The following is an 85,854-nucleotide window of genomic DNA, read 5'->3' as shown; positions in this document are numbered from 1 at the left end:
ACTCGGGCCGCCGAACTGCGCTGGTTGTCTCACGAGGCTCAGGAACTACCGGCTCGGACTGCCACGATCAACAAGCCGCGCCGAAGATGCCCCAATCATCCCCACCTACGGAAAACGGGCCTAGCCGTCCTCACCTACTTACGAGCCTGAACGACTGAGCGCTCGCGTGGCCTTCTTGGCCCGGTTGATGTTGTTCTCACCTGCTTGCGAGCTTGAACGACTGAGCGCTCGCGTGGCCTTCTTGGCCCGGTTGATGTTGTTCTCACCTGCTTACGGGCCTGAACGACTGAGCGCTCGCGAGGCCTTCTTGGCCCGGTCGATGTTGTCCTCGCCCACTTACGAGTCTGAACGACGTCCCTTGTGGCCCGGTTATCCACGCGCGAGAGTCTTCACAGGTCGGGATCTCTACGGATGTGAAAGAACCGATGCGAAAGGCCGCACTCTTGGCGCCGGTGCGGTGAGAAGTGGTGCGGGCGTAAACGGCGCCGGATAACGGCGAGTAACCCGAAATTTCAGTCTTTGGATGGGTTCAGAGGCGGAAGCCGGTGTCGGGGATGATCTCGGCGACGTCCATTTGGGCTTTCTGGAGGTGGCCGGAGTAGTCCCAGTTCATGGCTTGCCAGCGGGTGAACTGGTCGAGGACCCACATGCCGGATTGGCGGCTGCCGTTGCCGGATTTGCCGTTGCCGCCGAAGGGGAGGTGGGCTTCGGCGCCGGAGGTGGAGTTGTTGACGCTGAGCATTCCGGCGGAGACGGACTCGCGGAAGCGGAACACGGAGGTGGGGTTGGTGGTGTAGATCGAGGAGGACAGGCCGTAGCCGGGTTTGTTGGCGAGGTGGATGGCCTCGTCGAGGGTTTCGAAGGTGGTCACGCCGACGATGGGGCCGAAGGTCTCTTCCAGGAACAGCCGGTCGTCGGGGCGGACGCCGTCGACGACGACGGGGTGGTAGTAGAGGCCGCCGTCGCCGGTGAACTCGCCCCGGGGGCTGGATTCAGTGATCTTGCCGGTGGGGCCGGTGAGCACCTGGTGGTGGGGTTCGACCCAGGTCAGGTATTCCTCGAACCGGTCGGCGAACTTGTGGTCCAGCAGCGGGCCGCAGATCACGTCGCCGGTCGGGTCGCCGATGGACGCGGCGCGCACGGCCGCCGTGTAGCGGGCCACGAAGTCGTCGTGGATGGATTCGTGCACGATGACCGTGCCGAGTGAGGTGCAGCGCTGGCCGGCCGTACCGAATCCGGCGAAGAGCGCGCCCTCGACGGCGAGATCGAGATCCGCGTCCGGCATGATCACCATCGGGTTCTTGCCGCCGAGCTCCAGGCAGGGCGACTGCAGGTGCCGCCCGCACAGCTCGCCGATCTTGCGCCCCACCTCGGAGGACCCGGTGAACCCGACCTTCTGCACCGAACCCTCACCCAGCGCCTGATCCAGCCCGGCGAAGGTGGCCGCGCCGTCCGCGAACACGATGTTGAGCACACCGTCGGGCAGCCCGGCCGCCGCGAACAGCCGGTAGAGGGAGTGCGCGGAAGCGGCCGCGTACTCAGCGGGCTTCCAGATGACCGCGTTCCCGCACAACAGCGCAGGAACCAGATACCAGGATGGCACCGCCACCGGGAAGTTCCCCGCCGTGATGATCGCCGCCACCCCCACCGGAACCCGGAACGTGAACAGGCTCTTGTCCGGCATCTCCGACGGAACCGTCTGCCCGTACAGTCGCCGCCCCTCGCCCAGGAAGAAATCGCAGGTGTCCACGATCTCCCGGACCTCGCCCAGGGCCTCCGCGTACGGCTTGCCGATCTCGTCGGTCACCAGCCGGGCCAGCGTCTCCGCGTTCTCCTCGACCAGCCGCCCGATCGACGCGATCACCCGCCCGCGCACCGGCGCGGGCACCTTCGCCCAGTCCCGCTGCGCTCCTGCCCCGACCCGGCAGGCCCCCGCGAACGTCTCCGCGTCCGCCAGCCCCACCTCGGCCACCACCTGCTCCACCCGAGCCGGATTAACCGACTTGTACGGCGCTGCGGCCTGGCTGTCCTTACCACCGATGACGGAAACGATGTGGCGGGTCATCGTTGACCTCCAAAATCCTTCGCGAAGGGCGCTTTGTTCCAGAGTATTTCCGTCAGCCGCGTATTTCCTCAGCCATGTATTCCTCGGACACATATCTCCTCATCCACCAGGAGACTCAGTCACCAGGGGGAGAGACCAGCCACGGGAGACTCGGTCACCAGGCCACTCGATCACGGGGCGACTCAGTCTCAGTGACCGGGCGACTCAGTGACCGGGTGCCCCAGTCCCGGGTGCCCCAGTCCCGGGTGCCCCAGTCCCGGGTGCCCCAGTCCCCGGGCGACTCAGCCTTCGGGGTGAACAGTCAGCCGGAGACTCAGCCTCCGGGATGACCAGTCAGCGGGAGACTCGGTCACCAGGCGACTCAGTCCCCCGGGCGACTCAGTCTCCGGGTGGCGCGAGCCCTTCTTGGTGTGCGATCGCGGCTGCCTGGGTTCGTGTGGCCACCCCGAGTTTGGCCAGGATGTTGGACACGTGCACGCTCGCGGTCTTCTGCGAGATGAAAAGCCGCTCACCGATCTCCCGGTTGGAGTTCCCCGCCGTGACCAGCGCGAGCACCTCACGCTCCCGACTGGTCAGCGAGGCCAGCACATTCACCGGCAGCGCCTCGACCGCACCGCCTCGACTGCCCGGTCCGCCCGTTCTGCCTGGTCCGCCCGTTCTGCCTGGTCCGCCGGGTCCGCTCTGTCCGGCCTGGTTGTCGTCGGTCAGCGAAAATCGAGCCCGCCGACCGAGTTGGGCCAGTGCCGTCCCGAGCGGAACCGCCCGCAACCGGTCGGCGATCTTCGCGGCGGCAGTCCACTCCACCAGGGCGGAAGCCCGGTCACCGGCTTCGAGCAGGGCTTCGGCCAGCCGCCACCGCGACCGAGCCTCCTCGTAGCGGAAGCCGAACGAGAACGCTTCCGCCGTTGTCCGCCAGATCTCCGGCGTCGCCGTGCCGTACACCCGATGCCATTCGGCTTCGGCGCGCGCCGCCCAGCCCTTGCCCTCCGGGCCGAGTTCCCCACGCGGCCCGGACAGGCCGTTGGCGGCCGCATACCGGGCACGGGCCAGCAGTTCGTCGGCGTGTTCCCGGATGGTCCGCGTCTGCTCGGCGGTGATTCGGTGATCTCTGGCCTGCTCGGCCAGCGCCCACAGCCCGGTCGCGGCCATCCTGATGGATCCGGCGTCGAATCGTGTCAGCGTGGCCAGCACCGCCTCGATGTGCGTCAGAGCCGTCCCGGGATCCCCGCGCCACAACGCCTGCTCGGCCGCCAGCCCGCGCGCCATGTAGATCACGAACTCGTCCTGGGGCCAGAACGGCTCGAGCCAGCGCAGCCGCTCGTCGGCGGCGGGCCGCCCCTGGCCGACCTCGACGAACAGCGCGAACGACGACAGGACCGCCTCGGCTATCGTGCCCACCCGGACGCCGAACCCGTTCGCCAGCGTCTCCGCCGTGGCCCAGTCGCCGTCCACATAATGCACGAGATATTGCAGGAAACGCAGGTCGGTGCCGTACATGCTCCAGGTGAGGCCGGTTTCGCGGGCGAGCCTGACCCCCTCCTCCGTGGACTTGGCGGCGGCCTCCAGATTGCCTCGTTCGTATTGCACGCGGGCGTGGTTGAAGCGGGCGCGCAGGTTGATGGACAGATTGGGGGAGTTCTGGGCTGCCGCGCCGGACAGCAGCTCCTCGGCCTGCGCCGGCGTGCCGGTGACCTCCTCGAACAGCGCGAGCGAGATCAGCGCGGTGGTCTCCGCGTCGGCCGCCCCGGTCCGGCGCGCCACTTCCAGCGCCCGGGTCGCCGTCGCGTGCGCCTCCTCCGGCCGCCTGCTGTCCCACAGCGTTCGCGCGTACGTCGCCAGCGCCTTGGCCAGCAACGGGTTCTCCGGTTCGTCGCCGAGGGCCGCGACAGCGGCGTGGGCCGTGTCGACCATCCCAGCGGAGTCGTCCGCGTCGGCCTGGTAGTAGGCCAGCCGCTCGTTGGTCTCCGCGATCAGTTCCGGCGTGCCGACCAGCTGCCGCAGCCGTTTGAGCTGGGCGATCGCCCGGTGGTAGTCGCCGCTGTCGGCCGCCGCGGCGGCGCTTTCCAAGGTCAGCCTGACCCGGGTCGTCCCGGTCAACTGCTCGGCGTCCGGAACGTGCGCCCAGTCCGCGAGCGCGCGGTCGAAATGCCGATGCGCCTCGGCGGGCGCCCCCAGCTCGATCGCCCGTCGCCCGGCCTCCACCGAGGCCACCACCGCGCCACGCAGATCGTGCGCCGCCGAATAATGATGCGCCAGCTCGGCGGCGGATCCGCCGCGTTCGGTCAGCAGCCCCGCGAACGCCAGATGCAGCCGGGTCCGCTCGCCCGGCAGCAGATCGTCGTAGACGGCCTCCTGCAGCAGCGCGTGCCTGAACTCGTAGCCGATCCGGTGCCCGACGGCCAGCAACCCCCGGGAGACGATCTCCCGCAGCGCCTCCTCCAGCGGCTCGTCCGCCAGCCCCGCCGCCGCCCGCAGCACTTCGTGATCGACCCTCCGGCCCGCCACGGCCGCCACCCTGAGCACCTGCTGCGCTGTGTCCGACAGCCCTTCGACCCGCGCCATCAGCACGTCGGCCAGCGTCCCCGGCAGCCGTTCCGAGCCCGCCGTGGACGCGAACAGCTCCTCGGCGAAGAACGGGTTCCCACCTGCCCGCCGCACCACCCCGTCGATGGCGTTCGCGTCCCCGTCACCCAGCGCGGCCAGATGCGCCGCCATCGCCTCATCCGCGAGCGGCGGCACCTCCACCCCGGTGACCAGCGGCAACCGCTGCAACTCGGCCAGCACCGGCCGCAACGGATGCCGCCGATGCAGATCATCCGTCCGGTATGTCCCGACCAGGCACACCCGCTCTCGCTGCAACATCCGGGTCAGAAACACCACCAGATCCCGAGTGGAGCGATCGGCCCAATGCAGATCCTCCAGCACGAACAGCACCGGCCGCTGCTCCGCCACCTCCGTGAGCAAGCTCAACATCGACCCGAACAACCGCTGCTGCGCCAGCCCTCCCGTCACCACATCGGCCGGCGTCGCATCCGAATCCGGCAGCAACCGCCGCAAAACCGGCCGCGCCGCCAGCCCCTCCACCACCGGCCCGCCCGCAGCCCCCCGCAACGCATCGGTAAGCGGCAGGTACGGCAACGCGTCGCCCAGCTCAGCACACTGACCCACCAGCACCACGAAATCCCGCCGCCTGGCCAGCTCGACCAGCTCCCGGATCAGCCGCGTCTTCCCAATCCCCGCATCCCCACCGACAAGCGCGACCCCCGCCAGCCCCCCAGCCGCCGCGTCAAGCACCCGCACCAGCCGCCCAAGCTCCTCACCCCGCCCAATCAAACTCCCGGGGCCCACCGATCCGCTTTCCGCGTCACGCCCACCTCGTGCATCCGGGCTACCCGGTGACCCCTGGCTGCTTCGCGAGTCCTGCCCACGCCAAGCGTCCCGCCCACTTTGCGCGTTGTGGCCAGCCCGTGCGTCGCGCCCACTTCGTGAATCCTGGCCACCCCGTGCGTTGTGGCCAGCCCGTGTGTCGTGCCCACCCTGTGCGTCCTGCTCACCCCGTGTGTCGTGCTCACCCCGTGTGTCGTGCTCACCCCGTGTGTCGTGCTCACCCCGTGTGTCGTGCTCACCCCGTGTGTCCTGCCCCACATGTGCTTCGCGGCTACGCCGTGTTTCCGCGTCGCCTCGTCCGGCCTGGCCGCCTTCTTGACCGCCTGGCATCCCCTGGGCGCTTTGCGCCTCTTGGCCGAGCTGCGTGTTTCGCGGCATCACGGAGTGAGTATTTCACGCGCCTCCGACAGAATGCGGTCCTGAGCTGGGCGACGTTGAATTGTCGGCGGACCCGGATATGGTGCGGCGCGTGATCGAACGGTGGAGTCGGGATCAGGTGCTGGCGCTCGCGCCGGACGCCTCGTCGCAGAAGGCGGCGGCGGGTGTGAGCGCGCCCGCGAAATGGTCGCGTGCCGGAGTGGCGCGCGACGCGTTGTGGGGGGAGTGCAAGGGCAGCGGCGCCAAGCCGTACCGGGCTTGTGTGGATCTGCGGGAGCCCGCGTACCGGTGCAGTTGCCCCAGCCGGAAGTTTCCCTGCAAGCATGCCCTCGGGCTGCTGCTGCTCTGGTCGGCCGACGGGGTGCCCGCCGCCGAGGAGCCCGTCGACTGGGTCGAGGAGTGGCTGGACCAGCGCCGCGAGCGCGCCGCCAAGCAGACGGCCAAGGTCGCGGAGAAGATCGCCGCCATCACGGCGGACGAGGCCGCGGGCGGCTCCGGGGGTTCCGGTGACGATCGGCGGGCGCGGCAGCGGGAGGAGCGGGTCGACGCCGGTCTGGCCGATCTGGAGCGCTGGCTGGGCGACCAGATCGCGCACGGTATCGCCGGCGCCCGCCAGACCGCGCCGGCCGACTGGGCCGACCTGTCCAAACGGCTCGTCGACGCGCAGGTGCCCGGGGTCGCGAGCGTCATGACGGAGCTCAGCCGGGTGTTCCGGCATGAGGACTGGCCGGCCCGCCTGCTGTCGGAATACGCGCTGGTCCATCTGCTCGCGGTCGCCCACCGCAGATCCCCCGAGCTGCCCCGCGATCTGCGCGAAACGGTCCGGTCCCGGGTGGGGTTCACCACGCCGAAGGAGAACGTGCTGGCCCAGCCGCCAGTGCGGGACCACTGGCAGGTCATCGGCTCCCGCGACGAGGACCGCGACCGCCTGCTCTCCCGCCGGGTCTGGCTACTCGGCCGCGCCACCGGCCGCGCCGCCCTGGTGCTCTCCTTCGCCCCGGTCGGCCAGCCGCTGGACAGCTCACTGGTCCTCGGCACGACCATCGACGCCAGCCTCTGCTTCTATCCCGGCTCCGCGCCCCTGCGCGCCCTGGTCGCCGAACGCCACTCGGCCGCCGCCTCCAGCGCGACGCCTCCCCATGGCGTACGGGCGGGCGAGGTCCCGCAACTGATCGCGGACGTCCTCACCCGCGATCCGTGGACAGAATCCTGGCCCATCGTCCTCAACGATGTAGTCCCCGCCCAAGCGGACTCCGCCTGGCACCTGGCCGACCACGACCAGAAGGAGGAAAACGCCGTGCCCTTGCTCCCATCCACCGGCACACCGTGGCAACTCGCCGCGGTCTCCGGCGGCCATCCGGTAACCGTCGCCACCGAATGGACACCCGACGGCCTGCGCCCTCTCACCACCTGGGACGAACAGGGCAGGGTGGTGATCCTGTGAACGACCAGACGACGAGTCGGGCCGGGTGCCGGCAACGTCAGGTGGATCCTCCGAACGGCCGGTCGATGAGCCGGGGATGTTGGCGGCGTCAGGCGGGTTCTTCGAATGGCCGGGCGATGAGTGGTGCTGGGCGCCGCCAGTGTCAGCTGGATTCTTCGAGCGGCCGGGCGATGAGTGGTGCTGGGTGCCGCCAGTGTCAGCTGGATTCTTCGAGCGGCCGGGCGATGAGTCGTGCCGCGCGTCGGCCGTATCTGGTGGTGATCCTGTGAATGAGCAGGTGGTGAGCCGGGCTGGATGGGAGCAGTTGGTTTCGGCGGCGTTGATGGGGAGCGATCGCGGGGCTGGTGCCACGGCCGTGAGCGTGTTGGAGCAGGCCGCCGTGGAAGTGGTGGCGCGGCGGGCGGGGCAGACGCCGGTGCGGGCGGAGCCGCTGGCCGCGGCTCCGGTGGAGAGCTTGCCGCTGGTGCCGTCCAGGGCCGCCGATCGGCTGGCTCGGATGCTCGCGGGAGAGCATTCCCGCCTGATCGGCGAGTGGCTGGAGCTCGCGGTGGAGCACGGCGTTCGTGTTCCTGCGCGGTTGATTCCGCAACTGCTGGATCTCGGGGCGCGCGACCGATCGGTCCGGGCTCACCTTGGCGTGCTGACGGGGGCTCGGGGTCGATGGCTGGCCGAGCTCAACCCGTCTTGGGCGTATCTGCATCAGGAGTCGTCCGGGGAGGGTCTGCTCGACCACGGCGTCTGGGAGTTCGGCAGCAGCGGCGACCGCCGGGCCTTCCTGCAGCGGCTCCGGGCCGCCTCGCCGGGAGACGCCCGGGAACTCCTGGCCGTCGGCTGGGACAAGGAGTCGCCCGCCGAACGCGCGGTCTTTCTCGGCACCTTCGCGGACGGGCTCAGCCTGGACGACGAGCCGTTCCTGGAAGCCGCGCTCGACGACCGCCGCCGCGAGGTCCGCCGCGCCGCGGCCGACCTGCTGACCCGGCTGCGGGGCTCGCGGCTCGGGCGGCGGATGGCCGAGCGGGCCGCCGGGCTGCTGGTCAGAGCCGGGAACACGCTGACGGTCGAGCTGCCAGAGCGGTGCGACAGCGCCATGGAGCGGGACGGCATCAGGAGCGAACTGCCCGCCGGTCGGAGCGGCGGCCGCAAGAGCTGGTGGCTGCAGCAGCTGATCGCGCACACCCCGCTCGACTTCTGGCCCGGACACTTCGGCCTCAGCGTCGGCGAGATCACCCGCCTGACCATCCCCGACTGGGGACGCGAGGTCGTCATGGGCTGGACCAGGGCGGCCATCCTCCAGCATGACCCCGGCTGGGCCCGCGCCCTCTTCGACCTTGAGCCGCTCACCGACCTGCTGGCCGTGCTGCCCCCCGCGGAGCAGTCCCACCGGGCCGCCGAGCTCGTCCGCGCCAAGAGCGTCAACGGCCAGCTGATCATGATGCTCGGCGGTATCGCCCGGCCGTGGAGCGGCCCTCTGGCCGCCGCCGTCCTCGAGCGTGTCGTCGAAGTCGCCGCCAGCCAGCCGTGGAACGCGGGCGAGCTGGCCAAACTCGCCGCGGAACGGCTCAACCCCGCCCTGCACGACCAGCTGGGGCACCTCCCCGACGACCTGCACGTTCTCCCGACCACGCTGCGTTTCCGATTCGACCTGACCAAGGAGTTCTCGTGACCACCGTATTGCGCCCCCACGCGGAAGATCAGTACGCGGACGAGCTGGCGATCCTGGCCAAGGCCGACGACCGCCCGCGCCCGCCCGGCTGGAAGCTGTCGCCCTGGGCGGTGACCACGTACCTGCTCGGCGACGCCGACTACCCGGGCGGGCCCATTACACCCAAATACATCGGCCCCCGCCGGATCGTCGAGGTGGCCGTCGCCACCCTGGCCACCGATCGCGCGCTGCTCCTGCTCGGCGTCCCCGGCACGGCCAAGACCTGGCTCTCCGAGCACCTGGCCGCCGCCGTCAGCGGCGACTCCACCCTCCTGGTCCAGGGCACCGCGGGCACCGCCGAGGAAGCCATCCGGTACGGCTGGAACTACGCCCGCCTGCTCGCCGAAGGTCCGTCCCGGGAGGCTCTGACGCCGAGCCCGGTGATGCGGGCGATGGCCGAAGGGCGGCTGGCCCGGGTCGAGGAGCTCACCCGCATGCCGTCCGACGTGCAGGACGCCTTGATCACCGTGCTGTCGGAGAAGACGCTGCCGATTCCGGAGCTGAACGAGGAGGTCCAGGCGGCCAAGGGCTTCAACGTGATCGCCACCGCCAACGACCGCGACCGGGGTGTGAACGAGCTGTCGAGCGCGTTGCGGCGGCGGTTCAACACCGTGGTGCTGCCGACGCCCGCCACCGCCGAGGAGGAGGTCGACATCGTCTCCCGCCGGGTCACCCAGCTTGGCCGGAGCCTGGAACTGCCCGACACGCCCGCCGGGATGGAGGAGATCCGCCGGGTGGTCACGGTCTTCCGCGAGCTGCGTGCCGGGGTGACCGGCGATGGCCGCACCAAGGTCAAGTCGCCGAGCGGCACGCTGAGCACGGCCGAGGCGATCTCCGTCCTGACCAGTGGCATCGCTCTCGCGGCCCACTTCGGTGACGGCGTCCTGCGGCCCGCCGACGTCGCGGCCGGGATCGTCGGGGCTGTGATCCAGGATCCGGTGTCCGACCGGGTCGTCTGGCAGGAGTACCTGGAGACCGTCGTCCGGGAACGGAAGGACTGGCGTGACTTCTACCGGGCCTGCCGCGATGCGAGCTGAACCCCGCCTGACCGTCCTGGGCGTCCGCCACCACGGCCCCGGCTCGGCCCGCGCGGTCCGCGCCGAACTGGAACGGCTGTCCCCCGACATCGTCCTGATCGAGGGCCCGCCCGAAGCCGACGCCTTGGTCTCCCTGGCCGCCGACCCCGAGATGGAGCCCCCGGTCGCCCTGCTGGCCCACGTCCCTGGCGACCCCACCAAAGCGGCCTTCTGGCCTTTCGCCACCTTCTCCCCAGAATGGCAAGCCCTCCAGTACGCCGCCCACGCCGCAATCCCCGCCCGCTTCTGCGACCTCCCCGCCACCAACTCACTGGCCATCCGCCCCCAACACGACACTTCAGGCGACACCCCCGAAGATCCAAGAGACTCCCCCGAACCCGCCTCCGACGGCGGCGGCGGCCCAGCCGAGGCTGGCGTACCCGCTTCCGGCGGTGGTGGCTCAGCCGAGGCTGCTGTGCCTGCTTCCGATTCTGGCGGTGGCGGCTCGAGTGAGGCGATCGTGTCCGCCTCTGGCGGTGGTGGTTCGGCCGAGGTTGCTGTGCCTGCTTCCGATAGTGGTCGCTCGGAGGACGCGATCGTGTCCGATTCTGGCGGCGGTGGCTCAGTCGAGGCTGCTGTGCCTGCTTCCGATGGTGGTCGCTCGGCCGAGGCCACCATGCCCGCTTCCGGCAGAGGTAGCCCGGGTGAGGCCGTCGCCCTCGATGGTGGTGGCCCGGGTGAGGTCGTCACGCCCCTTCCCGACCGCGATAGCCCGGGCGCGAACAGCCTGGACGGGCCGGTGGAGCGGGATTCGGAGGAATCTTCTCGGGAGGCTGATGGGTCTGGGTTTCGGGTGGATCCGATTGGGGCGCTGGCCGCGGCGGCCGGTTATGACGATCCGGAGCGTTGGTGGGAGGACGCCGTCGAGCATCGGGGGGATACCCCGTTCGAGGTGATCGCTGAGGCGATGGCGGCGGTCCGGGAGGGTTACACGCCCGACGAGTATGAGGCCCGGCGGGAGGCGTACATGCGCCGGACGATTCGGGCGGCCGTCAAGGAGGGCTTTACGAACATCGTCGTTGTGTGCGGCGCGTGGCATGTGCCGGCCCTGACTCAGGTGACCACGGCCGTTGCCGATGATCGGTTGCTTAGGGGACTGCCCAAGGTCAAGGCGGAGATGACGTGGGTGCCCTGGACCCATGGACGGCTGGCCAGTTGGAGTGGTTACGGCGCGGGCATCACCTCACCTGGCTGGTATCACCATCTGTTCGACAACCCTGTCCAGCCGATCGAACGGTGGCTGACCAAGGCCGCGCGCGTGCTCCGGGAGGAAGGCCTGCCCGTCTCCTCCGCGCACGTCATCGAATCGGTCCGGCTCGCCAACAGCCTCGCCGTCCTGCGTGGCAGGCCCCTCGCGGGACTCGCCGAGGTCACCGAAGCGGCCAGGGCCGTCCTCTGCGAGGGCGACGAGCTCCCGGTCGAACTGATCCAGCGGCAGCTCGTCGTGGGCGAAAGCCTGGGCCACGTCCCCGACGCCACCCCCATGGTCCCGCTGCAACGGCACCTGCGCGAGGAGCAACGGCGCCTGCGCCTCAAGCCGGAGGCCCTCGCCCGCGACTACGACCTGGACCTCCGCAAACCCTTGGACCTGGACCGCAGCAAGCTGCTCCACCGCCTGCGCGTCCTCGGCGTGCCCTGGGGCACCCCACGGGAGACCCGCGGCAAGGGCACCTTCAAGGAGTCGTGGACCCTCGAATGGCATCCCGAATACGACATCACCCTGATCGAAGCCGCGGCCTGCGGCATCACCGTCCCGTCCGCCGCCATGACCAAGATCCGCGAAGTCGCCGCCGGGCCCGCCCATTCCGCCACCCCCGGCTCTCCGGCGGCTGAGGCCCAGGGCGTCGCCCTCGCGGATCTCACCGGCCTGGTCGAGCAGTGCCTGCTCGCCGATCTGCCGGACGCGCTCCCGCACGTGCTGAAGGCGATCGGCGACCGGGCGGCGCTCGACCACGACGTCCGGCATCTCATGGCCGCCCTGCCCGCCCTCGTCCGTGCCCAACGCTACGGCGACGTCCGCGGCACTCCCGCCGACGGCCTCGGCTCGATCGTCACCTCCCTGCTGGCCCGTAGCTGCGCCGGCCTGTCTCCAGCCGTATCCGGCCTGGACGACGACACCGCCCGCGAAATGGTCGTGCAAATCGACGCGGTGACCTCAGCAGTCACCCTCCTCGACGACCCCGCCACCACGAACGCGACTTCGCCCGGAGACGCGACTTCGCCCGGAGACGCGACCTCGTCTGGAGACGCGACTTCGCCCGGAGACGCGACCTCGTCTGGAGACGCGACCTCGTCCGGAGGCGCAATCTCGTCCGGGAACGTGTCCTCAGATGTGGCGTCGAGAAGTGTGGATTCCTCTGCGGCTTATGCCGTCACATCGCCGAGGGGGAGGTGGTTGGCGGCGTTGCGCGGGGTGGCCGATCGGGCTGATGTGCCGGGCGTGATCGAAGGGCGGATCGTACGGATCTTGTTCGACGCCGAGGTCATCGATGACGCTGATGACCGGATGTCCAGGGCGATGTCTCTGGGGCATCCGCCGGTTCGGGTCGCGGCCTGGATCGAAGGGTTCCTGTCCGGGGGCGGGCTGATGCTCGTGCACGACGCGCGGTTGCTCGCGATGGTGGACGGGTGGCTGACCGGGCTCCAGGGGGAGGCGTTCATAGATGTGCTGCCGCTGCTGAGGCGTACTTTCGGGGCCTTCGCACCGCCGGAACGGCGGGCCATCGGCTCTCGGGTCGCCTCCGGCGCGACGGCGCCAGTAGAGATCACGTATGACGAGAGCCAGGCCGCCGGGGCCGTAAGGACCGTGCTGGCGATTCTGGGGAGGGCTTGATGGACGAGCGGTTACGCCGGTGGCGGCTGGTGCTGGGGAGCGAGGCCGACGGCATGCCGGGCTGTTCCAGCGGAGAGCTGGGGGCGGGAGACGCGGGTATGGACGCGGCCCTGGCCGCGCTCTACGACCAGGGCGGGAGCGACAGTTCGCGCAGTGCCGGGCTGGGATCGTCGGCGCCCAAGGTGACCCGATGGCTCGGCGATATCAGGACATACTTCCCGTCCTCCGTCGTTCAGGTCATGCAGAAGGACGCGATCGAACGGCTCAACCTGAGCCGTCTGCTGCTCGAACCGGAGATGCTGGAAGCCGTCGAAGCCGATGTGCACCTGGTCGGGACGTTGTTGTCGCTCAACCGGGTGATGCCGGAGCAGGCGCGCGAATCGGCGCGGGCGGTGGTCCGGAAGGTCGTCACCGAGCTGGAACGGCAACTCGTCCAGAAGACCCGGGCGGCGGTGACCGGTGCGCTGGACCGGGCCGCGCGCACCCATCGTCCCCGGCGCACCGCCGACATCGACTGGGACCGCACGATCCGCGCCAACCTCAAGAACTATCTTCCCGACCGGAACACCGTCGTGCCCTCCCGGCTGGTCGGATACGCCCGCAAACAGCAGGCCGTGCAGCGCGAAGTCGTGCTGTGCATCGACCAGAGCGGCTCGATGGCCGCCTCCGTCGTCTATTCGAGCGTCTTCGGCGCGGTCCTGGCCTCGATGCGTTCCCTCCGCACCAGCCTCGTCGTCTTCGACACCGCCGTGGTCGACCTCACCGACCAGCTCCACGACCCGGTCGAACTGCTCTTCGGCACCCAGCTCGGCGGTGGCACCGACATCAACCGCGCCATCGCCTACTCGCAGGGCCTGATCACCCGCCCCAACGACTCCATCTTCATCCTGATCAGCGACCTTTACGAAGGCGGCGTCCGGGACGAGATGCTCCGCCGGGTGGCGGCCATGACCGCCGCCGGAGTCCAGGTCATCGTCCTGCTGGCTCTCTCCGACGAGGGCACCCCCGCCTACGACCGCGACAACGCCGCAGCCCTCGCCGCCCTGGGCGTGCCCGCTTTCGCCTGCACCCCCGACGCCTTCCCCGGCCTCATGGCCACGGCCATCGAACGAAGGGACATCGCGGCCTGGGCCGAACGCCACCTCAAGCCCAAATAGAACCTCGGAGGGGTGAGATCACTCTGGGTCGCTTCCCGCCCAAGGTCTGGGGCGCTTCCCGGCAAGGGTTTGGGGTGCTTCCCGCCCAAGGTTTGGGGAGGCGCTTCGGGAGATGGTCTGACGCCCTTACGCTGCGGCTGGATCTTCATGCGGGGATGCTCCGGCGGAGGTCCTACGCCCAAGTGCGGATGGCCGGGGGTGTGGGTGGGTTTGTACGGTTCGGGGTGTGACTACCGTGACTGCCCCTGATCGTCCGCAGATCTTCGACCAGCGATATCGGGCCTTGAGCGTGGGTATGGTCGCGCTCTTCATGCTGGTGGCGTTCGAGTATCTCGCGGTGGCGACGGCGATGCCCGCGGTCGCGCGGGAGCTGGAAGGCCACCACCTCTACAGCCTGGCCTTCAGCGGTGGCATCGCGGCCGCGTTGATCGCCACCGTGGCGGGCGGCCGGTGGGGGGACGTACGGGGTCCGGACGCACCCCTGTGGACGGGGTTGCTGGCCTTCCTGGCAGGACTGACCTTGGCGGGGGCCGCGCCCACCATGGAAGTCTTCCTGCTCGGGCGGTTCCTCCAGGGCTTCGGCGGGGGCATGTTCGACGTCGCGATCTACGTCCTGGTCGGAAGGGTCTATCCGGCGGCGACGCACCCCCGCGTGTTCTCGCTGCTGGCCGCCGCCTGGGTGCTTCCTTCGGTGGTCGGCCCGGCGATCACCGGGTTCGTGACCCAACATTTCAGCTGGCGGTGGGTGTTCCTGGCTGTTCCCGTCCTGGCAGCCCCGGCGGTGTTCGCCCTCTGGCGGGGTCTCGCCGGGCACGGGCGAGCAGCGCAGCACGAAAACCCCGAGGAGGTCACCGTGCGCGAAACCGGGTGGGAAAGTGCGCACGAAACCGGCCGGGAAAGCCTCCACGAAACCGGCCGAAAAGGTGGGACGGAGGTCGGGCGGCGACGTCTGGACGGATCCGTTGGGCAGGGTGCGGGGCAAATAGGGCGGGAAGGTGGGGCGGAGGTCGGGCGGCGACGCCTGGACGAATCCGTCGGGCAAGGTGCGCGGGATGTAGAGCGGGAAGTCGGGCGGCGACGTCTGGTGGAATCCGTCGGGCAGGGTGCGGGGGACGTAGAGCAGGAAGGTGGGCTGGAAGTCGGGCGGCGACGCCTGGACGAATCCGTCGGGCAAGGCGTTCGGGAAGTTGGGCAGGAGGACGTTGGGCTGGGCGGGCCGGCAGCCGCCAGCACGGCTGATGGGGGATTTCGGCTTCGGCTGGCTATGGGGGTGTTGGCGGCGATCGGTGCGGGATTGCTGCAATACGGCAGTGGTGGCGGCAACGTTGTGCTGATCGTCGCGGGGCTCGTGGTGCTGGCGGTCTCGTTGCCGAGGCTGCTTCCCCGGGGGACGATGCGCGGAGCCCGGGGGCTTCCGGCCGTCGTGGCGTTGCGCGGTATCGCCACTGGTGCCTTCCTCGCCGCCGAGGTCCTGATTCCGCTGGTGCTGTTCGAGGAGCGCGGTCTCTCCCCCGATCAGGGCGGTATCGCGCTCACCGGGGGCGCGCTGTTCTGGTCGCTCGGCTCGTGGATCCAGGGGCGCAAGCCGTACCGGCGGAATCGTGCTCTTGCGCTCGGGTGCGCGCTCATCGCGGTCGGGGTGGCGGTGACGGCGCCGATCGTCGTGCCCGAAGTGCCGGTGTGGGTGGCTTTCGTGGGCTGGTCGGTTGCCGGATTCGGAATCGGCGTGGTTTATCCGACCTTGTCGGTGCTCGTTCTGGAATTGTCGGAGCCGGGGGAGCAGGGGAAGAACAGTGCGTCGCTCGCTGTCGGGGAGTCCGTGCTGACTGTGGTCGCGATCGCCGTCACCGGTGCCATTTTCACCGTGTCCGCCGCGTACGCATTGTGCTTCGTGCTGCTCGCGGCCATGGCCGGGGCAGGTGTGCTCCTCGCCGGACGTGTCACCATGGAGGTCTGAGCAAGGGGGAATCACGTGCCGCGTGTCCGCGAGATCGAGGTGTTCCGGCTGGTCCTGCCCTATGGGCGGCGTCCGGAGAGCATCCTCGTCAAGTTGACCGACTATGGCGGCATGGCCGGGTGGGGCGAGGTCGTGCAGCCCGCCTTGGACACCTGGGAGGATCTTGAGGAGTCCCTGGGTGAAGCCCTTATCGGGGTGGATTGGGAGCATCCCAATGAGCTCGGGGGCATTCCAGGCGGTTCGGCCGCCGATATGGCGTGCTGGGATCTGTGGACCCGGCTCATCGGCGTCCCGCTCGCCCATGCGCTGGGCGGTAGCCGTACCTCACTGGCGGCGACCGTGCGGGTGAGCGCCGACGGGTCGCTGGAGGGCACGGTCAGCCGCGTCAACCGCTACGTCGGGGGCGGATACGGACATGTCACGCTAAATGTCCACCCGGGATGGGATGTGGAGCCGGTTCGGGCGGTTCGCGCGGCCTACCCGGCGCTGGCCATCGCCGTGGACGGGTGCGGGGCCTACACCGAGATCGCGCAGCTGGAGGCCCTGGACTCCTACGGCCTGGCCGGGATCGAACGCCCCTGCACCGACCTGCTCACCAGCGCCGAGCTGCAGGACCGGGTGGCGGCCCCGGTCGCGGTGGAGGTCGCCTCGCTCCAGGAACTGGACCGGGCGATCACCGTGCACGCGGGCCGGGCGCTGCTCCTGCGGCCCTCGCTGTTCGGCTCCCTCGCCGCGGTACGGCGAGCGCACGACTACGCGGTCGCCGCCGGCTGGGACATCACCTGCGCGGACGGCCGAGGCGCCGGTCTGGCCAGGGCGGCCACGGTGGCGGTCGCCAGCCTGCCCGGCTGCACCCTGCCCAGCGACGTCACCGAACCCCCGCGAAGCGCCCAGATCGTCACCCCGCCAGTGGGTGCCTCCGGCGGCGTCGTCGCGGTCCCGCTCACCCAGCCCGGCCTCGGCCACACCATCGACGAAGACCAGGTCAGACGGCTGGCCAAGGAGTCCTTCCGCACCCACTGACGGTCACATCCCGTCGCATCCCGCTTTGAGCTGATCCGGCGACGGCACAACAGCTGGGGGCACAGCAGTTGGGGGCACCACGGTCGGGGGAGCGGCAGTCGGGGTCGCGACCGCTTCGACCGGGTTCGCGGGCCGGGTTCGAACAGATTTGGGCCGTGCCTGATCCTCCAGCGCCTGCGCGGTGACGCGCCGGATCAGGTCCCAGTCCGGATACCCCGTGTGGATCAACGGCGGCACGAACTGCACGCTCGTCACCTTCGCGTGCTTCACCTTCGCGGCCAGCGGCACCAGGTGCTCCAGCATGCCCCGCGGCACATCGGTCTGGATCATGTCCTGGGTGGCCGCCGCGATCTGGTTGAACCTCGCCAGCACGCTCGCCGGATCGGCCTGGGTCAGCAGCGCGTTGAACACGCAACGCTGCCGCCGCATCCGGGTGAAGTCATCGCTGAACGTGCGCGATCGCGCGAACCACAGCGCCTCCGCGCCGCCGAGCCGCCGGGTGCCCGCCCGGACCAGGCCCTCGTTGTACCGCCCGAACACGACATCCCGATCCACCGTGAGGACCAGCCCGCCCAGCGCATCGACAATCCGGGCGAATCCCCAGATGTTCACCATCGCGTACCAGTCGATCTTCAATCCGAGCGTGTAGCCGACGGTCTCCTTCAGCGTCTGGGCGCCCATGCCCTGCCGCCCGCCGAACAGCTCCGGATGCTCGTCCGCGTACTCCCAGACCGAGAAGAGCAGATCCTCCCGCGAGCCTCCCGCCCCCACCGGAAGCCGGAACCCGTCCGGGAAACGGGCATGCATCGGACTGCCGGGCGGAAAACGAACGTCTTCCAGGTTCCTCGGCAGGCTGAACACGACCGTGTCGCCGGTGCGCACGTCCACGCTCGCCACGTTCACACTGTCGGTCCTCATCCCGATCCGGTTCTCGTCGGCGTCGCCGCCGACCAGCAGCACGTTCACCCGATCCCGACCCGACCAGGGATCCCCGATCGGCTCGGCGGAGCCGCCGAACATCCGCTCGAGCGCACGCTGCGAGACCGTCACATACTGCGCCGTGATCACGAACGGCGCCGCCATCACGATCGCCAGAACTCCCGCCACCGTCCCGGTGAGGATCTGCCCCTTCCTCGGCAACCGCCATGGCCGCAGCACGATGAACGAGTGCACGATCAGGACGAACCAGCCCAGCGCGGCCGCCCACGCCAGCATGCTGATCTCCGTCAGCCAGCGCAGCGCGCGACCCGCCAGCCCGGCATCCGCCGTCTTCACGATGGCGAAGCCCGTCAGCACGATGCCCAGATAGGTCCCCAGCAGGGCCAATCCGGTGCGTGTCCACCCGGCCCGCAGGTGGGCCGCGCCGGGCAGAACGGCCGAGAGCGCGAGCCACCCGATCACTCCCGCTGGCTTCTTCACGTCCACCCCGACCGGAATATCGATCCACTGATGCGTCACTGACAGTGCCGCTGCGATTACATTGAACCGCCCCCGCGGCCGTCATGCCGTCGCCTTTGGCGATGTATGGCAACTTCATCGGCAGGTTCGGCCACCCGATGCCCACACAACGGGGCAATTCCCTACCAGGGGAATGCGAACAGACCGTAGTAAGCGGCCGTAACCAGCAGCAGCCCCGTGCCGCCCAGCACGCCGGTCAGCGTGGCCTTCTGCCACCGGGACGGCTGCCAGCCGTCCCGCAGCCCGACGATCAGCGCCCCGACCGCGCCCGCCTCCTGCGCCAGGATCACCACCGCCAGCACCCGCACCACCAGCCACCCGGCCTGTACGGCAGGCCAGGCCCCCGCCTGGTTCACCGAGAACAGCACGATCAGCATGATGAACGCCAGTACGGCGGCCAGCAGCCCGAGCCCCGTCCAGGCCATCCGCCTGAGCCTGCGCCTGAGCGCCGGCCACAGCTGCATGTTGGTCTGATGCCGCAGGTCACGACCGCGCAGCCGGACCATCATCTCGGTCACCGGCGCGGCCACGTAGCCGACCGCGGCCAGGGTGAGAGTGAGGCCGAGGAAGGTGCTCCCGCCATACCAGGGCGCGGCCGGTACGTCGCTGGCCTGGAAGCGCTGGATCGGCGTGGCCCCCGCCATCTTCAGCTGCGGCAGCGCCGGCAGGCTCTGGATCCAGTTCGCCAGCGTGGGCAGGTAGTCGGGCACGAACCGGCCGCCGTTGATCCGCATGGCGTGATCGGCCCCGGCCAGGAAGCGGATCGTGTAGTTGCTGGTCGGGAGGGAGTCGATCAGCGTCTCGGTGCTCTGCACGAACGGGATGGAGGGGTCCATCGTGCCGTACAGCGCGAGCGTGGGCTGGGTGATGCCGCTGAGCGCGGGGACGCTGTCGTAGCGGAGGAAGTCGAAGCCGACGCCGCCCATCGCGCGGGTGAGCAGGTCGCGCACGCCGTTCGGCGCGTGCAGGCGCTCCAGCTGCTCGTTCAGCGCGAACGCGACCTGGCGCATCGGCGAGACGTTGGGCGAGGAGACGAGCACGGTATAGGCCACATCGTGGCTGCCGGCCGCGGCGATCGGCACCACCCAGCCGCCCTCGCTGACACCCCACAGGCCGGTCTTGGCCGGATTCACGTCGGAACGGGCGCGCAGCACGTCGATCATGTGCAGAGCATCCTCGGCGAGGAGCGCGAAGTCCCGGTTCCGGAAGGAGTACCCGACCGTCCGCTTGTCATAAGAAAGTGTGACAATTCCGGATTTGGCTAGCCATTCGGCTTGGCTGGTGAACTCGTCGCCGGAGCCCGAGCCGGAGCCCTGCACGAAGACCATCGCCGGGTGCTTGCCGGGCGTCGTGGGGACGCGGATGGTGGCCTTCAGCTCCTCGCCCCGCACCGGGACGGTGATCCGCTGAACCTGGATCGGCGTGCTGGTGCTCACCGGCCGGCGTTCGGACGCGGGCTGCTCGGGCAGCTCCTCGAAGGCGGGCGCTTTCACCAGCGGCGGCGGATCGAATGCCGGCGGAGGCAGCAGGTAGCCCAAAATCGCGAGCGCGGCTACCAGCACGCCCGCCACGACACTCAGGGTGCCCCGGCCAATCGTCATCAGGCCGCTCCCCGCGGGACCATCCACATTCCGAGTCGTGCCCTCCTCCTTACTGTGCCCACGGATCACAAGGTTAAGACATTACGTGTTGCTGCCGACGTGGCAGGGGCCACATTTGTCGGAGGGACCTGTTAGCTTCCTGCGACATGCGCCTGCTGCATACGTCGGACTGGCACCTGGGCCGGTCGTTCCACCGCGAGAGCCTCTTGCGCGCGCAAGAGGCCTTTGTGGACCATCTCGTGGCCACGGTTCGGGAGGAGCGCGTGGACGTGGTGCTCATCTCGGGAGATGTCTATGATCGGGCCCTTCCTCCGGTCGACGCCGTGGCGCTCTGCGGTGAGGCGCTGGCGCGGCTGCGTGCCCTCGATGTGCATACCGTGGTGATCAGCGGGAACCATGACTCTCCGGTGCGGCTGGGGTTCGGGGCCGATCTGATGGATCGGGTCCATTTGCGTACCGATCCGGGGCGGTCCTGGCTTCCAATCGTCATCAACAATGTTGGATTTTTCGGCATTCCGTACTTGGAGCCGGAGTTGGTGAAAGGTCCGTGGCAGCTGGCCGAGCGGACCCACACGGCCGCGATCACCCATGCCATGGACCGGATCCGCGCCGATCCGCGCGAGCGCAAGGTGGTGCTGGCGCACGCGTTCGTGGTCGGCGGCGCGGCCAGCGACAGCGAGCGCGACATCACCGTCGGCGGCGTGGCCCACGTGCCGCTGACCGCGTTCGAGGGCGTCGACTATGTCGCCCTCGGCCACCTGCACGGCCGCCAGCGCATGAGCGAAACCGTCCGCTACTCGGGTTCCCCCCTCGCCTACTCCTTCTCCGAGGCCGACCACGTCAAAGGCTCCTGGCTGATCGACCTCGACGCCGCCACCACCGCCTTCGTCCCCGCCCCCGTCCCCCGCCCGCTCCGCAGGATCCGCGGCCACCTGTCCGACCTCCTCGCCCTGGACCCAAGCGACCACTGGATCCAGGCCACCCTCACCGATCCGGTACGGCCAAAGGCCGCGATGGAGCAACTCCGCACCCGATTCCCCCATACGGTGGACCTGCGTTTCGCCCCCGAAGGCGGAATCGAGCCGATCGCCCGCAGCGCCCGGATATCCGGCCGCCCGGAGATCGAGGTGGCCCTCGACTTCGTCCGCGAGGTCAGGGGCGAGCCCGCCGACGCCGACGAGCGACGGCTGCTGGAAGACGCGATCACGGCCTACCGGATCAAGGAGACGACGGCGTAGATGAGGCTGCACCGGCTGCGGATCTCAGCCTTCGGGTCCTTCCCCGGCGTCGAGGAGGTCGATTTCGACACCCTCGGCGCGGCGGGCCTGTTCCTCATCCACGGCCCCACCGGCGCGGGCAAGACCACCGTCCTCGACGCGGTCTGCTGCGCCCTTTACGGTGTGGTGCCCGGTCTGCGCAACAGCGCCCGCACGCTCCGCTGCGACCACGCCCCGCCCAATCGCGGGCCCGAGGTCCTGCTGGAGGCGACGATCCGCGGCCGGCGCCTGCGGATCCGGCGTTCGCCCGCCTGGCTGCGTCCCAAACTCCGTGGTCAGGGCATGGTCACCGAGAACGCCAAGGTCATCGTCGAAGAGCTCAAGGACGATTGGGTTGGCCTCACCACCCGTATCGACGAGGCCGGAGACCTCATCGGTGGCTTGCTCGGCATGAACCTCGACCAGTTCGCCCAGGTGGCCATGCTGCCCCAGGGGGAATTCGCCCGCTTCCTCCGCGCCGACGGCGACGACCGCCGCAAACTCCTGGAACGCCTCTTCTCGGTCCGGCTCTTCACCGGGGTGGAGAAATGGCTCGCCGACCACCGCCGCGAAACCGGCCGCGCGGAGGAATCCCTCCGCGCCCAGGTGCACGCCGCCGTCAACCAGATGCGCGGCGCGGCCGGTCCCGCCCTCCTCGCCGAAACCGTCCTCGACCCCGACTCCGACCCGCTGGGGTGGAGCGCCGCCCTCCTCGCCGCCGCCGATTCCGCCGCCCGCGACTCCGCCCAGGCCTGTACGGCGAGCGAAGCCACGCTCGAGTCCGCGCGTGCCCGCTACGACCAGGCTCGGGCCCTCGCCGAACGGCGCCACCGCCATGCCGACGCCGTGTTGCGGCGCGACGAGCTCGAGTCCACCGCGGAGGAACGCGCCGACTTGGAAACCCTCCTCGCCGAGGCCGCCGCCGCGGATCGCGTCCTGCCCTTGATCCTCCAGCACGATCACCGCACGGCGCTGGCGCGGGCCGCCATCGCGCAGGCGGAAGCCGTACAAGTGGGCGATGTCGCCCCAGAAGAACTAGCTGTCCTCGAACAGGATTATCGAGATGAAATCGCACGCCTGAATCAGCTTGAACCCGAGGAAGCCCGCCTGGGTCTCCTTCGTACCGCCCGAACGGAGGCGGCCCGCGAGCTCCTCTCCCTGGAGAAGACCGAACACGAGATCAACGACCGCCTGGCCGTCCTCCCCGACGACCTGCAAGAGGCTGAACTCCGCCGCACCGCCTCCCACCACGCCGCGACCACCCTCCCGCTCGCCGAATCGGCCCACGAAGCAGCCGAATCGACCCTCAACAAGGTTCGCCACCGCGATTCGCTGGCCCAATCTCTAACCCAGGCGCAGGCGAACCAGCGCGCCCGCCTGCTCGCCCTCGAACAGGCGGCCCCTCACCTATTCCACGATCGGGATCACTCGGAATCGGCTTTGGCTCGGTGGGAGCGGGGTTGCCGGGAGGAGGCTGCTCGGCTTCAGGAGTTGAGTGCTGAGGAAGCCCGGTTGGGTGTGGTTCGGGATGGGCTGAGGAGTCTGCGGAGCGAGGGCGAGCGTTTCGGGCGGGCTGAGGCCGAGGTGGGTGCGCGGCTGGCGGAGCTGCCTGAGGAGTTCGCCGCGGCCACGGCCGAGCTCGGCGAACTCCGGGCCCGGGTGGCGGAGATTCCCGCCGTCGAGGCTCGGTGCCTGGCGGCCCGTGGGCGGTTCGACGCGGCGCTCCGGCGGGAGGAACTGGCGGACGAACTGGCCGAGGCGGAGGAGGTCAGGCGGGCGGCGACCGATGAGGCGCAGGTGATGCTGGACCGGTTACTGGCCGTCCGGCAGGCGCGGATCGACGGGATGGCGGCGGAACTCGCGGCGAGTCTGGTCGCGGGGGAGGCCTGCGTGGTCTGCGGGTCCGAGGCGCACCCGGCGCCCGCCGAGTCCTTCGCGGACGCCCCGGGCGCGGAAGACGAGGAGGCGGCTCAGGCCGATTCGGATGGGGCGCAGAGCGCGCGGGAGGCCGCGGAATCCCGGGTGGCCACGGTCGCCTCGCGGCTGGAGTCGGCGGCAGATCAGGCCGATGGGCTGCCGGTGGGAGACGCGGAGGCGGCCTGGACGGGCGAGGAAGACGTGCTCTCCGGACTGCGGGCGCTGGCGGCGACGGAAGAGGACCTGGCGGCGCGAGTCGAGACGTTGCGCGGCGAGCTGGAATCGGCCCGCGAGCGGGCGGAGGAGGTCAGGCGCGCGGTGACCGAACTCCGAGCCGAGGAGGCCGCGCTTCTAGGCGAACAGGACCGAATCGTGGCACGGCTCGACGAGGCCAGATGCGACGACGCCTCCGTGGCCGAGCGGAGGACCCGGATCGCCGGTGAAGCCGACCTGATCTCAGCGGCCGCCGACGCCGTCGCGGGCGCCGTCAACGCCCAAGCCGCTTACGACGCCGTCCGCGACACCGTGGACCTCACCGAAGAAGCCGCCGTCCAGGCCTGTACAGACGCGGGACTCGAACTCGCGCGGGTCCGCATGACCGCCGCACGCGAACCGGCGGACGCACGGGAGGTCTCCCAGTTGACCGCCGAACTGGCCGACCTGGAGAACCGGGGCCGCCAGAACGCGATCGACCTCGCGTCCGCCCGTACCAGGGCAGAACAGATCGCGGCCGACGAGAATCGCCTGGCCGAGATCATCAGAGCAGCCTGCGGCGACGACCCCACCCTGACCGTCCGGATGTCCAGGCTCGCCATCGAGGCCGACCGGCTTCGCGCCGCGTCCGCCGCCCTGCGCTCCGCCGCCTCAGCCGAGGCCGAACGCGAGACCGCCCACGAGGCAGCAGTCCGCGCCGCGCTCGACGCCGGTTTCCGCGGCATCGAAGACGCCCGAGCCGCCGTACGGACCGGGGCAGAACGCACGATCATGACCGACCGCCTCAACGCGCTCCGCGACGAGCACGCCGCCATCACCGCACTCCTGTCCGACCCGGAACTCCTCGCCGCCGCCGCGGAACCACCCCCCGACCTGGCTCGCCTGACCGAAGAACGCGACCAGGCCGAACACGAACACGAAGACCGCACCTCCACCCGCGACCAGGCCCGTCACCGCCACGACCACCTCACCGCGCTCTCCGCCGACCTGGCCACCGCCGTGAAACGCCGCATCCCCGCCGAAGCGGCCCACCTCCTGGCCCGCCGGATGGCCGAACTCGCCAACGGCACCTCCACCGACAACCAGTGGGACATGGCCCTGTCCGCCTACGTGCTCGGCGAACGCCTCCGCCAGGTCGTCGACGCCGCCAACGACCGCCTCACCCACATGTCCGGCGGTCGCTACCTCCTGCAGTACGACAAACGCCGAAGCGCCGCCTCCCGGACCCGCTCCGGCGGCGGCTTGGGCCTCCGCGTCCTCGACGCCTGGACCGGCATCGACCGCGACCCCGCCACCCTCTCCGGCGGCGAAAGCTTCATCACCTCCCTCGCCTTGGCCCTCGGCCTCGCCGACGTCGTCACCGCCGAGGCCGGCGGCACCGACATAGGCACCCTCTTCGTCGACGAAGGCTTCGGCACCCTGGACGAGGACACCCTCGACGACGTCCTCGACATCCTCGACTCCCTTCGCCAAGGCGGCCGAGCCGTCGGCGTCATCAGCCACGTCTCCGAACTCCGCACCCGAATCCCCACCCAACTCCAGGTCAAGAAATCCCGCACCGGCTCCACGCTGACCACCCACGCCTGAACACGAGTACGCCGATTACCAGTCTCAAGCGACGTGACAGACGGGCGGGTCGTACCCAGATGGCCGACAACCTCGCTGAGCCGGGAACGCTGGTGAGTTTGTCCGGGGTTCGGGTATGGCCTGCTGCTCGCGCTCACCTCGATAACGAATCACCGCGTGATCGTCCTCTGGGCCGCTATGGGGTTGCTCTTGACGTGCGGGTCAAGGGTTAGGGTCACCACGCCCTTTGGCCGTGAATCTGAGGAGCGTAACGTGCCGTCCCTGCCGCACATGTCAAGAGAAGTCCGGCTCGCCACCGTGCCGGACGGGCTGCCCAAGCCAGAGCATTTCGTGGTCGCCGAGGTCCCGCTGTCAATGCCGGACGATGGCCACGTGCTGGTCCGCAATCGTTTCTTCCACGTCCTCGCCGCCCTTCGCACGTTGATCGGTGGGAGTGTGAAGGGCTCGCCCATGCCGCCGCTGCACCCCGGCGACGCCCTGCTCGGCCCCGCGATTGGGGAGGTCGTGTCGGCCACCGGGGATAGCGGGCTGCGGGCGGGCGATCTGGTCTCACACTGGTTGGGCTGGCGCGAGTATGCGGTCGTGCCGGTCGGCCAGGTCACGCCGTTGGGCGACGCGTTGCCCGACCCCGTCGCGCATCTGGGCCAGGGCGCGCTCGCCTACGCGGCGCTGACCAGGGATGCCGAGGTCAGGCCGGGGGACACGGTGTTCGTCTCGGGCGCCGCGGGCGCGGTCGGATCGCTGGCCGGGCAGATCGCCCGGCTGCTCGGCGCCGGTCAGGTGATCGGCAGCACCAGTTCGCGAGAGAAGGCCGATCGGCTGATCTCTGAACTGGGGTACGGCGCGGCCGTGATCCGCGGCGCGGCGCCGATCGAGGAGCAGCTTGCGAAGGTCGCCCCTGACGGCATCGACGTCTACCTGGACAACGTCGGCGGCGACCAGCTCCAGGCGGCGGTGGCCACAGCCCGGCCTGGCGCCCGGTTCGTCCTGGTCGGCGCACTGTCCGGCCAGATGTCACCCCACGGAACGGGTGGGACGGCGCCAGTCGAACTCGACACCTACCAGCTAATCCTCAAGCGCATCTCGATCCAGGCGTTCCAAGGCCTCGACGAGCAGGCACGATCCCAGTGGCTCGAACGCTTCGGAGGTTGGCTACGCGCGGGCGACATCACGTTCCCGCACGTTCGGGTCGCGGGCATCGATTACGCACCCCGGGCGTTGCACGAAGTGCTCGAGGGACGGCATTTCGGGACCGTCATCGTCGAACTGTAGGACCTCTGGAGGACGGATGCGCATCGGTGACGCGGCGGCCGCGGCGGGCACCACGCCCCGGGCACTGCGGTTCTACGAGCAGCGCGGGCTGCTGACCCCGCCCCCGCGCACGATGACCGGCCAGCGTGAGTACGGGGAGCGCGAGGTGGCCCGAGTGCGCATTATCCGCGAGTTGCTGTCGATCGGGCTGACCATCGAGGACGTCCGTAGTTGCGCTGATCGCCTGGAACTGCTGGACGGCGACACGCTGCCGCCCCGTGGCGGCCCCGGGCTGCACCATGTCGAGCGGCGTGGTGGAGCGCAGGATCGCCGCCCTCGACGCGGAGATCGCTCGCCTGTCCCAAGTGCGCGAACAACTCGCCGCGCGGGCCCGGGTGGAGGAAGACGCATGAGGCTTGGACGGCCTTCTCCGACGTAGAGTTCACTTTGATGAGCACAGACCGCAATCCGCCGGGCTACATGACCGAGGACCTGCAGTTGCGGGAGATCTCAGGCCCGCCGAGCTACAAGGGAATCACCGATAAATCCGTCGACTACATCGCCATCGCGAATCAGTCCGACGTCATCATCGCGTACATCTACGCCAACAACGAGGACGACGTTGTGGGGTGGCAGATACGTCCCGCTGCCGGCCACGAGGCGCACAGCGCCTACTATCCATGGATGATCAAGCTGCGTGACTGCAAGGCACGTGGCCTCAGGCCATCGGCTGCCCTCGACGAACTCGTTCGGGACGAAATCGACGCTCCGGCGAATCCGTGCAGCCATGTCGTCCCTGGCTCGCGGCAGCACGCCGTTGGGCTCGCGGCGCTCAAGCAGATCGCGGGTGCGCCGCCGACAGTCGCGAAATCGTCGTAGCCCAGGCTTGAGGGCGGGCGTCTAGGCGTCTCAGGCTTCAGCCTGGCGGGTATGTGCGCTTGCCCGGTACCAAATCAAGGCATATAGTACCGCTCGTGATACCCATCCACGACTCGTCGATGGCCGTGTCGGTCGGAGCTGCCAGAGCTCAACCCACACCGACGACGGAACCGTTCTGGTCCGCCGCGCGCGACGGCAGGCTTGACATCCAGCGGTGTGACTCTTGCGCGACCGTCGTGTTCTACCCGCGGGTTTCGTGCGTCGGGTGCGGCGCTCGGGAGTTGACGTGGGTAACTGCGAGCGGGCGAGCCACGCTGAGCAGTTTCGTCATCGTTCATCTGCCTGCTCCGGGGTTCGAGGACGCCGTTCCGTACGTTCTGGCGATCGTCCGGCTCGTCGAAGGTCCGTCGATGATGACCAACATCGTTGGCGTCGAACCGCGGCCAGAGAACCTGCGGGTGGACATGGAGCTGGAAGTCCGGTTCGAGCAGCGCGCTGGTCGCGTCTTGCCCGTCTTCGCTCCGGCCGGGGGTGTCCGTTGAGGAGGTCGCTCGCCGCGATCATCGGGGCCGCCGAGACCGACCTGGGGCGGCTGGACGACCGCTCTGAACTGGACCTCCATGTGGAGGCGGCGCTTCTCGCGCTCGCTGACGCGGGACTGATTCTGGCGGACGTCGACGGCGTCACCAGCGCTGTCCACAACCCGGTGGAGGTGGCACATGCCCTCGGAGTCGAGCCCACCTGGTTCGACGGCACGACCGTCGGGGGCACGTCGTTCCTCGTCCACGTTCGGCACGCCGCGGACGCCATCGCTGCGGGCCATGCGAATGTGGTGCTCGTCCTCCATGGTGAGTCCCGCCGGTCGACGGTCGGCCGCCACCCGCGGCCGATCCCGGCCGACGGCATGATGGGACAGTTTGAGCTCCCCTACGGCGTCTACGGCCCGCCAACCATGTTCACTCTGCCGTATATGCGGTACGCGCATGAGACCGGCACGACCGTCGAGCAGTTGGCTGCCGTGCCGGCGATTCAGAGCGAATGGGCTGACGGTAACCCGCGCGCAGCACGTCCGACCCGAGTGTCTGTCGATGACGTCCTCGCCTCCCCGCCCATCGCCTGGCCGTTCACCAAGCTCATGTGCTGCATGGTCAGCGACGGTGGAGGCGCACTCGTGGTCACGGCCGCGGACCGAGCCAAGGACGGCAGGCGACCCCCGGTCTACCTCTGGGGTGCCGGTGAGGCCGGCCAGAGTCCTCTGGTGTCCCAGATGCCCGACCTGACGAGGGCAGAGACGTTCGAGCGCTCGTCGACGGCGGCCTTCAGAGAGGCGGGTATCGCGGTCTCCGACATCGACCACCTGATGATCTACGACGCCTTCGCTCATGTGCCGCTCTACGGACTCGAAGCGCTGGGAGTTGTCGGCAGGGGAGAGGCGGGCGCCTTCATTGCCGACGGCAACACCCGCCCCGGCGGTGGGATGCCCCTCAACACCAATGGCGGCGGCCTGCGCTACACCCATACCGGCATGTACGGAATGTTCGCGATCCAGGAGTCCGTTCGTCAGCTCCGCGGTGAGGCCTTCGCCCAGCTGGAGGACGTCGAGATCAGTGTCGTACAGGGAGTGGGCCACTTCTTCTCCGAGGCTGCGACGCTGGTCTTGTCGAACCAGGAGCCGATGTGACCACCTCGACCGATGCCGGAGCGCGGGAGGCCCGCGGGTTCTACGAGATCGCCGCCGCCGATCCCCAGCGCGCTGCGATCCACGTCGACGGTGCCGTGGTCACGTACGGCGACCTGCTCGGCCAGGTCAACCAGTGGTCGCACCTGCTGTCGGGGCGCCGAGGCGTGTCGCGAGGCGGAACGATCGCCGTGGTGCTGCCCAACAGCCTCGACTTCGTCGTGGCCCAACTCGCGGTCGAGCAGACCGGTCTTCGCATGGTGCCGGTCAACTGGCACCTGACCGCTGCGGAGATCGCCTATCTCCTCGACGACTCCGGCTCCGGCCTGGTGATCACCGATCCGCGGCATGCACATGTCGTGGGGGAGGCGGCGGCCGAGGTCGGCATCGCCGGCGACGCCCTCCTCCTCACCGGTCAGCCGGACACCGGGATCGCCATCGAGGCGCTGCTCGCCGAGCAGCCGGTGGCGACGCCATCAGGGAGGCACGCCGGATCAATGCTGTTCTACAGCTCGGGGACCAGCGGTCGCCCCAAGGGCGTCAGACGCCCCTTCCCAACCAGCACACCGGATGAGGCCGCCGACGCCCGGTCCCGCCAGCGCTCGGCCCAGTTCGGGATGGGTGAGGAACACCAAGTGCATCTCGCCGTCGCGCCGCTCTACCACCCGGGCCCGAACCTCAACGCTCTCAGCGCGCTGCACCTGGGTCAGGAGCTGGTTCTCCGGCCGCGTTTCGACCCACGGGAGATGCTCGAACTCATCGACGCCCACCGGGTGACGAGCACCTTCATGGTGCCGGTGATGTTCCACCGGATGCTCGAGCTCCCCGAAGCGGATCGTGCCCGGTTCGACGGGTCCTCGCTCGAGGTCGTCATGCACGCCGGAGCGCCCTGTCCCGTCGAGGTCAAGCACAAGATGATCCGCTGGTGGGGCCCCGTCCTCACGGAGTACTACGGATGCACCGAGTTCGGCATGGCCACCTTGGTGACCTCGCAGGTCTGGCTGGACAAGCCAGGCTCGGTTGGTCGCGCCGCCGACGGGATCTCGCTGCAGATCCGCGACGACCACGGGGTGAGCCTGCCGCCCGGTGAGATCGGGACCATCTGGGTCCGGGGCGGCTACGAGTTCGCCTACAGTGGCGCGGCCGTGAGTGCGGCCAGCGACCAAGAAGGCCCCGCCGACGGCTTCCGGACCGCCGGCGACGTCGGGTACCTCGACGAGGACGGCTTCCTGTACGTCGGCGACCGGCGGGCGGACCTGATCCTTTCCGGGGGCGTCAACATATACCCGGCCGAGGTCGAGGCTGCCCTGGTCACCGAGCCCACGGTCGCGGACGCCGTCGTCGTCGGTGTCCCGGACACCGAGTGGGGTCAGCGAGTGGTCGCTGTCGTCGAGCTCAAGCCCGGCGAAGAGGCCGGAGAGGAAGCCGTCGAGCGGCTCCGCCGCCACCTCGCCCCCCGTCTCGCACGCTTCAAGAGCCCGCGCGAGTACCGGTTCGTCGACTCGGTCCACAGAACGTCCCTGGGGAAGGTCAACAGGACTCGGATCCTGGACGAGGTTCTTCTCCCGACGACCGCGAAAGCACGACCCGCCGGCGACGCGGCCGCCCTCACCCGCCGTGTGCTGTGCACTGATCGAGAGGAACCTAGGTGAGCAACAAATCCCCGGTGTACGTGGTCACCGGCGGGGCCGGTGGCCTCGGAGGCGCCACTGCCCGACGATTGGCGGATCGTGGCGCGACGGTCGTCGTGACCGACATCGTCGCCGTCGACGAAACCGCCGCGAAGGCACGGTGGGGAGAAGGCATCACCTTCGTGCAGGGTGACGTCTGCTCCGAGACGGACCTCGCCGGTGTCTTCGACATCGCTGCCGACCGCGGGCCGCTGCGTGGGCTCGTCCACTGCCCCGGCAAGGGATTTCCCCGTCGGATTATCGACCGCGAGGGAATCCCCTTCCCCCTCGATCAGTTCGAGAACGCCCTGCGGCTGAACCTGGTGGGGACGTTCAACGCATTGCGTCTCGCCGCAGCGCACATGGCCGGCAACCAACCGGACGAGGGCGAGCGCGGCTCCGTCGTCATGACGGCATCGGTCGCAGCCTGGGACGGACAGGTGGGCCAGATCGCGTACGCCGCTGCGAAGTCGGGCGTCGTCGGCATGACCCTGTGTGCGGCGCGCGACCTGTCCGACCTGGGCATCCGGGTCAACACGATCGCACCCGGAATCTTCGACACGCCGCTGCTGGCCCGATTCGGCGCCGAGGTTCGCGACCGGCTCGCGGCCACGGTCACCTTCCCCCGACGTCTCGGGGACCCGGAGGAGTACGCGTCGCTAGCCGACGAGCTCCTGCACAACCGATACCTCAACGGCGAGGTCATCCGGCTCGACGGCGCGATCAGGATGGCTGCCCGGTGACCGGGGCCACCGACTCCGTCCTCTTCGAGGAGGCGGACGGCGTCGCGACGATCACGCTCAACCGCCCGGAGGTGCGCAACGCCGTCGACGCGGTGATGGCGCAAGCCCTTGCCGAAATCGTCGACCACCTCAACGAGCGCAGCGACCTTCGGGTCGCCATCCTCACCGGGGCAGGGGGGAGCTTCTGCTCGGGCATGGACCTCAAGGCGTTCGTGCGTGGTGAGCGGTCCTCCATCCCCGGTCGTGGGTTCGCGGGATTCACGGCTCGACCGCCCGCGATCCCGGTGATCGCCGCCGTTGAGGGTGCTGCCGTCGCCGGCGGATGTGAGCTCGTCCTCGCGTGCGATCTGGTGGTTGCGGGGCAGTCGGCGAGGTTCGGCGTACCCGAGGTCAAGCGGGGCCTGGTCGCCGTGGGCGGAGCGCTCCTCAAGCTTCCCGCGCGGATCCCTTACCAGATCGCCATGGAGTGGATCCTGACCGGCGACATGGTCGGCGCCTCCCGCGCGCACGACGTCGGTCTCGTCAACGCCGTGGCACCGGACGGAGATGCGCTCGCGGCAGCGCGGGCGATGGCGGACCGGATCGCCGCCAACGGGCCCCTGGCACTGCGAGCAAGCAAGGAGATCGTCATGACCTCGTGCTCATGGCGCCACGATGAGGCGTACGACCGCCAGCTGGAAGTCGCCCGCCCTGTCATGGAGTCGGCGGACGCTCGTGAAGGGGCGCTCGCCTTCGCCGAGAAGCGCCGACCGGTCTGGAGCGGCCGATGAACAGCGGGCCTCTCAACGGTGTGCGGGTGGTCGAACTCGGCGGGATCGGCCCGGCGCCTTTCGCCTGCATGATGCTCGCGGACCTGGGCGCCGACGTGATCCGGATCGATCGCCCCGGAGCAGAGCTCCACCCGGTCCTCCACCGCAGCCGGCGGTCCATCGCGCTGGACCTGAAGTCCGAGCAGGGACGCACGGTCGCACTGCGGATGATCGAGGCCGGCGACATCGTCATCGAAGGCTTCCGTCCGGGTGTCGCCGAGCGCCTCGGCATCGGCCCGAGCGACGTCCATCGCGCCCATCAGCGGGTGGTCTACGGCCGGATGACCGGCTGGGGTCAGGACGGACCGTGGGCGCAGCTGCCAGGGCACGACATCAACTACATCGCCCTGACCGGAGCGCTTCATGCCATCGGCCCGGCCGGCGGCGACCCCGTCGTCCCGTTGAACCTGATCGGCGACTTCGGCGGGGGCGGCATGCTCCTCGCCTATGGCGTGCTCGCCGCCCTCGTCAGCGCTCGCACGACCGGTCGCGGCCAGGTGGTCGACGCGGCGATGATCGACGGATCGGCTGCACTCATGGCGATGCTGCACGGCTACCTCGTCGAAGGTCGATGGGTGGACCAGCGCGGGGTCAACCACCTCGACGGGGCGGCGCCGTACTACCGCACCTACGAATGCGGCGACGGCCGGCATGTCGCCGTCGGCTGTATCGAGCCCCAGTTCTACGCCGCCCTCCTGCACGGACTGGAACTCTCCGATGATCCGGCGTTCTCCAACCAGGAGGACCGCGACCGGTGGCCGGTGATGATCGAGCGGTTGCGGGAGAGGTTCGCCTCACGATCCCGCGACGAGTGGGCAGAGGTGTTCGCGACGAGCTCGGCGTGCGTCACGCCCGTCCTGTCGATGAGCGAGGCACCGCTGCACCCGCACCACGCCTATCGACAAACCTACGTGGCTCTCGGCAGCGGCCACATGCCTCGTCCGGTTCCACGATTCGACCGGACCCCCGCAGGCGACCCTCGGCCGGCGCCGATCGTCGGTAGCGACGGCGCGGCGCTCCTCGCTGAACTCGGCATGGATCAGCGCGAGGTGCGGCGTCACGTCGACGCCGGGGCCGTCGTGCTGCCGTCCGGACTCGAGGACCGGTCGTGAGGGCGGCAGGCGGGCTCGGGTCCGTCCAGGAGGTGGTCTACCGGCACCTGTTCGACGGGATGACGATCGCGGTCGGAGGTTTCGGCCTCTGCGGCAACCCGTTCGACCTGATCGAGGCGGTACGCGACTCAGGGGTGAAGGATCTGACGATCGTCTCCAACAACATGGGTGTGGATGGCAAGGGCCTCGGTGTTCTGCTGGAGGGCCGGCAGGTGCGCAAGGTGGTGGCGTCGTACGTCGGCGAGAACCAGTTGTTCGCCCAGCAATACCTCGACGGGGATCTCGAGGTCGAGTTCACCCCGCAGGGCACGCTCGCGGAGCGACTTCGGGCCGGCGGCGCCGGTATCCCTGCCTTCTACACCCCGACCGGTGCGCATACCTCGGTCGCCGAGGGTAAGCCCACGATGGAGATTGACGGCCGCATCTACCTTCTCGAGCGCGCGATCGTCGCCGATCTCTCACTGGTCCGGGCGCAGAGCGCGGATCGGGCGGGCAACCTGACCTATCGCCGGACCGCCCGCAACTTCAACCCTGTCGTCGCCACGGCGGGACGGGTCACGATCGCGGAAGCCGAGCAGCTCCTCCCGGAGTTCATCGACCCTGACGCCGTGGAGACACCGGGCATCTACGTGGACGAGGTGGTCGTCGCCTCGCCCCGGAAGAAGGAGATCGAGCAGCGCACGACGAGGAGAGCGGCGCATGTGGACGCGTGAGGAGATGGCAGGTGTCGCGGCCCGGGAGCTGGCCGACGGCTCCTACGTCAATCTCGGCATCGGGATCCCCACGCTGGTCGCCAACCACGTGCCCGCGGGCATGCGAGTCACGCTGCAGAGCGAGAACGGCATGCTGGGCATGGGGGAGTTCCCCGTCGAGGGCGAGGAGGACGCCGACCTGATCAACGCCGGGAAGCAGACGGTCACGATCAACCCGGGTGGGAGCTTCTTCGGCTCCGAGCAGTCCTTCGCGATGATCCGGGGCGGCCGTGTCGACCTCGCGATCCTCGGCGCGATGCAGGTCTCCGAGCTCGGCGACCTGGCCAACTGGACCATTCCGGGCGTGCTGGTGAAGGGGATGGGCGGTGCGATGGATCTCGTCGTCGGCGCGAAGCGCGTCGTGGTCGTCACCGACCACACCGCCAAGGACGGCCGTTCGAAGGTCGTGAGGTCGTGCGACCTCCCGTTGACCGGGCGGCGTGTCGTGGACCGCATCATCACCAACCTCGCAGTGTTCGATGTGACGGACCAGGGACTCGATCTGGTCGAGCTCGCCCCGGACGTCACGCTCGAGGAGGTACTCGACCGCACGGCATGCGATTTCGCCGATGGTCGTAATCGGCAGGACGAGCTCAGGAGGAGCGCACGGTGACCGACCACACCATCTACCAAGGTGCCCGGGTTCTGGTAGGAGACCCCCGCGCAGGCTCCTTCCAGGACGTCGACGTCGAGGTCGTCGAGGGACGTGTCGCGCGCCTCGGCAGAGACCTGGAGGCCGAAGGCGCCCAAGTCGTCGACGCTGGCTGGGCCTGGATCATCCCAGGATTCGTCGACGCCCATCAGCACATGTGGCAGGCCACGATGCGCGGCCTGACGGCCGACTTCACCCTCGCCGACTACGTCTGGGTCATCCGCCGGAATCACTCCGGAATCCATCGTGCGGCGGACGTCTACAACGGCACGCTCGGAGCCGCCGTCGGACTGCTCGACTCGGGTACGACGTGCTCGGTCGACTACAACCATTGCATCGTCACGCCGGACCATGCCGACGCCGGTCTCGAGGCGTTCCTCGAGTCGGGCATCCGCGGCGTGTGGTGCTACGGCCTGTACGACCAGCCGGCGACGACGAGGACGTTCACGAGTGTGGAGCAGCGGATCGCCGACGCCCATCGGGTGCGCAACACCCGATCCAGCGACCTCGAAGACCGGGTCAGGTTCGGCATCGCGCCGACGGAGATGAGTCTGGTCGGCATCGATCAGGTCGCCCGCGAGATGCAGGTGGGCCGAGACCTCGACTGCCTCATCCACACCCACACCAACGCTCGCTGGCGGCCGGGCTACCCCTCGGAAATCCAGCAGCTCGCCCAGGCCGGTCTGCTGTGGGCGCACCAGCTGCACTCCCACTGCAACACCGCCGACACCGCAGACCTGGCTCTCCTCGCAGAGTTCGGGTGCAAAGTCTCCTCTACGCCGGAGACCGAGCTCGGCATGGGGATGGGGTACCCGATCGCCGCGGCGGCGGACCGCGCTGGCGTCGCGGCCGGGCTCGGTACCGACATCCAGTCCAACAACTCACCCGACATGTTCACCGCGATGCGGCTGATGCTGTCCGGCGAGCGCGCGCGGAGCAATCAGAAGGCCCTCGAGGAGGTCGGCATTTACGCGATGGAGGGACTTCAGCTCAAGGCAGCGGACGTGATGCACTACGCGACGCTCGGTGGTGCCATCGGCCTGGGCCTGGAGTCGGAGTGTGGGTCGATCGACGTGGGCAAGGCAGCGGACCTCGTGCTCATCGACCGCCGCGGGCCCAGGCTCAACCCGTCGCTTGACCCGCTCTCGACCATCGTGATGAACGCGACCATCGCCGACGTGGACACCGTGGTCGTCGGCGGAGAGGTCGTCAAGAGCGGCGGACGGATGCGTGCCGACCTGCTCGAGAAGGCGACGCGTGGGCTCCAGGAGTCCGGCGCCTACATCCGAGAGCAGTCCCAGGCCTACGGCGGGCTCGTGCCGCCCAAGCCGGACTGGTGGGGCGCGGACACGGCCGGGTCGGGCGCACCCACCACCAAGGCATGAGCAGCGGGACGGCACGAGCATGCGCTGGGTGACCTGCGAACTCGAGGGCGAGGAGCGCGTCGGGCTCATCGTCGGGGACGACGTCCACCTGCACGACAGGGGGCCCAGCCTGATCGAGGTGATCGACGGCGGTGAGGTGGCAGAGGTCGCTGCGCGCCTGCGGCGGTCGCCGTCCGACGTCCTGCCGCTCGAGAAGTGCCACCTCGTCTCGCCGCTCCCGCGGCCGCCTTCGGTCCGCGACACTGTTGGGTTCCTCGACCATGTCCGGGGCTGCCGCCGTGCCTACGGTCGGGATCCTCACCTGGAGGAGGTGTGGCACCAGGTGCCGGCGTTCTACTTCGGGAACCCGTCCTCCGTCCTCGGGCCGTACGACGAGGTGCCGATGGCACCCGGCTCGCGCTGGTTCGACTTCGAGCTCGAGGTCGGTGCCGTCATCGGTAGGACGGGTCGCGACCTCGGCCTGCGTGCCGCGCAGGAGGCCATCGTCGGCTATACCCTGTTCTGCGACTGGACGGCGCGCGACCTGCAGCGGCTCGACACGGCGCTGGGAATCGGGCAGGGGAAGGGCAAGGACTCGGGTCTGACCCTGGGTCCGTGGCTGGTCACCGCCGAGGAGATCGCGGACTCGGTGCGCGACGGCGCGCTGGACCTGGAGATCTGGGCGTCGGTGAACGGACAGGAGATCGCTCGGGGGACGCTCGCCGGCATGGACTGGACGTTCGCCGAGATCGTCTCCTACGTCTCGCGGGGGACCGATCTGCGCCCCGGTGACGTCATCGGCTCCGGCACCCTGCCCGGCGGGTGCCTGCTGGAGCACCTCACGGGGGATCCCGACACATTCGATCGTTGGCTGAGGCCGGGGGACGTGGTCTCCCTGGGGGGCGACCTCCTGGGGCGTACGGAGCAGAGGGTCGTCCCCGGTGTCCCGGTCCACCGTCTGCCGTCCGGATTCTAAGGGAGCTGGTGAACGTGGTCGAGTACACACGTGGGCTGCATCGTGTGGCCGAGGACGTCTGGGCGTGGCTGCTGCCCGATGGTGGGTGGGGTTGGAGCAACGCGGGACTGGTCCGAGGGGAGGGGGGGTCCTTCCTCATCGACACGCTCTTCGACCTGGAGCTGACCGGGGAGATGCTCGAGGCGATGACTTCGGTGACCGATGAACACCCGATTAGTGCTGCGCTGAACACCCACGCGAACGGAGACCATTGCTTCGGCAACCAGTTGCTGGGACCCGAGGTGACGATCCATGCGACGGCTGACACCGAGCACGAGATGCGACACGGTACGACCCCCGAGCGGCTGGCCGGTCTGGTGGCGGGCGATCACGAGCCGCTCCTGTCGGAGTTCTTTCAGCACTGCTTCGGCGCGTTCGCCTTCGATGGGATCATCCTGCGCGGCCCCGACACGACATTCGACGAGGTACGCACCGTCGACGTCGGGGGACGTCTGGTCGAGCTTCGCCGGCTGGGGCCGGCACACACATACGGCGACGCGGTCGCCTTCGTCCCCGACTGCGGGGTTCTCTTCACCGGCGACCTGCTGTTCAACGATGGTACGCCGATCATGTGGGCAGCCTCCATATCGAGCTGGATCGCCGCATGCGACCGCATGATCGAGCTGGGGCCTGAGGTCGTCGTCCCCGGACACGGGGCCGTGACCGATGTCGACGGCATCCTCACGATGCGCGACTACCTGGCGGTGGTTCGCGACGGGGTCGACGTCTCGCTGGCAGCGGGCCGCTCCTGGCGCGAAGCCGTCGAGCATCTCGATCTCGGGCCCTACGCGCGCTGGCCGCAGGCGGAGCGGGTGGTGGTCACCGTCTACAACGCCTACCGGGGTGCCCGCCTTGAAACGCCGGCCTCCCAGGCGACCGAGCTGTTCGCGGAGATGGCGCGGTGGAGACAGCGCCACCAGGGCAAGTGATCAACCTGGCGACGAGGCGACGATGCGGCGCTGGTATCCTCCTCGCCAGGAAAGTACCGCCGTGCGCTCGTGTCGGCCGCCCGGCGTCCACCGTGGGATCAAGGTGCTGAATGAGCGATGTGAGACCGAACCTGCTCTCAGCCCGGCAGGCCGACGTCCTCAATGCGCTTCAGGAGGTTTTCCTCGCCGAGGGCTTCCGCCACCTCACAATCGGTGACATGGCGGGGCTGGCGCACACCTCGCGTCGCACGCTCTACCAGCTCGGCCAGAGCAAGGAGGAGGTCGTGGTCGGCGTCATCGACCGATTCTTCAACGGCATGGGTAAGGACGCGTTGCGGCGGGCGCAAGACGCCGCCGGGGTCCACGATCAGATCGAGGCCTACCTGTCGGCGTCGGTCGAACGCAACCGGCGCGCCAGCCGCCAGTTCATCCACGACGTCGAGAACTACGCACCGACCCGGCACGTCTACGACCGGCACCAGGAGATCGCTATCCGCGAGCTCGAGAGCATCGTCCGCAAGGCGATGCAGAGGGGCGAGGTGACCGAAGGGACACCCGCCCTGTGGGCGGAGATGCTCGGTGCCGTGATTCGGCGCTTGCGGGACCCCGAGGTCCTCGATCGGGTCGGCGCCTCACGCGGCGACGCACTGGAGCTGTTCGGGCACTTCTGCCGTCGCGGACTGGCCTGAACACCGCGTCCCTGACGCCGTACCGCGCAGCTCCTGCTGCCGCGTGCCCTGAATCCGTCGTCTGATCGGCTCCTGCGACGAACGGTGGCCAGGCGTGCCCGAAACCCGCTGCCGATGCGTGCGGAGCGCGTGGCGACAGGGTTGACGTGGTACCAGAATCGTTCCTACGATACCGCTCACGGTACCTCACTGTGGGCCACATCACGTTGATAGGGCTGGACGTAGTCGGCACAGGGGTGTGCCGAAGAGCTCGATCGAGTTACTCGGATGAATCGATCGACCTGCCACAAGACGGCACGGTTACAGGACCCGCAGCCGCAAGAATCGAGGAGATGGGATGAAGAGAACTCGTATTGCGGCGCTGTGTGCGCCGCTCCTGGCGCTGGCTCTGGCCGGGTGCGGGGGGTCCTCGAGCGGCTCTGCCGGGTCGACGAGCACCGACGTGATCGACGAGGCGAAGGCTGCCACAGCGGCGGCGTTCGCGGGCACCGACCGTGCGCTGCCTGCCGCCGGGCCCCCAGCGCAGGAGGACAAGACCGTGTGGGCGCTCGCCTGCAGCACCCAGGCAGCGGGCTGCGTACTCCCCGCCGAGGGCTTCGTGGCGGCCTCGGAAGCCCTGGGTTGGGACGTCAAGCTCGTAGACGGCAAGGCCGATCCAGCGGTCTACAACGCTCAACTGCGCGCAGCAGCCGCCGCATCGGTGGATGCGGTCGCGCTGTTCGGCGTCGACTGCTCGATGGTGAAGGCCTCGATCGAGCACGTGCGGGGCGTGGACGTGAAGGTCTTCGGCGGCAACGCACTCGACTGCGACGACAAGTTCAGCGGCGGCGGAAAGCCGCTGTTCGACGAATACCTGCGGTTCAACGACGACCTGATCTCGTACGAGGACTACATGAGCACTTTCGTCGGCCCGACGATCGCCGACTGGGTGATCGCCGAGACCGACGGCAAGGCCGAGATCATCCTGATGCGCCAGGACGACAATGCCACCCTCCGGCTCGTCGGCGACTCGCAGGCGGAGCGGCTCGCCGAATGCGGCGGTTGCCTCGTGCACGAGGTCCCGTTCACTGCCGGTGACCTCTTCGGTGGCAAGCTCCAGGGCAAGGCCACGGCAGCGCTGCAGAAGCACCCGAATGCCGGCGTGGTCATGGTCCCCGCGGACTCCGCGATCACCCTGGGCGTCGGCGCCGCAGTCGACCAGGCCCGCAAGAGCGGTCGGGACGGACTCCTGCTCACCGGCAACGAAGGCGTGCCCTCGTCGATCGAGCTGATCCGTAAGGGGACCCAGTCGTACGCGGTCGGTCGACCGCTGACGTGGACCGGCTGGGCCGCCGCCGACGGGCTGAACCGCCTGTTCGCCGGTGTCGACCAGGTGGACTCTGGCACGGGTATCGGAAGCATGGACGCCGACCACCTCCCGGAGGGAGATGTCTACGACGGCAACCCGAAGTCGTCGAACTACCAGGGAAACTACAAGAAGATCTGGGGCGTGGACTGAGTGTTCCCCGCCACCGTCGACGCCTCGGCGAGCGCGCTGTCGCTCGTCGGGGTGTCGAAGACCTTCCCGGGCACGAGAGCCTTGGCCGACGTCAGCTTCTCGATCGAGCCCGGTCACTTCCACGCTCTGGTCGGCGGTAACGGATCGGGCAAGTCCACGCTGATCAAGATCCTCGCGGGCGTGTACGGCGCCGATCGGGGCGGATCTCTGCAGCTGGGCGACGCGACCTTCGACGTCGAGCGACTCTCGCCACGTTGGTCGCGGGAGTCCGGCATCAGGTTCGTCCATCAGGATCTGGGCCTGTTCCCGCAGCTGACCGTCACCGAGAACGTCCTGGCTGGGTCGTCGTACCCGCGCAGGGCCGGCGGGCTCGACTGGGGGGAGGCGCACCGCTCCGTGCAGCGACTCCTGGACGGTCTCGGTGCGGAGGTCGACGCGCGGACAGCCGTTCGCGACCTGCGACCGGCCGATCAGACGCTGGTCGCGATCGCCAGGTGCCTCCGCGACCGTGACGCGGGAGGGGTGGGACTCCTCGTCCTCGATGAGCCGACGACCCGCCTGCCCGCGGACGAGGTCGAGGGGCTGCTGCGGCGGCTGAAGTCCTATAGCCAGCAGGGACAGAGCATCCTCTACGTCACGCACCGCCTCGACGAGGTGCTCACATACGCCGACACGATCACGGTGCTCCGCGACGGGAGACACGTCGACACCCGCCCGGCCGCGGAGCACGATCGAGCCGGCCTGGTCGCCGGCATCGCCGGACATGCTCCCGAGGACGTCAACCGGGTGGGCCGCACCGCGTCGGACGCCGTGGTGCTGTCGGTGCGCGGACTCACCGGCGGCCCCCTGAAGGGCATCTCGTTCGATGTCAACTCGGGCGAGGTCGTCGCCCTGGCCGGACTGGTCGGAAGCGGTAGAACCAGCCTGCTGCAGAACATCTTCGGCGCGGTCCGCCCCCGTAGCGGGTCGGTGGAGGTAGCCGGCCTGCCCGTGCGTCGAGGCCACGTCGCGGACGCGATCGCCAAGGGGCTGGCCATGGTCCCCGAGGAACGGGGTCGCGATGCGGCGTTCCAGAGCCTCTCGGTCTCCGACAACCTCTCGGCGACCACGGTCGGTCGGTACCGACGCGGCGGGTGGCTGCGCCGTTCCGCCGAACGCCGCGACGCCGAGCGGGACGTGGCTGCCTACGGGATCAAGGGCGCCATCGATGCGCCCATCTCCAGGCTTTCCGGGGGGAACCAGCAGAAGGCCATCATCGCCCGCGCGATGAGGACCTCCCCAGCTGTGCTGCTCCTCGACGAGCCGACGCAGGGGGTTGACGTTGGCGCACGGGCCGACATCTACGCACAGATCGACGCCACAGTCGCCGCTGGCGCAGGCGTGCTCCTCGCGACGTCGGACCTCGACGAGCTGCTCTACCTGGCGGACCGGGTGATCGTCCTCGTCGACGGTCGGGTCACGTGCGAGGCCTCGGGTGACCGCATCACGCGGCGCTGGATCTTCGAGAACGTCTACCAGCATGAGAAGGCACCGAAATGACATCGCATGACGGCCAGAGCGTGACGCGCGCCATGAGTCCAGACATCGAGGAGGTGTCGCAGCGTCAACCGTTCACCTCGTTGCCGCGCGTCGCCGAGCGCTTCGGGCTCGTGATCCTGCTGGCGGCAGTGGCCGCCTACTTCGCGATCAACCCGGCGACCTCGGCGACGTTCCCGACCACATCGAACTTCCGCAACATCGTGGCCAACGAGTCGGTGCTGATCCTGGTCGCGCTCGCCGCGCTGATCCCGCTGGTCGCCCACCGATTCGACCTCTCGGTCGGGGCGATCGTCGCGCTGACGTCGATCGCGGCGGCCAAGGCCACCACCTCGATGGACCTCCCCATCCTGGTCGGCATTGGCCTCGCCGTCGGGACCGGCGCGATCATCGGCCTGGCCAACGGGGTGCTGGTCGCCTACTGCCGTGCGAACTCGCTGGTCATCACCCTGGGGATGGCGACCCTGCTCGGCGGGGTGGCCGCCAGTTGGTCGGGCTACCGGACGATCGTGGGTGTGCCCGAGGCGCTCACGAACTTCGGGAACGGACTCTGGCTGGGCGTTCCGCGGCCGGTCGTCCTCGTGGTCGCGGTCGCGCTGGGCGTGTCGTTCCTGCTGGGCCTGACGGTCTTCGGCCGGCGGCTGCTCTCGGTCGGAGTCAATGAGTCGGCCGCGCACCTCGTCGGCCTCCCGGTCCAGCGGACGGTCACCCTCAGCTTCGTCGCGTCGGGTGCGCTCGCCGGCCTGGCCGGTGCATTGCTGCTCGCCCGTACCGGCAGCGCGGCCTCCGGCGTCGGCGTCGGCTACCTGCTGCCTGCTCTGGCGGCGATCTTCCTCGGCTCGACGACGATCCGGCCCGGCCGCTACACCGTCGCCGGGACGCTCGTCGGCGTGTTCTTCGTGGCTATCAGCATCAACGGCCTGACCCTGGCCGGTGCCGCGGACTGGGTCGAGCCGGTGTTCAACGGTGGCGCGGTCATCGTGGCAGTCGCGGTCTCGTCGCTGCTGACCCACCGTCGCCTGACCGGCGCGGCCCGGCGATAGATAGGAGCATGGGATGTACGAGCTGAACGCCGAGGAGTCCGCCATCGTGTCGGTGGTGCGGGACTGGGTCGACCGGCAGGTCAAGCCGGTCGTCCGGGATCTCGAGCACGCCAACACCTACCCCGAGACGCTCATCGAGCAGATGAAGTCGATGGGGGTCTACGGTCTCGCGATTCCCGAGCCGTGGAACAGCGCGGGGGTGTCCACGCCCTGCTACGCCGCGGTGACCGAGGAGCTGGCGCGCGGCTGGATGAGCCTTGCCGGTGCCATGGGCGGCCACAGCGTCGTGGCGAAGCTCCTCGTCAACTTCGGCACCCAGGAGCAGCAGGACCACTACCTGCCGCGGATGACAACCGGTGAGATCCGGGCGACGATGGCGCTGACCGAGCCCGGCGGTGGATCCGACCTGCAGGCGATGCGCACCGTCGCTCGCCGGGACGGCGACGACTACGTCATCAACGGGTCGAAGACTTGGATCACCAACGCCCGTCGCTCACAACTCATCGCGCTGCTGTGCCTGACCGACCCCGATGCGCAGCCGACGCACAGCGGGATCAGCATCCTGCTGGTCGAGAAGGGTCCCGGCTTCTCGGTGTCACGTGACCTCCCCAAGCTCGGCTACAAGGGCGTCGAGAGCTGCGAGCTGGCCTTCGACGACCTCCGAGTCCCTGCGACGTCGTTGCTCGGGACCGAGGAGGGCCGCGGCTTCGGTCAGATGATGCGCGGTCTCGAGATCGGGCGGATCCAGGTTGCCTCCCGTGCCCTCGGCGTCGGCCGCGCTGCCTTGGAGGATGCGCTCAAGTACAGCCAGGAACGGGAGAGTTTCGGCCAGCCGATCTGGAAGCACCAGTCCGTCGGGAACTACCTGGCCGACATGGTGACCCAGCTGACCGCGGCGCGGCAGCTGGTCCAGTACGCGGCGCGCCGGTACGACGACGGTCGCGCGGACATGGAGGCCGGGATGGCCAAGCTGTTCGCGTCGGAGACCGCGATGAAGATCGCGCTGGACGCGGTCCGCATCCACGGCGGCTACGGCTACTCCACCGAGTTCGATGTCGAGCGCTACTTCCGAGACGCGCCGCTGATGATCGTTGGCGAGGGCACCAACGAGATCCTGAAGAACGTCATCGTCCGCCAGCTCGTGGCGCGCAACCGGGTGGCGCGATGACGGTGGCCGGGGCCGCGACGTGGCTGTTCGTCCCAGGCAGCGACGCCCATTGGTTCGGTAAGGCGGTCGCTTCGGGCGCCGACGCGGTTCTGCTCGACCTCGAAGATGCGGTCCGCCCCGAGGACAAGGACCAAGCACGTTCGGCGGTCCGCGAGTGGCTCGGCTCCGGCGGACGTGCCTGGGTGCGGGTCAACGATGCCGCGTCGCCCTGGTTCGCCGATGACCTCGACGCCCTGGAGGGGGTCGAGGGGCTCGCGGGCGTCATGGTGCCGAAGGCCGAGTCCCCGGGCGTGCTGGCTGCGGTCAGCGAACGGATGGGCCCGGTGGTCGCGCTGATCGAGACGGCGTTGGGCCTTCATCGGGTCCATGAGGTTGCGACGGGGACGGGCGTCGCGCGGCTGGCGTTCGGCTCGCTGGACCTTGCCGCCGATCTCGGTGTCGAGGATGACCCGACGCCGCTGCTCCACGCGCGCAGCAGCCTGGTCCTAGCCTCAAGGGTGGCCGGGCTCCCCGCCCCGGTCGATGGCGTCACCACGCTCATCCACGACGCCGACGCCGTCGAGAGGGACGCCCGTCGTGCGCGGAGCCTGGGCTTCCGCGGCAAGCTGTGCATCCATCCGGCCCAGCTCGCCGCCGCCGCGAGAGGTCTTGCGCCCGCTGAGGCAGAGATCGCCTGGGCGCGCGAGGTGCTCCGTGCCCAGGACGAGTCGCCAGTAGCCGTGAGCAGTGCTCCGGACGGCCGGATGGTCGACAAGCCCGTCGTCGAGCGCGCCCGGAACATCCTGCGCTCCCACCCTCAGTGAGGTCAGATGCTTCCCCTTTCCGGCGTGACGGTCGTGGCGCTCGAGCAGGCGGTCGCGGCGCCGTTCGCGACGCGCCAACTGGCCGACCTCGGCGCACGGGTCATCAAGGTCGAGCGCCCCGGAGCCGGGGACTTCGCTCGTGACTACGACCGCACGGTGCACGGTGAGTCCAGCTACTTCGTGTGGCTCAATCGAGGCAAGGAGTCGATCGAGCTCGACATCAAGTCCGCCGCCGATCGTGCGGTGCTGGACGCGATCATCGACCGGGTTGACGTCCTCGTGCAGAACCTGACCCCCGGAGCCGTCGAGCGGCTGGGACTGGACGCGGTGACCCTCCGCGAGCGACGACCGGAGCTCATCCACTGCTCGATCTCCGGGTACGGGACCGGAGGGCCGGACGGTGGGCGGAAGGCCTACGACCTTCTCGTGCAGTGCGAGGCCGGTCTGGTGATGGCGACGGGCACCAGCGAGGAGCCGAGCAAGGTCGGGATCTCTATCGCCGACATCGCCACGGGCATGTACGCCTACTCCGGTATCTTGACCGCGCTCCTGCAACGTGCCACTCAGGGCGTGGGGGCCACGATCGAGGTGGCCATGATCGACGCGCTCGGCGAGTGGATGCTGCAGCCGGCGTACTACTCGGGGTACGGCGGACAGGCGACTCGCCGTACCGGTGCCAGGCATGCTTCGATCGCGCCGTACGGGCCGTACGCCGCAGGTGACGGCGCGCTGGTCTTCCTCAGCGTCCAGAACGACCGGGAGTGGGAACGCCTCTGTCGTGAGGTGCTGGATCGTTCGAACCTGGTCGAGGACCCACGTTTCGCGCGCAACCCTGAGCGGGTGGCGAACGACGCCGCGATCCGGCCGTTGATCGAGGCAGCCTTCAGCCGTCTCGGCGTGGACGAGGTCGTCGCCCGCCTCGACGCCGCGGGGATCGCCTGCGCCCGGATGCGTACGCCCGCGGACCTATTGAGCCATCCGCAGCTGCTCGCGCGAGAGCGGTGGCGAACGGTGACGACCTCAGGCGGCTCGTTCCAAGCCCTGCTGCCGCCGGCGTCGATCGTCGGGCAGGAGGCGCCGATGGGGGCCGTGCCCCGGCTCGGCGAGCACAATGACCTGCTCCGCGCCGAGTTCCTGGCACCTCGTGATGTGGTGGGTCGATGAGCGACTCCCACGTGATTGTGTGGACGGAGATCGTGCGGCCCGCGCCGGCCGTCGCCCTGGCCCGGCTGCTCGACGTCGCGCCTCCGAACCTGGAGCGAGACGGCCTGCCATTGCTATGGCACTGGCTCTACCTCCTCGAGTGTCCGCACCAGGCAGATCTAGGGGCGGACGGCCATCCGGTCCGGGGGGTGATCCCCACACCGCCGGAGCCAGGTCGCCGCCGAATGTGGGCGGGCGGCCGGGTGACCCGGCTGCGGCCCTTGATGCTGGACCGAGAGGCCACCCGCAGGTCGGAGATCACCTCGGTCGCCGACAAGGAGGGGCGATCGGGGCGTCTGACCTTCGTGACGGTCAGACACACGATCACCCAAGCAGAGGATGTCGCGGTGGTGGAGGAACAGGACGTCGTATACCGTGACGCCGCTCGCCCCGGCCCCGGGTCCGAATCTGCAGCCCGTACGTTCGTACCGCAGCCGCCGGAGCGTAAGGAGTGGGAGGAGTGGGAGGTCGAGACCGACCCGACGCTGCTCTTCCGATTCTCAGCGCTGACGTACAACGCCCACCGCATCCACTACGACCGCGACTACGCCCGCGACGTCGAGGGGTACGCGGGGCTGGTGACTCATGGTCCCCTTCAAGCACTCCTCATGGCGGAGGCGGTACGACGATCGGGTCGTCGGGCCGCTGCAATCGAGTACAAACTTGTAGCCCCCCTCCTGGCGCATGAGGGGCTGGTAGTGGGTGCACGTCCCGGCGAGCCAAACTGGGACACGAGGATCCGGGATCATGGTGGCCGCCTGACGGCAACGGGCTACATCCGCCTGAACCCGTGACGGCATCCTGGAGCGGGCCCGGGATTCAGCGTGAATCCCGGGCCTGAAAGCATTTGAGAATTGATCCACCGGCCAAGAATCCTCCTTTCCGGAGGCTGCTTCTTGCCTCCGTTCCCACGGATCCCAAGACCGATTCAGGTAACTCAGCGAGTTATCCAGGGGCTGAGGGTGTGGACTCGTTCGGGGTGGCGGTCGTGGGCGATGATGATTGGGGGGTCGTTGTAGGGGGTTGTGTCGGAGGAGCGGCGGAGTTTGATGTACTGGCCGCAGGCGTCAATGGCGTAGGGCTCCATGTCGTCCTGGAGGGCGCCGATTACGGTGATGCCGTGGGTTTCGCCTATTCGGCGGAACAGGGAGACGGCTTCTCGGCGGTGTTCCTTGCCCAGGTTGCGGCCTAGTTCGTCGAGGACGAGGGTCAGGTGGGTGCCGCCGGAGGAGGCGATGGCGGCGGCGCAGACTAGTTTGACCGCTTTCTCGTCCATGAGAGCGGTGTTGGCGCGGCGATTGTAGGGGACGTAGCTCTGGCCTTCGCCGCGACGCCATTTGGGGATCACTCGCCAGGACCAGCGCTGTTCCGGGTCTGCGGGGGCGGTGGGGACAGGGAAGTCGAGGGTGGCGCCGTAGCCGCCGTAACCGGTGTCCAGTTTTCCGAATTCTTCAGCCACTCGGGCGAGCCTTGTTCTGATGGCTTCGGTCAGGGCGGCACGGTGGACGGCAGTGGATTGGGCGGCTTCTTCGGCGCCTTTGGTGGCGGCGGATAGGTCGCGGCGGCGCGATGTCACCTGGGATTCGATTTGGCGGCGCTGGTGGCGTTCGTATTCTTCCTGGCCGCGAAGGTAAGAGGCGAGGGAAGCGCAGAGGGCGGGGAAGGTCGCCAGTTCCTGAGCAGAGCGCCCGCCGCGGCGCTCTCTGATGAGGAAATCGAGCTCTTCGGGAGTCTCATCGGTTTCGGCGAATGTGGCCCGCAGGGCGGCGTCAAGGTGCCGTTCGGCAGTGCGCCACCATTCGTCGGCGGTCAAGGCGTCGGCGGCGGTCAGCCAGTCCCGGGCCGCCTCCAGCTCGCGGACCATCTCCGGCCTGCCGCTCGCCCCTGGTGCGCGAGCCGCCTTCGAAATGCTGTCCGCTTCTGGGATGCGGGCCGCCTTCGGGGTCCGCGCCGTTTCCGGGGTGCCGCCGCTCTCCGAGATGCGGGCGGCCATCGAAATGCCGCCCGTCCCTGGGGCACGGGCCGCCTCTTGGCCGTCGGCAGCGCCGCTGGGTAGGTCGCCAGACAGCGGTTGGCCCACTCGCTCGCCCGGCGTGCCGCTCGTTTCTGGACTACGGGCCGATTCTGGGGTGCGGGCCGTGGAGCCTGTTGCCGTTCTCGGCTGAGCCGTTGGGGGAGGAGGCCAGTTGCTTGCCCATTCTTGGGACAGGGCTGGGAGGTCGAGGGCGTGGCGTTCGGTTGCTATCTCGGTGGCTCGGAGTCTGGCCTGGTCGCGTTCGGATTCCAGGCGCTGGCGGCGGGTGTCGAGGCGTTCGATCTCCATGTTGCGGGTTCTGGCGCGGAAGTCGAGGGTGCTCACTTCCTGTTCTGCGGTGTCCAGGGCGGGGGTCAGTTCGGTGATGGCCGCTTGCAGGATGCCGAGTTGGTCGCGCTGGTCTGTCAGTCGCCGGTGGATTTCGGCGAGTCGGATGGTGGCCTCGGCGCCTTCTACGCGGCGTTTCGCGGCGGCTACTCCCTCTTCGGCTTGGCGTACGGCGTGGAGTGCTCGTTGCTGGGTGTCCCGTGCCCGGGTCAGGCGTTGTTCGGCGGCTTTGATGCGTGCGTCACGGCCGGTCACGGCGTCTTCGAAAGCCCCGATCACGGTCACTCCGGCGGGACTGACCAGGACAGAGCCGGGCAGATCCGCCAATGCTTGTGCGGCTGCCCGCATGTGTCCAGAGTCGATGATCACGGCGAGGTCGTGGGGCCATCCGCCGGGGGTGGGCAGGGTGTCGTGGGCGTGTTCGGCGACGTCGAGGGCGTCCAGGAGGCTGGCGGCGGGGAGGCCTGCTGCGGACAGGGCTCTGAGCTGGGCGGAGGCGGGGCCGTTCTCCGCTTCTTGGAGGGCGGATTCCGCGGTTTGGGCTTCACGGTCGGCCACGCCCTGGGCTTTGAGCGCCTCGTTGAGGCGATGCCGGGCGTCGGCGAGTTCGGTGTTCGCCGTGGGGACGTCAAGGCCGTCGGATTGGCGCTGAAGATCCTCAAGTGCGGGGATTCGCGCGCGGAGTTCGTCGGCGGTGTTCTGGATGACGGCGCGTTCGGTCTCCAGTTTGTTGGCGCGAACCTGGATGGCGGCGAGTTCGCGGCGGGCGGCGGCCAGAGCTCGGTCGAGCGAGTCGTCCTTCAATCCGCTGATCTCGGTCTTGACCGCCGCGATCGCCTCGGAGGCGGTGTCGGCGGCGTCCTCGTGGGCGGTGAGGTCGGTCTTGAGTTCCTGGTCGCGGTCCGCGGCGTCGACGAATCGGCGGGCGATCCTGCCCCGCCAGCAGCGCAGTGCCTCGGCCAGCCGGGCTCTGGCCTGGTCACGTCGGTCGAACGTGCCGAGCAGCGCGGCCGAGTCTCGCTCGAATTCCCGCAGGCGTTCCTCGGCTTGGGCGGCGCGGACACGTTTGGCGTGCTCGTCGCGCCGGGCTTCGCGTTCCTGGTCGAGCTCCCCGTCCAGGCCGGTCAGCGCGGCGATCGCTTCGAAGATGCGCTCGGGCGAGATCTCGTTCAGCGGTTGCGAGAGCAGGTTCGTGGCGACCTTGCTCCGGACCGACGTCGACAGGAACGAGACACACCTCACACGATCCCCATAAAGCACCCGGGTGAGGTCACGGGCCACCACGTCCCGGCGCCCCGCGCTCTTCGGCAGCTCCGCCCACAGCTCATCGGCTCTGCTGACCCGATCGGCCTCGGACGCCGCCCTGGCCAGGCGCACGCCCTCCGCCCAGCGCACTTCAAGATGCGGCGCCTCCTGATTCACCCGCACCCAGACCGTGATCGGCACCCCCGCCGAGGGCACGTCGAAGACACCGATGATGTATCCGTGATCGGCGCTCGCCCACTGCTGATCACCCTGCGCCGCCAACTCGGCGTTGAACAGCAGCTCGGACACGGCCTTCGCCCCCGACGCGAACCGCCACTGCTCATCCCCGAGCAACGCCGTGATCGCCGCGATAAACGACGATTTCCCCGCCCCATTGGAGTCCTTGGGCCCGGCCCCCGCCACCACGATCAACGTCCCCGGCACCGTCGGCACCGGATGCGTCGACAACCGCGAAATATTGATCGCCTGCACAGCCACCAACACCCGATCCCCGACCACATTCTCCGTCACCGTGGGGGTGAGGACCGCCGCGGTCGCGTCTGACGTCATTCCCGCTCGCGGAACTATGTTCTGCGTCGCAGATGGAGTGGGGGTGATGACGTTCACAGTCCGCGATGGAGCTGGCATCGCGACATCCGCGATCGACGCCGCCGTCGCGGCCGTGTCGGTCGCCGTCCGCATGGCTGCGGCCGTCTCGGGCAGGGTCGGTACGGCTCCCGCCCTCCTGCTCGCCGGACGCACCCCAGGGCCGGTGCCCTTGGCGGATGGATCACGCATGGTCGTATCGGTCTTCTTTGTGGCTGGCCGTGCTGGCGGTTGGGTGGTTTCGTCCTCCGGAGGAGTGCGGTTGGCGGTTGTGCTGGCCTTCTTTGCGGTGGGCCGTGCTGGCGGATTGGCGGTTTCGCTCTCCGCAGGGGTGAGGTTGGCGGTCGTGGTGGTCTTCTTTGTGGCTGGTCGTGTTGGTGGGCGGGTGGTTTCGCTCTCCGCAGGGGTGAAGTCGGAGGGAGCTGGCGAGGGTTGCGTCACGCTTGTCCCCTTGTGGTGGTGGCTCGGCGGGAGCGGATGGCGATGGCCAGGGGGGTGTGCGGGCCGGCGGCAAGGATGAGTTCCTCCTGGAGGCGGGCCCGGGCGGCTTGGGTGAGGCGGTGGAACTGAGGGCCGGGAACGTAGCCGCCGGAGATTTCGTCGGCGCTCTTGATCTGGGTGAGGAGTCCGGCGTGGCGGAGTGTCCTGAGGGCGGCGTCCAGTTCGCCGATCGGGAGGAGGGTTCGTTTGCGCAGTTCCTCGACTGGCACGGGATACGGCGAGAGCCAGGTGTCCTCGGATAGCAGGCCCTCAGAGCGGGGGATCGCCACGGAATGGATCAGCACCAGGGTCAGGACCGCGCGCTCGCCCTCGGAGAGTTGCCCGTCGCCGGATGCGATGCCGTCCTGGTAGCCGGAGATCCAGGTGTCGCGGCGCTGGATCAGCGTTCGGCCACGCCGGGACAGCATGTCGGCGAGGGTACGGCGCAGCGCCGGGTCGCGCAGGGCGGCGAACCGTGCCTCGTGCACGGGTTCCGCGACCTGCTCGACGACCATGAACGCCGCCACCAGCTCCGCCCGGCGGCGCTCGTCATACGAGGATAGGAGATCTTCCAGATCGGCGGCCCCGTCGTCCCGGTAACCGCTCACCGGCAGCTGCTCGGACCCTGTGCCCTCGTTCGGCGGGGGAACCGGCATTCTTCGCATCAGCTCGCGGAGCTGGGCATGCGAATCGGCGGGCCAGGTAGCGCAGCGGGGACCAAGCCGGACATACGCCTTCGTCAGATCACCAAGCCTGGCTCGCCCGCCGCGTGTGGCGATGTCGTCCAAGCCGGATGTCAGGGTGATCCAGGCGGTGTCGTTGAGGCGGCGGAGGGCGCCGATCGCCCAGCTTCGGGTGGAATCGTCGGGGCGGCCCGTCAGCGCCCGGTAGCAGGTGAGCACGGATGCCACGGGAACGGCAGCGCCTGGCCAGGGATCGCTGCCAAGGTCGGTCCAGCACACCCGGAGACAGGCCGCGAGCATGCGCCGGGTCTCGCCCGAACGCTCGACGGGAAACGCGGGAAGCTGGTATTCATCCAGCACCGACGGCGTAGCGCCATCCGGCCACTGGGCGAGAGCCAGCGCGGCCTCACCCTGCGCGAGACCCTGCGCGAGCCGGACGAACCCCGCAGGAACGCTCTCAGCCGGGCTCAGAGGGAGAACCCCATTCATCCGGGCCCGAGCGTGCGCATGCGGCTGCCGTTCCGGCACAGGCCGGGAACCGTCCAATGCGTCCCGCGATGCGTGGACCGGTGGTTGACCTGGCACCGACCGGGTGGCTTCGAAGGTGCTCCGCGTTGTCGAGGTCTGTGGTGGCTGATGACCAAGTACTGGTTGGGCGCCTTCCAAGGTGCTCTGTATTTCGCGGATCCGTAGCGGACGATCAGGTCTGGATCGGGTGGCTTCGAAGTCGTCCCGCGATGCGTGGGTCTGTGGCTCGGGTTCAGGCATCGGTTGGGTGCCTTTCGAAGGTGCCGTGAGAGAGCCAGCTGGGGTGACCTTCCGGATGTGAGGTCAGGGTGTCGGACCAGCGCAACCGGTACGGCAGTTCGGAACGGAGGTCGGCGGCCGTGAGGTCGGCCAGGAGGCGGCGGATCGCGGGCCAGCGGTCGGTGAGAATCTCGCTGAGGGGGACTTCGGACCGGCCGGCGAGGGCGGCTTCGGCGACGGTGGTCAGACGGTCGAGGCCGGTGATGACCGGAGCGTACGAATTCTCGGGGCCCGGGTCGGGAAGAGGGGACCTGGGCGGGGTCGGCCGGATCGGGGCCGGGCGAGGGGCCTCATCGACGGCCTGGGCGATCGCGGCGGGATCGTGCCAGGGGGCGGCGGCGTCGAAGGCGAAACCGTCGAGAACGGCGGCGAGGCGTTCCCTGGTCGCGGTCTGGGCGAAGGTGCGCCAGGTTTCAGAGGGGAGAAGGGTGAGGTTCCTGGTGGTTCCGGCGGAATCGGCCAATCGTCCGGCGGCGCGGCGGGAGGCGTCGCTGTAGGCGTAGATCGCCGTACGCAGGTCGGTGCACGTCCGATCCAGGGCGGGCCAGCGGCCGAGAATAGTGCCGTGCAGGCTCTGCGCCCGGCGGGCGATCTCCTCGGTGCCCCACAGTTTGGGTGCTTGCTCCCGCAACTCCTCGATCGTCCCCGTGCTGAGCGTGATCAGCTCCAGCGCCCACAACCGGAACGCCCTGGCCAGGTTGTACGCCGATTGCCTGGCCTGCTCCATCGTGGTCCGCGGATCGGCGACGTTGAGATCCTCCAACGCCAGCAGGCGATGCATCTCGCTCTGCCCGCCGTCATCCATCATCCGCCGGATGAACATCAACCCGACGACCGAGGTGAACGACGCCCGATATCGGAGCTGGTTCGGCTTGGGGAACACCTCGCGAACCGCGCCGAGCCCGCGCAGCACCCGCAGCCGATTCTCGAACTGATCGGCCGGATAGGCGCGGCAGGCATGCCGCATCTGCTCATGCGTCAGCCACTCCTCCCCGGCCTCCGCGAACGCGGCGAACAACGTCTCGGCGATGTCCACGAGCTCCGGATCGTCGACCACGGCCCCGCTATCGCGGGCCAGCGCCGCGAACATCCTCCGATAGGTGACGAGCACCGCCTCATCGGTCAGCGCGGCATCCAGCGTCTCCGGCACGTTCTCCTCAAGCACGCGCCCTACCGTAGGACACGCCGCCGACAGTTCTCCGGCAAGCCGACCTTCTGAGGAATCCCCATGAACGATCTGTGGCCTGCGCGGGCGGTGTCCCAGCTGCTGCACCGCCCACCTGGCACTCCCGCCGGGGTCGTACGGCACCTGCTCGCCGTACAGGCACAGGACGCGCGCGCGGCGGCGCTGGCGCTGCGTGCGCGGGGGACGGGGTTCCACCGGACGGGCGTGGAGAGCGCGCTGGCCGAAGCGGAGATCGTTCGCGCCTGGGGGCCTCGGGGCACGCTCCATTTGATCGCCGCGGACGACCTGCCCTGGCTGCTCTCCCTGGTACGCCCAGGAGTCCAGAACGCGATGCGCAGACTCCGCCAGCTCGGCGTCGAGGGACAGACCCCGGAACAGCTCGTCAATCGTGTGGACCGGGCGATGCGTGACCAAGGCCCGCTGACCAAGGCAGAACTCGCCGCCCGGTTGAACTCCTCAGCCCACGGCCAAACGGTCATTCATCTGGCCGCCCTCGCCGCCGAGAAGGGGCTCCTCGTGCTCGGCCCCAACCGTGATGGCAAAGCCACATATGTCCACACCGCCGACTGGCTTGGGGCTCCTCTCGCCTTCGAACCTGACCGTGACAAAGCACTCACCGAGCTGGCGAAACGTTATCTCCACGCCCACAGCCCCGCGGGTCCGGAAGACCTCGCCGCCTGGTCAGGCGTCTCCTTGGGCGACGCCCGCCGCGCCTGGAAACTCGCGCAATCACCCGAGAGACAACCCCACCCACCCGCCGATCTGGTACGGCTGCTGCCCGCCTTCGACGAATACCTCCTCGGCTGGCGCAACCGCGAAGGAATGTTGTCCCACGTCCGAGAGATCCATCCCGGCGGCGGAATCATCCGACCGACGATCATCGTGAACGCCACGGTCACCGGCACATGGACGATCCGCCAAAAACAGATCACGCCCACCTTCTTCGCCGAACAAGTCCCCCTCAACGACGAAATTTCCGACGTCCAAGCCTTCCTAGGCTAGGAACGCGGACGGTCGGGGAGCGCCATCCATCTGGGAATGCCCACGGGCTGGGAATGCCGGCGGGCTGGGAATGCCGGCGGCCAGGGAACGGCGACCACCGGGAGCGCCGCCGAGGGCGGACAGGACGGCGTCGCAGGCGGGCTTCTTGTGGTGGCTGCCCACGAACAGCACCGGGGTTCCGCCACTGCGCCAGGAGTACTTGTCCGTCGAATTCGGGATCGGACGCGTGTCCCTAGCTTAGGAATGCCAACGGCAGCGCAATCTCCGACCGAACCAGCAGATACCCCCCATACCCAAGCGCCGCCACCGCGATCACAAAGAACACCAGCACCCAGAACCCTCCGGGAATCCGCGTCAGCCGCGCCAGCTGATCCGCGTCCGAATCCGGCGCCCGGCCGCGCCGTCGCTTCCCCTGGAGTTCAAGGATCGGCCGTACCCCACCAAGCATCAGAAACCAGGCCGCTCCATACGCGATGACGCCTTGCACATCAGCCGGAGCGAACCACGACACCGCGAACACCGCCCCGCCCACCACCAGCAGGGAGACAACCCCGAACGCGTTGCGGATCAACAGAAGCATGCACGCGAGAAGCGCCAGAACCCCCCAAAGCAGCAACGTCACATATCCGGCCGAGGTCAGCCAAGCCGCCCCCACCCCCACCAGCGAGGGCGCCACATACCCCGCCGCCGCCGTGATCATCATTCCTGGCCCGGTCGGGTTGCCTCGGGTCAGCGTCACCCCGGACGTGTCCGAATGCAGGCGAATGCCGCGCAGTTTCCGCCGCGTCAGCACAGCGGCCAGCGCATGCCCGCCCTCATGGGCGATCGTGATCAACCCCCGCGACAGATGCCAGGACGGCCGATATCCCACGACGATCAGCGCCACCAGCCCAGACACCCCGATCAGCCACAACGGGGGCGCGGCCTGCGTCGCGATCAGCTGGTTCCATAACGCCTCCAGCGCGGCCACCTCCAGGAAAGCGAAACTTCATTGGCGATCATTGTCCCGTATGCCGAACACCATCGGTATACGTCATCATTTCGGGGATAACGTCAGCGTGTGGCAAGACTTCGTTTGCGATCCTGGATGAAGCGGGAACTCGCGCCCGAGCACTCGATGGACCCCCGTCGCGAGGACGACCAGTCGATCAAACAGAGCGTGATCGACAACGCCATCTACGTGAACGGCCAGCGTGTCGACTCGCCGCTCTCCCTCGGCGGCGCGATCGACTGCCTCCGCGATCGGCCCGGATCGATGGCCTGGATCGGGCTCTACCGCCCAGAAGACGACGAACTCATCAAGGTGGCCGAGGAGTTCTCCCTTCACGACCTCGCCATCGAAGACGCCATCGTCGCCCATCAACGCCCCAAAGCCGATAGATACGGCACAACCCTCTTCGTCGTCCTTCGGGCCGCTCAATACCTGGACCAACCCGAAAAAGTGGCCTTCGGCGAGTTGCACGTCTTCCTCGGCCCCGACTTCGTCATCACCGTACGGCACAGCGAAGCCCCCGACCTGGCCGTGGTCCGCCGCCGCATGGAAGCCGACCCCGACCTCCTCCGCCAGGGCCCCCAAGCCGTCCTGTACGCGATCCTGGACGCCGTGGTCGACGGCTACGCCCCCGTCGTCGCCGGACTCCAGAACGACATCGACGAAATCGAAGTCCAGGTCTTCGGCGGCGACCCCGCCGCGCCCCGCCGCATCTACGCCCTCTCCCGCGAGGTCATCGAGTTCCAGCGCGCCACCACCCCCCTCATCGCCATGCTGGACGGCTTCATCGCCGGCTCCCCGAAGTACGGCGCCGACGAGGAACTCCAGAGTTACCTCCGCGACGTCGCCGACCACGCCATCGTCGTCACCGAGCGCGTAGCCGGCTTCCGCCAGATGCTCCAGGACATCCTCATCGTCAACTCCACCCTGGTCAGCCAGGCCCAGAACGAGGAAATGACCAAACTCACCGCCGCCAGCATCGCCCAGGGCAACGAGGTCAAGAAGATCTCGGCCTGGGCCGCCATCCTCTTCGCCCCCACCCTGGTCGGCACCATCTACGGCATGAACTTCGACAACATGCCCGAACTCCACTGGACCTTCGGCTACCCCCTGGCCGTCGTCCTCATGGGCGTCGTCTGCGCAACCCTCTACCTCGTCTTCAAACGCCGCGACTGGTTGTGACCGGGACGCTTTGGGCGCCGATCGAGCCGCTGTTGCCTGGCTTCGCATGGTGTTCAAACGGGAGTTACGGTCATCGAAAGGGCGATGTTCCGCCGCCTTATGTCGTGAGTTCCCGTTCCAGAGAGGTCGCTCGATGCGTACTACCACGGGTGCCGACGTGCGCCGGGTATTCGACCGGATCGCGGATCGGTATGACAACCAGATGCAGGCCTGGGAGCGGCGCCTGTTCCCGGGGAGCCGGGAGTGGGCCGTCGGGGAGGCACGCGGCCACGTTGTGGAGATCGCGGTCGGCACCGGGCTCAACCTGCCGCTGTACGGTCCCGACGTCACGGTGGTCGGGATCGAGCTGTCCGAGCCCATGCTGGAACTGGCGCGGCGGCGGGTGGCGCGTCTCGGCCTGGGCGAGCGGGTGGAGCTGCGGCAGGGCGATGTGCAGCACCTGGAGTTGCCCGACGGCATCGCGGACACCGTACTGTCCACGTTCACGATGTGCACCATCCCGGACCCGGCGGCCGCGGCGCGCGAGGCCTACCGCGTGCTCAAGCCGGGCGGCCGATTCGTGCTGGCCGAGCATGGGCCGTCCAGCAACCTGATCATCCGGGCTGGGATGCGGCTGGTGGAACCGCTGTTCGTACGGTTCGCAGCCGACTACCTCACCCGCGATCCCCGGCCGTTCTTGGAGCAGGCCGGTTTCCAGATCGAGTCGGTGTCCCGGATGACCCGCGGTGTCAGCTTCCGAGTGGTGGCCGTCCGGCCATGACGTGCCAGGTCGTACGTCGGTGAGCTCGAACAACGCGCCGGGACGATGGGGCTGGATCCCGCGGGCGTACCCGGAAAGACGCTCGCAGAGCAGCTCGAACTCATCTGGTCGAACCTCCGAGCCATCCTCGCCTCCGCCGACATGACCGTCGACAACATCGTGCGGCTCACCAGCTACCTGCGTGATGCCTCCTACGCCGAGGCGAACGCGAAGGCTCGCGTGGCCGCCCTGGGCAACCGCCTCATCCCGACCACGGCGATCGTCGCTGAGACGCTGGTCAGCGACTGGCTCGTCGAGATCGAGGTAATAGCCGCAGGCTGATAGGGCCGGGCTCGCTCCCGCGCGTCGGCCAGGGGCATCCCTCCTGGCGATCAGCAACAAAACGCCCAAAATCCCATTGCTTCGCCAACTATCTAGATATATCGTTCACGTATCTCGATAGTTGGGTGGTGCCATGGAAGACAATCTGATGTGGGTGGGCGGGCCTCCCTTCCCGCCCCCTCCTCCTCCCTTTCCTCCCCATGGCGGGGTGGGCCCGTTCGATGTCCCGCGCCCACCGGCGCGCGGGGTCCCCCTTCAGGGGCCGAGGGTCCGGCGAGGGGATGTACGGCAAGCGCTCCTGCGCCTCCTCCACGAGGAACCCCGCAACGGCTACCAGATGATCGAAGAGATCGCCCGCCGCAGCAGCGGGATCTGGCGTCCCAGCCCGGGCTCCGTGTATCCGGCGTTGCAGCAGCTCGAAGACGAAGGGCTGGTCAGAGCGGAAGAGTCCGGCGGTAGCCGTACCTATCGGCTGACCGACGAAGGTCGGCGGCGGGCCGATGAGTGGTCGGGGGCGGAGCCGTGGGACGAGGTGGCGCGGAGCATGCCGGAGGACCGGCATGAGCTGAGGCTGCTGTGGGGGCAGCTGGGCGAGGCGTTCGTGCATCTCACCCAGGTGGCCTCGGATGGACAGGTCGCGCAGACGAAGAAGCTGCTCAAGAACACCCGGCGGGAGATCTTCAGGATCCTCGCCGACGATGAGGCGGAGGACGAAGGAGAGGGACGGCGATGAATCCAGCAGCGGAGATCGAAGGGCTTCAGGAGCCAGATCCGAAGGCGGATCCCGCCGTGGCGGTCCGAGGGCTGCAGAAGATCTACGGGAAGGTCGAGGCCGTCAAGGGTGTCGACTTCGAGGTCGCGCCCGGCGAGGTGTTCGGATTCCTCGGGCCCAACGGCGCCGGGAAGACGACCACGATCAGCATGCTCTGCACGCTCGTGACGCCGACCGGCGGGACGGCCACGGTCGCGGGGCACGACATCGTCTCCCAGCGCGACGAGGTCCGCCGCAACATCGGCCTGGTCTTCCAGGACCCGACCCTCGACGGCTACCTGACCGCGGAACAGAACCTGCGTTTCCACGCCGAACTCTACGGCGTCCCCAGAAACGTGGTCGACGACCGCCTCCGCCAGGTCATGGAGATGGTCGCCCTCTGGGACCGCAAGGACAGCAAGGTCATGACCTTCTCCGGCGGCATGAAGCGCCGCCTGGAGATCGCCAGAGGGCTGCTGCACTCCCCGCGCGTGCTGTTCCTGGACGAGCCCACCGTCGGCCTCGACCCCCAAACCCGCGCCGCCATCTGGGGATATATCAACAAACTGCGCCGCACCGAGGACATCACCATCTTCATGACGACGCACTACATGGAAGAAGCCGAATACTGCGACCGGATCGCGATCATCGACCACGGTGAGATCGTCGTCGTCGACTCCCCGGAAGCGCTCAAGGCCAGCATCGGCAAGGACCGCGTGCAGATCCAGACCGGCGACGACCAGGCCGCCATCCGCGCCCTCCGCGACCAGTTCGGCCTGGAAGCCCAGGTCAGGGAGGGTCAAGTCACCTTCGGCGTGACCGGCGGCGAGTCCTTCGTGCCGCGCCTGTTCGCCGAACTCGGCCTCCCGATCCGGTCGGTGAGCGTCTCCCGCCCGTCCCTCGACGACGTGTTCATGGAATACACCGGTTCGACGATCAGAGACGCCGAATCCGAGGGCAGCAAGAACCAGTGGATGAAAGTGATGGCCCGCCGATGACCGTGACCGATGTGGTTCGCGTGGCGCTGCCGCGTGGCGGCGCCTCGCACGATGTGCGCGCGGTGCGGGTCGTGCTGCACCGGGAGCTGCTCCGGTTCGTCAACGACCGGACCCGGATGGTGTCCTCGCTGGTCCAGCCCGTGCTCTGGCTGTTCGTGCTGGGCACGGGGCTCGGCTCGCTGGTGCGGAACTCGATCCCCGGAATCGACTTCCGCACGTTCATGTTCCCCGGCATGATCGCGATGACCGTCATCACGACCGGCATGTTCTCCGCGGCCTCGATCGTGTGGGACCGCGAGTTCGGCTTCCTCCGCGAGATGCTGGTCGCCCCGGTCGGCCGGGGCGCGATCGTGCTCGGCAAGTGCCTGGGCGGGGCGATCGTGGCCACCTTGCAGGGCGTGATCATTCTGGCCCTGGCCGGTGTGGTCGGCGTGCCGTACGCGCCTGGGCTGCTGCTCACCCTGCTCGGCGAGATGTTCCTCGCGGCGTTCGTGATCACCGCGTTCGGGACGCTGCTGGCGGCCCGGATGAAGTCGATGCAGTCGTTCTTCGGCGTGATGCAGATGGCCATCATGCCGATGGTCTTCCTGTCGGGGGCGATGTTCCCGCTGGCCAACCTGCCGTCCTGGCTGCACGTGCTGACCACGGTGAACCCGCTGACCTACGCGGTGGATCCGATGCGGCACGCCGTGTTCGGGTATCTGACCGTCTCGCCGCAGGTGGACGCGGCGCTCAATCCGGGCATCGTGTGGTTCGGGTGGCGGCTTCCGATCGGGCTGGAACTGGGGGTCGTGGCCGTGCTCGCGGCGGTCCTGCTCGGGGTCGCGATCGCGCAGTTCAAGCGGGCCGAATAGGAACAGCCCGGGGCAAAAGGCCCCGGGCTGTCCGTTGAACAGGGTTAGCGCTTCACACGCACCCAGTCCCGCGCGCTGGACGACGGGTCAACGTCGCGGTCGCCACCGAAGACGACCTTCCAGTAGCCGGACTTGGTGGCCTTGGTCTTGGTGTAGAACTTCCCGGAGCCGTTGCTCCAGGTCGTCTTCACGTACTTCCAGGAACCGTGCTTGGTCTTGAACCAGACCGACACCTTGGCGTCGTATCCGTCCCAGCTCCAGCCGTCCTTGACCTGCAGCACGCCACGCAGGTAGACGTACTTGCCGTACTTCACCGGTTCGGGTGAGGCGTTGAACTTGATGATGCGGCTGTCGAGGTCGGGCTTGGGCGCCGGCGGGCGGGGCTTGTGCCGGACGTCGACCTGGTCGCTGTCACTGGTGCTCGGGTGGAACTGGTTGCTGACGCCTTCGAACTCGGCGCGCCACCAGCCCGACTTGAAGACCTTGATCCGGTCGGAGAACCCGCCCCGGTGGTCGGTGCGGTCCCAGGCGATCCGCTTGTAGGAGGAGCTGCCCTGCTCCTTGAAGGTGATCCAGACGCCCTGGCCCGGCAGGCCCTTCCAGCCGGTGGTGCTGTTGGCGACCAGCGCGCCCTGGACGGTCAGGTACTGACCGGCCGCGATCGGCTCGGGGGAGGCCCCGAAGCCGCGGATGTCGGTCTCCCAGACCTGGACGACCTTGAATCCACGGGATTCGCTGGTCGACTCGTTACCGCTGGCAGCGGTGATCTGAAGCTTCCAGTCGCCTTCAGCGGACTGGCGGCCGAACTTCGCGCCGCCGCTCCACTTGGTGCTGTTGTCGGACGCCGTGAGAGTGAGCGGCGTCGTCGCCCCACCTGGCGCCTGGAGGGACGCCGTGACCTTGGAGGGGTCCGCGAACTCGGTGCCGAAGCTGAAGGTCGCGCTGACCTCGGTGCTGCTGGTGACCACCACAGGGCTCGGACTGATGGAGATGTCCTTGATGATCGGTTTTGCCACGCTCGTGGCGTGGGCCGCGGGGCTGGCGACCAAGGTCGCCGCTCCCATAGCGGCCGCGATGACCACGGCGCTGATGCGTTTCAACATGCGGGTCCTTTCTACTCCCCGGTGCTGTTGAACGCGGCGTTTGAGGGTGCCACGTCATGTTCCTTACTAGTAGACGGTTTGATGGGGTGAGTGGGGGGACCTCTTTACAAGCTGTCATTAACTCCTGTTGAACCGAACGCGCTCTGCAACAAGACATGAACAGAGTGAGCAAGGCTTGTCGCGGAGCCCTCGTCGTGGCGACATAATCGGGCTTGTGGCGCGGGACACTGTTGAGACGCATTTCGCCGAGGCCGTCGGTGCTCTCCAGCCGGGCACCCCGAGGGATCCGAGCCTGCCGGTGCGGCACGGGACCACCCTGACGGGGACCCGATGCAGGGAACTCTTCGGGATCCAGCTCGGCAGCCGGCTCCTTGACATCGCGGCCCGGTGGCTGCGTGCCCAGGGCGAGGGCCACTACACGATCGGCTCGTCCGGGCACGAGGGCAACGCGGCCGTGGCGGCGGCCCTCGAACCCACCGATCCGGCCCTGCTGCACTACCGTTCCGGCGCCTTCTATCTGGAGCGTTCGGCGCAGATCGGGCGGCTCGCCGAGGAGGGCCTGCGGGATGTGCTGCTCGGGCTCGCGGCGGCGGCGGAGGAGCCGATCGCGGGCGGGCGGCACAAGGTCTTCGGCCATCCCGACCTGGCGATCATCCCGCAGACCTCGACCATCGCCAGCCACCTGCCGCGCGCGGTCGGCGTCGCCTTCGCGATCGAGCGGGCCAAACTGCTCGGCGTGGCGGGCCGCTGGCCGGGCGACGCCATCGCGGTGTGCAGCTTCGGCGACGCCACCGTCAACCACGCCAGCGCGCTGACCGGTTTCAACACCGCGGCGTACGGCGAGTTCCGCGGCCTGAAGCTGCCGCTGCTGTTCGTCTGCGAGGACAACGGCCTGGGCATCAGCGTGCGCACTCCGCCGGGCTGGGTCGAGGCCGGGCACCACCCGCTGCTGCCGTACTTCGAGGCGGACGGCTGCGACCTGCCCGACGTGTACGACACCGCCCGCCGCGCCGCCGACCACGTCCGGGCCGGCCGGTCGCCCGCCTTCCTGCGGATCAGGACCGTACGGCTGATGGGCCACGCCGGATCCGACGTGGAGATGGCCTACCGGACCCGCCGGGAGATCACCGCCGACCTGGCGCTCGACCCGCTGGTCAGCACCGCCCGGCTGCTGGTCGAAGCCGGGCTGGAAACCCCCGAAGGGCTACTCGCCCGGTACGAGGCAGAACGCGACCACGTGCTCAAACTCGCCCTGGAATGCACCCGGCGCCCCCGGCTGGAATCCGCCCACCAGGTGATGGAACCGCTCGCGCCACGCCACCCCGCCGCCGTCGCGGCCGACGTGGCCCGGGTCGCCCCGGCGCGGGAGCAGGCCTTCCGGACGCTGCCCGAGGACGAGGACCGCCTCACCCTCGCGCAGGCCATCAACCGCACCCTGGCCGACGCGATGGCCCTGGATCCAGGCGTGCTGCTGTTCGGTGAGGACGTGGCCCGCAAGGGCGGCGTCTACGGCGTGACCCGCGGCCTGCTCCGCCAGTTCGGCGTGTCCCGGGTCTTCGACACCCTCCTGGACGAGCAGGCCATCCTCGGCCTGGCGCTCGGTTCCGGGGTTTCCGGGCTGCTGCCGGTGCCGGAGATCCAGTACCTGGCGTACCTGCACAACGCGCTCGACCAGATCAGGGGCGAGGCGTCCTCGCTGCGGTTCTTCTCCCAGGGCGCCTACCGCAATCCGCTGGTCGTACGGGTGCCCGGCTACGCGTACCAGAAGGGGTTCGGCGGGCATTTCCACAACGAGAACTCGGTGGCCGCGCTGCGCGACATTCCGGGCCTCGTCGTCGCATCCCCGGCCCGGCCCGACGACGCCGCCGCCATGCTGCGCACCTGCCTGGCCGCGGCCAGAACCGACGGCAGCGTCTGCGTCTTCATCGAGCCGATCGCGCTCTACCACACCAAGGACCTGTTCGAGGAGGGCGACAACGGGTGGCTGGCGAAGTACGCGCCGCCCGCGCGCTGGGCGGAGACGCACGTGCCGATCGGCCGGGCCCGCTCGTACGGCGACGGGCGTGACCTCACCATCGTCACCTTCGGCAACGGCGTGCGGATGAGCCTGCGCGCGGCGGTCAAGCTGACCAAGGACGAGAAGAGCTGCCGGGTGCTCGACCTGCGCTGGCTCAACCCGCTGCCGATCGACGACCTGCTCAGGGCCGCCGAACTGACCGGCAAGGTGCTGATCGCGGACGAGACCCGCAGGACCGGCGGCGTCTCGGAGGGGATCGTCGCGGCCCTGGTGGACAACGGGTTCTCCGGGCCGATCGCGCGGGTGACCTCGCAGGACAGCTTCATCCCGCTGGGCGCCGCCGCCGACCACGTGCTGCTGACCGAGCACGAGATCGAGCAGGCGGCCAGGAAGATGTTGTCCTGAGGTTAGTCGCTGCTAACCGCGAGGGCGGCCCGGGCCATCCGGTGCAATAGCTCGGCCATCTCGTCGGCGGGCAGCTCGCCCGCGCTGTGCGGGGTCGAGTTGATCAGCCCGAACACGGCGTGGGTGGCCGAGCGCAGCCGGACCGGCGCCACCGCCGGGTGTAGGTCGCGCAGCACGCTCACCCACTCCTCCACGTAGAGGCGCTGCAGGCGGCGGATCTGGCGGCGGGCGGTCTCCGGCACGTTGTGCAGCTCGCGCTCGTGCACGCGGATCAGGGCGGGATGGCTGAGCGCGAACTCGATGTGGCCGGTGAGCAGGGCGTTCAGCGCGTCCTGCGGGGGGAGCGCGGCGGTGGCGGCGCCCTGGTCGTGCAGGCGGGCGCTGATGTCGAGCAGGATCTCGCTGAGCAGCGCCTCCTTGCCACGGAAGTGGCGGTAGAGGGCCGGTCCTGTGACGCCGACGGCTGTGCCGATGTCTTCGATCAACACGCCGTGGAAGCCGCGCTCCGCGAACAGGGCGGCCGCCGCCTCAAGGATCTCGACGCGCCGATTGCGGGTAGGGACTGCCATGAGGCAATGTTAGTCTCAATTAACAGGGAGGTGGCGCGTGAATACCTGGCCGGTGCTGGCGAGCACCTGTGATCAGAACGCGGAGGCGTACAAGCGGAATGCGGAAGCCAACGAGCGGCTCGCCGCCGAGCTGCGGGAACGCCTGGAGATCGCGGCGCGCGGCGGGCCCGAGCGGTCCCGCGCCCGGCATGTCGAGCGCGGCAAGCTGCTGCCCCGGGACAGGGTGGACGGCCTGCTCGACCCCGGGTCCCGCTTCCTGGAACTGTCCGCACTCGCCGCCACGGGTCTGTACGGTGACGAGGCTCCCGCGGCGGGGATCATCACCGGAGTGGGCCGGGTCGCGGGCCGCGAGGTCGTCGTGGTCGCCAACGACGCCACGGTGAAGGGCGGGACCTACTACCCGATCACCGTCAAGAAGCACCTTCGGGCCCAGGAAGTCGCCCTGCACAACCGCCTGCCCTGCGTCTACCTGGTCGATTCCGGCGGCGCGTTCCTGCCCCGCCAGGACGAGGTCTTCCCCGACCGCGAGCATTTCGGGCGGATCTTCTACAACCAGGCGACCATGTCGGCGCGCGGCATCCCGCAGATCGCCGCCGTTCTCGGCTCCTGCACGGCGGGCGGCGCCTACGTGCCCGCCATGAGCGACGAAGCCGTGATCGTCCGGAACCAGGGCACGATCTTCCTCGGCGGCCCGCCCCTGGTCAAGGCGGCCACCGGCGAGACGGTCACCGCCGAGGAGCTGGGCGGCGGCGACGTGCACGCCCGCGTCAGCGGCGTCACCGACCACCTGGCCGAGGACGACGCCCACGCCCTGCGCATCGTCCGCGACATCGTCGCCACGCTCGGCCCTCCGGCACAACGCCCGTGGACGGTCGAACCCACCGAATCCCCCCGGCACTCGCCGCACGACCTCTACGGCATCATCCCCGGCGACACCCGCACCCCCTACGACGTGCGCGAGGTCATCGCCAGAATCGCCGACGGCAGCCGCTTCCTCGAATTCAAATCGGAGTACGGTCCGACGCTGGTGACCGGTTTCGCCAGAATCCACGGCCACCCGGTGGGGATCATCGCCAACAACGGCATCCTGTTCAGCGAGTCGGCGCTGAAGGGCGCGCACTTCATCGAGCTGTGCGACCAGCGCGGCACACCGCTGCTGTTCCTGCAGAACATCAGCGGGTTCATGGTCGGCAAGGCGTATGAGGCGGGCGGGATCGCCAAACACGGCGCGAAGATGGTCACCGCGGTCGCGTGCGCGCGGGTGCCCAAGTTCACGGTGATCATCGGTGGCTCCTTCGGGGCCGGGAACTACGCGATGGCCGGACGGGCGTACCAGCCGAGATTCCTGTGGATGTGGCCGAACGCCCGCATCTCCGTCATGGGCGGCGAGCAGGCCGCCAACGTGCTCTCCACGGTCGGCAACGCCGATCCCTCCGAGATCCGGGCGCAGTATGAGGAGCAGGGCAATCCCTACTACTCCACAGCCCGCCTCTGGGACGACGGCGTGATCGATCCGGTGGACACCAGGACCGTGCTCGGCCTGGCGCTCGGGGCCGCCGCGAACGCCCCCCTCGAACCCGTCGCCTACGGCGTCTTCAGGATGTGATCCTCATGTTCGACACGGTCCTGGTCGCGAACCGCGGCGAGATCGCAGTCCGGGTGATCCGGACGCTGCGTGCCCTCGGCGTGCGCTCCGCCGCCGTTCACAGCGACGCCGACTCCGGCGCCCCGCACGTCCGCGCCGCCGACATCGCGGTACGGCTCCCGCGCGGCTACCTCGACATCGACGGCATCCTGGACGCGGCCCGCCGGTCCGGGGCGCAGGCGATCCATCCCGGCTACGGGTTCCTGGCGGAGAACGCCGGCTTCGCCAGGGCTTGTGCGGAAATGGGGGTGGTCTTCGTCGGGCCGCCGCCGGAGGCCATCGAGGCGATGGGCGACAAGATCCGGGCAAAGGAGACGGTGGCCAAGGCCGGGGTGCCGGTGGTGCCCGGAGCGACCGGCGACCTGTCCGGGTGGGCGGAGTTCCCGGCGCTGATCAAGCCCTCGGCCGGGGGCGGCGGGAAGGGCATGCTGGTCGTCCGGTCGGCCGCCGAACTGCCGGAGGCGATCGAGTCGGCCCGGCGGACGGCGCTGGCGGCATTCGGCGATGGCACGCTGCTGATCGAGCGATTTGTCGCCAATCCCCGGCATATTGAGATCCAGGTGCTCGCGGATGGGTTCGGGAACGTGGTGCACCTGGGCGAGCGGGAATGCAGCCTGCAACGGCGACACCAGAAGATCATCGAAGAGGCTCCGTCGCCGTTCGTGGACGCGGCCACCCGCGAGCGCATGGGCTCGGCGGCCGTGGAGGCGGCCCGGTCGGTCGGGTATGCCGGGGCAGGAACGGTGGAGTTCATCGTCCCCGGCGGTGAAGGGCCCGGCGAGTTCTTCTTCATGGAGATGAACACGCGACTGCAGGTGGAACATCCGGTCACCGAGCTCGTGTGCCGGGTCGCCGGGGAGCCGCTCGACCTGGTGGAGCGCCAGCTGCGGGTGGCGGCGGGGGAGCCGCTGGGGTTCGAGCAGGATGATGTCGGGCTTGTCGGACACGCGGTCGAGGGGCGGGTGTACGCGGAGGATCCCCGGCGAGGATTCCTGCCAACAGGCGGGACTGTTCTGGCACTGCGCGAGCCTGCGGGATTCGTTCCCCCGGGTGGAGCGCTGCGGGAACGCGGGCAGGATGCCTTTGCGTCGGGCGGGCAACAGCGGGAAGCCGGACAAGATGTCCTTGCGTCGGGCGGGCAACAGCGGGAACCCGGACAAGGCGTTCTTGCGTCGGGCGGACAACAGCGGGAAGCCGGACAAGATGTCCTTGCGTCGGGCGGGCAACAGCGGGAAGCCGGACAAGATGTCCTTGCGTCGGGCGGGCAACAGCGGGAAGCCGGACAAGATGTCCTTGCGTCGGGCGGGCAACAGCGGGAACCCGGACAAGGCGTTCTTGCGTCGGGCGGGCAACAGCGGGAAGCCGGACAAGACGTTCTTGCGTCGGGCGGGCAACAGCAGGAACCCGGACAAGGCGTCCTTGCGTCGGGCAGGCAACCGCGAGAAGCGGGTCAAGAACTTCTTGCCTCGGGTGGGCGGGCGCCGCAGGAATCCGGGCAGGGCTTCCTTTCCTCGCTTGGACCTGCGTCGCGGACCCCTACCTGCGTTCGGGTGGATTCCGGGTTGGCTGAAGGGGTCGTCGTCGGGAGCGATTACGACCCGATGTTGTCGAAGGTGATCGCCTGGGCGCCGGAGCGTGAGGGTGCGCTTCGGGCTTTGGGGGACGCGCTTGGCGAGACGGTCATCCTGGGGGTGCCCACCAATATCGCGTTCCTGCGGGCTCTGCTGGCGCATCCCGAAGTGGTCGCGGGACGTCTGGACACGGGTTTGGTGGAGCGGCACCTCGACGAGCTGCTCACAAGCGCCGAAATTTCGCATATTTCGGTATTCGTGATGGCGGTGGCCGCGTTGAACTTCCATCCCGAAGGGGATGAGAGCGGTGATCCGTGGGATATCGCGGACGGCTGGCGGCTGGGGGAGCGGGCCTGGACGAGGTATCGCCTCGAAGCCGGTGGCGAGATCCTCGACGTCCGGGTCCGAGGCACTCGCGACCACGCCGAGGTTGCGATCGGCGACACGGTGGTAACCGCCGGACTCGGACCCGAAGGAACCGCGACCGTCGACGGGATGACCAGGCGATACATCATCGCGGGTGCGGGGCGGAGCCCCGAGGGCAAGCAATGGGGGGCGGGGCGGAGCCCCGAGGGAAAACAAATGGTGGGCGGGTGGGAAAAATCCCCCCGAGACAACGACACATTGTGGATCGCCTCAGGCGGGACCTGGGCGGTGACCTTGCACCATCCGGGTGATCCGGGTGACCGCGCCGGCGCAAGCCGTACCGGAGATGGCACAGTTCGCAGCCCGATGCCGGGAACCGTGCTCGTGGTGAAAGCCGCCGTCGGAGATCAGGTCCAAGCCGGGCAGCCCCTACTGATCGTGGAGGCGATGAAGATGGAACACACCGTAACCGCGCCCATCGCGGGCGTCATCGCCGAACTTCCCGTCCGCGCGGGCCAGCAGGTCACCATGGACGCGACTCTGGCCGCCATCACCCCCGAGGAGGCCTGATGCACCGCATCGACGGACTACCCGACCACGTGACCATCTACGAAGTCGGCCCAAGGGACGGCCTCCAGAACGAGGCGGCCATCCTCCCGGTCGACGTCAAAGCCGAATTCGTCGAACGCCTCGTGGACGCCGGGCTCACCACCATCGAGACGACCAGTTTCGTGCATCCCACCTGGGTCCCCCAACTCGCGGACGCCTCCGACCTGCTGACCCGCCTCGAGCGCCGCCCCGGCATCCGCTACCCCGTGCTCGTCCCCAACGAACGCGGCCTCGACCGTGCCCTCGAACACGGCGTCACCGAGATCGCGATCTTCGGCAGCGCCACCGAGACCTTCGCCCAGCGCAACCTCAACCGCACCGTCGACTCCCAGTTCGAAATGTTCGCCCCGGTCGTGTCCCGCGCGCTGGAAAGCGGAGTCCGCGTCCGCGCCTACGTCTCGATGTGCTTCGGCGACCCCTGGGAGGGCCCAGTTCCCATCGCCCGGGTCGTCGAGGTCGGCATGCGCCTGCTCGACCTGGGCTGCTTCGAACTCTCCCTCGGCGACACCATCGGCGTCGGCACCCCCGGCCACGCCCGCGCCCTCATCGAGTCCTTCCCATGCGGCCCCGGCCCTCTCGCCGTGCACTTCCACGACACCTACGGCCAGGCTCTCGCCAACACCCTCGAAGCCCTGCGCTGCGGCGTCACCGTCGTCGACGCCGCGGCGGGCGGCATCGGCGGCTGCCCGTACGCGGAGAGTGCCACCGGCAACCTCGCCACCGAAGACCTGGTCTGGATGCTGCACGGCCTAGGCATCGAAACCGGCGTCGACCTCGGCTCCCTGGTCGACACCTCCAGCTGGCTGGCGAAGCGGCTCGGCCGCCCCAGCCCCTCCTCCGTCGTCCGAGCCCTCTCCAAGGAGCCGTGATGCTCACCGACGAATACGATGACCTGCGCAAATCCGTCGAGTCCTTCGCTCGCGAGGTGGTCGCCCCGGTGATCGGCGACTTGTACGAGCGGGGGGAGTTCCCGTACGAGATCATCCGCAAGATGGGCGCGATGGGCCTGTTCGGCCTGCCGATCCCGGAGGAACACGGCGGCATGGGCGGCGACTACTTCGCCCTCTGCCTGGCCCTGGAGGAACTCGCCCGAGTGGACTCCTCGGTGGCGATCACCCTGGAGGCCGGAGTCTCCCTTGGTGCGATGCCGCTCCTGAGATTCGGCACCGACGAGCAGCGAGCCCAATGGCTACCCGCGCTCGCCGCCGGGGAGAAGCTCGGCGCGTTCGGCCTCACCGAACCCGGAGGCGGCTCCGACGTGCCCGGCGGCATGCGCACCACCGCCACCCTGGACGGCGCCGAATGGGTGATCAACGGCTCGAAGGCGTTCATCACCAACGCCGGCACCGCCATCACCGGCTTCGTCGCCGTGGCCGCCATTACCGGCCGCCGCGCGGACGGCCGCCCCGAGATCTCCACGATCATCGTCCCGTCCGGCACCCCCGGCTTCACCTTCTCCGAGAAGTATTCCAAGGTCGGCTGGTCGGCCAGCGACACTCGCGAACTCGCCTTCACCGACTGCCGCGTCCCCGCCGCCAACCTGCTCGGCGAACGCGGCCGCGGCTACGCCCAGTTCCTGCAGACCCTCGACGAGGGCAGAATCGCCATCGCCGCCCTCTCCGTCGGCCTCGCCCAGGGTTGCGTCGACGAATCCCTCCGGTACGCCCGCGAGCGGCACGCCTTCGGTCGCGCGATCGGCGGCTACCAGGCCATCCAGTTCAAAATCGCCGACATGGAGGTCCGCACCCACACCGCCCGCCTGGCCTACTACCACGCCGCCGACCGCATGCGCTCCGGCCTCCCCTTCAAGAAGGAGGCCGCCATCGCCAAGCTCGCCGCCTCCAACGCGGCCATGGACAACGCCCGTGACGCCACCCAGATCTTCGGCGGCTACGGCTTCATGAACGAGTACCCAGTCGCTCGCTTCTACCGCGACGCCAAGATCCTCGAAATCGGCGAGGGCACCAGCGAGGTCCAACGCATGCTGATCGCCCGCGAACTCGGCCTCTCCGGCCTTTGACCTGGAACGAACTCGGTGGCAACGGCGGCGGACGCCGCTGAACCTATGCGGATATTCGCAGCTCAGCACACGCTTGGATCCGCGAAGGCAGATCGGCGCTTCTTCATGTGTCGTCGGTCCGGTTGCGGTGAGCGGTCTGGATGGCCAGCACCATGCAGACGGCCGCGGCGACAAGACAGATGAACACGACCGGGTTCACGTACCAAGGCACAAGATCGGTGGCGCCACCATCGTGCCAACGGCACTGATGCCTCAGGGGAAGCCAGGACCAACTGGTCGCCGGGAACGCCAGAGGCTTATCAGCGCAATACGCGCTGGTGGCTCGCAGCTCAAGGAAGCCACCGGCCCAGAAACCATGGACGTAGGTAGCGGCAGCGGTGAACAGCGCCAGAAACGATTTGCTGAAGTAAACGCTGGTCCTCACGCTTGATCGCCCTTTCACACCGCAGTTGGTGCTGTGATCAGTAGAGCGATCCTCCCTTTGTTCAGGGTCCGAGAGGCCCGGCTGCACGAAATCTCGGCACTCTTTCCCTAAGGACGCCACATCACTGTGCTTGGCTGTGCCCATGATCGAGACCAGCAACCTCCGTCCTGACCCGGCGGCAGCAATCTGGCCGGGTGGTCAGCGAAGGTGCGGGCTCGCATGAGAACGCTCGGGATTCGGTCGCTGGCACTGGTGGCGACTCTGCTGGCAGCAGGATCGGGGTGCGGGATCCCGGCCAGTGTCACCGCTCTGACGTGCATCGGCGACCCGACTGAGCCCATGTTGCAGCGGGTGCGCCAGGAGCCCATTCTCAACCAGGCTCCTGTCGGGGTCGTTCCGCAGTCGAGCCAATCGGAGCAGCTCGCTTGTTCGGATAACGACCTCATCGGCGAGGTCGAGCTGCCCTACGAGTTCTTCGGTTCTCCTCGTGACGTGATCGCGTTCTACAAGGAGAAGGCGGTGGCGGAGGGGTGGCGTCTGACCAAGGACGGCTTGCTCAAGCTCGTGCCCAGGCCGGGAAGGAGCGAGAGTTGGCCCACGACCACCTGTTTCGCCAAGGACTTGGGTGGGTTCGTCGCGGATCTGCAGATCAGCTTTGATTACTGGAGTCCGGATGTGACGGAAAATCCATCAGCGCAGAGGTATTGGCGCACCATCTCGTTCTCGACGTTTGGTGGGAACTGCGCGAACAATGTGGATCTCGATTGGCCATGGGGCGCGAAATGCGGAGCGCGGTAATAGTGCGATCCGACGCGCGCCTGGCGAGGGCGCTGGGGCAGTCAGGTACGTCTCAATCTCAGTTCCAAGAGGGAGCGGCCGCAGGTTCTCCAGGCTTTGGCGCGGATCCGGCAACGGAGATCGGGGACGCTCACCGAATGCCCAGGAAGCCGCCGACCGGCCCTTCGACCGCTGAGCGCCCGCGAGCTCGGTCTGGCTCCGGGCCAGCATTAATAAAGGATGAGAATACGATCAAGACCGCGAGCATACCCTGGTACGGGTGGTTGGCTGGGCTGGGGGCCAGTTAACCGGATGAAAGGGCATTTCGTGGATAAGAACGTCACGCGCCGGCACGCGATCAGTGTGGCCGCACTCGCCGGAGCCGGGGTCGCCGTGGCGGCCTGTTCCGGCGGCGGCGACACCACCGCGGCACCCGCGGAACCCGCCGGGTCCTCCGCGCCCGCCGCCGGGGGCGGAGCCCTGACGACCACGGCCGAGGTACCGGTCGGTGGCGGCGTCGTTCTGGGCGAGGTCGTCGTCGTGCAACCGGAGGCGGGCACTTTCAAGGGCTTCAGCCCGACCTGCACCCACCAGGGCTGCAAGGTGACCAGCGTGGCCGACAACCAGATCGTCTGCCCGTGCCACGGCTCGCACTTCTCCATCGCCGACGGCTCGGTCACCTCAGGCCCGGCGACCCGCCCACTCCCCGAGGTCCCGATCAAGGTAGACGGGACCAACATCACTTTGGCGTAAGCACGGATATCCCCGAGTGCCGCCAAGGTGGACGGGAGCGCCATCACTTTGGCGTACACGGGGATCCCCGCCAAGGCCCGGGACTCTGCCGTACACCTCCGCGTGCCCGGCAGGGCCCCGGGTGGCGTGATAAGCGGCGGGTTGGGGTTGGAAGGCGTTGACGAGGACGACGTAGACGGCGGTGCCGATTCCGACGCTCAGGATCGAGCGGCGGCCGAAGGCGAGGTGGGTGCCTGCGGTTACGGCGACCGCGAGTAGCGCGTACAGCGTTGTGTGCGGTTCGGCGGTGATGGTGCCGCGCAGGGCGGTTACGGCGAGGATGCCCACCGGCCGACGTGCCGGAAGTTGACCACCAGGACGGTCAGCGCGACCGCGGCCAGCGGCGTGACGGTGGCCATCATGCCCACCAGCAGCAGCTCCAGGGAGCCGGCGAACGCGGACAGGGACAGGGCGGGTGCGAGCCACCACGGAAGATCGGCCTGGATGACCACCAGGCCAAGCGTGATCCCCAGCGGGAAGATCCCGAGCCCTGCGGAGAAGGAATCGCGCCCCCCTGCGGCGATCTGCTGTCGCCGTGTAACCGATGCCTGACCGGCGGCGACTTTGAGGCTGTGCTGGTCAGCGGCGTCGGGAGGCGGGCCAGCAGGGCGGGGATGCACTGCTCGCCGAGTTCGACGCGCAGACGCCCAGCGCCTGATGGCCTCCGAGCGACTAAGCCATCCACAACCCGCCGGGATGGTGCTCAGGTGCCCTGGGGTGAGGTGGCGCTGTTCAGCGATGGCAGGCTCACCCTGTTCGCTGGATTGGGGCGGCGAGTGGCTTGACCGCTCCTCCGATGTAACAGAAAATGTTACGACAAGGAGGGGTGATGGCCGCGAACAGCCGGTTGACGATCGCTGCGCATGCGCTGGCGTGGCTGGCGCTGGCGCAGCGGCGTGGACAGGAGATTTTGACCTCCGAACAGGTCGCGGCCAGTGTGAACACCAACCCGGTGATCATCCGGCGTAGTCTCGGCGACCTGCGGCGTGCGGGCCTGGTGAACGTGCGTCATGGCGCGGGCGCAGGGTGGAGCCTGGCCCGGGCGCCCGAGAGCATCACGCTGCTGGAGGTGTACGACGCCGTGGAGCAGGAGCCGCCCTTCGGCATGCACCGCACCGAGCCCAACCTGGAGTGCCCGGTCGGACGGGGCATCCGGCCCGCGCTGGGAGAGATCTACGACCGGGTTGAGCGGGCCGTGCGGCAGGGGCTGGCCGCCACCTCGATAGCCGACGTGTTGCGCGAGACCCTGCGCGTGCGTTGATCCCTTATGGAAGATGGCCCGCCCCCGTCGATGTGCCCTTAGTTGTAACAAAGAATGTTCCAGCAGATGGAGGGATCCTGGTGACCGGCCACTCGGTGCGATGCCCGATCGTTGAACTGCGGCAGTACACGCTGCACCCCGGTCAGCGCGACGTGCTTATCGACCTGTTCGACCGCGAGTTCGTCGAAACCCAGGAGGCCGTCGGTATGACGATCCTGGGGCAGTTCCGGGACCTGGACGACCCCGACCGCTTCGTCTGGCTGCGCGGATTCAACGACATGCCGGGCCGGGCACAGGCGCTGGGTCGCTTCTACACCGGACCGGTCTGGCGGGCGCACAGCGCACAGGCCAACGCCACGATGATCGACTCTGACGACGTGCTGCTCCTGCGGCCGGTGCCGGGGCACTCCGGATTCCCCGCCCCCACCATCGCCAGGCCCCCGGCCGGTGCCCCAGCGCCGTCCTCGCGCGTCCTGGCGACGGTCTATCAGGCGCGACCGGCCGTTCGATACGGCGTTCGCCGACTTCTTCCATCAGCGGGTACGGCCGGCCCTGGCCGACACAGGCGCCACACCTGTGGCCTCGCTGCAGAGCGAGCACGCGCCCAACACCTTCCCCGCCCTACCGGTACGCACCGGCGAGAACGTCTTCGTCTGGTTCGCCCGCTTCGCCGATCAGGCCCACCTCGACGACCACCTGCGTCGCCTCGACCGCTCCCGCCAGTGGCAAACCGACGTGCTCCCGGGCCTGTCGGCGACGCTCGCCAGCCCACCGCAGCGATTGCGACTGGCTCCCACCGCACGCTCATCCCTCCGTTAACGCCCCTGAGAGTGCCCGTCCGCCGTGCAGACCTCGTCGACGCCTGCATCCGCTGCCGGTCCGGGGGCGCCGCGGCGAAAGCTGCGCCCGGAGAATCACCAGACGCTCGTTCAGCACCTCTTCGAGGTCCTCGATCGAGCGCCGCTCCAGCAGCATGTCCCAGTGCGCAGCTTTCGCCGCAGTGAGCTGTTCGCGAGGCCCGCATCGGCTACTGGACCGGCAGCCCTGCGGAGAAGTTGTTCGCGGCCGACACGAGTGTCCTGGAGGTCGCCAACCTCATCGGCGAAGGGCCGACCGGGTTGACGTCCCGTCCTCCTGCCTCGCCGGATGATTCCCCGCAATCCGGTCCTCCGGGCCTGGGTTCACCGTCGTCGGGCTTGAATTTCGGTCCTAACCGGTTGTTGCGGTCATGGTGATGATGGACGTATTTGGCGTGCGAATTCTAGAGTCCTCTCATGACGGGCGATGATCTCCAGCTGCGCAGGGCCGAGAAGACCGATGCCGACCAGATATTCGCGCTTGCGCGGGAGTTCGCCTTGTCGTTCCGGCCGGAGCGGGCTCCGTTCGACGCGGCCCTGCCGCAGTTGATGGAGAACGAGGACGCGTTCCTGATGGTGGCCACTGTTGACGGGGTGGTTCGGGGGTATCTGCTGGGGTTCACCCATCTGACGTTGTTCGCCAACGGGCGGGTGGCGTGGGTGGAGGAGGCCATGATCGAGGGTGGGTTCCGGCGGCATGGCCTCGGGCGGTTGCTGCTGGAGGAGTTCGAGGCGTGGGCACGGACGAGGGACGCCGGATATGTCGCCCTGGCCACGCGACGGGCGGCCGAGTTCTACCGGGCCCTCGGATATGACGTCTCCGCCACGTACTACCGCAAAATGCTGACCCGGCCACCGGTCACGCCGCCATCGGTAACTCCGCCAGCAGGCTGACGTCCGGCAGGGGGACGTCCGACAAGGTGACGCCCAGCAGATCACGTCCGACGAAGTGACCTGCCGGGCGTCACGGTCACGTCCGCCAAGGGGACGTTCGACAAGTCATGTCCGACTCCGACGAAGTGACGTCCGGCAGGGCCACGTCCGCCAGGGTGACGCCCGGCAGGCATCTCCGCCAAAGTCACGTCCGGCAGGGTCACGTGTAGCAGGGTGGAGGCAAGGTCACCCGCGATAGGGATACGTCCAGAAGCGTGAGTGAACGCTTGGGGGCGTGTCAGGAATTATCAGGACGTTAGTTGGGCGTCCAGGCGGTATCCGTCCACGGTCACGTAGACGGAGTCGCCTGGGCGGGCGTTCAGCCGCATCAGGACCGGCTGGAGCGAGTCGAAGACCGGCTGGCGGTCCCGCCAGACCAGGACGACCGCGTTGTCGCCGGGTCCGGTCACCGACAGCAGGGTGCCGGGGCGCATGCCGAGCTGGGCCGCGTACCCCTCCGGCACGGCCACCGGCTCGCCCCGGAGGTGGCCGCTGGTCACGTCGATGCGTTGCCAGCGGCGCGGGTCGGAGGACGGGCTGGCGGTGGTCCGCGGGCTGGGCACCAGGTGCGGGCGCGGCTGGCCGGTCAGCGCGTTGAGCGCCGCCAGCGCCGTCGCGGGGTCGGGCCCGCTGTTGGCCATGGACGGTATCGGCATGCCGCCGCGCTGCTGATGGCCGTTCGCACCCGGCGTACGGCGCGGCAACGGCGACTGCGGGTCCGGCGGCCCGGCGGGAGCGGCCGGGGAGCCGGGGCGCTGCTGCTGTGGAGGTTGTGGCATGGACTCCATCCAGGCCTTGGCCGAGTGCGCCCGGATGCCGAGCTGGCCGAGTAGTTCGATGACATCGGAGTCGCCGGTCTTGCTCGCCAGCACCTGCCTGGTCCGCTCCCGCAGCCCGCCCAGGTCGCCGACGACCAGCCAGCCGTCCTGGAGGCGCCGGTCCGGCATGAGCGTGACCAGCACCCGCCACAGCTGGGTGCGGAGCGAGGGCACCTCGATCGGATGCGACGGGTCGGCGCCGATCAGCTGGTCCTGGGTGGCGGCGGTGCCCAGCCACTCGGTGAGGCCGAACAGGTGGCCGGTCAGCGCGGCCGAGTCGGGCGAGCGCAGCCACAGCAGCACCCGCTCCTCGGCGGCCCGCTGCGCCTGGGACAGCACGTCCCGGTCCACGTTCAGCTGGTGGGCGAGCGTACGCAGGCTGACCGGCTCGGCCGCGAACAGCCGCTCGGCGGCCACCGACCGCTCCAGCGGGTTCCACTCCCGGAACAGGCTGTCCACGAGCGAGACCATCGGATGTTCGGCGGCCGACACCGGCGCGGCCAAAGGAGCGTCCGGCTGAAGCGAAGGCGGAACCGGGGGCTGGACCGAGGGCGGCGGCGCGGGAGATGCGGCGGCGGCCGGAGGTGTGGCGGCGGTAGGCGTGGCGGGTCTGGGGGCCACGGCCGGCATCGGACCGGTCTCGGCGCGCCCGTTGCGCGCAGCCGGAACCTGCGCGGGGGCGGCGAACTCGCCGGTCGGATACCCGTTGGGAGCCTGGGTGAGCGCCTGCCGCGACACCACGGCGGGAATCGGGGCCTGGGCGGGCGCCTGCTCGGCCAGCGGCGCGTCAATCCGGATATGACTGAAAATCTCTCGGAACACGATGGTAAGTACGGCTTCCGGCGTCGCCGGGGTCGAGGGCCCCTGCAGATCGCCGGGCGTGAGCCGCCGCAGCCGATGCCAGCCACCCAGCCCCGTGATCACCGATTTCGCCGGTTCCGGCCAGCCGGGCAGCGCCGGGTCCACCGAGTGGACCTGCAGCGCGGGCAGCAGATCGGTCAGCGTGACATGGTCCCAGCGGCTCATCGCGAGGCGGGCCAGCCGGTCGCAGAGCCAGTCGAGGCCGGTCGTCCCCAGGGCACGGCCCAGCGCCACCGAACCCCACCAGCCGCCGGGCAGCCGGGGATCGGCCAGCACCTCGGCGACCTGCTGGGGCCGGGACCAGCGCAGGGCCGGAACCAGATCGCTCAGGCAGATCGTTGACTCGGCGTCCATCGGTTGACCGCACCCTCCCGAGAGTGACGCTTGTTGCTAATGGTGCAGCTTACGCCGCAAGCTATCAATTGGTGTCAATAGGGTAAAGCTTCCCTCGGCACGGAACGGCCGGGAGGCCGCCCGCCAACTGCGCCGACCGCCTCCGCACCTGCGCGGCAACCGGCTTCCACACTCTCCGGGGCCGGAAGTCCGGCCAGCCTCGCGGCGAGGAATCCCGCCGCGAACGCGTCACCCGCACCCGTCGTGTCGACCGTCGAAAAGACGGCGTCCCCGGGCGCCCGGAACGTGGCGCGTGACACGATCCCGCCCTGTTCCGCGAGGATCGCGCCGGAGGCTCCCAGCTTGACGGCGGCCGCGCCGTACCGGTCGCTGAGTCGTGCCGCAGCGGCCTCTGGTTCGGTCTCGCCGGTCAGCAGGAGTGCCTCGTCCCGGTTGGGGATGACGATACTCGCCTCAGCGGTCTCACGGAGGAATCGGGCCACACCGAAATCTCTGAGGAATCCGGTAGAGGCGGGATCCACGCTGATCGTCACTCCCCGTCCGGTTGCCGCCTGGATCGCGAGTCTGACCAGTTCCAGGCCGGGTGTCGCGAACAGGGTGTAGGCGGACAGGTGCAGGTGCCGTACGCCGTCGAGCAGGTCATCCGACCAGTCGGCTGGGCCCAGCAGGCGGCTGGCCCCCCGGTTGGTCAGGAAGGAACGTTCCCCGGTCGCGTCGACCATCGCGATGACGACCGCGGTCGGGTGGCCGGGGTCGATCACGATGTGCGGGCGCACCCCGGCGCGGGCGAGTTCGGCGATATGCCACTCGGCGGTGTCGTAGCCCGCGCGGGCCAGCAGGCGGGCGTCCGCGCCCAGGTACGCGGCCCAGGCGGCCGTGTTGGCGCCGGATCCTCCGGGCCGGAGCACGATGTCGGCCTCGGTGTCGGTGCCGCTGCGGAGGGGTACGTGATGCAGCGCGACGACGTCGGTGACGATGTCGCCGATCACCAGCAGGCCCACGCTCAGCCCTGGGCCCAGGACTGAGCGATCTCCGTGGCGAGGGCGACATTTCCGCGTACGGCCGCCAGATTCGCCTCCAGGGACGCGCCCGAAGTGGCCCGCACGAGGTATTCGAGCAGGAACGGGGTGATGGCCTGGCCGGTGACGCCCTCGGCGTCGGCGGCGCGCAGCGCCTCGGCGAGCACGCGGTCGTGCAGCGCGGGGTCGAGCTGCTCCGCCTCGGGGACCGGGTTCGCGACGATCAGGGCGGTTTCGGGGCCGCCCAGGCCGTCCTGGGCGCGCATGATCCCGGCGGCTTCCGCGGGGGTTTCGATCCGCCAGTCGACCGGTTCGCCGGAAGTGGTCAAGTAGAAGCCGGGGAACTCGTCCGTGCGGTAGCCGACCACCGCCACCTGGCGGGTCTCCAGGCGCTGCAGGGTGGCCGGGACGTCCAGGATGGACTTCACGCCCGCGCACACCACGGTGATCCGGGTCCGGCTGAGCGTGTCCAGGTCGGCCGACTCGTCCTGCACGCTGGTCCAGCCGCGGTGCACCCCGCCCAGGCCGCCGGTGGCGAACACCCGGATCCCGGCCCGCGCGGCCAGGAACGAAGTCGCCGACACGGTGGTCGCGCCGCTCACGCCCAGGGCCGCCGCCGGGGCCAGGTCACGGAAGCCCAGCTTGCGCAGGCCGGGCTCGGTGGCGATCCGCTCCAGCTCGCCCTTGTCCAGACCGGCCCTCGCCACCCCGTCCAGCACCGCGATCGTCGCGGGGACGGCGCCGGCCGCCCGCACGATCTCCTCCAGCTCGGCCGCCACCTTCAGGTTGCGCGGCTGCGGCAGGCCGTGCGAGATGATCGTCGACTCCAGCGCGACCACCGGCCTGCCCTCGCTCAGCGCGGTCGCCACCTCGTCGGAACGCTTGATCATGACTCTCCAGTCCATTTCGGGGATCCACGCTGGGCAGTGGTCGTCCAACGCGCTGAGTAATCGGTCAGTTTCGCCTATCCGACCAGCGCAAACCACCTCTGGCCACAATTTAACGCCCGGGGTAATGTCGGGCCATGGTGTCCCTCGCCGTGAGCGCCCTCCGCCCCGTCCCCCACTGGCAGACCGGCCTCTGAGCGATCCGGGTTTTCGTACTTCCCGGTGGCTCACGAGGAGGACACATGAAGGCTTCGCGGTATGACGTCGTCGTCGCGGGCGGCGGGCACAACGGGCTGGTCGCGGCCGCCTACCTGGCCAAAGCCGGGCGGCGGGTGCTGGTGCTGGAACGGTTCGGGCACCTGGGCGGTCTTGCCGTCTCGGCGCAGGCGTTTCCCGGCGTGGACGCGCGGGTCTCCCGGTATTCGTATCTGGTGAGCCTGCTGCCGACCAAGGTGGTGCAGGATCTCGGGCTCGCGCTCGAGCTGAGGACGCGGCGGTTCGCGTCGTACACGCCGGTGGGGGAGACGGGGCTGCTGGTGGACAACGGCGACGCCGGCCGTACGGAATCCTCGTTCGCGGCCGTCACCGGCGGCACCAAGGATCTGGACGCCTGGAAGCGGTTCTACGCGATGACCGCCGGTGTGGCGGCGCGGGTCGCGCCCACGTTGCTGGAGCCGTTGCGGGATCGGGCGGGCCTGCGCGCGGTCGTGGCCGACGAGGAGGCGTGGCGGGACCTGTTCGAGCGGCCGATCGGGGCGGTCGTGGATGAGCGGTTCGGCGACGACACCGTGCGCGGCGTGGTGCTGACCGACGCGCTGATCGGGACGTTCGCCGATCCGGACGTGGATCTGCTGGCCAACAAGTGCTTCTTCTATCACGTGGTCGGCGACGGCACGGGCGACTGGAACGTCCCCGTCGGCGGCATGGGCGCGGTCTCCGGCGGGTTGGCCGCGATCGCCCGGGCCAGTGGCGCGGAGATCTGCACGGAGGCCGAGGTCGTGTCCATCGATCCCGGCACCGGCGAGGTCACATTCCGCGACTTGGCGGGGGAGCACACCGTCACCGGGGGGCATGTGCTGGCGAACCTGCCGCCCGCCGTCCTGTCCCGGCTGCTCGGCGAGACGCCCGAACGTCCGGAGGGCGCGCAGCTGAAGGTCAACATGGTGCTGTCCCGCCTGCCCTGGCTGAAGGACGGCTCGGTCGACCCGCGCGAGGCGTTCAGCGGAACCTTCCACATCAACGAGAGCCGCGATCAGCTCGCCGCCGCCTACGCCCAGGCCGCCGCCGGTCGCGTGCCCGATCTGCCGCCCGCCGAGGTGTACTGCCACTCGCTCACCGACCCGTCCATCCTGGGTACGGACCTGCGCGCGTCCGGCGCGCAGACCATGACGCTGTTCGGCCTGCACATGCCCGCCCGGCTGTTCGACCGGGACGGCGCCAAGGAGGAGGCGGTGCGCCGCACGATCGCCTCCATCGACAGCGTGCTCGCCGAGCCGATCGAGTCCTGCCTGCTCAGAACCCCCGCCGGGGAGCTCTGCCTGGAGGCCAAGACCCCGGTCGACCTGGAACGCGAGGCGGGGCTCCCGGGAGGCCACATCTTCCATCGCGATCTGACCTGGCCGTTCGCCGAGTCCGCCGAGGACGGCAAGTGGGGCGTCGAGACCGCCCACGAGCGCCTGCTGCTCTGCGGCGCCGGAGCCAGACGCGGCGGCGGCGTTTCCGGCATTCCCGGACATAACGCGGCAATGGCGGTTCTGGGTTAACGCTGTTCTCATCCTCTCTCGCTACCGTGGGGAGCGTGAGTGAGGACACCGCACGGCTGCTGGTCGTGGATGACGAGCCCGCGCTGCGGCAGGCGTTGCGGAGCAGCCTGGAGTTCGAGGGTTACCAGGTCGTCACCGTGGCCGATGGGCAGACCGCGCTGGGGGAGCTGGCCCGGGAGCCGTACGACGCGGTGCTGCTGGACGTCATGATGCCGCGTATGGACGGGCTGACCGCCTGCCGCAGGCTCCGCCATGGCGGGAACCACGTGCCCGTGTTGATGCTCACGGCCAGGGACGCGGTCGGGGACCGGGTCTCAGGGCTGGACGCGGGTGCGGACGACTACCTGGTCAAACCGTTCGAGCTGGACGAGCTTTTCGCCCGGGTCCGGGCCTTGCTGCGCCGCAGCGCGCTGTCGGCCCCCAGCGGGTCAGTGTTGGCTTTCGACGGGCTGCGGATGGACACCACCAGTCGCGAGGTCACCCGGGACGGCCGCCGCCTCGACCTGACCAGGACCGAATACCTGCTGCTCGAGCTCTTCCTCGCCCATCCTCGTCAGGTTCTCACCCGGGAGCAGATCCTCATCCAGGTGTGGGGTTTCGATTTCGAGCCGTCCTCCAACTCCCTCGACGTGTACGTGATGTACCTGCGCCGTAAGACCGAGGCGGGCGAGCTGCCGCGGTTGATCCACACCGTGCGCGGGGTGGGGTACGTGCTCCGGGCCACCCCGTGAGCCTGCGCGGGCGGCTGACCCTGCTCATCGCGGTCGCCGTCGCGGTCGCCATCGCCGTCTGCGCCGGAGCCAGCTGGCTGGTCGTGCACGATTTACTGCGCCGCCAGATCATCGAGTCGATCGAACGGCCGGTTCCCGCCGACCAGGTGCAATGGGCGCTGGAGGCGTGTGGTCACAGTCTGGGCGGGGCGCCCAAATGGGACCCGTCCGGGCGTGGCTGGCAGGTCATCCGTGCCGACGGCCGGGTCTGCTCGGGCGGGTACGGCCAGGTCGCGCCCACCGCCGCGGAGCGGGCCCTGGTGTCGGGCGGGGAGCCGATCACCCGTAGCGCCGTCACCGACGACGGCATGCCCGTGCTCGTCTACACCTCGCAGTGCCGCTCGCATCCCGGTGTCGCGGTCAGTACGTTCCGGTCGGTTGAGGACATGGACGCGGGTCTGCGGGTCCTCGGCGCGGTGCTCACCGTCGTCTCCGCCGTCGGGGTGCTCGGGGCCGCCCTGGCCGGACTTTGGCTGGCCCGTACTGCCCTGCGTCCCGTCGGGCGGTTGACCAGCGCGGTCGAGCACATCGCGCGCACTGATGACCTGGCCGTGCGGATCCCGGTCGAGGGTACCGACGAGATCGCCCGCCTGAGCACGTCGTTCAACACCATGACCACCGCGCTGTCCAGTTCGCGGGACCGGCAGCGGCAGCTCATCGCGGACGCGGGGCACGAGTTGCGGACGCCGCTGACCAGCTTGCGCACCAACATCGACCTGCTGCTGCGGAGCGAGAACACCGGGCGGCCGCTCGATCCCGAGGCCAAGCGGCTGCTGCTGGTGAGCGTGAAGGAGCAGTTCGAGGAGATGTCCAGCCTGATCGGCGATCTGCTTGAGTTGTCCAGGAATGCTGAGACGGGGGAGCTTTCCACGGATGTGGAGTTCCATGAGGTGGTCGCGGCGGCGGTGGAGCGGGCGCGGCGGCGTGGGCCTGGGCTGCGGTTCGAGGTGGATCTGCGGCCGTGGCGGGTGCACGGGGACGCGCGGGGGCTCGCGCGGGCGGCGGTGAACGTGCTCGACAACGCGGTGAAGTTCAGCCCGCCTGGAGGGACGGTGACCGTCCGGTTGCGCGACGGGGAGTTGACCGTGGTCGATGAGGGGCCTGGGATTCCGGCTGATGAGCTTCCGCATGTGTTCGATCGGTTCTGGCGGTCGCCGTCCGCGCGGAGCCTGCCGGGGTCGGGGCTTGGGCTCGCGATCGTGGCGCAGGCGGTTAAGGACGCGGGCGGCGAGGTGGTGTTGACCTCGCCGCCGGGTGGTGGCACTCGGGCCACGATTCGCCTGGCTAGACAGCCGGTTGTGCGTGGCGGAGGGTGATCAGGCCGGGGATGGTGACGCGGGCCAGTTCACGGCCGGTTTTGGCGTCGAGGTGGACGGCTGCGTCGGGTATGCCCATCCAGAGGGTGCCCGCCGGGCCCAGGGCGAGGCCGCGCGGGGTGCCGGGGGTGGGGCCCGCACGGCGTACGGACAGGGTGTCGCGGTCGACGGTGAAGAGTTCTTCGCCGGCGGCCAGGTGGACGGCGTCGGAGGCCGCCACGGCGAAAGCCGGGCCGGTGGACTTGGGGATGGTTTGTTCGGTGATGTTCATCAGGTCGGGGGTTTCGGCGCGGACGGCCCGGCCGCTCGCCGTGTCGAAGACGTACACGGCTGAGTCGGAGACCGTGATGGCGTGGCCCTCCGCCGGGCCGTGGCCGAAGGGCTCCGGGAGGTCCAGGCAGTAGGCCCAGTGCTCGGTCAGGCTGAGTACGTGCACGAAGGCGTGTACGCCGGTGGAGCGGCCCGCGACCAGGTCGCGGGTGTGCAGGTGGTCGGGCTGGTGGGTGTAGAGCGTGTAGAGGCGGTCGCCGAGCGGGGACGGGACGCCCAGGCGGCCGTCGCCGCGCATGATCTCCTCCGCGCCTGCGGGGACGACCTGTTTCGTCCGGGTGAGGACCGGGCTGACGGAGCCGTCGCTCAGGTTGAGCATGCGGACGCGGTAACCCTCGGGCGCGTCCGCCGGGAGGTAGTCGACGACGAACAGGAAGCCGTCGTCGTTGGAGAAGGCGTCGGGTTCGTAGTTGCCTTTCAGCGTGTACGTCTTCGCGGGCCATTCGCCGGTGGGGTCGGCGATGACCAGGCGGGTCTGGGTCCGGCCGGGTGCGCCGTAGGGGTTTGGCGGGGGCGGGTCGGCGAGGACGACGCGGCGGCCCGAGTTCGAGACGGTTCTGACGACTTTGGCCTCGGGTGGCGTTGTTCTGGCCAGTTCGCGGCCGGTCGCGCTGTCCAGGGTGAGCAGCCGGCGGCCGGAGAGGGTGTAGAGGTGGTTCCATCTCGTGTCGGCGAGGGTGGCCGCCGCGAGGGACAGGCCGGTGCCGGTGTTGATCACGGACAGGCCGGATTTCGTGTCCGCGTAGAGCAGGTGGCCGGGTGTGGTGGTCGTGCGCGGGGCTTCGGGGGCTCCGCAGGCTCCGATCAGGGCGACTCCGCCGCAGATGCCCAGGAAATCGCGTCGTCTCATGTCCTGCTTACACCGGTGCGGCGGGTTAGGTTCCGCGGCGGATGACGGCGTCGACCACGATCACGCCGTCGGGGTGGACGAAGACGGGGTTGAGTTCGACGAGGTCCAATCCTTCCTCCAGCGCCATCGCGCCGACCGTCGCCGCGACCTCGGCCAGGGCCCGGATGTCGCCCGCGGGACGTCCCCTGCCGCCGACCAGCAGGGGAGCCGCCCGTAACCGGCGCACCGCTTGCTCCACCCGATCCGCGTCGGCGGGAAGCGGTATCAGCACCACATCATCAAAGATCTCCACCCATACCCCGCCGAGAGCCACCACCAGCACGGGCACGACCCCATCCCGCCGCACCGCGATCAAAACCTCAACACCCGGCGGCACCATCTCCTCGACGAGTACGACCCCGCCCAGCCCGTCAACCCTCCCGTACGCCTCCCGGACCGCGTCCCCCTCCACCCCCAACACAAGCGCCGAAATATCCGACTTGTGCTGGATAAATGGCGAACTGACCTTCAGCGCCACCGGCCCGCCCAACTCACCGGCAACCCTCATGGCGTCATCCACATCCCGCACCACCCGCCCACGAGGAACAGCCAACCCCCGCCCGACAAGCATCTCCTTCGCCTCATGCTCAGCCACCCATCCTGAATGGCTGGAGGCTTCGCTTGAATCGCCCGTCCATCCCGAGTGGTCGGAGGCTTCGCTTGAATCGCCCGTCCATCCCGAGTGGTCGGAAGTTTCGCTTGAATCGCCCGCCCGCCCTGAATGGCCCGAAGATTCGCCTGAACCCTTATGCGTCCGAGCCGGCCTTTCGAGAACGCCGCCACTATTTCCGGCAGCCGAGGTTGGACCGCTGCTTACCGTCGCTGTGGGTTTCGGCCTGACGGTGCTCATGGTGGCCGCGATGGAGCGGAGCCGCGCCGCGTCCGGGGGTGGCACGGTGAGCGCGCCCGCGCACAGGATGCCTTCACTGAGCCCGGCCACGGCGACGATGCCATGCTCGGCCAGTCGTTCGGCGGTCTCTTCGGGCATCAGTTCGGGCAGCGTCGAGGCGACGATAACCGGCTGATCCAATCGGGAGGCGGCCAGGATCACGCCATCCAGCGCACCGTCCCAGCTCTCCGCCGCGTCCTCGGTCATCCTGGCAGGACGGTCGTAGTAGACCAGAACGGGGCCGATGGCATCATCCCGTGCGCCGACCGTGATGAGATCGGCCGTCCGTTCGGTCTCCCCGAAAATCACCGCCGTGTAGTCCAACGGATTCCCCGCCGTCGCCGTGGATGGCAACACTTCCCCGAGTGCCGCCACAGTCGCCGCCCCCAACTGCGGCAACCAAACCCCCAGACGCTCCGCTTCGTCGGCAGCCGTCGCGGCATCCCCACCAGAACACGTCACCACAAGAACCCCGACATTGGTTGCGGTGTTTCTCCCACCCACCCACCCCTTTGTCCTGTCCGGGCTCCGCC

At 69.1% G+C, this 85,854-nt stretch carries 70 protein-coding genes and 1 pseudogene; 52 read left to right on the top strand and 19 right to left on the bottom strand.

Features of this window, described 5'->3' with window-relative positions; all coding sequences use genetic code 11:
• Nucleotides 1-529: 529 nt before the first annotated feature.
• Nucleotides 530-2,065 (bottom strand): aldehyde dehydrogenase family protein, encoded by a 1,536-nt coding sequence (locus ABGB08_RS38035; RefSeq protein WP_347600913.1) that lies wholly within the window; start codon nucleotides 2,063-2,065, stop codon nucleotides 530-532.
• A 378-nt stretch (nucleotides 2,066-2,443) separates the two neighbouring features.
• On the bottom strand, nucleotides 2,444-5,413 hold the full coding sequence (locus tag ABGB08_RS38030) for an AAA family ATPase (protein WP_347600911.1): 2,970 nt from the start codon (nucleotides 5,411-5,413) through the stop codon (nucleotides 2,444-2,446).
• A gap of 162 nt (nucleotides 5,414-5,575) precedes the next feature.
• On the opposite strand from ABGB08_RS38030, the gene ABGB08_RS38025 reads away from it, so the two are divergent.
• From ABGB08_RS38025 to ABGB08_RS37990, 8 genes are all read left to right on the top strand, one after another.
• Nucleotides 5,576-5,875, top strand: a complete 300-nt coding sequence (locus ABGB08_RS38025; RefSeq protein ID WP_347600909.1) for a hypothetical protein — start codon at nucleotides 5,576-5,578, stop codon at nucleotides 5,873-5,875.
• A gap of 46 nt (nucleotides 5,876-5,921) precedes the next feature.
• Entirely contained in the window at nucleotides 5,922-7,274 is a 1,353-nt protein-coding gene (locus ABGB08_RS38020; RefSeq protein WP_347600907.1) for an SWIM zinc finger family protein, read from the top strand.
• Between the two features lie 355 nt (nucleotides 7,275-7,629).
• Nucleotides 7,630-8,937 carry a DUF5691 domain-containing protein gene (locus ABGB08_RS38015; protein WP_347600905.1) on the top strand — a complete coding sequence of 436 codons (1,308 nt, stop codon included), beginning with the start codon at nucleotides 7,630-7,632 and terminating at the stop codon, nucleotides 8,935-8,937.
• A complete protein-coding gene (locus ABGB08_RS38010; RefSeq protein ID WP_155349590.1) occupies nucleotides 8,934-10,013 on the top strand; it encodes an AAA family ATPase in 1,080 nt (359 codons plus the stop codon). The genes ABGB08_RS38015 and ABGB08_RS38010 overlap by 4 nt, the downstream gene beginning before the upstream one ends.
• Entirely contained in the window at nucleotides 10,003-12,885 is a 2,883-nt protein-coding gene (locus ABGB08_RS38005) for a DUF5682 family protein (RefSeq protein ID WP_347600903.1), read from the top strand. Before ABGB08_RS38010 ends, ABGB08_RS38005 begins: the two co-directional genes overlap by 11 nt.
• Nucleotides 12,885-14,042, top strand: coding sequence for a VWA domain-containing protein (locus ABGB08_RS38000; RefSeq protein ID WP_347600901.1), 1,158 nt, complete (start codon nucleotides 12,885-12,887; stop codon nucleotides 14,040-14,042). The genes ABGB08_RS38005 and ABGB08_RS38000 overlap by 1 nt, the downstream gene beginning before the upstream one ends.
• A gap of 226 nt (nucleotides 14,043-14,268) precedes the next feature.
• A complete protein-coding gene (locus tag ABGB08_RS37995; protein ID WP_347600899.1) occupies nucleotides 14,269-15,999 on the top strand; it encodes an MFS transporter in 1,731 nt (576 codons plus the stop codon).
• Nucleotides 16,000-16,014: 15 nt separating this feature from the next.
• Nucleotides 16,015-17,022 (top strand): enolase C-terminal domain-like protein, encoded by a 1,008-nt coding sequence (locus tag ABGB08_RS37990; RefSeq protein WP_347600897.1) that lies wholly within the window; start codon nucleotides 16,015-16,017, stop codon nucleotides 17,020-17,022.
• A gap of 3 nt (nucleotides 17,023-17,025) precedes the next feature.
• Here the strand turns inward: ABGB08_RS37990 and ABGB08_RS37985 are convergent, their stop codons facing one another.
• Together ABGB08_RS37985 and ABGB08_RS37980 are read right to left on the bottom strand one after the other, a co-directional pair.
• Entirely contained in the window at nucleotides 17,026-18,441 is a 1,416-nt protein-coding gene (locus ABGB08_RS37985; protein ID WP_347600895.1) for an LCP family protein, read from the bottom strand.
• Nucleotides 18,442-18,602: 161 nt separating this feature from the next.
• Entirely contained in the window at nucleotides 18,603-20,081 is a 1,479-nt protein-coding gene (locus ABGB08_RS37980; protein ID WP_347600893.1) for a prolyl oligopeptidase family serine peptidase, read from the bottom strand.
• A 146-nt stretch (nucleotides 20,082-20,227) separates the two neighbouring features.
• Between ABGB08_RS37980 and ABGB08_RS37975 the strand changes: the two genes are divergently transcribed.
• The 24 genes from ABGB08_RS37975 (at nucleotide 20,228) to ABGB08_RS37860 (ending at nucleotide 46,642) form a co-directional block, all read left to right on the top strand.
• On the top strand, nucleotides 20,228-21,319 hold the full coding sequence (locus tag ABGB08_RS37975) for an exonuclease SbcCD subunit D (protein WP_347600891.1): 1,092 nt from the start codon (nucleotides 20,228-20,230) through the stop codon (nucleotides 21,317-21,319).
• On the top strand, nucleotides 21,320-25,054 hold the full coding sequence (locus ABGB08_RS37970; protein WP_347600889.1) for an AAA family ATPase: 3,735 nt from the start codon (nucleotides 21,320-21,322) through the stop codon (nucleotides 25,052-25,054).
• Nucleotides 25,055-25,306: 252 nt separating this feature from the next.
• On the top strand, nucleotides 25,307-26,326 hold the full coding sequence (locus tag ABGB08_RS37965) for an NADP-dependent oxidoreductase (RefSeq protein ID WP_347600887.1): 1,020 nt from the start codon (nucleotides 25,307-25,309) through the stop codon (nucleotides 26,324-26,326).
• Between the two features lie 16 nt (nucleotides 26,327-26,342).
• Nucleotides 26,343-26,744 carry a MerR family transcriptional regulator gene (locus ABGB08_RS37960; protein ID WP_347600885.1) on the top strand — a complete coding sequence of 134 codons (402 nt, stop codon included), beginning with the start codon at nucleotides 26,343-26,345 and terminating at the stop codon, nucleotides 26,742-26,744.
• A gap of 11 nt (nucleotides 26,745-26,755) precedes the next feature.
• Complete coding sequence (locus ABGB08_RS37955) at nucleotides 26,756-27,184, top strand: hypothetical protein (RefSeq protein ID WP_347600883.1); 429 nt, start codon at nucleotides 26,756-26,758, stop codon at nucleotides 27,182-27,184.
• 119 nt (nucleotides 27,185-27,303) lie between these two features.
• A complete protein-coding gene (locus ABGB08_RS37950) occupies nucleotides 27,304-27,726 on the top strand; it encodes a Zn-ribbon domain-containing OB-fold protein (RefSeq protein ID WP_347600881.1) in 423 nt (140 codons plus the stop codon).
• On the top strand, nucleotides 27,723-28,865 hold the full coding sequence (locus ABGB08_RS37945; RefSeq protein WP_347600879.1) for a thiolase: 1,143 nt from the start codon (nucleotides 27,723-27,725) through the stop codon (nucleotides 28,863-28,865). Before ABGB08_RS37950 ends, ABGB08_RS37945 begins: the two co-directional genes overlap by 4 nt.
• Nucleotides 28,862-30,514: an AMP-binding protein gene (locus ABGB08_RS37940; protein WP_347600877.1), complete on the top strand. Its 1,653-nt coding sequence runs from the start codon at nucleotides 28,862-28,864 to the stop codon at nucleotides 30,512-30,514. Before ABGB08_RS37945 ends, ABGB08_RS37940 begins: the two co-directional genes overlap by 4 nt.
• On the top strand, nucleotides 30,511-31,275 hold the full coding sequence (locus ABGB08_RS37935) for an SDR family NAD(P)-dependent oxidoreductase (RefSeq protein ID WP_347600876.1): 765 nt from the start codon (nucleotides 30,511-30,513) through the stop codon (nucleotides 31,273-31,275). Before ABGB08_RS37940 ends, ABGB08_RS37935 begins: the two co-directional genes overlap by 4 nt.
• Nucleotides 31,272-32,045, top strand: coding sequence for a crotonase/enoyl-CoA hydratase family protein (locus ABGB08_RS37930; RefSeq protein WP_347600875.1), 774 nt, complete (start codon nucleotides 31,272-31,274; stop codon nucleotides 32,043-32,045). The genes ABGB08_RS37935 and ABGB08_RS37930 overlap by 4 nt, the downstream gene beginning before the upstream one ends.
• Nucleotides 32,042-33,196, top strand: coding sequence for a CaiB/BaiF CoA-transferase family protein (locus ABGB08_RS37925; RefSeq protein ID WP_347600873.1), 1,155 nt, complete (start codon nucleotides 32,042-32,044; stop codon nucleotides 33,194-33,196). Before ABGB08_RS37930 ends, ABGB08_RS37925 begins: the two co-directional genes overlap by 4 nt.
• The gene (locus ABGB08_RS37920; RefSeq protein ID WP_347600871.1) at nucleotides 33,193-33,909 is read left to right on the top strand and encodes a CoA transferase subunit A; all 717 of its coding nucleotides are present in this window, start codon (nucleotides 33,193-33,195) and stop codon (nucleotides 33,907-33,909) included. Before ABGB08_RS37925 ends, ABGB08_RS37920 begins: the two co-directional genes overlap by 4 nt.
• Nucleotides 33,896-34,561, top strand: a complete 666-nt coding sequence (locus tag ABGB08_RS37915; RefSeq protein WP_347600869.1) for a 3-oxoacid CoA-transferase subunit B — start codon at nucleotides 33,896-33,898, stop codon at nucleotides 34,559-34,561. Before ABGB08_RS37920 ends, ABGB08_RS37915 begins: the two co-directional genes overlap by 14 nt.
• Entirely contained in the window at nucleotides 34,558-35,985 is a 1,428-nt protein-coding gene (locus ABGB08_RS37910) for an amidohydrolase family protein (RefSeq protein WP_347600867.1), read from the top strand. The genes ABGB08_RS37915 and ABGB08_RS37910 overlap by 4 nt, the downstream gene beginning before the upstream one ends.
• A 28-nt stretch (nucleotides 35,986-36,013) precedes the next feature.
• On the top strand, nucleotides 36,014-36,940 hold the full coding sequence (locus tag ABGB08_RS37905) for a fumarylacetoacetate hydrolase family protein (protein ID WP_347600865.1): 927 nt from the start codon (nucleotides 36,014-36,016) through the stop codon (nucleotides 36,938-36,940).
• Nucleotides 36,941-36,954: 14 nt separating this feature from the next.
• A complete protein-coding gene (locus tag ABGB08_RS37900; RefSeq protein WP_347600863.1) occupies nucleotides 36,955-37,908 on the top strand; it encodes an MBL fold metallo-hydrolase in 954 nt (317 codons plus the stop codon).
• 110 nt (nucleotides 37,909-38,018) lie between these two features.
• The gene (locus ABGB08_RS37895; RefSeq protein WP_155360982.1) at nucleotides 38,019-38,597 is read left to right on the top strand and encodes a TetR/AcrR family transcriptional regulator; all 579 of its coding nucleotides are present in this window, start codon (nucleotides 38,019-38,021) and stop codon (nucleotides 38,595-38,597) included.
• 337 nt (nucleotides 38,598-38,934) lie between these two features.
• Entirely contained in the window at nucleotides 38,935-40,095 is a 1,161-nt protein-coding gene (locus ABGB08_RS37890) for a substrate-binding domain-containing protein (protein ID WP_347600861.1), read from the top strand.
• A complete protein-coding gene (locus tag ABGB08_RS37885) occupies nucleotides 40,096-41,634 on the top strand; it encodes a sugar ABC transporter ATP-binding protein (protein ID WP_347600859.1) in 1,539 nt (512 codons plus the stop codon).
• A complete protein-coding gene (locus ABGB08_RS37880) occupies nucleotides 41,631-42,674 on the top strand; it encodes an ABC transporter permease (RefSeq protein WP_347600857.1) in 1,044 nt (347 codons plus the stop codon). The genes ABGB08_RS37885 and ABGB08_RS37880 overlap by 4 nt, the downstream gene beginning before the upstream one ends.
• 13 nt (nucleotides 42,675-42,687) lie before the next feature.
• Nucleotides 42,688-43,842, top strand: a complete 1,155-nt coding sequence (locus tag ABGB08_RS37875; protein ID WP_347600855.1) for an acyl-CoA dehydrogenase family protein — start codon at nucleotides 42,688-42,690, stop codon at nucleotides 43,840-43,842.
• On the top strand, nucleotides 43,839-44,645 hold the full coding sequence (locus ABGB08_RS37870; RefSeq protein ID WP_347600853.1) for a CoA ester lyase: 807 nt from the start codon (nucleotides 43,839-43,841) through the stop codon (nucleotides 44,643-44,645). The genes ABGB08_RS37875 and ABGB08_RS37870 overlap by 4 nt, the downstream gene beginning before the upstream one ends.
• Before the next feature lie 6 nt (nucleotides 44,646-44,651).
• The gene (locus tag ABGB08_RS37865) at nucleotides 44,652-45,809 is read left to right on the top strand and encodes a CaiB/BaiF CoA-transferase family protein (RefSeq protein ID WP_347600851.1); all 1,158 of its coding nucleotides are present in this window, start codon (nucleotides 44,652-44,654) and stop codon (nucleotides 45,807-45,809) included.
• On the top strand, nucleotides 45,806-46,642 hold the full coding sequence (locus ABGB08_RS37860; RefSeq protein WP_347600849.1) for a MaoC family dehydratase N-terminal domain-containing protein: 837 nt from the start codon (nucleotides 45,806-45,808) through the stop codon (nucleotides 46,640-46,642). The genes ABGB08_RS37865 and ABGB08_RS37860 overlap by 4 nt, the downstream gene beginning before the upstream one ends.
• Before the next feature lie 143 nt (nucleotides 46,643-46,785).
• On the opposite strand, the gene ABGB08_RS37855 is transcribed toward ABGB08_RS37860, so the two are convergent.
• The 3 genes from ABGB08_RS37855 to ABGB08_RS37845 form a co-directional block, all read right to left on the bottom strand.
• Complete coding sequence (locus ABGB08_RS37855; RefSeq protein WP_347600847.1) at nucleotides 46,786-50,253, bottom strand: chromosome partitioning protein ParA; 3,468 nt, start codon at nucleotides 50,251-50,253, stop codon at nucleotides 46,786-46,788.
• Nucleotides 50,254-50,498: 245 nt separating this feature from the next.
• A complete protein-coding gene (locus ABGB08_RS37850; protein ID WP_347600845.1) occupies nucleotides 50,499-51,713 on the bottom strand; it encodes a hypothetical protein in 1,215 nt (404 codons plus the stop codon).
• A 271-nt stretch (nucleotides 51,714-51,984) separates the two neighbouring features.
• A complete protein-coding gene (locus ABGB08_RS37845) occupies nucleotides 51,985-53,196 on the bottom strand; it encodes a hypothetical protein (protein WP_347600843.1) in 1,212 nt (403 codons plus the stop codon).
• Between the two features lie 63 nt (nucleotides 53,197-53,259).
• On the opposite strand from ABGB08_RS37845, the gene ABGB08_RS37840 reads away from it, so the two are divergent.
• The gene (locus ABGB08_RS37840; RefSeq protein WP_347600841.1) at nucleotides 53,260-54,219 is read left to right on the top strand and encodes a winged helix DNA-binding domain-containing protein; all 960 of its coding nucleotides are present in this window, start codon (nucleotides 53,260-53,262) and stop codon (nucleotides 54,217-54,219) included.
• A 232-nt stretch (nucleotides 54,220-54,451) separates the two neighbouring features.
• Here the strand turns inward: ABGB08_RS37840 and ABGB08_RS37835 are convergent, their stop codons facing one another.
• Nucleotides 54,452-55,180, bottom strand: coding sequence for a M50 family metallopeptidase (locus ABGB08_RS37835; protein ID WP_347600915.1), 729 nt, complete (start codon nucleotides 55,178-55,180; stop codon nucleotides 54,452-54,454).
• Between the two features lie 99 nt (nucleotides 55,181-55,279).
• On the opposite strand from ABGB08_RS37835, the gene ABGB08_RS37830 reads away from it, so the two are divergent.
• The 6 genes from ABGB08_RS37830 to ABGB08_RS37805 all read left to right on the top strand — a co-directional run bounded on the left by ABGB08_RS37830 (nucleotide 55,280) and on the right by ABGB08_RS37805 (nucleotide 60,076).
• Complete coding sequence (locus ABGB08_RS37830; RefSeq protein WP_347600839.1) at nucleotides 55,280-56,392, top strand: magnesium and cobalt transport protein CorA; 1,113 nt, start codon at nucleotides 55,280-55,282, stop codon at nucleotides 56,390-56,392.
• Between the two features lie 133 nt (nucleotides 56,393-56,525).
• Complete coding sequence (locus ABGB08_RS37825) at nucleotides 56,526-57,152, top strand: methyltransferase domain-containing protein (protein WP_347600837.1); 627 nt, start codon at nucleotides 56,526-56,528, stop codon at nucleotides 57,150-57,152.
• Nucleotides 57,153-57,197: 45 nt separating this feature from the next.
• Nucleotides 57,198-57,473, top strand: a complete 276-nt coding sequence (locus ABGB08_RS37820; RefSeq protein ID WP_347600835.1) for a RidA family protein — start codon at nucleotides 57,198-57,200, stop codon at nucleotides 57,471-57,473.
• Nucleotides 57,474-57,681: 208 nt separating this feature from the next.
• Nucleotides 57,682-58,206, top strand: a complete 525-nt coding sequence (locus tag ABGB08_RS37815) for a PadR family transcriptional regulator (protein ID WP_347600833.1) — start codon at nucleotides 57,682-57,684, stop codon at nucleotides 58,204-58,206.
• Complete coding sequence (locus ABGB08_RS37810; RefSeq protein ID WP_347600831.1) at nucleotides 58,203-59,222, top strand: ATP-binding cassette domain-containing protein; 1,020 nt, start codon at nucleotides 58,203-58,205, stop codon at nucleotides 59,220-59,222. The genes ABGB08_RS37815 and ABGB08_RS37810 overlap by 4 nt, the downstream gene beginning before the upstream one ends.
• Nucleotides 59,219-60,076, top strand: a complete 858-nt coding sequence (locus tag ABGB08_RS37805) for an ABC transporter permease (protein ID WP_347600829.1) — start codon at nucleotides 59,219-59,221, stop codon at nucleotides 60,074-60,076. The genes ABGB08_RS37810 and ABGB08_RS37805 overlap by 4 nt, the downstream gene beginning before the upstream one ends.
• Nucleotides 60,077-60,120: 44 nt before the next feature.
• On the opposite strand, the gene ABGB08_RS37800 is transcribed toward ABGB08_RS37805, so the two are convergent.
• Nucleotides 60,121-61,179: a hypothetical protein gene (locus ABGB08_RS37800; protein WP_347600827.1), complete on the bottom strand. Its 1,059-nt coding sequence runs from the start codon at nucleotides 61,177-61,179 to the stop codon at nucleotides 60,121-60,123.
• A gap of 214 nt (nucleotides 61,180-61,393) precedes the next feature.
• Between ABGB08_RS37800 and ABGB08_RS37795 the strand changes: the two genes are divergently transcribed.
• Nucleotides 61,394-63,601, top strand: a complete 2,208-nt coding sequence (locus tag ABGB08_RS37795) for a thiamine pyrophosphate-dependent enzyme (protein ID WP_347600825.1) — start codon at nucleotides 61,394-61,396, stop codon at nucleotides 63,599-63,601.
• Nucleotides 63,602-63,603: 2 nt separating this feature from the next.
• Here the strand turns inward: ABGB08_RS37795 and ABGB08_RS37790 are convergent, their stop codons facing one another.
• Nucleotides 63,604-64,170, bottom strand: coding sequence for a TetR/AcrR family transcriptional regulator (locus tag ABGB08_RS37790; protein WP_347600824.1), 567 nt, complete (start codon nucleotides 64,168-64,170; stop codon nucleotides 63,604-63,606).
• A gap of 37 nt (nucleotides 64,171-64,207) precedes the next feature.
• Between ABGB08_RS37790 and ABGB08_RS37785 the strand changes: the two genes are divergently transcribed.
• From ABGB08_RS37785 to ABGB08_RS37770, 4 genes are read left to right on the top strand one after another with little or no spacing between them, the layout of a single operon-like run.
• Nucleotides 64,208-65,776: a carboxyl transferase domain-containing protein gene (locus ABGB08_RS37785; RefSeq protein ID WP_347600822.1), complete on the top strand. Its 1,569-nt coding sequence runs from the start codon at nucleotides 64,208-64,210 to the stop codon at nucleotides 65,774-65,776.
• A gap of 5 nt (nucleotides 65,777-65,781) precedes the next feature.
• Nucleotides 65,782-68,322: a biotin carboxylase N-terminal domain-containing protein gene (locus ABGB08_RS37780; RefSeq protein ID WP_347600820.1), complete on the top strand. Its 2,541-nt coding sequence runs from the start codon at nucleotides 65,782-65,784 to the stop codon at nucleotides 68,320-68,322.
• On the top strand, nucleotides 68,322-69,230 hold the full coding sequence (locus tag ABGB08_RS37775; protein WP_347600818.1) for a hydroxymethylglutaryl-CoA lyase: 909 nt from the start codon (nucleotides 68,322-68,324) through the stop codon (nucleotides 69,228-69,230). Before ABGB08_RS37780 ends, ABGB08_RS37775 begins: the two co-directional genes overlap by 1 nt.
• Nucleotides 69,230-70,381, top strand: a complete 1,152-nt coding sequence (locus tag ABGB08_RS37770; RefSeq protein ID WP_347600816.1) for an acyl-CoA dehydrogenase family protein — start codon at nucleotides 69,230-69,232, stop codon at nucleotides 70,379-70,381. Before ABGB08_RS37775 ends, ABGB08_RS37770 begins: the two co-directional genes overlap by 1 nt.
• 103 nt (nucleotides 70,382-70,484) lie before the next feature.
• Here ABGB08_RS37770 and ABGB08_RS37765 read toward each other — a convergent pair whose 3' ends face one another.
• Nucleotides 70,485-70,964 carry a hypothetical protein gene (locus ABGB08_RS37765; protein ID WP_347600814.1) on the bottom strand — a complete coding sequence of 160 codons (480 nt, stop codon included), beginning with the start codon at nucleotides 70,962-70,964 and terminating at the stop codon, nucleotides 70,485-70,487.
• 60 nt (nucleotides 70,965-71,024) lie between these two features.
• On the opposite strand from ABGB08_RS37765, the gene ABGB08_RS37760 reads away from it, so the two are divergent.
• Together ABGB08_RS37760 and ABGB08_RS37755 are read left to right on the top strand one after the other, a co-directional pair.
• Nucleotides 71,025-71,603, top strand: a complete 579-nt coding sequence (locus ABGB08_RS37760) for a hypothetical protein (protein WP_347600812.1) — start codon at nucleotides 71,025-71,027, stop codon at nucleotides 71,601-71,603.
• A 306-nt stretch (nucleotides 71,604-71,909) separates the two neighbouring features.
• Nucleotides 71,910-72,335, top strand: a complete 426-nt coding sequence (locus ABGB08_RS37755; RefSeq protein WP_347600810.1) for a Rieske (2Fe-2S) protein — start codon at nucleotides 71,910-71,912, stop codon at nucleotides 72,333-72,335.
• Nucleotides 72,336-72,643: 308 nt separating this feature from the next.
• Here ABGB08_RS37755 and ABGB08_RS37750 read toward each other — a convergent pair whose 3' ends face one another.
• Nucleotides 72,644-72,994 carry an AzlC family ABC transporter permease gene (locus ABGB08_RS37750; protein ID WP_347600808.1) on the bottom strand — a complete coding sequence of 117 codons (351 nt, stop codon included), beginning with the start codon at nucleotides 72,992-72,994 and terminating at the stop codon, nucleotides 72,644-72,646.
• A gap of 209 nt (nucleotides 72,995-73,203) precedes the next feature.
• Here ABGB08_RS37750 and ABGB08_RS37745 point away from each other — a divergent pair, with 209 nt between their 5' ends.
• Nucleotides 73,204-73,635 carry an Rrf2 family transcriptional regulator gene (locus ABGB08_RS37745; protein WP_347600806.1) on the top strand — a complete coding sequence of 144 codons (432 nt, stop codon included), beginning with the start codon at nucleotides 73,204-73,206 and terminating at the stop codon, nucleotides 73,633-73,635.
• Nucleotides 73,636-73,673: 38 nt separating this feature from the next.
• Here the strand turns inward: ABGB08_RS37745 and ABGB08_RS37740 are convergent, their stop codons facing one another.
• Nucleotides 73,674-73,973, bottom strand: coding sequence for a hypothetical protein (locus tag ABGB08_RS37740; protein WP_347600804.1), 300 nt, complete (start codon nucleotides 73,971-73,973; stop codon nucleotides 73,674-73,676).
• 109 nt (nucleotides 73,974-74,082) lie between these two features.
• Between ABGB08_RS37740 and ABGB08_RS37735 the strand changes: the two genes are divergently transcribed.
• On the top strand, nucleotides 74,083-74,454 hold the full coding sequence (locus ABGB08_RS37735; protein WP_347600803.1) for a hypothetical protein: 372 nt from the start codon (nucleotides 74,083-74,085) through the stop codon (nucleotides 74,452-74,454).
• Here ABGB08_RS37735 and ABGB08_RS37730 read toward each other — a convergent pair.
• A pseudogene (locus tag ABGB08_RS37730) lies at nucleotides 74,440-74,643 on the bottom strand (RNA polymerase-binding protein RbpA); the annotation flags it as partial. The gene ABGB08_RS37735 and the pseudogene ABGB08_RS37730 overlap by 15 nt on opposite strands.
• Before the next feature lie 266 nt (nucleotides 74,644-74,909).
• On the opposite strand from ABGB08_RS37730, the gene ABGB08_RS37725 reads away from it, so the two are divergent.
• A complete protein-coding gene (locus ABGB08_RS37725; protein WP_347600801.1) occupies nucleotides 74,910-75,386 on the top strand; it encodes a GNAT family N-acetyltransferase in 477 nt (158 codons plus the stop codon).
• A 287-nt stretch (nucleotides 75,387-75,673) separates the two neighbouring features.
• Here ABGB08_RS37725 and ABGB08_RS37720 read toward each other — a convergent pair whose 3' ends face one another.
• From ABGB08_RS37720 to ABGB08_RS37710, 3 genes are all read right to left on the bottom strand, one after another.
• Nucleotides 75,674-77,458 (bottom strand): hypothetical protein, encoded by a 1,785-nt coding sequence (locus ABGB08_RS37720; RefSeq protein WP_347600799.1) that lies wholly within the window; start codon nucleotides 77,456-77,458, stop codon nucleotides 75,674-75,676.
• Nucleotides 77,459-77,532: 74 nt separating this feature from the next.
• Nucleotides 77,533-78,459 (bottom strand): sugar kinase, encoded by a 927-nt coding sequence (locus tag ABGB08_RS37715; protein WP_347600797.1) that lies wholly within the window; start codon nucleotides 78,457-78,459, stop codon nucleotides 77,533-77,535.
• A gap of 2 nt (nucleotides 78,460-78,461) precedes the next feature.
• Complete coding sequence (locus ABGB08_RS37710) at nucleotides 78,462-79,367, bottom strand: pseudouridine-5'-phosphate glycosidase (protein WP_347600796.1); 906 nt, start codon at nucleotides 79,365-79,367, stop codon at nucleotides 78,462-78,464.
• 239 nt (nucleotides 79,368-79,606) lie between these two features.
• On the opposite strand from ABGB08_RS37710, the gene ABGB08_RS37705 reads away from it, so the two are divergent.
• From ABGB08_RS37705 to ABGB08_RS37695, 3 genes are read left to right on the top strand one after another with little or no spacing between them, the layout of a single operon-like run.
• Nucleotides 79,607-81,127 carry an NAD(P)/FAD-dependent oxidoreductase gene (locus ABGB08_RS37705; protein ID WP_347600794.1) on the top strand — a complete coding sequence of 507 codons (1,521 nt, stop codon included), beginning with the start codon at nucleotides 79,607-79,609 and terminating at the stop codon, nucleotides 81,125-81,127.
• 35 nt (nucleotides 81,128-81,162) lie between these two features.
• Complete coding sequence (locus ABGB08_RS37700; RefSeq protein ID WP_347600792.1) at nucleotides 81,163-81,858, top strand: response regulator transcription factor; 696 nt, start codon at nucleotides 81,163-81,165, stop codon at nucleotides 81,856-81,858.
• Nucleotides 81,855-83,213, top strand: a complete 1,359-nt coding sequence (locus ABGB08_RS37695; protein WP_347600790.1) for a HAMP domain-containing sensor histidine kinase — start codon at nucleotides 81,855-81,857, stop codon at nucleotides 83,211-83,213. The genes ABGB08_RS37700 and ABGB08_RS37695 overlap by 4 nt, the downstream gene beginning before the upstream one ends.
• On the opposite strand, the gene ABGB08_RS37690 is transcribed toward ABGB08_RS37695, so the two are convergent.
• Entirely contained in the window at nucleotides 83,182-84,393 is a 1,212-nt protein-coding gene (locus ABGB08_RS37690; protein WP_347600788.1) for a hypothetical protein, read from the bottom strand. The genes ABGB08_RS37695 and ABGB08_RS37690 overlap by 32 nt on opposite strands.
• A gap of 25 nt (nucleotides 84,394-84,418) precedes the next feature.
• On the bottom strand, nucleotides 84,419-85,645 hold the full coding sequence (locus ABGB08_RS37685; RefSeq protein ID WP_347600786.1) for an acetate--CoA ligase family protein: 1,227 nt from the start codon (nucleotides 85,643-85,645) through the stop codon (nucleotides 84,419-84,421).
• Between the last annotated feature and the right edge of the window lie 209 nt (nucleotides 85,646-85,854).

It is taken from the genome of Acrocarpospora sp. B8E8 (genome assembly GCF_039871605.1).
GTDB lineage: Bacteria > Actinomycetota > Actinomycetes > Streptosporangiales > Streptosporangiaceae > Acrocarpospora > Acrocarpospora macrocephala.
The sequence above is the reverse complement of the archived record's forward strand: the minus strand, read 5'-3'. Positions and strand labels throughout refer to the sequence as shown.

Excerpts from the sequence above, each read along its gene's own strand:
- ABGB08_RS38035 (WP_347600913.1), bottom strand. The coding sequence starts at position 2,065 with ATGACCCGCCACATCGTTTCCGTCATCGGTGGTAAGGACAGCCAGGCC.
- ABGB08_RS38005 (WP_347600903.1), top strand. The coding sequence starts at position 10,003 with ATGCGAGCTGAACCCCGCCTGACCGTCCTGGGCGTCCGCCACCACGGC.
- ABGB08_RS38000 (WP_347600901.1), top strand. The coding sequence starts at position 12,885 with ATGGACGAGCGGTTACGCCGGTGGCGGCTGGTGCTGGGGAGCGAGGCC.
- ABGB08_RS37980 (WP_347600893.1), bottom strand. The coding sequence starts at position 20,081 with ATGACGATTGGCCGGGGCACCCTGAGTGTCGTGGCGGGCGTGCTGGTA.
- ABGB08_RS37975 (WP_347600891.1), top strand. The coding sequence starts at position 20,228 with ATGCGCCTGCTGCATACGTCGGACTGGCACCTGGGCCGGTCGTTCCAC.
- ABGB08_RS37970 (WP_347600889.1), top strand. The coding sequence starts at position 21,320 with ATGAGGCTGCACCGGCTGCGGATCTCAGCCTTCGGGTCCTTCCCCGGC.
- ABGB08_RS37960 (WP_347600885.1), top strand. The coding sequence starts at position 26,343 with ATGCGCATCGGTGACGCGGCGGCCGCGGCGGGCACCACGCCCCGGGCA.
- ABGB08_RS37955 (WP_347600883.1), top strand. The coding sequence starts at position 26,756 with ATGAGCACAGACCGCAATCCGCCGGGCTACATGACCGAGGACCTGCAG.
- ABGB08_RS37950 (WP_347600881.1), top strand. The coding sequence starts at position 27,304 with ATGGCCGTGTCGGTCGGAGCTGCCAGAGCTCAACCCACACCGACGACG.
- ABGB08_RS37925 (WP_347600873.1), top strand. The coding sequence starts at position 32,042 with ATGAACAGCGGGCCTCTCAACGGTGTGCGGGTGGTCGAACTCGGCGGG.
- ABGB08_RS37915 (WP_347600869.1), top strand. The coding sequence starts at position 33,896 with ATGTGGACGCGTGAGGAGATGGCAGGTGTCGCGGCCCGGGAGCTGGCC.
- ABGB08_RS37895 (WP_155360982.1), top strand. The coding sequence starts at position 38,019 with ATGAGCGATGTGAGACCGAACCTGCTCTCAGCCCGGCAGGCCGACGTC.
- ABGB08_RS37890 (WP_347600861.1), top strand. The coding sequence starts at position 38,935 with ATGAAGAGAACTCGTATTGCGGCGCTGTGTGCGCCGCTCCTGGCGCTG.
- ABGB08_RS37880 (WP_347600857.1), top strand. The coding sequence starts at position 41,631 with ATGACATCGCATGACGGCCAGAGCGTGACGCGCGCCATGAGTCCAGAC.
- ABGB08_RS37875 (WP_347600855.1), top strand. The coding sequence starts at position 42,688 with ATGTACGAGCTGAACGCCGAGGAGTCCGCCATCGTGTCGGTGGTGCGG.
- ABGB08_RS37870 (WP_347600853.1), top strand. The coding sequence starts at position 43,839 with ATGACGGTGGCCGGGGCCGCGACGTGGCTGTTCGTCCCAGGCAGCGAC.
- ABGB08_RS37865 (WP_347600851.1), top strand. The coding sequence starts at position 44,652 with ATGCTTCCCCTTTCCGGCGTGACGGTCGTGGCGCTCGAGCAGGCGGTC.
- ABGB08_RS37860 (WP_347600849.1), top strand. The coding sequence starts at position 45,806 with ATGAGCGACTCCCACGTGATTGTGTGGACGGAGATCGTGCGGCCCGCG.
- ABGB08_RS37855 (WP_347600847.1), bottom strand. The coding sequence starts at position 50,253 with ATGCGTGATCCATCCGCCAAGGGCACCGGCCCTGGGGTGCGTCCGGCG.
- ABGB08_RS37850 (WP_347600845.1), bottom strand. The coding sequence starts at position 51,713 with ATGAATGGGGTTCTCCCTCTGAGCCCGGCTGAGAGCGTTCCTGCGGGG.
- ABGB08_RS37840 (WP_347600841.1), top strand. The coding sequence starts at position 53,260 with ATGAACGATCTGTGGCCTGCGCGGGCGGTGTCCCAGCTGCTGCACCGC.
- ABGB08_RS37825 (WP_347600837.1), top strand. The coding sequence starts at position 56,526 with ATGCGTACTACCACGGGTGCCGACGTGCGCCGGGTATTCGACCGGATC.
- ABGB08_RS37820 (WP_347600835.1), top strand. The coding sequence starts at position 57,198 with ATGGGGCTGGATCCCGCGGGCGTACCCGGAAAGACGCTCGCAGAGCAG.
- ABGB08_RS37810 (WP_347600831.1), top strand. The coding sequence starts at position 58,203 with ATGAATCCAGCAGCGGAGATCGAAGGGCTTCAGGAGCCAGATCCGAAG.
- ABGB08_RS37805 (WP_347600829.1), top strand. The coding sequence starts at position 59,219 with ATGACCGTGACCGATGTGGTTCGCGTGGCGCTGCCGCGTGGCGGCGCC.
- ABGB08_RS37800 (WP_347600827.1), bottom strand. The coding sequence starts at position 61,179 with ATGTTGAAACGCATCAGCGCCGTGGTCATCGCGGCCGCTATGGGAGCG.
- ABGB08_RS37790 (WP_347600824.1), bottom strand. The coding sequence starts at position 64,170 with ATGGCAGTCCCTACCCGCAATCGGCGCGTCGAGATCCTTGAGGCGGCG.
- ABGB08_RS37780 (WP_347600820.1), top strand. The coding sequence starts at position 65,782 with ATGTTCGACACGGTCCTGGTCGCGAACCGCGGCGAGATCGCAGTCCGG.
- ABGB08_RS37775 (WP_347600818.1), top strand. The coding sequence starts at position 68,322 with ATGCACCGCATCGACGGACTACCCGACCACGTGACCATCTACGAAGTC.
- ABGB08_RS37770 (WP_347600816.1), top strand. The coding sequence starts at position 69,230 with ATGCTCACCGACGAATACGATGACCTGCGCAAATCCGTCGAGTCCTTC.
- ABGB08_RS37760 (WP_347600812.1), top strand. The coding sequence starts at position 71,025 with ATGAGAACGCTCGGGATTCGGTCGCTGGCACTGGTGGCGACTCTGCTG.
- ABGB08_RS37745 (WP_347600806.1), top strand. The coding sequence starts at position 73,204 with ATGGCCGCGAACAGCCGGTTGACGATCGCTGCGCATGCGCTGGCGTGG.
- ABGB08_RS37725 (WP_347600801.1), top strand. The coding sequence starts at position 74,910 with ATGACGGGCGATGATCTCCAGCTGCGCAGGGCCGAGAAGACCGATGCC.
- ABGB08_RS37720 (WP_347600799.1), bottom strand. The coding sequence starts at position 77,458 with ATGGACGCCGAGTCAACGATCTGCCTGAGCGATCTGGTTCCGGCCCTG.
- ABGB08_RS37710 (WP_347600796.1), bottom strand. The coding sequence starts at position 79,367 with ATGATCAAGCGTTCCGACGAGGTGGCGACCGCGCTGAGCGAGGGCAGG.
- ABGB08_RS37705 (WP_347600794.1), top strand. The coding sequence starts at position 79,607 with ATGAAGGCTTCGCGGTATGACGTCGTCGTCGCGGGCGGCGGGCACAAC.
- ABGB08_RS37690 (WP_347600788.1), bottom strand. The coding sequence starts at position 84,393 with ATGAGACGACGCGATTTCCTGGGCATCTGCGGCGGAGTCGCCCTGATC.